The 101,582-nt window shown below is 68.6% G+C and carries 106 protein-coding genes, 2 tRNA genes and 1 other RNA gene (1 of these 109 running past the window's edge); 44 read left to right on the forward strand and 65 right to left on the reverse strand.

What is annotated here, in order from left to right:
• Both DV707_RS14120 and DV707_RS14125 read right to left on the reverse strand, forming a co-directional pair.
• On the reverse strand, window positions 1-528 hold the 5' end (the start) of the coding sequence (locus DV707_RS14120) for a nickel pincer cofactor-dependent isomerase, group 22 (RefSeq protein ID WP_103993132.1). Its footprint begins 819 nt before the window's first position; the window shows 528 of its 1,347 coding nt (coding positions 1-528); it begins with the start codon at window positions 526-528; its stop codon lies off the left edge, out of view.
• A gap of 294 nt (window positions 529-822) precedes the next feature.
• On the reverse strand, window positions 823-1,344 hold the full coding sequence (locus DV707_RS14125; RefSeq protein ID WP_103993131.1) for an archaemetzincin family Zn-dependent metalloprotease: 522 nt from the start codon (window positions 1,342-1,344) through the stop codon (window positions 823-825).
• Between the two features lie 96 nt (window positions 1,345-1,440).
• Here DV707_RS14125 and DV707_RS14130 point away from each other — a divergent pair, with 96 nt between their 5' ends.
• The gene (locus DV707_RS14130; protein WP_275046273.1) at window positions 1,441-1,806 is read left to right on the forward strand and encodes a UPF0146 family protein; all 366 of its coding nucleotides are present in this window, start codon (window positions 1,441-1,443) and stop codon (window positions 1,804-1,806) included.
• A gap of 27 nt (window positions 1,807-1,833) precedes the next feature.
• On the opposite strand, the gene DV707_RS14135 is transcribed toward DV707_RS14130, so the two are convergent.
• From DV707_RS14135 to DV707_RS14165, 7 genes are all read right to left on the reverse strand, one after another.
• Window positions 1,834-2,043: a hypothetical protein gene (locus tag DV707_RS14135; RefSeq protein ID WP_103993129.1), complete on the reverse strand. Its 210-nt coding sequence runs from the start codon at window positions 2,041-2,043 to the stop codon at window positions 1,834-1,836.
• A gap of 66 nt (window positions 2,044-2,109) precedes the next feature.
• Window positions 2,110-2,553, reverse strand: coding sequence for an Hsp20/alpha crystallin family protein (locus DV707_RS14140; RefSeq protein ID WP_103993128.1), 444 nt, complete (start codon window positions 2,551-2,553; stop codon window positions 2,110-2,112).
• A gap of 105 nt (window positions 2,554-2,658) precedes the next feature.
• Window positions 2,659-3,465, reverse strand: coding sequence for a prephenate dehydratase (gene pheA, locus DV707_RS14145; RefSeq protein ID WP_103993127.1), 807 nt, complete (start codon window positions 3,463-3,465; stop codon window positions 2,659-2,661).
• Window positions 3,466-3,553: 88 nt separating this feature from the next.
• A complete protein-coding gene (gene hisH / locus DV707_RS14150; RefSeq protein WP_103993126.1) occupies window positions 3,554-4,216 on the reverse strand; it encodes an imidazole glycerol phosphate synthase subunit HisH in 663 nt (220 codons plus the stop codon).
• 90 nt (window positions 4,217-4,306) lie between these two features.
• Window positions 4,307-4,948: a uracil-DNA glycosylase gene (locus DV707_RS14155; RefSeq protein ID WP_200820972.1), complete on the reverse strand. Its 642-nt coding sequence runs from the start codon at window positions 4,946-4,948 to the stop codon at window positions 4,307-4,309.
• Window positions 4,949-4,972: 24 nt separating this feature from the next.
• Window positions 4,973-5,614, reverse strand: coding sequence for an endonuclease dU (locus DV707_RS14160; RefSeq protein WP_103993125.1), 642 nt, complete (start codon window positions 5,612-5,614; stop codon window positions 4,973-4,975).
• Between the two features lie 39 nt (window positions 5,615-5,653).
• Entirely contained in the window at window positions 5,654-5,836 is a 183-nt protein-coding gene (locus DV707_RS14165) for a DUF5786 family protein (protein WP_103993124.1), read from the reverse strand.
• A 372-nt stretch (window positions 5,837-6,208) separates the two neighbouring features.
• On the opposite strand from DV707_RS14165, the gene DV707_RS14170 reads away from it, so the two are divergent.
• Complete coding sequence (locus DV707_RS14170; RefSeq protein WP_103993123.1) at window positions 6,209-6,841, forward strand: MBL fold metallo-hydrolase; 633 nt, start codon at window positions 6,209-6,211, stop codon at window positions 6,839-6,841.
• A gap of 5 nt (window positions 6,842-6,846) precedes the next feature.
• Here the strand turns inward: DV707_RS14170 and DV707_RS14175 are convergent, their stop codons facing one another.
• Together DV707_RS14175 and trxA are read right to left on the reverse strand one after the other, a co-directional pair.
• Window positions 6,847-6,996 carry a 50S ribosomal protein L40e gene (locus DV707_RS14175; RefSeq protein ID WP_103993122.1) on the reverse strand — a complete coding sequence of 50 codons (150 nt, stop codon included), beginning with the start codon at window positions 6,994-6,996 and terminating at the stop codon, window positions 6,847-6,849.
• A gap of 103 nt (window positions 6,997-7,099) precedes the next feature.
• On the reverse strand, window positions 7,100-7,378 hold the full coding sequence (gene trxA / locus DV707_RS14180) for a thioredoxin (RefSeq protein WP_103993121.1): 279 nt from the start codon (window positions 7,376-7,378) through the stop codon (window positions 7,100-7,102).
• 197 nt (window positions 7,379-7,575) lie between these two features.
• Between trxA and DV707_RS14185 the strand changes: the two genes are divergently transcribed.
• The 4 genes from DV707_RS14185 to DV707_RS14200 all read left to right on the forward strand — a co-directional run bounded on the left by DV707_RS14185 (window position 7,576) and on the right by DV707_RS14200 (window position 10,754).
• Window positions 7,576-7,740 carry a preprotein translocase subunit Sec61beta gene (locus DV707_RS14185; RefSeq protein ID WP_049985347.1) on the forward strand — a complete coding sequence of 55 codons (165 nt, stop codon included), beginning with the start codon at window positions 7,576-7,578 and terminating at the stop codon, window positions 7,738-7,740.
• Between the two features lie 103 nt (window positions 7,741-7,843).
• Window positions 7,844-8,440: a pyridoxal 5'-phosphate synthase glutaminase subunit PdxT gene (gene pdxT / locus DV707_RS14190; protein WP_103993120.1), complete on the forward strand. Its 597-nt coding sequence runs from the start codon at window positions 7,844-7,846 to the stop codon at window positions 8,438-8,440.
• Window positions 8,441-8,606: 166 nt separating this feature from the next.
• The gene (locus tag DV707_RS14195; protein ID WP_200820971.1) at window positions 8,607-9,785 is read left to right on the forward strand and encodes a M20 family metallopeptidase; all 1,179 of its coding nucleotides are present in this window, start codon (window positions 8,607-8,609) and stop codon (window positions 9,783-9,785) included.
• 183 nt (window positions 9,786-9,968) lie between these two features.
• A complete protein-coding gene (locus tag DV707_RS14200; RefSeq protein WP_103993119.1) occupies window positions 9,969-10,754 on the forward strand; it encodes a hypothetical protein in 786 nt (261 codons plus the stop codon).
• Between the two features lie 11 nt (window positions 10,755-10,765).
• Here the strand turns inward: DV707_RS14200 and DV707_RS14205 are convergent, their stop codons facing one another.
• A complete protein-coding gene (locus DV707_RS14205) occupies window positions 10,766-11,569 on the reverse strand; it encodes an SAM-dependent methyltransferase (RefSeq protein ID WP_103993118.1) in 804 nt (267 codons plus the stop codon).
• Between the two features lie 102 nt (window positions 11,570-11,671).
• On the reverse strand, window positions 11,672-11,851 hold the full coding sequence (locus DV707_RS14210) for a hypothetical protein (protein ID WP_103993117.1): 180 nt from the start codon (window positions 11,849-11,851) through the stop codon (window positions 11,672-11,674).
• A 107-nt stretch (window positions 11,852-11,958) separates the two neighbouring features.
• Here DV707_RS14210 and DV707_RS14215 point away from each other — a divergent pair, with 107 nt between their 5' ends.
• From DV707_RS14215 to DV707_RS14225, 3 genes are all read left to right on the forward strand, one after another.
• On the forward strand, window positions 11,959-12,141 hold the full coding sequence (locus DV707_RS14215) for an HVO_0416 family zinc finger protein (protein WP_103993116.1): 183 nt from the start codon (window positions 11,959-11,961) through the stop codon (window positions 12,139-12,141).
• 68 nt (window positions 12,142-12,209) lie between these two features.
• Window positions 12,210-14,066, forward strand: a complete 1,857-nt coding sequence (locus DV707_RS14220; RefSeq protein ID WP_103993115.1) for a UvrD-helicase domain-containing protein — start codon at window positions 12,210-12,212, stop codon at window positions 14,064-14,066.
• 6 nt (window positions 14,067-14,072) lie between these two features.
• A complete protein-coding gene (locus DV707_RS14225; RefSeq protein ID WP_103993114.1) occupies window positions 14,073-15,314 on the forward strand; it encodes a M24 family metallopeptidase in 1,242 nt (413 codons plus the stop codon).
• 125 nt (window positions 15,315-15,439) lie between these two features.
• Here the strand turns inward: DV707_RS14225 and DV707_RS14230 are convergent, their stop codons facing one another.
• Window positions 15,440-15,688, reverse strand: a complete 249-nt coding sequence (locus tag DV707_RS14230; protein WP_103993176.1) for a DUF7533 family protein — start codon at window positions 15,686-15,688, stop codon at window positions 15,440-15,442.
• Between the two features lie 119 nt (window positions 15,689-15,807).
• On the reverse strand, window positions 15,808-16,641 hold the full coding sequence (locus DV707_RS14235) for an NAD+ synthase (protein WP_103993113.1): 834 nt from the start codon (window positions 16,639-16,641) through the stop codon (window positions 15,808-15,810).
• 189 nt (window positions 16,642-16,830) lie between these two features.
• Here DV707_RS14235 and DV707_RS14240 point away from each other — a divergent pair, with 189 nt between their 5' ends.
• The 4 genes from DV707_RS14240 to DV707_RS14255 all read left to right on the forward strand — a co-directional run bounded on the left by DV707_RS14240 (window position 16,831) and on the right by DV707_RS14255 (window position 19,540).
• Window positions 16,831-17,760: a ketopantoate reductase family protein gene (locus DV707_RS14240; protein WP_103993175.1), complete on the forward strand. Its 930-nt coding sequence runs from the start codon at window positions 16,831-16,833 to the stop codon at window positions 17,758-17,760.
• 85 nt (window positions 17,761-17,845) lie between these two features.
• A complete protein-coding gene (gene panB, locus DV707_RS14245) occupies window positions 17,846-18,643 on the forward strand; it encodes a 3-methyl-2-oxobutanoate hydroxymethyltransferase (protein WP_103993112.1) in 798 nt (265 codons plus the stop codon).
• A gap of 115 nt (window positions 18,644-18,758) precedes the next feature.
• Window positions 18,759-18,829, forward strand: a tRNA-Gly gene (locus DV707_RS14250).
• A gap of 504 nt (window positions 18,830-19,333) precedes the next feature.
• Complete coding sequence (locus tag DV707_RS14255) at window positions 19,334-19,540, forward strand: hypothetical protein (RefSeq protein WP_103993111.1); 207 nt, start codon at window positions 19,334-19,336, stop codon at window positions 19,538-19,540.
• A gap of 11 nt (window positions 19,541-19,551) precedes the next feature.
• Here DV707_RS14255 and DV707_RS14260 read toward each other — a convergent pair whose 3' ends face one another.
• From DV707_RS14260 to DV707_RS14305, 10 genes are all read right to left on the reverse strand, one after another.
• Window positions 19,552-19,929: a Rieske (2Fe-2S) protein gene (locus DV707_RS14260; RefSeq protein ID WP_103993110.1), complete on the reverse strand. Its 378-nt coding sequence runs from the start codon at window positions 19,927-19,929 to the stop codon at window positions 19,552-19,554.
• Window positions 19,926-21,014 carry an amidohydrolase family protein gene (locus DV707_RS14265; RefSeq protein ID WP_103993109.1) on the reverse strand — a complete coding sequence of 363 codons (1,089 nt, stop codon included), beginning with the start codon at window positions 21,012-21,014 and terminating at the stop codon, window positions 19,926-19,928. Before DV707_RS14265 ends, DV707_RS14260 begins: the two co-directional genes overlap by 4 nt.
• Complete coding sequence (locus DV707_RS14270; RefSeq protein WP_103993108.1) at window positions 21,004-21,945, reverse strand: MBL fold metallo-hydrolase; 942 nt, start codon at window positions 21,943-21,945, stop codon at window positions 21,004-21,006. Before DV707_RS14270 ends, DV707_RS14265 begins: the two co-directional genes overlap by 11 nt.
• A gap of 1 nt (window position 21,946) precedes the next feature.
• Window positions 21,947-22,702, reverse strand: coding sequence for an ABC transporter ATP-binding protein (locus DV707_RS14275; RefSeq protein ID WP_103993107.1), 756 nt, complete (start codon window positions 22,700-22,702; stop codon window positions 21,947-21,949).
• Window positions 22,699-23,535 (reverse strand): ABC transporter permease, encoded by an 837-nt coding sequence (locus DV707_RS14280; protein ID WP_103993106.1) that lies wholly within the window; start codon window positions 23,533-23,535, stop codon window positions 22,699-22,701. The genes DV707_RS14275 and DV707_RS14280 overlap by 4 nt, the downstream gene beginning before the upstream one ends.
• Before the next feature lies 1 nt (window position 23,536).
• Window positions 23,537-24,637, reverse strand: coding sequence for an ABC transporter substrate-binding protein (locus DV707_RS14285; protein ID WP_103993105.1), 1,101 nt, complete (start codon window positions 24,635-24,637; stop codon window positions 23,537-23,539).
• 410 nt (window positions 24,638-25,047) lie between these two features.
• The gene (locus DV707_RS14290) at window positions 25,048-25,845 is read right to left on the reverse strand and encodes an IclR family transcriptional regulator (RefSeq protein WP_103993104.1); all 798 of its coding nucleotides are present in this window, start codon (window positions 25,843-25,845) and stop codon (window positions 25,048-25,050) included.
• Between the two features lie 111 nt (window positions 25,846-25,956).
• Complete coding sequence (locus tag DV707_RS14295; protein ID WP_103993103.1) at window positions 25,957-26,859, reverse strand: acyltransferase; 903 nt, start codon at window positions 26,857-26,859, stop codon at window positions 25,957-25,959.
• 106 nt (window positions 26,860-26,965) lie between these two features.
• Window positions 26,966-29,773: a heavy metal translocating P-type ATPase gene (locus DV707_RS14300; protein ID WP_103993102.1), complete on the reverse strand. Its 2,808-nt coding sequence runs from the start codon at window positions 29,771-29,773 to the stop codon at window positions 26,966-26,968.
• 107 nt (window positions 29,774-29,880) lie between these two features.
• Window positions 29,881-30,474: an AsnC family transcriptional regulator gene (locus DV707_RS14305; protein WP_103993101.1), complete on the reverse strand. Its 594-nt coding sequence runs from the start codon at window positions 30,472-30,474 to the stop codon at window positions 29,881-29,883.
• A 424-nt stretch (window positions 30,475-30,898) separates the two neighbouring features.
• On the opposite strand from DV707_RS14305, the gene DV707_RS14310 reads away from it, so the two are divergent.
• Window positions 30,899-32,818, forward strand: coding sequence for an SLC13 family permease (locus DV707_RS14310; RefSeq protein WP_103993100.1), 1,920 nt, complete (start codon window positions 30,899-30,901; stop codon window positions 32,816-32,818).
• 94 nt (window positions 32,819-32,912) lie between these two features.
• Here DV707_RS14310 and DV707_RS14315 read toward each other — a convergent pair whose 3' ends face one another.
• The 3 genes from DV707_RS14315 to DV707_RS14325 form a co-directional block, all read right to left on the reverse strand.
• Window positions 32,913-33,212 (reverse strand): DUF6360 family protein, encoded by a 300-nt coding sequence (locus tag DV707_RS14315; RefSeq protein ID WP_103993099.1) that lies wholly within the window; start codon window positions 33,210-33,212, stop codon window positions 32,913-32,915.
• A 66-nt stretch (window positions 33,213-33,278) separates the two neighbouring features.
• Complete coding sequence (locus DV707_RS14320) at window positions 33,279-35,027, reverse strand: nitrite/sulfite reductase (protein ID WP_103993098.1); 1,749 nt, start codon at window positions 35,025-35,027, stop codon at window positions 33,279-33,281.
• A 68-nt stretch (window positions 35,028-35,095) separates the two neighbouring features.
• Window positions 35,096-35,428: a hypothetical protein gene (locus DV707_RS14325; RefSeq protein ID WP_103993097.1), complete on the reverse strand. Its 333-nt coding sequence runs from the start codon at window positions 35,426-35,428 to the stop codon at window positions 35,096-35,098.
• 218 nt (window positions 35,429-35,646) lie between these two features.
• On the opposite strand from DV707_RS14325, the gene DV707_RS18485 reads away from it, so the two are divergent.
• The 3 genes from DV707_RS18485 (at window position 35,647) to DV707_RS14330 (ending at window position 36,732) form a co-directional block, all read left to right on the forward strand.
• Window positions 35,647-35,817: a hypothetical protein gene (locus DV707_RS18485; RefSeq protein ID WP_160113977.1), complete on the forward strand. Its 171-nt coding sequence runs from the start codon at window positions 35,647-35,649 to the stop codon at window positions 35,815-35,817.
• Window positions 35,814-35,963: a hypothetical protein gene (locus tag DV707_RS18650; protein WP_170216797.1), complete on the forward strand. Its 150-nt coding sequence runs from the start codon at window positions 35,814-35,816 to the stop codon at window positions 35,961-35,963. The genes DV707_RS18485 and DV707_RS18650 overlap by 4 nt, the downstream gene beginning before the upstream one ends.
• A gap of 73 nt (window positions 35,964-36,036) precedes the next feature.
• Entirely contained in the window at window positions 36,037-36,732 is a 696-nt protein-coding gene (locus tag DV707_RS14330) for a DUF7119 family protein (protein ID WP_103993174.1), read from the forward strand.
• On the opposite strand, the gene DV707_RS14335 is transcribed toward DV707_RS14330, so the two are convergent.
• Window positions 36,719-38,980, reverse strand: a complete 2,262-nt coding sequence (locus DV707_RS14335) for a sensor histidine kinase (RefSeq protein WP_103993096.1) — start codon at window positions 38,978-38,980, stop codon at window positions 36,719-36,721. The two genes, DV707_RS14330 and DV707_RS14335, sit on opposite strands and share 14 nt — an antisense overlap.
• A gap of 195 nt (window positions 38,981-39,175) precedes the next feature.
• On the opposite strand from DV707_RS14335, the gene DV707_RS14340 reads away from it, so the two are divergent.
• Window positions 39,176-39,249 (forward strand) — tRNA-Lys (locus DV707_RS14340).
• 214 nt (window positions 39,250-39,463) lie between these two features.
• Here DV707_RS14340 and DV707_RS14345 read toward each other — a convergent pair.
• Both DV707_RS14345 and DV707_RS14350 read right to left on the reverse strand, forming a co-directional pair.
• Complete coding sequence (locus DV707_RS14345; RefSeq protein WP_103993095.1) at window positions 39,464-40,318, reverse strand: NAD+ synthase; 855 nt, start codon at window positions 40,316-40,318, stop codon at window positions 39,464-39,466.
• Between the two features lie 145 nt (window positions 40,319-40,463).
• Window positions 40,464-41,894, reverse strand: coding sequence for an FAD-dependent oxidoreductase (locus tag DV707_RS14350; RefSeq protein WP_103993094.1), 1,431 nt, complete (start codon window positions 41,892-41,894; stop codon window positions 40,464-40,466).
• A gap of 244 nt (window positions 41,895-42,138) precedes the next feature.
• On the opposite strand from DV707_RS14350, the gene glpK reads away from it, so the two are divergent.
• Both glpK and DV707_RS14360 read left to right on the forward strand, forming a co-directional pair.
• Entirely contained in the window at window positions 42,139-43,674 is a 1,536-nt protein-coding gene (glpK, locus tag DV707_RS14355; protein WP_103993093.1) for a glycerol kinase GlpK, read from the forward strand.
• Window positions 43,675-43,679: 5 nt separating this feature from the next.
• Window positions 43,680-44,468: a carbon-nitrogen family hydrolase gene (locus DV707_RS14360; protein WP_103993092.1), complete on the forward strand. Its 789-nt coding sequence runs from the start codon at window positions 43,680-43,682 to the stop codon at window positions 44,466-44,468.
• Window positions 44,469-44,705: 237 nt separating this feature from the next.
• Here the strand turns inward: DV707_RS14360 and DV707_RS14365 are convergent, their stop codons facing one another.
• Window positions 44,706-46,001: a dihydroorotase gene (locus tag DV707_RS14365; RefSeq protein WP_103993091.1), complete on the reverse strand. Its 1,296-nt coding sequence runs from the start codon at window positions 45,999-46,001 to the stop codon at window positions 44,706-44,708.
• 67 nt (window positions 46,002-46,068) lie between these two features.
• Window positions 46,069-46,719 carry a lipoate--protein ligase family protein gene (locus DV707_RS14370; protein WP_136361892.1) on the reverse strand — a complete coding sequence of 217 codons (651 nt, stop codon included), beginning with the start codon at window positions 46,717-46,719 and terminating at the stop codon, window positions 46,069-46,071.
• A 164-nt stretch (window positions 46,720-46,883) separates the two neighbouring features.
• Between DV707_RS14370 and DV707_RS14375 the strand changes: the two genes are divergently transcribed.
• Window positions 46,884-47,861 (forward strand): phosphatidylserine decarboxylase, encoded by a 978-nt coding sequence (locus DV707_RS14375; RefSeq protein ID WP_103993090.1) that lies wholly within the window; start codon window positions 46,884-46,886, stop codon window positions 47,859-47,861.
• Window positions 47,862-47,906: 45 nt separating this feature from the next.
• On the opposite strand, the gene DV707_RS14380 is transcribed toward DV707_RS14375, so the two are convergent.
• Window positions 47,907-48,488, reverse strand: coding sequence for a cysteine hydrolase family protein (locus DV707_RS14380; RefSeq protein WP_103993089.1), 582 nt, complete (start codon window positions 48,486-48,488; stop codon window positions 47,907-47,909).
• A 132-nt stretch (window positions 48,489-48,620) separates the two neighbouring features.
• On the opposite strand from DV707_RS14380, the gene DV707_RS14385 reads away from it, so the two are divergent.
• Window positions 48,621-50,081 carry an Hvo_1808 family surface protein gene (locus tag DV707_RS14385; protein WP_103993088.1) on the forward strand — a complete coding sequence of 487 codons (1,461 nt, stop codon included), beginning with the start codon at window positions 48,621-48,623 and terminating at the stop codon, window positions 50,079-50,081.
• A gap of 148 nt (window positions 50,082-50,229) precedes the next feature.
• On the forward strand, window positions 50,230-51,396 hold the full coding sequence (locus tag DV707_RS14390) for a nicotinate phosphoribosyltransferase (RefSeq protein ID WP_103993087.1): 1,167 nt from the start codon (window positions 50,230-50,232) through the stop codon (window positions 51,394-51,396).
• Window positions 51,397-51,437: 41 nt separating this feature from the next.
• On the opposite strand, the gene DV707_RS14395 is transcribed toward DV707_RS14390, so the two are convergent.
• Window positions 51,438-52,040, reverse strand: a complete 603-nt coding sequence (locus DV707_RS14395) for a TIGR00296 family protein (protein ID WP_103993086.1) — start codon at window positions 52,038-52,040, stop codon at window positions 51,438-51,440.
• 212 nt (window positions 52,041-52,252) lie between these two features.
• Between DV707_RS14395 and rnpB the strand changes: the two genes are divergently transcribed.
• From rnpB to DV707_RS14410, 3 genes are all read left to right on the forward strand, one after another.
• An RNA gene (rnpB, locus tag DV707_RS14400) (RNase P RNA component) lies at window positions 52,253-52,774 on the forward strand.
• A gap of 138 nt (window positions 52,775-52,912) precedes the next feature.
• Window positions 52,913-54,055 (forward strand): matrixin family metalloprotease, encoded by a 1,143-nt coding sequence (locus tag DV707_RS14405; protein ID WP_103993085.1) that lies wholly within the window; start codon window positions 52,913-52,915, stop codon window positions 54,053-54,055.
• 154 nt (window positions 54,056-54,209) lie between these two features.
• Window positions 54,210-54,542 carry a hypothetical protein gene (locus DV707_RS14410; protein WP_235010861.1) on the forward strand — a complete coding sequence of 111 codons (333 nt, stop codon included), beginning with the start codon at window positions 54,210-54,212 and terminating at the stop codon, window positions 54,540-54,542.
• A gap of 28 nt (window positions 54,543-54,570) precedes the next feature.
• Here DV707_RS14410 and DV707_RS14415 read toward each other — a convergent pair whose 3' ends face one another.
• A complete protein-coding gene (locus DV707_RS14415; RefSeq protein WP_103993084.1) occupies window positions 54,571-55,878 on the reverse strand; it encodes an MBL fold metallo-hydrolase in 1,308 nt (435 codons plus the stop codon).
• Between the two features lie 127 nt (window positions 55,879-56,005).
• Between DV707_RS14415 and DV707_RS14420 the strand changes: the two genes are divergently transcribed.
• Window positions 56,006-57,310 carry an acetamidase/formamidase family protein gene (locus DV707_RS14420; protein WP_103993083.1) on the forward strand — a complete coding sequence of 435 codons (1,305 nt, stop codon included), beginning with the start codon at window positions 56,006-56,008 and terminating at the stop codon, window positions 57,308-57,310.
• A gap of 82 nt (window positions 57,311-57,392) precedes the next feature.
• Here DV707_RS14420 and DV707_RS18820 read toward each other — a convergent pair whose 3' ends face one another.
• Window positions 57,393-58,070, reverse strand: coding sequence for a MoaD/ThiS family protein (locus DV707_RS18820; protein ID WP_205742817.1), 678 nt, complete (start codon window positions 58,068-58,070; stop codon window positions 57,393-57,395).
• An 88-nt stretch (window positions 58,071-58,158) separates the two neighbouring features.
• Window positions 58,159-59,001 carry a DUF5806 family protein gene (locus DV707_RS14435; protein WP_235010860.1) on the reverse strand — a complete coding sequence of 281 codons (843 nt, stop codon included), beginning with the start codon at window positions 58,999-59,001 and terminating at the stop codon, window positions 58,159-58,161.
• Window positions 59,002-59,167: 166 nt separating this feature from the next.
• Between DV707_RS14435 and DV707_RS14440 the strand changes: the two genes are divergently transcribed.
• Window positions 59,168-59,536, forward strand: coding sequence for a universal stress protein (locus tag DV707_RS14440; RefSeq protein ID WP_103993079.1), 369 nt, complete (start codon window positions 59,168-59,170; stop codon window positions 59,534-59,536).
• Window positions 59,533-60,087 carry a GNAT family N-acetyltransferase gene (locus tag DV707_RS14445; protein WP_103993078.1) on the forward strand — a complete coding sequence of 185 codons (555 nt, stop codon included), beginning with the start codon at window positions 59,533-59,535 and terminating at the stop codon, window positions 60,085-60,087. The genes DV707_RS14440 and DV707_RS14445 overlap by 4 nt, the downstream gene beginning before the upstream one ends.
• Window positions 60,088-60,126: 39 nt before the next feature.
• Here the strand turns inward: DV707_RS14445 and DV707_RS14450 are convergent, their stop codons facing one another.
• A complete protein-coding gene (locus DV707_RS14450) occupies window positions 60,127-60,585 on the reverse strand; it encodes a universal stress protein (protein WP_103993077.1) in 459 nt (152 codons plus the stop codon).
• 387 nt (window positions 60,586-60,972) lie between these two features.
• On the opposite strand from DV707_RS14450, the gene DV707_RS14455 reads away from it, so the two are divergent.
• Complete coding sequence (locus DV707_RS14455; RefSeq protein ID WP_103993076.1) at window positions 60,973-62,343, forward strand: hypothetical protein; 1,371 nt, start codon at window positions 60,973-60,975, stop codon at window positions 62,341-62,343.
• Between the two features lie 116 nt (window positions 62,344-62,459).
• Here DV707_RS14455 and DV707_RS14460 read toward each other — a convergent pair whose 3' ends face one another.
• The gene (locus DV707_RS14460) at window positions 62,460-64,160 is read right to left on the reverse strand and encodes a hypothetical protein (protein WP_235010859.1); all 1,701 of its coding nucleotides are present in this window, start codon (window positions 64,158-64,160) and stop codon (window positions 62,460-62,462) included.
• Window positions 64,157-65,545 carry an arylsulfotransferase family protein gene (locus tag DV707_RS14465; RefSeq protein WP_103993075.1) on the reverse strand — a complete coding sequence of 463 codons (1,389 nt, stop codon included), beginning with the start codon at window positions 65,543-65,545 and terminating at the stop codon, window positions 64,157-64,159. Before DV707_RS14465 ends, DV707_RS14460 begins: the two co-directional genes overlap by 4 nt.
• Before the next feature lie 141 nt (window positions 65,546-65,686).
• Here DV707_RS14465 and DV707_RS14470 point away from each other — a divergent pair, with 141 nt between their 5' ends.
• From DV707_RS14470 to DV707_RS14485, 4 genes are all read left to right on the forward strand, one after another.
• Window positions 65,687-67,516: an ABC transporter substrate-binding protein gene (locus DV707_RS14470; RefSeq protein ID WP_170216852.1), complete on the forward strand. Its 1,830-nt coding sequence runs from the start codon at window positions 65,687-65,689 to the stop codon at window positions 67,514-67,516.
• Entirely contained in the window at window positions 67,516-68,379 is an 864-nt protein-coding gene (locus DV707_RS14475; protein WP_103993074.1) for a phosphatase PAP2 family protein, read from the forward strand. The genes DV707_RS14470 and DV707_RS14475 overlap by 1 nt, the downstream gene beginning before the upstream one ends.
• Before the next feature lie 207 nt (window positions 68,380-68,586).
• A complete protein-coding gene (locus DV707_RS14480) occupies window positions 68,587-69,054 on the forward strand; it encodes a universal stress protein (protein WP_103993073.1) in 468 nt (155 codons plus the stop codon).
• Between the two features lie 125 nt (window positions 69,055-69,179).
• Window positions 69,180-70,430 carry a DHH family phosphoesterase gene (locus DV707_RS14485; RefSeq protein ID WP_103993072.1) on the forward strand — a complete coding sequence of 417 codons (1,251 nt, stop codon included), beginning with the start codon at window positions 69,180-69,182 and terminating at the stop codon, window positions 70,428-70,430.
• 201 nt (window positions 70,431-70,631) lie between these two features.
• Here the strand turns inward: DV707_RS14485 and DV707_RS14490 are convergent, their stop codons facing one another.
• From DV707_RS14490 to DV707_RS14535, 11 genes are all read right to left on the reverse strand, one after another.
• Window positions 70,632-71,162 carry a DUF5807 family protein gene (locus tag DV707_RS14490; RefSeq protein ID WP_103993071.1) on the reverse strand — a complete coding sequence of 177 codons (531 nt, stop codon included), beginning with the start codon at window positions 71,160-71,162 and terminating at the stop codon, window positions 70,632-70,634.
• A 69-nt stretch (window positions 71,163-71,231) separates the two neighbouring features.
• Window positions 71,232-71,387, reverse strand: a complete 156-nt coding sequence (locus DV707_RS18655) for a DUF7563 family protein (protein ID WP_170216854.1) — start codon at window positions 71,385-71,387, stop codon at window positions 71,232-71,234.
• A gap of 259 nt (window positions 71,388-71,646) precedes the next feature.
• Window positions 71,647-71,910, reverse strand: a complete 264-nt coding sequence (locus DV707_RS14495) for a hypothetical protein (protein WP_136361888.1) — start codon at window positions 71,908-71,910, stop codon at window positions 71,647-71,649.
• Between the two features lie 59 nt (window positions 71,911-71,969).
• Window positions 71,970-72,779, reverse strand: a complete 810-nt coding sequence (truA, locus tag DV707_RS14500) for a tRNA pseudouridine(38-40) synthase TruA (protein WP_103993169.1) — start codon at window positions 72,777-72,779, stop codon at window positions 71,970-71,972.
• 73 nt (window positions 72,780-72,852) lie between these two features.
• Window positions 72,853-73,332 (reverse strand): universal stress protein, encoded by a 480-nt coding sequence (locus tag DV707_RS14505; protein ID WP_103993069.1) that lies wholly within the window; start codon window positions 73,330-73,332, stop codon window positions 72,853-72,855.
• Window positions 73,333-73,408: 76 nt separating this feature from the next.
• A complete protein-coding gene (gene hisS / locus DV707_RS14510) occupies window positions 73,409-74,704 on the reverse strand; it encodes a histidine--tRNA ligase (RefSeq protein WP_103993068.1) in 1,296 nt (431 codons plus the stop codon).
• 74 nt (window positions 74,705-74,778) lie between these two features.
• Window positions 74,779-75,660, reverse strand: a complete 882-nt coding sequence (locus DV707_RS14515) for a DMT family transporter (protein ID WP_103993067.1) — start codon at window positions 75,658-75,660, stop codon at window positions 74,779-74,781.
• A gap of 106 nt (window positions 75,661-75,766) precedes the next feature.
• The gene (locus DV707_RS14520) at window positions 75,767-76,366 is read right to left on the reverse strand and encodes a DUF7411 family protein (protein WP_103993066.1); all 600 of its coding nucleotides are present in this window, start codon (window positions 76,364-76,366) and stop codon (window positions 75,767-75,769) included.
• Between the two features lie 7 nt (window positions 76,367-76,373).
• The gene (locus DV707_RS14525) at window positions 76,374-76,736 is read right to left on the reverse strand and encodes a DNA-binding protein (RefSeq protein WP_103993065.1); all 363 of its coding nucleotides are present in this window, start codon (window positions 76,734-76,736) and stop codon (window positions 76,374-76,376) included.
• 92 nt (window positions 76,737-76,828) lie between these two features.
• On the reverse strand, window positions 76,829-77,284 hold the full coding sequence (locus DV707_RS14530; RefSeq protein ID WP_103993064.1) for a 30S ribosomal protein S19e: 456 nt from the start codon (window positions 77,282-77,284) through the stop codon (window positions 76,829-76,831).
• Window positions 77,285-77,394: 110 nt separating this feature from the next.
• Entirely contained in the window at window positions 77,395-78,444 is a 1,050-nt protein-coding gene (locus tag DV707_RS14535; protein WP_103993063.1) for a lysylphosphatidylglycerol synthase transmembrane domain-containing protein, read from the reverse strand.
• A 146-nt stretch (window positions 78,445-78,590) separates the two neighbouring features.
• Between DV707_RS14535 and thiL the strand changes: the two genes are divergently transcribed.
• Both thiL and DV707_RS18825 read left to right on the forward strand, forming a co-directional pair.
• Window positions 78,591-79,463, forward strand: coding sequence for a thiamine-phosphate kinase (gene thiL / locus DV707_RS14540; protein WP_103993062.1), 873 nt, complete (start codon window positions 78,591-78,593; stop codon window positions 79,461-79,463).
• 54 nt (window positions 79,464-79,517) lie between these two features.
• Window positions 79,518-79,916: a hypothetical protein gene (locus DV707_RS18825; protein ID WP_200820970.1), complete on the forward strand. Its 399-nt coding sequence runs from the start codon at window positions 79,518-79,520 to the stop codon at window positions 79,914-79,916.
• On the opposite strand, the gene DV707_RS14550 is transcribed toward DV707_RS18825, so the two are convergent.
• The 3 genes from DV707_RS14550 to DV707_RS14560 all read right to left on the reverse strand — a co-directional run bounded on the left by DV707_RS14550 (window position 79,818) and on the right by DV707_RS14560 (window position 82,518).
• Window positions 79,818-80,957, reverse strand: a complete 1,140-nt coding sequence (locus tag DV707_RS14550; RefSeq protein WP_103993061.1) for a site-2 protease family protein — start codon at window positions 80,955-80,957, stop codon at window positions 79,818-79,820. The genes DV707_RS18825 and DV707_RS14550 overlap by 99 nt on opposite strands.
• 189 nt (window positions 80,958-81,146) lie before the next feature.
• Window positions 81,147-81,416 (reverse strand): DUF7123 family protein, encoded by a 270-nt coding sequence (locus tag DV707_RS14555; RefSeq protein ID WP_103993060.1) that lies wholly within the window; start codon window positions 81,414-81,416, stop codon window positions 81,147-81,149.
• Window positions 81,417-81,705: 289 nt separating this feature from the next.
• Window positions 81,706-82,518, reverse strand: a complete 813-nt coding sequence (locus tag DV707_RS14560; protein WP_103993059.1) for a molybdopterin synthase — start codon at window positions 82,516-82,518, stop codon at window positions 81,706-81,708.
• Window positions 82,519-82,667: 149 nt separating this feature from the next.
• Between DV707_RS14560 and pyrH the strand changes: the two genes are divergently transcribed.
• The 3 genes from pyrH (at window position 82,668) to DV707_RS14575 (ending at window position 85,491) form a co-directional block, all read left to right on the forward strand.
• Window positions 82,668-83,387: a UMP kinase gene (gene pyrH, locus DV707_RS14565; RefSeq protein WP_103993058.1), complete on the forward strand. Its 720-nt coding sequence runs from the start codon at window positions 82,668-82,670 to the stop codon at window positions 83,385-83,387.
• A 3-nt stretch (window positions 83,388-83,390) separates the two neighbouring features.
• A complete protein-coding gene (gene lysS / locus DV707_RS14570) occupies window positions 83,391-85,097 on the forward strand; it encodes a lysine--tRNA ligase (RefSeq protein WP_103993057.1) in 1,707 nt (568 codons plus the stop codon).
• Between the two features lie 157 nt (window positions 85,098-85,254).
• On the forward strand, window positions 85,255-85,491 hold the full coding sequence (locus DV707_RS14575; RefSeq protein ID WP_200820969.1) for a hypothetical protein: 237 nt from the start codon (window positions 85,255-85,257) through the stop codon (window positions 85,489-85,491).
• A gap of 204 nt (window positions 85,492-85,695) precedes the next feature.
• On the opposite strand, the gene DV707_RS14580 is transcribed toward DV707_RS14575, so the two are convergent.
• Window positions 85,696-86,787 carry a radical SAM/SPASM domain-containing protein gene (locus DV707_RS14580; RefSeq protein WP_103993056.1) on the reverse strand — a complete coding sequence of 364 codons (1,092 nt, stop codon included), beginning with the start codon at window positions 86,785-86,787 and terminating at the stop codon, window positions 85,696-85,698.
• An 18-nt stretch (window positions 86,788-86,805) separates the two neighbouring features.
• The gene (locus DV707_RS14585) at window positions 86,806-87,240 is read right to left on the reverse strand and encodes a hypothetical protein (protein ID WP_103993055.1); all 435 of its coding nucleotides are present in this window, start codon (window positions 87,238-87,240) and stop codon (window positions 86,806-86,808) included.
• Window positions 87,241-87,727: 487 nt separating this feature from the next.
• Between DV707_RS14585 and DV707_RS14590 the strand changes: the two genes are divergently transcribed.
• From DV707_RS14590 to DV707_RS14600, 3 genes are all read left to right on the forward strand, one after another.
• Window positions 87,728-89,542: a PDZ domain-containing protein gene (locus tag DV707_RS14590; protein WP_103993054.1), complete on the forward strand. Its 1,815-nt coding sequence runs from the start codon at window positions 87,728-87,730 to the stop codon at window positions 89,540-89,542.
• Between the two features lie 119 nt (window positions 89,543-89,661).
• Complete coding sequence (locus DV707_RS14595; protein WP_103993053.1) at window positions 89,662-89,898, forward strand: hypothetical protein; 237 nt, start codon at window positions 89,662-89,664, stop codon at window positions 89,896-89,898.
• Window positions 89,899-90,017: 119 nt separating this feature from the next.
• Window positions 90,018-91,586, forward strand: a complete 1,569-nt coding sequence (locus DV707_RS14600; RefSeq protein WP_103993052.1) for a heme-binding protein — start codon at window positions 90,018-90,020, stop codon at window positions 91,584-91,586.
• 65 nt (window positions 91,587-91,651) lie between these two features.
• On the opposite strand, the gene DV707_RS14605 is transcribed toward DV707_RS14600, so the two are convergent.
• The 8 genes from DV707_RS14605 to DV707_RS14640 all read right to left on the reverse strand — a co-directional run bounded on the left by DV707_RS14605 (window position 91,652) and on the right by DV707_RS14640 (window position 99,335).
• The gene (locus tag DV707_RS14605) at window positions 91,652-92,197 is read right to left on the reverse strand and encodes an SHOCT domain-containing protein (RefSeq protein WP_235010857.1); all 546 of its coding nucleotides are present in this window, start codon (window positions 92,195-92,197) and stop codon (window positions 91,652-91,654) included.
• A 39-nt stretch (window positions 92,198-92,236) separates the two neighbouring features.
• Window positions 92,237-92,428 (reverse strand): hypothetical protein, encoded by a 192-nt coding sequence (locus DV707_RS14610; RefSeq protein WP_103993051.1) that lies wholly within the window; start codon window positions 92,426-92,428, stop codon window positions 92,237-92,239.
• A 1-nt stretch (window position 92,429) separates the two neighbouring features.
• On the reverse strand, window positions 92,430-93,512 hold the full coding sequence (locus tag DV707_RS14615; protein ID WP_103993050.1) for an aldo/keto reductase: 1,083 nt from the start codon (window positions 93,510-93,512) through the stop codon (window positions 92,430-92,432).
• A 124-nt stretch (window positions 93,513-93,636) separates the two neighbouring features.
• On the reverse strand, window positions 93,637-95,028 hold the full coding sequence (locus tag DV707_RS14620; RefSeq protein ID WP_103993049.1) for an FAD-binding oxidoreductase: 1,392 nt from the start codon (window positions 95,026-95,028) through the stop codon (window positions 93,637-93,639).
• Window positions 95,029-95,347: 319 nt separating this feature from the next.
• Entirely contained in the window at window positions 95,348-97,147 is a 1,800-nt protein-coding gene (pepF, locus tag DV707_RS14625) for an oligoendopeptidase F (protein ID WP_103993047.1), read from the reverse strand.
• A gap of 88 nt (window positions 97,148-97,235) precedes the next feature.
• Window positions 97,236-97,664, reverse strand: coding sequence for a DUF7112 family protein (locus tag DV707_RS14630; protein ID WP_103993046.1), 429 nt, complete (start codon window positions 97,662-97,664; stop codon window positions 97,236-97,238).
• Between the two features lie 6 nt (window positions 97,665-97,670).
• On the reverse strand, window positions 97,671-98,111 hold the full coding sequence (locus tag DV707_RS14635) for a 30S ribosomal protein S6e (protein ID WP_103993045.1): 441 nt from the start codon (window positions 98,109-98,111) through the stop codon (window positions 97,671-97,673).
• A 120-nt stretch (window positions 98,112-98,231) separates the two neighbouring features.
• Window positions 98,232-99,335, reverse strand: a complete 1,104-nt coding sequence (locus DV707_RS14640; RefSeq protein WP_103993044.1) for an aminopeptidase — start codon at window positions 99,333-99,335, stop codon at window positions 98,232-98,234.
• A 60-nt stretch (window positions 99,336-99,395) separates the two neighbouring features.
• On the opposite strand from DV707_RS14640, the gene DV707_RS14645 reads away from it, so the two are divergent.
• Together DV707_RS14645 and gnd are read left to right on the forward strand one after the other, a co-directional pair.
• Window positions 99,396-100,292 carry an ATP-grasp domain-containing protein gene (locus tag DV707_RS14645; RefSeq protein WP_103993043.1) on the forward strand — a complete coding sequence of 299 codons (897 nt, stop codon included), beginning with the start codon at window positions 99,396-99,398 and terminating at the stop codon, window positions 100,290-100,292.
• 81 nt (window positions 100,293-100,373) lie between these two features.
• Window positions 100,374-101,276 carry a phosphogluconate dehydrogenase (NAD(+)-dependent, decarboxylating) gene (gene gnd / locus DV707_RS14650; RefSeq protein WP_103993042.1) on the forward strand — a complete coding sequence of 301 codons (903 nt, stop codon included), beginning with the start codon at window positions 100,374-100,376 and terminating at the stop codon, window positions 101,274-101,276.
• Window positions 101,277-101,582: the final 306 nt, after the last annotated feature.

Raw genomic sequence — 101,582 nt, forward strand, 5'->3', positions numbered from 1 at the left:
GAAGTCCGTGTGGGGCTTGACGCGGTTGATCGGGACGATCCCGTCGGCCGCGGCCGCGTTGGCGTCGGCGACGACCGGGACGTCGCGCTCGGGCGTCCGGCCGACCTCGACGACCTCCATACTCGATCGGATCTCACAGCCGATCGCCTCCTCGGTCACGCCGAGCTCGTTGAGCATCTCCCGCTGTCCGTCCCCGGTCGCGCCGCCGTGGCTCCCCATCGCGGGGAAGACGAAGGGTGTGTAACCCGCCCCCGAGAGCGCGTCGCCGACGCCGGCGACGATCTCCGAGAGGTTCGCGATGCCCCGACTCCCGACCCCGAGGGCGATCTCGCCGCCCTCGGGGACCGACTCCAGGGGGAGCGTCTCTGCGGCCGCCGCGGCTCGCTCGCGCACCTCGTCGTCCGGAATCGGATCGGTGTCCCAGACCTGTTCGATCACGCCCATCTCGGGGAGCGGCGGATCGCCGCACGCCTCCAGGATCGTCTCCTCGGGTACCGAGAGCGCCTCCACGGCGTCGTTTCCTTCCATATCCGCACGTCTCGTCGTTCGATATTAAACGTGGCTCACCGGATCCCTCCGTGCGTCTGGCAGAAATAACAGCCTAAAAGTAATTGATATACTGTATAAATATAAATTTGATATTAGAATAGATTTATTCGTCTATTTTGCACTCTTAGAGTATGAGTTTGGAATTATAATCAAGTGATATTCTCGATACTAGCCTGTTATATACATTTTTCTGTCAGTCAGAATAGAGCGGTACCGCTCCTGCCGGTCTCGAATCCGGGTTCGCGTCCCCCACCGGGAAGCGCTCGAACGGGGTCAGTACAGGAGTTGACTGCAGGTCCCACAGAGGTTCTCCTCTTTGACGTCGACCTCGCGGACCGTCGGGGAGAAAGACATCACGCACTTGCTGTTGTCGCAGTGTTCGAGTCCGAGCGTGTGGCCGATCTCGTGGACGACCTCCTTGCGGACGCGGTCGGCGAACACCTCCGACTGGGGTTTCGTGGTGATGCCGCCGTCGGAGGAGGTCTGGAGTCGGTGCGTCGAGATCACGGAGCCGTTGCCGTTCAGGTACGCCAGCCCGAACACGTAGTTTCGCCGCCGGTAGTAGAGGTCCTGGGAGGTGATGCCGATGTTCTTCTCGCCGGTGCCGACGCGACTCGCCAGTTCGATGAACTGCTCGGCGCGGTACTGGTTCCGGCTGCGGTCGAACGCGCCGTCGGGGATCGACTGTTCCTCCTGGACCGTGACGTCGCAGTCGTAGACCCCTCTGAGCGCGGCCGACGCCTCGCGCTTCACCTGCGCGGAGAGGTCCCCGATCGGCACGATGTCGACGAGCATAGAAGGCCTTAAGCGGGGTGGATTGATAAATATCCCGCCGTGGAAACGCGCCGTAATACCGCTCTCGTCGCCCGTTTTTCGGCGTACGAGACCGCGGTGGAGATCGGAGTCGGTCGCCGTCCGGAAGTCGCGGTCGGCCTCGCCGACGCCGGCGTCTCAGTCACCGCCACGGACGTCGCCGACGCCGACGACGTCGACGTCCCCGCGTCCGTCCCGTTCGTCCGCGACGACGTCGTCGCGGCCAGCGAACGCGACGATCCCGGCGAAGCCTACCACGTCGGTCTCGTCTACGGTCTGAACCTCCCGCCGGAGCTCCACCGACCGGCGCTGGAGGTGGCCGAGGCCGTCGACGCCGACTTCCTCTTCACGACCCTCGGGTACGACTCGCCGGCGGTCTCGACCACGACGGAATCGCTTCCCGGCGGCGAGACGCTGTACGTCGCTCGCGGGGGCGAGCGGTAGCGGGATAAAACGTCGGTGTCGGCACGTTCAGAGGGCCGAGAGACCCCATAACCCCTGGAATATCGTCAGCACGCCGATCCCGGACCACCACAGTTCGTCGAAGAGCCCGAACAGCGGGTCGCCGAACAGCCCCGCGTAGATCATATAAAACCCGGTCACGAACGCCATCAGCACGCCGAGGGCCGACAGGAGATCGAACAAACTCCCCAGGGTCTGACGGAGGAGCGAATCGCTCATCGGTCGGTGTGGCCGGCCGAAATCCGAAAAATCCTTCGCTGTTTCGACACCGAAAGCGAGGCGACGCTACTCCACGTCGATGTGGTGGGCGTCCTCGTCGTCGTCGACGACCAGTTTGGGCAGCGTCACGGAGAGGACGCCGTTGTTGTACGTCGCCGAGGCGTCGTCGGCGTGGACCGCCGCGGGAAGACGGATCGAGCGCCGCGCGCCCTCGGAGCGTCGCTCGCGGTGGACGTAGTGGTCCTCGTCGGTCTCGGCGGACTCGGTCCGGGAGGCCTCGACAGTCAGGACGTTCTCGGTGACGGCGAGGTCGATGTCCTCCTTCTCGAAGCCCGGGAGGTCGATCACCGCGACGAAGGCGTCGTCCTCCTCGCGGAGATCGACGGCCATATCGCGGCCGAACGAACGGGTGCTGTCGAACTGTCGGCTCATCTCCTCGAACTGCCGGGACATCCGGCCGAAGAGGTCGTCGAACTCGATGTCGTCGAAACTGGGGGAGCGTCTCATCATAGTAATTTCACCAATCTCACAGACGCGCCGCGAGATAATAAACTCGACAGGACGCGTGATCGCAAATCGCACGCTGTGGCGTCCAGAAGCGACGCCTATACCGATTCAGTAGAGGACGTGTCGCTTGTCGTACGATCCGAGTCGCTTGACCCATCCGTTCTCTGCGATCTCCTCGACGTCTTCGAGCGCCTCCTGGGCGCGGTCCTCGTAGAAGCCCGCGTCGAAGTCGATGTGGAAGAGGTAATCGCCGAGGCGGTTGCCGCTCGGGCGCGATTCGATCCGCGAGAGGTTGATGTCGCGCTCGGCGAACGCCTCCAGGAGTTCGAGCAGGAGTCCGGGGTAGTTCGCGTTCGGGTAGACGACGATGGTCGACTTCCCGCCGCCGTCGGCGCGCTCTTCGGCCGGCGCGATGACGAGGAACCGGGTCGCGTTCGAGGAGCGGTCCTGGATGTCCTCGGCGATAACCTCAAGGTCGTCGCCGGCGTTGTCCGGGTGACCGATTCCGGCGACCGTGGCGTCCTCGCGAGCGTACTCGACGCCGCGGGCGGTGCTGGTGACCGGTTCCAGTTCGGCGTCGGGGTACTCGCGTTCGAGGTAGGAGCGACACTGCGCCAGCGCCTGCGAGTGGGAGGCGACCGTGTCGAAGTTCGGCGACTGCGCGAGGAGGGCGTGGCGGATCGGCGTGACGATCTCCTGGATGACGGCGATGTCCGCGTTCGCGATGGCGTCGAGCGTCTCGGTGACGCTCCCCTCGATGCTGTTCTCGATGGGGACGACGCCGCGGTCGTACTCGCCGCTGTCGACCGCGTCGACGATGCCCGAGACGGACTCGCGGAACACGACGTCCTCGTCGACGGCGCGGGCGGCGCGGTGGGAGTACGTTCCTTCGGGGCCCAACGTGACTACCTGCATAGCGCGGTCTACTCCACGGGATCCTAAAAGCCCGTCGGGGAGAACGCGCTCGGTCCCGCACGTCCGGGCCGACCGCTCTGCTGTCGCCCTACCTATCGGCGCAGTAGTCGACGAAGTTCCGGAGGATCCGCAGGCCGGTCTCGCCGGACTTCTCGGGGTGGAACTGGGTCCCGAAGACGTTGCCCGCCTCGTTGGCGATGACCGCCGGGAACGACACCCCGTAGTCGGTCGTCGCGACCACGGCGTCGGGGTCGTCGGGTTCGGCGTAGTACGAGTGGACGAAGTAGGCGTACTCGCCGTCGACGCCCTCGACGATCGGGTGATCCCGCTGGACGTCGAGTTCGTTCCAGCCCATGTGCGGCACTTTCAGCTCCTGTCCGAACCGCACGTTGGTTCCGGGTACGAAGTCGAGACCCTCGACCTGCCCCTGTCCCGCGTGGTCGGCCTCCTCGCTGGTGGTGAGAAGCATCTGCATCCCGAGGCAGATCCCGAAGATCGGCTGGCCGCGGTCGGCGGCCGCCGCGAGCGGGTCGCGGAACGGCCCGGCGTTCTCCATCCCCTCGCTGAACGCCCCCACGCCGGGGAGAACGATCCCGTCTGCGGCCGCGAAGTCGTCCGGGTCGTCGGTGATCGAGACCGACGCGCCGGCGCGTTCGAGCCCCCGCTGGGCGCTGCGGAGGTTGCCGAGGCCGTAGTCGACGAGGACGATCTCGGCTAGCGCCTCGTCGGTCTCTCTCGTCGTCGTGCTCATACACCGAATCGAGCGGGCGGGGCAAAGTCACTTTCTGTCGGTGCGAATCGCTCCGCCCGGCCTCCGCGCGTCCGATACCGAGGGGGTGGATCAGAAGTCGTCGAGGCCCGCCTGACCGCCGTCGTCGCCGCCGACGCCGGCGATGTCGGCGGCGCGGGCGATCGTCTCGAAGAACGTCTCCCGCTGGCTGCCGTCGTACAGGGTCGCCGCCGGGTGGACCGAGACGACGACGCGGTAGGAGCGCTCGCCGAGTCGGACGTCGACGACGTCGCCGGCCTCCTTCGTGACGGCGACCGATCGGTCCAGCAGGTGCTCGGAGGGCACCTTCCCGAGCGTGACGACGAGTGCGGGATCGACGAGACCGAGTTCGCGTTCGAGGTAGCCGCGGCAGTTCGCGAGTTCTTCACTCGTGGGGTCTCGGTTCTCCGGCGGCCGACACCGCACGCAGTTCGTGATCCGGACGTCGACGCGGGCGAGTCCGGCGTCGCGAAGCGCGTCGTCGAGGATGCTTCCCGAGCGCCCGACGAACGGTTCCCCCTCCTCGTCTTCGTTCGCGCCGGGCGCCTCGCCGAGAAAGAGGAGGTCGGCGTCCGCGGGGCCGACGCCGTCGACGATCTGCGATCTCGATTCGACGAGTTCGGGACAGCGCTCACAGGCGCGGACGGCGAGCCCCTCCATCGAATCGGCAGCGGCGGCGTCGCCCGTGGCCGTGTCGGTCTCCTCGCCGGTCATACCGGAGAGGCGGCCGGCGACGACTTACCCGTGACGGTCCGAGTCGACGGGCGCCCGCTCGGGCCACTGTCGGGCTGCGCGGGCGGCGAGACGAGCGACCCGAACCGGCTCCGGTCGGCCGCCGGTCGGCGTGTACGCGCGGACGATCCGAGCGGCCTCGTCGTCGAGATCGTCGAGATCGTCGCCGGCACCGTCGGTGGAACGTCCGGAGTCGCCGTCTCCGAGGCCGACGCTCCGCACGAACAGCGTCTCGCCGTTGACGCGGAGGCGTCGGCGGGGTGGCAGCCGCTCGTAGACGGCGAGCCGGGAGTCGAGCGCCTCGCCGTCGAACTGCTCGCGGAGGGCGGGTTCCAGCCCCGGGCTCGCCTCGTAGGACACGGAGAGCACCGGTCGCTCGGCGACCTCGGCGATCCGATCGAGATCGAGGACGTTGAACCAGGCGGGCGCGACGCCCGAGACCAGCAGGTACTGGACGTCCTCGCGATCCGCTCGATCGACGAGCGCGCAGACGGCGTCGGTGGCGTCCAGCCCGCCGACGGTCGCCGTCGCGTACGCGAAGCCGTCGACGACGCGGTCGGCGCGGACGACGGCTCCACAGAGGACGGCGCGGCCGCTGTCTTCGTCCGTCGACTCCGCGACGCCGAGCGCCCGCGTGCCTGGCTTCACCGGCGGCTCACCCCTCTGTGAGCCGCAGCCGCGTTGACGCTACTCCCCCTCGTCTTTGATGTCTTTGAGCCGATCCAGAAGTTCGTCGTTCGACGCGCCGATCTCGAACTCGACGTCTCCCCCGTGCTCGGCCTGGGAGGTCGCGACCCCGTCGCCGTCGTCGAGATCGGTGTCGAAGTCCTGATTCTCTTGTTCGGACTCGTCGTAGCTCCCAAATCCCATACAGGGAGACATAGGAGGCAGACCGACAAAAAACACACGCAGGATCCGACGGGGGCGAGCGGACGTCGGCGTCGGCCGGAGCACCGCTCTCGGCGGGGTGACACCGCCCCGAGAGACAGGCGGACGCCCTCGGCGCTGCGTATTGGCGAACAGTCGGCACACCGCCCGCGACGACGGCCTCACCTCCGTCGTCGCGATCAACTCCCGCGTCGAGGCGCCGAACGACCGCAGAGCGACGCGGGACGAGGCTCAAGTCACGGGGACACTGGCCGCCCGTTCGTACATAAACCCTCGTCGAGTCGGGCGATCGCCGATGGAGCGACCGTCGCCGCCCGGCCGAGGCTTTTTCGTCGGCGAACGGGAACGGAGCGTATGGAGATCCACACGGTCACCGAGGGCGCGACCGAGTTCACCTGCAACGCCTACCTGCTCGACGGCGAGGACCCCGTCCTCGTCGACGCCGGAACGATGCCGGGCGTCGAGGACGTCGTGGCCTCTCACGTCGACGACCTGGAGGCGGTGTATCTCACCCACCAGCACCGGGACCACGTCGGCGAACTCGACGCCGTACTCGACCGCTTCGACGCCGACCTGTACGCCTACGGCGAACACCCGCGGCGGACGGGGGGGTTAGAAGACGGCGAGACGGTCGAACTGTGCGGGGAGTCCTACGAGGTGGTGTACACGCCCGGCCACGCCGACGATCACGTCTCGCTCGTCGGGGAGGAGCGGGTGTTCAGCGGCGACGTCGTCGTCTACAACGACGGCGCGTTCGACGACGGGAGTTTCGGCCGGACGGATATGCCGGGACAGTCCCGCGAGGAACTCATCGACAGCCTCGAACGGCTGCTCGATCGGCTGCCGGAGACGGTGTCGGCGCTGTACGCCGGTCACGGCGACGTCTATCGCGCGGACCCCGACGGCGAGGACGACTCCGTCCGCGAGGTGATCGCGCGGGCGCTCGAACGGGCCGAGCGCAGAGAGCCGAAGTATCCCGAGGAGTAGCGGACTTACGCGGCGCGGCGTTCCTTCGACTTGGGTCGAAGGTTCTTGTAGCCGCACTTGCGGCACGCGTCGGCGCGCTGGGGGTTGCGGGCGTTACAGCGCATACAGATCTGCTTCTCCAGCATCCGTTTCACCGCAGCTTCGTTCTTGGCCATACACGCGGGTTCCGGACGCGGAAGTATAACGCTTGCGAGACGGGAGACTCCGAACGAACCCCGGGAGAAACAGCGAGACGGCGTCCGCGCGGTGCGAGGCGAATTAGGCCCCGGCCGGCTGGACGGCGCCTTTCAGCGCGGCCTCGATGTCCTCGCGCTGGGTGAAGCCGACGAAGCGGTCGACGATCTCGCCCTCCCGTTCGATCACGATCGTTGGGAGCGAGCGGACCTGATACTGGTTCGCCACGTCCTGTTCCTCGTCGACGTCGATCTTCTGGAACTCCACGTCGCCGTAGTCGGCTTCGAGCTCTTCGAGGATCGGATCCTGCTTCTTGCACGGGCCGCACCAGTCGGCGTAGAAATCGAGTACTCGGACGGTCATCGTGTGCGTAGCGACGTTGCACGGGGCGTCGCATAAGCGTTTCCACCGCTGTATCCCCCGGATCGGCGCCGATCGGGCGCCGGGAGACGGCGACTTCCGTACCGGGGGACGACGACTTCGATGCTGGGGTTCACACGGCTGGCGGCGACCGCTGAGCGATCCGAAACGTTTAGGCGAGTCAGCACCGACGAGAGAGTATGAGCAGTGGTCAGAACAGCGGCGGCCTGATGTCGAGCGCGGGGCTCGTCCGCTACTTCGACGCCGAGGACCGAAACGCCATCCGCATCGATCCGAAGACCGTCTTCGCCTTCGGCCTCCTCTTCGGCGTCGGCGTCCTGGTGCTGAACGCCGTCGCGATCTGAACGGTCGATCGGGACCCCACCCGACGGCTGCGCGCCAGCCGCACCCGTCGAGCCCGGCCGGGACAACGGACGCTTTTTATCGATTCGACTCCGAGCGACGCGTATGGTACGAGCGGGCGTCGTCGCCGTCCAGGGCGACGTCACAGAGCACGCCGCAGCGATCCGTCGAGCCGGCGAAGCCCACGGCGAGGACGTCGAAGTGATCGAGATCAGACAGTCGGGGCGCGTGCCCGACTGCGACGTCCTCCTGCTCCCGGGCGGGGAGTCGACCGCCATCTCCCGACTCCTGGCACGGGAGGGAATCGACGCGGAGATCAGAGAACACGTCGCGGCCGGGAAGCCGGTGTTGGCGACGTGTGCGGGACTCATCGTCGCCGCCCGGGACGCCAACGACGAGCGGGTCGACACGCTCGACCTCCTCGACGTGACCGTCGACCGCAACGCGTTCGGCCGGCAGGTCGACAGCTTCGAGGCCCCGCTGGACGTGACGGGCTTCGACGAGCCGTTCCCGGCGGTGTTCATCCGCGCGCCCGTCATCGACGAGGTCGGCGAGGGCGTGGAGGTCCTCGCGGAGTGGGACGGTCGACCGGTCGCCGTCCGCGACGGCCCGGTCGTCGGCACCGCGTTCCACCCGGAGCTGACAGACGACAGCCGGATCCACGACCTCGCGTTCTTCGAGGACCTGGCCGTCGAAGCGTAGCCGGCCACGGCGTCGACGCGGCGGCTGCGGTGTTTTGATCGCGTCGCCGGCGGCAACGTCGACGGCGCTTTGACCGCCTCGCCGGCCGGGACGCGTCGCGGTCGGCGCGGGCAGCCACGCCGTCGGTTCCCCGAGGCTTTTCTACGACAGCGACGCACGTTCGAGCGTGAGCGCGAACCGGACCGAAGTGAGAGAACTGACGCGCCGGCTCGTCTCGATCCCGAGCCACGAGGACGAGACGGCCGCCGGTGACGCGATCGAGTCGTGGCTGCGCGCGGAGACCGACGCCGACGTGACGCGCGACCGACACGGCAACGTCGTCGCACGCCGCGGCGAGGGGGCGTCGCTGGCGCTCGTCGGCCACCACGACGTCGTCGAACCCGACGGCTCCCAGGTCGTCGGGCCCGCCGGAGACGGCCCCGCAGCCGACGACGGCGTCGGGGACGATATCGCCGACGGAAACGAGGCCAACGAGGGCGAGACCTCCACGAACGACGTCGAGTACGTCGTCGAGGAACGCGACGGGCGGCTGTACGGCCGCGGCACGGCCGACATGAAGGGGTCGCTGGCGGCCGCGATGCTCGCCTTCCGCGACGCCGACCCCGCGGGCGAACTCGTCTTCGCGTCGTTCGTCGGTGAGGAGCAGGGCGGCGTGGGCGCCCGCGCCGCCATCGACGACGGCTTCGCGCCGGAGTACGCCGTCGTCGGCGAGGGGTCGACGAACTACGCGGGCGACGACCAGACGGACGTCGTCGTCGCCCACCGCGGGCGGCGGGGATCCACGCTCACGGCGCGCGGGACCGCGGCGCACGCGAGCGAACCCGAAGCGGGCGAGAACGCGGTGTACCGCGCCTGCGACGCGGTCGACGTCGTGCGCGGTCTCGACGCCCCCGACGCGACGGTGCTCGGCGAGCGGGTGGCGGGGAGCCTCGTCGTCACCGAGATCGACGGCGGATCGGCGTGGAACGTCGTCCCCGAGCGCTGTACCGTGACGGTCGACGAGCGCACTGTGCCCGGCGAGCGCGTGCGCCTCGATGCGGTCGAATCGATCGACGGCGTCGAGTGGACGGTCGACCAGGACCTCCCGCCGATGGCCTGCGACGACGGGCGGTTCGCCGACGCCGCGCTCGCCGCGGCGGACGAGGCGCAGTCGGCGACGCCCGAGCGGGTGACGAAACCCCACGCGACCGACGCCGGGTGGCTCGCGCAGGCCGGCACGACGTGTGTCGTCTGCGGCGCAGCGGAACCCGGGGAGGCCCACACGGCGGGCGAGTCCGTGAGCGTCGACGTGCTGGCGCGGTGCTACCGGATCTACCGGGAGGTCGCGACGACGTTTCAGCCGTGATGGGTCCGGGGATGCGTTTTTTACGACGTGCGAACGAGGTACCCCAACGAGTGAATCGACGAGCGCGGAGGGACGGACCGTGAGGGCGACGCCCGTTGGGGTCGGAGTCGGCGTCACCGACGTAGCCCCGGCTACGGCCGAGGGCGGACGAGCGGTTCCGGTCGTGGTCGGGAGGAGGCGAACGTGAGCGACGGTGAGATCTCGAAGGCCGTCGACGAACTCGTCTCCGAGAGCCGCCGGGTGTTCAGTTACCAGCAGGACGCCCTCGAGGAGACGCGGACGGTCATCGACCACCAGATCGACATCGCGGAGGACGCCGACAACGAGTCGCTCCGCATCATGCGACTCAACTTCGTCGTCATCGGCGCGTTCGTTCCGATCTTCGTCTCGACGCCGGAGTTGCTGGCGCCGGCGCTGCCGTGGGCCGTCGTCGCCCTGCTGTTCTCGACGATGTCCGTGTTCGCCTCCGCGTACATCTACCGCGGGCTGACGCTGTACGGCGGCTTCGGGGACTCGCCCGATCTGACGTTCGACTCGCTGGTCGAGGAGTACGGGACCGCCGAAGACGGCGGCCCGGACATCTCACAGGCGGAGTTCCAGAGTCGGTTGCTCGAGGACCACCAGGCCGGGATCCTCCACAACAACGTCGAGATCAAACACCGAAGCGAGATCCACCAGCAGACGACGCTGCTCCTGTTGTTCGCCATCGTGCTGCTGGTTCTCGGCATCCTCCAGAGCATCACGAGCGTCCCGACGGTCTACCGGTACCTCATCTACCTCGGCTCCGTCCCGCCGATCGTCTTCGGGTTACACCGCTCCGTTCGGGCGGCCAGTTTCATCTGCCGGCTCGAACGGCGCGGTGAGGACGAGGAGCGCCTCGACTTCGACTACTCGTTCGCACGCGAGTACCCGTACATCTCGATGATGTGTTCGTGTCTGCTGTGCGTGTACGATCCGATGGACGACTGATACCGATCGACTCACTCGTCGGAGTCGGCCGGGAACTCGTCGTCGGCCGTGATCTCGTCGAGATGCGCCCGTGAATAGAGGTCGTCGCGGTACTCCTCGTTCGGCGCCGCTTCCGAGCGGACGGGCGGGACGTAGAGCGTGTGGCTGGGGTGGACCTCCGCGGCCATCGATTCGAACGCCGACAGCTCGAACGTCTGGACGTCTCCCGACTCGAAGGGAAGCGTCGCGGCCCGGACCAGCGACACCTCGTGTGTCGGCGGGTAAAACCGCTCCAGGTAGCGTCGGAGTCGCGTGAACCGCTCGGGGGCGTTCGGCCTCGCGGTGTAGAGTCGGGACCCGACCGTTCCGACCTGGAAGAGAAACGCCGGAACCGACGGGGTCAGCGGCAGTTCCCGGAGCAGCAGGTCGTTCACCTCGAACATCTGCAGACCGGTCTCGAAGGGGTTCAGACCCAAGTCGACGTACATCGCGTCGAGCGACGAGATCCCCGGGCGGACGTCGACGTCGACCCCGGCCGCCTCCCCGCGGCGGACGATGTCGTCCGTCGGCGTGACGCCCACGGTCGGATGCCCGTAGGTGGCGAGCGCCACCGGTGAATCGGCGTCCGCAGCGGCGGAGACCACCCGGTCGACGATGCTGTCGTACGTCTCCGCCCGCGGTCGGCCCTCCTCGTACTCCGACCCGAGGCGTACGACGGCCCCGAAGCGGTCGGAGAGGGCCTCGGCCACGATGTCGTGGGGATGCAAGAGGAAGATCCGGTCCGAGCGATCGAGCGCGACGTCGACCTCGTCGGTCAGCTGGTTGCAGCCGACCATACCGAGTCCGACGACGTAGAGGCGAGTGGTGATAGTGTTCCTCCGGGAGCGAGAAAAATCGCGGGTCGTGAAAAACGCCGGCGATCGAATTCCCGATCGCGGTCAGTTGTTAATGAGCCACGATCGCGGGTCGAAGTCGCCGTCCGGTTCCCCCGGAAGGCCGTCGACGTCGGAGAGTCCGTACTCCCGAAGGACGGCGTCGGGGTCGGCCTGGAACCGTTCACGCACTTCCGCGTCGGAAACGAGCGCTTTCTTGAGCGCGTGGATGTCGTCGCCTGTCATACACGGTAGACGTTACTAGTCACCGACAAAAGTGTTTGGTCCCTGATTATGCGAGGGAAATCGGTCGGCAATAGGACTAAATAGTGGTACGCCATACCATAGCGTGTATGGCCTCAGCACCGAGCTCCGACGATGCGCTGTTCGACCAGTTCCTCGACGACCGCGGTCACGACATCGAGACAGTGGACTGGGAGACCTCGTATAACAAGAAGCAGTGTCCGGAGTGTGGTGCACTCCACGACGACTCGGCGTCCGTCTGCGGGGTCTGCGGGTGGGACCCCCGGACCTGATCGGCGGCGAGCGGCCCGGTTCCTTCGAAACACGTCTTTTATCAGGTACAAGCCCGTGAACGTGTCTAATGAGCGACTCGGACGCGGAAGTCACCCGATTGTTCGGTGGCCCCGGGAGCGGGAAGACGACGGCACTACTCGATCGGGTCGACGAACTGCTGGAGCGCGAGGACGTCTCGATCCGCGACATCCTCGTCGTCTCCTACACGCGGGCGGCCGCCGCCGAGGTCCGCGAGCGCCTCGCTGAGCGACGCGACGTCTCGCCGCGCGCCCTGAAGGGCAACGTCGCGACGATGCACGCGAAGGCGTACGAACTGCTGGACCTGTCGCGGAACGACGTCGTCGGCGAGAGCGACAAGAAGGAGTTCTGCGAGGAGTACGGCGTCGAGTTCGAAGACGAGTACGGCGGCGCCGGCCGCCGGACCGCGCGGTCGACGACCATCGGGAACAAGATCATCGCGACGAGTCAGTGGCTCCAGCGCACCCGACGGGACGTCTCGGAGTGGTACGACGTCCCCTTCCAGTGGAACGTCGAGGAGGTCCGACTCCCGCCCGAGGTCGATCCGAACGCCCAGGAAGGGAACAAGTACACGCCGACGTGGCCCTCCGACGACGACCGGATCGACGTCCCCGAGGTCATCCGGGCGTGGCGCGGCTACAAGGGCGAACACGGCCTCGTCGGCTTCGCGGATATGCTCGAACGGGTGAAGGAGCGCTCGCTCGTCCCCCACGTCGACTACCTCGTCATCGACGAGTTCCAGGACATCACGACCCTCCAGTACGACGTCTACGAGGAGTGGAAGCCGCACATGGAACGCGTCCTCATCGCCGGCGACGACGACCAGGTCGTCTACGCGTGGCAGGGCGCAGACCCCAATCTGCTCCTCGACGCCGACCGCGACGAGGACGTCGTCCTCCCGAACTCCTATCGGCTCCCCTCGAACGTCCTCAACGTCGTCAACCAGGAGATCCGCCACATCGAGAAGCGCCAGGAGAAGGACCTCCACCCGCGGAAGGAGGGCGGCGTCGTCGAGGGCATCGAGTCGCCGTCGATGCTGGATCTCGCGCGCAACGTCCGCTACACGATCGAACAGGGCGACGACGACGAGACGATTATGATCCTGTTCCGCGCGCGGTATCAGCTCTTCCAGTTCATCGACGAGTTCCTCCCGCTCGGGATGCCCTTCTCGGCGCTCACCGACCAGCGGATGTGGACCGACCGGCTGACGCAGTACGTCCGCGCCGTCGAGGCGCTCGAAGACGACGAACCCGTCGACGGCCTCCAGGCACGACGGCTCGCGGACATGCTGCAGGACTCGGCGTTCGGCGCGAACGACCGCGACGAACTGTTCGACCGCATCGACGAACTCCAGGAGGCGGCGGGCGTCGACGACCTGACCGACCTCAGCGTCGATCCCGACGTGATCTCGGAGTTCGCTCCGTTCGCGCCCGGGACCAAGGACGCGGGCGACATGCTCCGGAAGGTGACGTCGTTCCAGCGGAAGTCGGTTGAGGCGTACTTCACCGGCGAGTACCAGGGAATGGACCCCAGTCGCGTCCGGATCGGCACGATCCACTCCGCGAAGGGCCGCGAGGCCGATCACGTCTTCGTCGCCACCGACCTGACCGAGAAGGTCGTCGAGCAGATGGCCGCCTCCGTCGAGGACGAGGAGGTCGAGGGCGTCGAGGAGTTCACCTCGACGACCGATCCGGTGCCGATCCTCACCGACAACGAGCGCCGGGTGTTCTACGTCGGGATGTCCCGTGCCCGCGAGCGACTCGTCCTCCTCGAGAACCTCGTCAGCGGCGCGCCGACGCTCCCCGTGAGCGTCCTGCTGCACAACGAGATCCGCGACGAGCCCGTCGAGTCGCTCCTGGCGGACGCCCAGGAGGGCGAGGTTCCGGCGCCCGAACCGGACGCCTGAGCGCGCGTGACCGACGACCGCGATCCGTCGGGAGCGACCGCCGGGCCGTCCGCTGCCCCACCCGCACGCGACCCCCCACCGTCTCCCGCTCCACCCACGACCGACCGCTCGTTTCTCGACGCCGCCCTCGACGAGCGAGACGCGGTCGGCTTCGTCGCCGTCGGCGACCGACGCGACGCCGACCTCCGGTTTCTGACGCGCTTCGAGGGCTCCGAAGACGACTGCGCGTACGTCCGGACGCTCGACGCGGACGTGCTGTGCGCACCCCGGGGACACGTCGCGCGGGCGGCCCGACGGTTCGACGGCCGCGTCTCGAGCGACCGCCCCGGCGACCACCCCGGCGAACGGGCCGCGGCCGTGCTCGACGGGGTCGTCGACGCCGAGCAGGCGGCCCCCCGGACCGTTCTGGTACCGTCGTCGATCCCCCACGACGCCGCCGTCTACCTGGAGCGCGCCGGGTACGAGTTGCGATCGACGACCGCCGTCGCGGACGCGCGGGCGACGAAGACCGACGGGGAACTCGACGCGGTCCGCGCCGTCCAGCGAGCGGCCGTCCGCGCCACCGACCGGGGCGAGCGCGTGCTCGCGGCGGCCGAAACGGACGACGGCGACGAACTCCGGTGGGGGGACGCGCCGCTGACGGCCGAGCGTCTCCGGCGGGTCGTGAACGCCGAACTCGCACGCCGCGGCGTCGACTCGGCGGGGAATACGGTCGTCGCGGCGGGGGCGACGGGGAGTGAGAGCGCCGACGAGCCGATCGCCACCGACGAGCCGGTCCGGATCGACGTCGCGCCCCGGGAGCCACACGGCTACCACGGCTTCCGCTCGCGGACGGTCGCCGTCGACAGCGACGGCGGGTGGGAGCGCCGCGCCTACGTCGCCGTCGAGGCGGCGCTGGAGGCCGCCCTCGACGAGGTCGAACCGGGCGCCGACGCCGCCGACGTCCGGAGGGAAGCGGAGGCGGAACTGACCGCGTTCGGGTTCGATCCGACCGGCGGATCCGGCGAGGGTGACCCGGGCGGTGACCCGATCGAAACCGGCCACGGGGTCGGCCTCTCGCGTCGCGAGCGGCCGTTCCTCCGGGCGGGCGAGACGCTCGACGTCGGGTGCGTTCTCGCGGTCGCTCCGGGCCTGACCGACCCCGAGCACGGCTCCGTCCGTCTGGGCGACCTCGTCGTCGTGACCGAGGCGGGATACGAACTGGTCGGAGACGGAACGCGGTCGTTCGCGCCGCAGGGTCGATACTGATTACTCTCGTCTCGTACCGCCGGGCGCAACCCCCGTTGCCGGCGCCCGGTGGTAAAAAGTGAGAGTGATCAGTATGAGGGCGTCGACGGGGGAGAGGGTGGTCCGCGGACTTCCGAACACGTCGTCTACGCGTCGTCGTCGTCCTCGGGCGTCTTCACGACCAGCCCCACCGCGCGCTCGCCGAGCTGCATCGGGATGTCCGTGGGCGTCGTGAGGTAGTGGGGCAGCGCGACCATCCCGACCGCGATGGCGACCGCGCCGCCGCCGATGACCGTGTCGCCTTCGAGGAGTCGGGTGAGGCCGAAGATTCCCACCGGGGCGGCGAAGACGAGCGTCGCCGCCAGTTGGATCGTCCCGAGGATACCGAGTCGCATCGTGCCGTAGATGGCCGCCTCCGAACAAAAGGGTCGCGGTCGGTAGAGGCGAGGCGCTGCGGAGCGTACGACGACGCGGGCTGCAGCGACGTCGAGGCAGCGGTACAGCGGCAGCGACACTACCGGTGCAGCGGTTCCGGGGCCGGGGGCATCGCCCGCTTGTGCGCGCTCTTCTCGTAGAGTTCGACGACGCGTTCGACCTGCGCTTCGGTGACGTCGAGGTGCCGGACGGTCGCGGCCGTCGAGAGCGGACCGTCGACGTGGAGCGCGAGCACGGCGTCGAGGGTGTCGTAGTCCAGACCCATCTCCTCCTCGTCGGTCTGGCCGGCCCACATCTCGGCGGAGGGCGTCTTCGTCACGAGGGCGTCCGGAACGCCGAGCGCGCTCGCGAGCTGTCGGACTTGCTGTTTGTAGAGGTTACCGATCGGGTTGCAGTCGACGGCCTGATCGCCGTACTTCGTGAAGTAACCCGTCAGCGCCTCCGAGCGGTTGCCGGTGCCGAGGACAACCTTGTTCTCGTGGTTGGCGACGAAGTAGTTCAGCACCGCGCGGATGCGGACGTAGACGTTCCCCGCGGCCGTCCGGTCGTCGGCGGCCTCCGGGAACGTGTCGAAGAACGTCTCCGCGATGGGCTGGATCTCGACGACGTCGTACTCGATCTCGAGTTCCTGGGCGACCCACTCGGCGTCGCTCATGTTGTCCTCCGTGTTCGCGACGCTCGGCATCACGAGCCCGTGGACGTTCTCCGCGCCCAGCGCCTCAACGGCGAGGTACGCCACGGTCGTGCTGTCGATACCGCCGGAGAGGCCGAGGACCGCCCCCTCGGCGCCCGCGTCGTCGACGACGTCGCGGAGAAACGAGGTGAGGTGCTCGGTCGTCGCGTCGAGTTCGGCCTCCGAGAGTCGGAGGTCGAGCGGTGCGTCCGCTTCGAGGACCGTCCCGTCCGTAGTCATCGGATAGAGATACCGGCTCGGAGCACTAATACTCACCCGTCTCCCCCGATCGGTGGACGACTGTTCAGTTCTCTCGCCGGATTGGTCGCGGCAGCCGCTGCCGCGATCGACGAACGGCCCCGAAACTGAATGGTCTCGACCGCCGACCCCCAGCACAACCACTTTCTCCGTCGCCGTCGTGGCTCCGGTATGGACATCGTCGTCTTCGGCGCGGGCAGCATCGGGAGCCTGTTCGGCGCGCTGCTCGCGCGGGTTCCCGAACACAGCGTGACGCTCGTGGGGCGGGACCCGCACGTGTCCGCCGTCCGCGACTCGGGGCTCCGCGTCACCGGCGTCGACGAGTTCGTCGTCCGACCGGCGGTGACGACCGACGGGACCCGCCTCTCGGCTGACCTCGCGCTCGTCACCGTGAAGGCGTTCGACACCGAGACGGCCGCCGAGGAACTCGCGACCGGAGCGTTCCGGGCGGTCTGTTCGCTCCAGAACGGGATGGGAAACGAGGAGACGCTCGCCCGTCACCTCGACTGCCCGGTACTGGCGGGGACGACCAGTTACGGGGCGGTCCGAGAAGGGCCCGGAGAAGTCGCCTGGAACGGGAGCGGCGACGTCGTCGTCGGTCCCTGGGATCCGAGAGACGCCGACGGAGTAGCCGAGGAGGTCGGAGAGGCGTTCGCGGCGGCGGACCTCTCGGTCGCGGTCGAGGACGCCGACGGGATCCGCCGTCGGCTCTGGCGCAAACTCGCGGCGAACGCGGCGGTCAACCCGACGACCGCGCTCGCCCGCGTGGAGAACGGCGCACTCGGAGAACCACCCGGATCGGACCTCGTTGAGCCGATCGCTCGCGAGGTCGCTGCGACGGCCCGGGCGAGCGGCGTCGATATCGACGACGAGGAGACCGCAGCGGCGGTCGAGGAGGTCGTCGCCGCGACCGCGGCGAACGAGTCGTCGATGTACCGCGATATCGAGCGCGGACGGCGCACCGAGGTCGACGTCATCAACGGCTACGTCGTCGAACGGGCGCGCGAGCACGGCGTCGACGTGCCGGTGAACAGGACCCTGCGGACGCTGATCGGCACCTGGGAGGCGGCGCGGGGGCTCCGGGAGCCGGACTCGTCGTGATCGGGGCACCCCGAGCGCCGGACTCGCCGTGGTCGGGACGTCCGGACGGATCATTTGAAGGCCCCGCGCGGACGAGTGGGAAACGATGACGACCGTTGCGAGCATACAGGAGCAGGAGACGCCGGTGACGATGCTCACGGCCTACGACGCCCCGACGGCCGCGCTGGCCGACGAGGCGGGAATCGACGTCGTGCTCGTCGGCGACAGCATCGGGAACGCCGTCTTCGGCTACGAGTCGACGCTGCCGGTGACGATGGACGATATGACGCGGGCGACGACCTCGGTCGTGAACGCCGTCGACGACGCGCTCGTCGTCACCGACCTCCCGTTTCTCAGTTACGGCGTCGACCGGGCGCAGAGCCTCGAAAACGCCGGTCGACTGCTGAAAGAGGCCGGCGCGCACGCGGTCAAGATCGAGTCCGGGCCGCACACGGTGGAGCTGACCGAGGCGATGACGCGTCTCGGCATCCCGGTGATGGCGCACGTCGGCCTCACGCCGCAGCACGTCAACAGCGTCGGCGGCTACACCCGACAGGGAACGACGGCGGAGCAGGCGGCGGCGATGCTCGATCTCGCGAAATCCCACGAGGAGGCCGGCGCGTTCTCGCTGGTGATCGAACACGTGCCGCGGGAGGTCGGCGCGGCCGCGAGCGAGGAACTCGACATCCCGGTCGTCGGCATCGGCGCGGGGCCGGAGACGGACGGGCAGGTGCTCGTCGTCGACGACGCGGTCGGGCTCTCCGAGCGGGTGCCGCCGTTCGCGGAGGCGTTCGGCGACGTCCGCGGCGAGATGCGCCAGGCCATCGAGCGATACCGCGACGCGGTCGAATCCCGTGACTTCCCGGCAGACGAGCACAGCCACAGCGAAGGGCTCGATCTGTGATCGCAGGTCGATCCGGCCGGCGTCGACGCCGTCGGCGGATCGACCGCCCGCACCCGCCGTTCCGTCATCCTTAAGTCCGGCGTGTGGCTCTGTTTCGAGTGCAGGACGGCACGGCGCGCCGGTGGTCCAGTGGTAGGACAGTGGCTTCCCAAGCCACTAGCCCGGGTTCAATTCCCGGCCGGCGCACTTCTTCTGCGAACGAAGTGAGCGGAGAAATCGCAACGACGGGAATTGAACCCTATCAGTCGCGCGCAGCGAACGGAGTGAGCGAGCACGTCTGATTCCGGTTCAATTCCCGGCCGGCGCACTCCGTTCAGTCGTCCGCCGCCCGACGTCCCGCTCGTCCGACTCGCGGGACTCCCGGCCGGCGCACTTCTTCTGCGAACGAAGTGAGCAGAGAAATCGCAACAGTGAGACCCAAATCCGAAAGCGACTGCGACGAGGGTTTATATACGAAGGAGCGGCCAGAGAGCGCGTGATCTGACGGATACCCCGCGTCGGGTCGCGGTTGCTCGGCACGTCGACGCGGGGACGACGGCGACGGCGTTGCGGGCGGCGTCGTCGCGGCGGGTGCCGACTATTCGCTACGAATTCCCGCGGTCACGCGTCACGCCGTCGAAGCGGTCTCCGGGCCGGCTATCGAGGGACAACAGCTTTGTCGGCGACGGAGAAATCCGAAGGCGTCCTCCGATGTTCCCCGGTCTCTCCCGCTGGTTCGACGCGCAGCCCTTCCAACGACAGATCGTCGTCCTCGCCGTGGTTCTCGACCCGATCGGCTTCCTCGCCGGCTACCTGCTCGGCCCGTCCGTCGGCGTCGATCCCCTCCTCGGCGGCGTCTACGGCCTCGTCGCGGCCAGCCTTCCGATGTCGCTGTTCGTGATGCGCAGCGCGCAGTGACGACGCCGCGCTCAATCCGAGGCGTCGCCGTCCGTGACGTACAGGTCGCCGTCGGCCTCGACGACGTCGAACGTCGGGAGCTGGATCCCCCCGTCACCGACGTGAACGCCGGTTTCGAGGTCGTACTCCCAGCCGTGTAGCGGGCAGGTGATCGAGGGGTCCTCACAGAACCGTTCGACGTCGCGCTCGCCCGGTTCCGTGACGTCGGCGACGAGTCGCCCGTGGACCTTGCCCTCGTCGAGCGACCCGCCGTCGTGAGCGCAGCGGTTCAAGATCGCGTAGCACTCGCCGTCGTGGTTGACGACGGCGATCTCGTGGCCGTTCAGCGTCACGACGGCGCGAGAGCCGTCGTCGAAGGCGTCGGCGTCGGCGACCCGGACGCGGGTCATATGCCGAACACCTCCTCGGCGTTCGTCCCCAGGATCTGCGCCTTCTCCGAGTCGGAGAGGAACGACTGGTCGGTGATGCGCGTCGGGCGATCGAAGTCCCAGTGCGGGTAGTCCGAGGCGTACATCAACCGACCGGCACCGCCGATCATATCGATCACCGTCTCCAGGTACTTCGGGTCGACCTCGGTCTCCAGCGGCTGCGTCCCGAAGTAGAAGGACTCCTTGATGTACTCGCTGGGGCGCTGTTCCAGCACCGGCGCCTCCGACGGCCGCTTGAGGTACTCGCAGTCCAGCCGACTCATAAGCAGCGAGACGTAGAAGATCCCCGCCTCCAGGAAGACGAAATCCAGATCGGGGAACTTCTCGGGGATGCCCTGGACGAGCACGCTCACCGCCTGCGCGAAGTTGTTCTCGACGAAGCCCAGCGTGTGGGTCTCGATGAGCTTCTCGTAGCCTTTGGTGTGATAGTTGTCGATCCCCGCGCCGCTGGTGTGATAACAGACCGTCAGGTCCTTTTCGGAGGCCGCCTGGTAGACCGGCTCGTACTGGCGGTTCCCGAGCGGCGGCTCCGCGCCGCCTGTGATCATGTAGACGCCGGTGATCCCCTCCTCGTCGCCGACGCGGTCGATCAGGTCGACGGCGTCGTCCGGGTCGTCGAGCGGGATCGGAATCGCCGTGTAGATGCCCTCGCTGGGGTCGACGACCTGGTCGAGCAGGTAGTCGGTCGCGCCGCTCGCGAACGTCGTCATCCGCGTGTCGTCACCGCCGAGCGCCGGCGCGGCGGCGAGGATGAGATGCGAGAGGACGAGGCACTTGTCGACGCCGAGGTAGTCCATCGCCTCCGGGATCTCCTCGGGACGCATCTCGCCCGGATACGACGAGTCCATCCCGGCGACGTTGCGGTCCAGTCGCCCGCCGACGAAGCGGTCGCCAGTGGACTTCGGGAAGAACGCCCGGCGGGCGAAGTCCTCCCAGCCGCGTTCGAGCCGCGTCTTCCAGGGGTCCTCGAAGTACTCTACCAGGTCTTCCATCGGTTCCCAGATGTGGACGTCGGTGTCGACGACAGTGTGTCCGTCAGTGCTCATAGTATCGATCTCGGGAGGCTCCCACGCGCGGCGATTCCGCGGGGAGCGATTCGCGTTGGTCGTCGGTCGGTACCGCGTTCGCGACGTCGATTTCGAGCCCGTCGTGGCCGACGAGAATCCGCCCGTCGAAGGCGTCGGCGGCGCCCCGCCAGATCGCGTCGGTGTCTCGGTACGGCGGGAAGTGCGTCAGGACGAGGGTCTCGACGCCCGCCGCGGCGGCGATCTCGCCGGCCTGTTCGGGCGTGCAGTGTGTCTGCGCCAACTGCTCGGACATCTCGTCCGGGTACGGCGACTGGTACCGCTCGTAGACGAACTCCTCCCCCGAGTCGCGGGGCGGGTCGCCGACGGGCGACATATGGGCGTCGTGGACGAGCACGTCGGCGTCCGCGGCGAAGTCGGCGAGGGCATCGAGCTTTCGGGTGTCGCCCGAGAAGACGAAGCGCTCGCCGTTCGGCCCCTCGAATCGGTACGCGTACGTCTCGATCGAGTGCTCGACGGCGAGCGCGTCGATCGTAGTCCCGCTCCGCTCGAACCGGGAGCCGTCCTCGACGGGAATCCACTCGATGTCCTCGATCCCACTCGCGTCGTATCCCACCTCCGCGCGGTAGGCGAGGTCCTCGTCGTAGACGGTGTAGAGCGCGTCGATCAGGTCGTCGGTGCCGTCCGGCCCGTACACCCGAAGCGACTCCCGACCCGCGGTCCACGAGGAGATCGCGAAGTGCGGGAACGCCGCGTTGTGGTCGACGTGGTGGTGCGTGAACAGCAGCTCCGAGATCGATCCCGGATCGATGCCGTTCCGGAGCAGTTCGTAGACGGTTCGCGGACCGCAGTCGACGAGGAACGTCTCGCCGTCGACGCTGACGGTCAGCGCGGTGCCGGCGCGGTCGAGGTTCGGGGCCGGACAGCCCGTTCCGAGGAGCGTCACCTCCATATTAGCTCGTCGCCCCCGCCCTGGTTTCGAGCTGCCCGACGAACTCCTCGGCGAGTTCGACGAGTTCGGGGTCGTCGATGCTTCGCGGCCGATCGATGTCGATCTTCTCGTGGACGAGCACGTTCGAGGGACGGTGCGACATCACGAGGACGCGGTTCGCGAGGAACGTCGCCTCGATGGCGTCGTGCGTCACGAAGACGATGGTCCGCTTCTGCTCCTTCCAGATGTCGACGAGGTCGCTCCGGAGGTTCCGCGCCGTGATCTCGTCGACGCTGGAGAAGGGCTCGTCCATCAGGATCACGTCGGGTTCGACCGCCATCGCGCGGGCGATAGAGACGCGCTGCTGCATCCCGCCGGAGAGCGAACGGGGGTACTCGTCGGCGAAGTCGCCGAGTCCGACGAGTTCGAGGTAGGTCTCGATCCGCTCGTCCCACTCGTCTTTCGGGACGTCCTTGCCGTCGAGTGCGAACTCGATGTTCTCTCTGACCGTGCGCCAGTCCAGGAGGCGAGGCTCCTGGAAAACGAAGCAGACGTCGGTCGACTCGCCCTCGGAACCGATCTGGACCGATCCCGAGGAGGGCTCTTCGAGCTGGGCGATGATGTTGAGGAGCGTCGACTTCCCACAGCCCGAGGGGCCGAGGATGCAGAGGAAGTCGTTCTCTCCGGTCTCGAAGTCGACATCGTCGAGCACTCGGAGGTTCGTGCCGTTCATCTGTCGGTACGCCTTGTCGACGCCGTCGATCCTGATTCGCGTCATGCGGCTCTCGCACCTCCGTCGTGGCCGTCACCGCGCCAGGCGGTCACGCGCTTTTCCACCCGCTTGATGATCCCGAACTCGATCGCCATCATCACGAACGTGAACTCCAGCGTCCAGGCGAAGACGCCGACGACGGAGTACAGCTGAAACTGCCGGTTGATCATGAATCCGATACCGCTGGTGAGCCCGAGCAGTTCGACGATGACGATGATCTTCCAGCTCATCGCGAGGCCGAACCGAGCCGCCGCGAGGAGGTGGGGAAGCAGCGACGGCAGGACGACGTTGCGGATGAGACTGATCCGGGAGACCTCGAAGGAACGGCCCATCCGGATGAGGTCTTCGTCGATCGATTTCGTGCCCTGCCAGAAGTTGAAGACGATCATCGGCGTCGCCAGGAAGAACACCGAGAAGTACGCCGCGAGATCGGAGAGTCCGAACCAGATGATCGCGACGATGGCGACCGCCAGCCCGGGCACGGAGATGCCGATGAGGATCGGGAGGTCGAACAGGTACTCCGCGCGGTGATCCCGCCCCATCGCGATGCCGAGCGGGATGCTCGTCCCGATCGCGAGGGAGAACCCGACTGCGACGCGGGAAAGGGTATCCAGGAGGTGGGTGAAGAACGCGCCGCTGACGGCGATGGCGATCATCTCGTTGGCGACCGGGACGATGCCGGGAAGCAGGTTCGCGGCGACGGAGCGTGCGACTACCTCCCAGGCGACGAGAAAGCCCACGATCGAGATGGCGTAGTAGACGTACCGCTGGTACCGGTGAAAGAGCCGTCCGAGCGGCGTCCCCCGACCGAGAACCGAGTCGGCGACTCCGAGCGACACGTCACAGCACCTCGTTGAAGATGTCGTCGGTCGGTTCGGCCTCGATCAAGCCGAGGTCGCGGGCCTTCTGGACCATCAGCCGCTCGGACTCCTGGAACGCCTCGATGTCCCACTCGCTGGGGTAGATGTCGACGAGTCGTTCCTTCGCGAGGTCGATCTGTTCCTGGCTCTCGAGACCGATCGAATCGCTGTACTCCTCGACGACGGTGTCCACGTTCTCGTTCAGGTACTGCTGGGTGTCGATGAACGCCTCGGCCAGGCTGACGCCGGCGTCGGGGTTGGCGTCGTACCACTCTTTCGTCCACGCCAGGTCGACCGTCGTCAGCGGGAGGTCCTCGGCCTCGCGCCAGGCCTCCCGCGGCGAGAAGACCGTCTCGAAGTCGTACTGCAGCAGCGCCTTGGTCATCAGCGGCTCGTACGTGAGGATCGCGTCGAGTTCACCTTTGTCGAGGAGCGACAGCGCCGCGGGCGGGGCCGCCTGCACGAACTCGTACTGGTCGCGGGAGACCCCGTGGGCCTCGTCGAGCATCACGACGAACTTCAACCAGGCGTCGGCCGCCTCGCTGGCGAAACTGATCTGTTTGCCGGCGAGATCGGTCGGCCCTTCGATGTCGGTATCCGAACGCGTCACGATGTACGCGTGATACAGCATGTACGGCCCGATGAGCTGCGGGTTCTCACCCTTGGAGTGCATCCGGGTCGCGACGATCGAACCCATGTATCCCGTCGGGATGTCCTCGTTGAAAACGAGTTGCTGCTGGACCTTCGGCGGGCTCGCGAAGCCTTCGGCCTGCAGCGTGAACCCGTGGTCCTCGTCGAATCCCTGGTCAGTCATCACCGACGTGAGGATTCCCGTCGTTCCGCCGTTCGTCGCGCCGTGGACGATCGACGTCAACTCTTCGGAGCCGCCCGAGTCGGTCGCCGTGTCTCCGGATCCTTCCGAGTCGTCCGTCCCGCCCGATCCGTCCGTGGAGCCGTCGGAATCGCCCGAACCGCCCGTGCCGCCGGCGCAGCCGGCGAGCCCGGCGAGCCCCGACGTCGCGACGCCCCCGGTCAGTTTCAGCGCCGTCCGCCTGTCGATTGTCGTGCTATCGCGTGTCATCCTCGGAGTATAGAATACAATGATGTACAATAAAACTATTTATTTACTGATATTCGAGAGGATAGAACGCAATACAGCGAGTGATATTAGAACATAATAAAGTTGTTATATTTGGATTCGAAGGGAATTACGCAGCGGATATCTCGGGGGAGGAGCGCCCAGCCCCACTCGTGGCGCGAGAGACGGAACCGGGAAGTTCGAATAAGATTTATTATATAATCGTCGATTCAACGGACGAGGTTGTGTTCGGACAGGCGGAACAGACGGGGTGCAGAAACGCCGAAGTCCCCCGGGTCGTGGCGTTCGTTGCTGAGCGTTCGAACGGCGTCGTAATGGGTACTCCCGTCTCTTCCCGCCGAGCGCCGTCGACGGGGGTGGCACTCGGCGGTAGCGAGTGAGAGCGATCAGTATCAGTCGTAAGTGAGGTTGACTTCGATCTCGTTGGCCACGCCGAGCAGCATCTCGGGGAGTTCGTGTTCCAGGTACGTCCCCTTGAGCCGGTTCGCCGGACCGGCGACCGTGAGCGAGCCGATCGGTTCGTCTCTCGAATCTATGATGGGCGCGGCGACGGCGTTGACCCCGCGAACGGACTCCTGGCGGTTGAACGCGACGCCCCGTTCGCGGATCGATTCGATCTCGTCGTACAGCGCCTCGCGGTCGGTGATCGTGTCCGGCGTCTCGGCCGGCAGCCCGCGCCGGTCGAGAATGCGGTCGATCGACGCGTCATCCATGAACGCCAGGACGGCCTTCCCGGCGGCGAAGGCGTGGAGGTGCGCCCGATACCCGTCCCGAGTGTACGTCTCGACGGTTTCCTTGCCGGCGTTGTGATAGAGGAATATCCCGTAGCCGTTCTCCTCGGCCATAATCCACACTTTCTCGTCGAGTTCGTCGGCGAGGTCGTCGACCTTCGGCTTCGCGATCCGGTAGAGTCTGTGTTCGTTCTGGGCGTGGACGCCGTAGTCCAGAAAGAGGAGTCCGACCCGGTAACCGTCGTCGCCCTCGGCGACGTAGCCCGCCTCCGCCAGCGTCGAGAGGTGCCGGTGGACCGTGCTCTTCGAGTACCCGAGACGGTCGGCTATCTCCGTCAGGTTCGCCGGCCCGTCCTCCTTGAGGCTCCGGAGTATCCTGATCGAGCGCTGCGTGGCCTCGACCCCGTTCGGCTCCTCGTCGGTGGACTCCCTCGCCCGGCCCTCCTCGCCGAATACCATCGCTCTAGTGATCGCGGTCGGGGTACAAAAGTTCCGCCCTCGCGAACACGGGAGCGGGCGCGTTGGAACGGCGTCGAAGACCGCACCGGGTCCGCAGCGGGACTCGCCCGATCACTCGGCCGGCGGCGTTCGGTCCCGTCCGAACTCGTCGAAGGTCTCGAGGTCCTCGGGCAGTTCGTAGTCGATCCGCCGCTCGGACTGGCGGTTTTCGAGCCGGTCCTCGATAGGGTCGGCGACGGACTCCCAGCCGGGTTTGATCTTCAGGCTCTTCGCGGGGATGCCGGCAGCGACGTGGTGGTCCGGAACGTCACCCTGCACGACGGAGCGCGCGCCGACGACGGCGTTCTCGCCGATCCGACAGCCCGCGCGGACCATCGCGTCGTAGGTCACCCGGGCGTCGTCGCCGACGATGGTGTGGTAGTTCTCCACCGCGGTCTGGTCGACGACGTCGTGGTCGTGACTGTAGAGGTGGGCGTTGTCCGAGATCGACGCGCGGTCGCCGATCGTGAGTCTCCCCCGGTCGTCGAGGTGGACGTCGTCGTGGATCACGACGTTGTCGCCGACGGAGATGTTGTGGCCGTAGGTGAACGTGATCCCCTTGAAGAACCGGCAGTCGTCGCCGCACTCCTCGAAGAGGTGGTTCGCGAGCATCCCCCGGAACCGGAGCGCGAACGCGACGTTGTCGGCCATCGGCGTCGCGTCGAACTGCCGCCAGAGCCACTGGAGGTACTTCGACTCGGGGAATCGCTCCTCGTCCTTCTCGGCGTAGTACTCCGATTCGAGGGTCGCGTTGCAGGGGTCATAGCCTTGCAGTCGAACGCGCTCGGCCGGTGAGACCTCCTCGCCGGCCTGCCAGCGGTCGTACGCCTCGCGGTCCCCGTGGAGGTCGACGAGCGTCTCCGTGACGACGCGACAGGTGTCCTCCGAGGAGGAGAGCCGCTCGTCTACCTCGTCGATGAACGCCTGGACGTTCGCTTCCGCCTCCGCGGGGAGGGAGACGTTGACTTTTGTCATCGCAGTCGGGTTCGGACTCCGGCGGCAAATCCGTTCGGTTGTGCGAGAATATCGACCGACCGCCTCGAAGTCGCCGAATCGAGAGCGCGTCGCCGGCCGGGGCGGTTCAGCGTCCGCCGCGGAGGAACCCCAGGACGCGGTAGTCGTGATCGGGCGTGTACCGCCGGAACAGCAGGCTGTTCGTCAGCACTGACACCGACGACAGCGCCATCGCGCCCGCCGCGAGGATCGGCTGAAGCAGGCCGAGCGACGCCAGCGGAATCATCGCGGTGTTGTACCCGAGCGCCCAGAAGAGGTTCTGCTTGATCTTCGCGAGCGTCCCCGCGGAGACGCGGATCGCCTTCACGACGTCCGTCGGGTCGTCCCGCATCAGCGTCACGTCGGCGGCCTCGATGGCGACGTCGGTGCCGGAGCCGATCGCCGTGCCGACGAACGCCGCCGCCAGCGCCGGCGCGTCGTTGACGCCGTCGCCGACCATCATCGCTTTCCTCCCCTCGTCCTGGATCGCCTCGACCGCGTCGGCCTTGCCGTCCGGCAGCACCTCCGCGCGGACGTTGTCGGGATCGATACCGACCTGTTCGGCGACCGCGCGGGCGGTCCGCTCGTTGTCGCCGGTGATCATGTGGACGTCGACGCCGCGCTCGCGGAGCGCGCTGACCGCCGCCGCCGACGTCTCCTTGATGGTGTCGGCGTCGGCGACGACGCCGAGGACCTCGCCGGCGGCAGACGTCTCGTCGGTCGCATCGCCTGCCTCGCCGGCGGCGTCGCTCGGGTCGGTCTCGGAGCCCCGTTCGGAGAGACGACCGACGAGCATCGCCGTCTTACCCTCTTCTTCTAACCGATGCATCGCCTCCTCCGCGGGCGAGGGGTCGATGCCGGCGTCTTCGAGGAGCCGACGGTTCCCCACGAGGATCGTGTCCCCGTCGACGGTCGCGCGGACGCCGCGCCCGGGCACGTTCTCGAAGTCCGCGGCGTCGGGGACGTCGATGCCGCGCTCGTCGGCGCCCTCGACGATGGCCCGTGCGAGCGGGTGCTCGCTGTTCTGCTCGACGGCGGCCGCGAGGCGGAGGACCGTCGTCTCGGCGTCCTCGCCGCCGGCCGCGTCACCGGGCGTCTCTTCGCCCTCTTCGACTTCCCGGAGCGCGCCGCCGTCGGGCGCGGGGTCGGGCGTGTCGCCGTCCGTCGAAGGATCGAGCGATCCGCCGTCCGTCGTCGGTTCGAGCGCGACGACGTCCGTCAGCGACATCTCGCCCTTCGTCAGCGTGCCGGTCTTGTCGAAGACGACGGTGTCGACGTCGCGGACGCGTTCGAGGACGTCGCCGCCCTTGAACAGCACGCCGTTCTGCGCGCCGATCGACGTGCCGACCATCGTCGCCGCCGGCGTCGCCAGTCCGAGCGCGCACGGACAGGCGATCAGGACGGCGGAGGCGAACACGAGCACGGCGAACTCCAGCGTCGAGACGGCCCCGCCGGCCGCCGCGGGGCCGCCGACCACGACGCCCCACAGCGGGAGCGCCTCGACGAACCCGGCCAGCTGCGCCGGGAAGAGCCCCCACAGAACCGCCCAGACGAGCGCGTTGACGATCACGGCGGGGACGAAGTACGCCGAGATCCGGTCGGCGACGTTCTGGATCTCGGGCTGACGGGACTGCGCTTCCTTGACGGTCTGGACGATCTGCTGGATCGCGGTGTCGGCGCCGACCTTCGTCGCCTCGACGATCAGCACGCCGTTCTGGTTCACCGTCGAGCCGACGACCTCGTCGCCCTCCTCCTTCGAGACGGGCACGGACTCGCCGGTCACCATCGACTCGTCGACCGCCGACTCGCCGTCGACGACGACGCCGTCGGTCGGGATCTTCTCGCCGGGACGGACCTTCATCAGGTCGCCCACTTCGACCTCGTCGAGAGGGACCTCACGCTCCTCGCCGTCCGCACGCGGCGTCTCCGACCCGGCTCTGTCGACGAGCGTGGCCGTGTCGGCCTCCATCTCCAGGAGCGACCGGAGGGCGTCGGAGGCCTGCCCCTTCGAGCGCGCTTCGAGGTAGTTGCCGAGCGTGATGAACACCAGGATGAGCGCGGCGGTGTCGAAGTACAGCCCCGCGTTCGGCAGGATCCCCACGAGCGCGATCACCGAGTACAGGTACGCCGTGGTGGAACCGAGCGCGATCAGCACGTCCATGTTGGCCGTCCGGTTCCGCACCAGCGCCGTGTAGCTGTTCTCGTAGAACTCCCGGCCGAGGACGACCTGGACGGGCGTCGCGAGCGCGAACGCGACCCACCCGAACGGCACGCCGGTCCCGGGGATCGTCTCGGGAACCGTCCCGGGCGCGAACAGGTGGAGCGCGAGCATCGCCAGGAGCGGCGTCGAGAGCGCGGCCCCGAAGAGCGTCAGGCGCTTCTGTCTCGTGATCTCGGCCTTTCGAGCGACGTCGCGGGCGTCTTCACCGCCGCCTCCCTGGCCGGCCGCACCGCCGTCCGCGTCGTCGCCACCGGTCTCTCGGACCGGCGTGTACCCCGCGGACTCGACCGCGTCGTACAGTTCCTCGATCGATACCTCGCCCGGAACGTACTCGACCTGCGCCTCGTCGGTCGCGAAGTTCACGTCCGCGCGGATCACCCCCGGGGTCGACTCCAGCGACTCCCGGTTCGCCTCCGCGCAGTTCGCACAGGACATGTCGGTGATCGCGATCGAGACCGTCTCCGAGACGGGGTCGTAGCCGGACCGCTCGATCGCGTCGTAGATCTCCGCGAGCGACACCCGGTCGGGATCGTAGCTCACGCTCGCTTCGTCGGTCGCGAAGTTGACCGACGCCGATTCGACTCCGTCGAGAGAGTCGAGGGCGTCCTGCACCGTCCCCGAGCAGTTGGCACAGGACATCCCCCTGACGTCGAGGTGGAGGGTTCGCGTACTCATACGTGTCTACTAGTACGGGTTCCCCTCTTACCCCGATTGTCCCTTTTGAATCCGCATTCGATCGGGGTCCAAAATTTCGAATCCAAAGTCACCGTCGTCGCGTCCGATCAGGTCGCGTCGGCCTCGAACTGCTCGTAGCGCTCGCGGAACTGCGCGAGACACGACGGACAGCAGAAGTGGTAGCGCTCGCCGCCGATGCGCTCGCTGCGGCCCTCGCTGGTGACGGTGTTGCCGCACTCCGCACACGACAGCGCGAACTCCGCGCCGCCGAGGGCCGGCGACCACTCGACGTCGCCGACGACGGCCACCTCGTAGTCGTCGACCCGGGAGAGGTCGACCAGCTGGTCGAGCTGCTCGCGGACGGCGTCGGCGCGGACCCGCGCGTGGAAGACAACGTCGCCCTCGGCCGTGACGAAGACGTGCTCGACGGGGTCCGCGGCGACGACGTCGTCGCGAACCTCGTCGACGGCGTCGGCGGGAAGTTCGAGCGTCACGAGGACCGGGACGCCCGCCCGGAGCTGCGAGCGGTCGACGTCGACGGTGAACCGGCGGATGACGCCGGACTCCCGCAGTCTCTCGATCCGATCGGAGACCGCCGGCGGCGAGAGGTCGACCACCTCGGCGATGTCGCTGTAGGAGCGCCGGCCGTTCTCGACCAGGAGTTCGAGGATCCGGACGTCGGTCTCGTCAAGCGTCGACATACGTCCCCTTGACGGCGGAAGGATAAGTAGGTTGCCCGCGTGGCTTTCGTTTCGAAAGTTTTCGGGATATATTTCGATGAATTAGAAATCGGAGTGGGTGACGGACTCGCACCGACGACGACCCGATGGCTCCGACACGCCCGATCACGGTGGCCGGGACCGGCTGTTCGCACTGCGAAGAGACCGTCGAGGGAGACGCCGAGGTCACAGCCCCCGTCGCCGCCGTGGGTTTATATACCAACGGGCGGCCAGTCGCGGTGTGATCTGACGGTCGCCCCCCGCCGGGCCGCGGTTGTCCAGCACGCCGGCGCGGGGAATCGACGGTGACGAGGACGGTCCGCCGTCGTCGCGTGCTGGCTGTTCGCACGAATCCGATTCGGACCCTCGAAACGTATATCGGGGCGCCGACCGACTTCCCTCGGGTATGCCGCTCTTCGAGGTCTCCGGCGTGGTGGTCGTCTTCGCGCTGGTCGGCCTCGCGCTCGTCGCCTTCGTCACCGAGGTCGTCCCGAACGACGTCACCGCGATCGCGATCATCGCCGCGCTCGTCGTCTTAGAGCCCTGGACCGGGGTCGGCCCTCGGGCCGCCATCTCCGGGTTCGCCAACCCCGCGACCGTCACGATCATCGCGATGTACATGCTGAGCGCCGGGATCCAGGAAACGGGGATCATCCGCCGGTTGGGCGTGTTGCTCGCCGAGTTCACCGACGGCGACGAGTTCCGAGCGCTGCTGGCGACGGTCGGCACCACGGGGCCGATCGCCGGCGTGATCAACAACACCCCCGTCGTCGCGGTGTTCATCCCGATGATCACGGACCTGGCCGAGCGCACGAACACCAGTCCCTCGAAGCTCCTGCTGCCGCTCTCGTACGCGGCGATTCTCGGGGGGACGCTCACGCTCGTCGGGACGTCGACGAACATCCTCGCCAGCGACTTCGCCCGCCTGCTCATCGACGGCCGCGACGGGATCGGGATGTTCGAGTTCACCGGTCTCGGGGTCGTGCTGCTCCTCGTCGGGAGCGCGTACCTCCTGACGGTCGGCCGGTGGCTCACCCCCGCGCGGATCCCCGTCGACGGCGACCGGGTCTCGGAGTTCGACCTCTCGGACCACCTCGCGTTCGTCCGCGTGCGGTCGGAGTCGCCCGCCGTCGGAGAAACCCTCGACGCCTTCGACGCCGAGCACGACGAGATCCGGATCCTCCAGTTGCGGCGCGACGGCGAGGGGATCGCCGGCCCGCACGCGGACGTCCCGATCGAGTCGGGGGACGTTCTCGTCGTCCACGGCTCGCTGCAGGCCGTCAACCGGTTCCGCGAGGCCGCCGACGTGAGCCACCTCGTCCGGGAACCGGTCACCGCCGACACCTTCGAGACGGCCGCAACGGGCGGGACGCTGGCGCGAGCGGTCGTCCCGGAACGCTCCCGGTACGTGGGCGAGACCGTCGCCGAGACCGGGATGGACGAGTACCACCGGACGACCGTCCTGGCGATCCGGCGGGGCGGCGATCTGCTCCGGACGGACCTCCGAGAGCGGACGCTCCAGCCCGGCGACCTGCTCCTCGTCCGGACGACTCCGGCGTCGGCGCGCTACTTCCGCGACAGCGGCGAGCTCGTCGTCGCCGACGAACGTGCCTTCGAGGATCGGGTCGCCGAGGACGCGTCGACGACGGGCGACAGCAGTCCGACCGTCGCGGGCGGGGTGGCGACCGGCGGCGTCGAAGCCGGCGACGACGCCGGGACGGGGCTGCCGCCGATCTCGCCGAAGACGCCGCTGGCGATCGGGATCCTCCTCGCCGTCGTCGCCGTCGCGGCGCTGGATCTGCTCCCCATCGTGATCGCCGCGCTCGCCGGCGTCGTCGCGATGGTCGTGACGGGCTGTCTCACCACCGCCGACGCCTACGACGCCGTCTCCTGGAACGTCGTCTTCCTGCTCGCCGGCGTCATCCCGCTCGGCCTCGCGCTGAACGCGACCGGCGGCGCGGCGCTCCTGGCCGACCTGCTGGTCGCCCTCGGGGGAGTCCTGCCGATCGTTGGCGTCCTGTTCGTCCTCTACGTCGCCGTCGGGGCGCTGGCGAGCGTCATCACGCCGGTCGCGACGATCGTCCTCGCGATCCCGGTCGCCGTCGACGGGGCCGCCCGCCTCGGCGCGAACGAGTTCGCGTTCCTCCTGGCGGCGATGTTCGCCTCCGCGACGTCGTTCGCGACGCCGATCGGCTACCAGACGAACCTGATGGTGTACGGCCCGGGCGGCTACGAGTTCGCCGACTTCCTCCGGGTCGGCGGGCCGCTGCAGTTGCTCTTGGCCGTCGTCGCGACCGTCGGGATCACCGCGATCTGGGGGCTTTGAGCCGCGAGAGTCGAATCCGGTGGTCGGTCGGAGCCGCAGTCGGTGGTCGGCCGGAGCCAGAAACCGATGCGCCGGCCGCGGTCCGGAACTCGGCTCACTCGGCGTCGTCGCCGTCGGCCTCGGCCGCCTCGACCTTGGCGGCGTGGGAGTTCAGCGCGTCCGCGACGGTCCGGGCCTCCTCGGCCGAGAGCGTCACCTCGTCGGCGTGAGGCGGCACCGACTCCAGATGACTGTTGTCGAGTTCGAGCTGGAACTTCACGTGGTCGGGGTTCTCGCGGGGCGACGTGACGTTCAGGACGGCGACCGCCTCGTCCTCGAAGTCGTGGCCGCGCGCGGCGGCGTCGACGAGGTCGAGCGTGGTGTAGGCGTTGACCTTGAGCAGTCGGTTGGGCATAGATGAGATCAGGAGAGCGAGCGGGAAGTCTGTACCGCCGCGAGCGTCGGCGAGCGTCGGCGACGCTCAGTCGTCCGCGGGGGCCGGCGGCTTCGCGTCCATCGAGTCGTCCTCGGCGTAGGGGTACCACGTCATCTTCGTGTTGTGCATCATCGGATCCTCGTAGCTCGTCTCCTCGGGCTCGACGAGCTCGTCGAGCTCGTCGTCGTCGTGGCGGTCGACGAACGCGCGGAAGGACTCGCCCTCCTCGCGCTCGTCGGCGAACGAGTCGATGAGGTTCGCGAGCGCGCCGGGCACCTCGTCGACGGGGACGCGCTGGGTGACCCAGCGGGCGAACTGCGGCTCGTCGCCGAGCCCGCCGCCGAGACCGACGTCGAGCGCCTCGACCGCCTCGCCGTCCTTCCGCGTCTTCATCCCGCGGAGGCTCACGTCGGCGATCTGCGGCTGGGCACAGGAGGCGGTACAGCCCGAGAGGTGGATGTGGAACTCCTCGACGTCTTCGGGGAGGTCGACGTTCTCCTTCAACCAGCGCGCGAAGCGCACTTGTCGATTCTTGGTCTCGACGATCGAGAGCGAACAGAACTCCGTGCCCGTACAGGCGATCGAGCCGCGCATGAACGGCGACGGCTCGGGCGAGTAGTGTTCGAGGAGGTCCTCGGCGAGGAAGTCGTCGAGTTCCGAGTCGGGCACGTCGGTGACGATGACGTTCTGTCGCTGGGAGAGTCGGACCTCGCCGGAGCCGTACTCCTCGGCGAGGTCGGCGAGTTCGAGGACGTCCTCGGCGCCCATCCGACCGACGAGGACGTTCAGGCCGACGAAGTTCTTTCCGTCCTTCTGTTCGTGGACGCCGACGAGGTCGTTGCGCTCGCCCTCGCCGGTGTTGTAGGTGTACTCCTCGCGGACGTCGCGGCCGGCGGTATGTAACTCGAAGTCGACGTACTCCTCCTGGAGCGTCTCGCGGACCTCCTCGGCGCCCCACTCGTCGACGAGGAACTTGATCCGGGCGTTGTAGCGGTCCTCGCGGTCGCCGTTGTCGCGGAAGAGCGCCGAGAGGCCGCCGGCGACGTCCGAGACGCGCTCCGGCGAGACCCAGACGTCGATGTCGCGGGCGAACCGCGGCTCGTTGCGGGCGAGGCCGCCGCCGACGCGGACGTTGAAGCCGACGACGTCCTCGCCGTCGATCTCCTTGTACGCCGGCTCGAAGGCGAGGTCGTTGATGTCGCCCTGGCCGGATCCGTCGGCCGAGCCGGTGACGGAGACCTTCCACTTCCGCGGGAGGTTCGAGTGGTCCTCGTCGCCCTTGAACGTCTCGTTGAGGTCGCGGATGACCGGCCAGGCGTCGATGACCTCCTGTCCGTCCTTGCCGGCGACGGGGTTGCCGACGATGTTCCGCCAGGAGTCGCCACACGCCTGCTGGGTCGACAGCCCGTTCGACTCGAGCTTCTCGAAGACGTCCGGCACGTCAGAGAGTTCGATCCAGTGCAGTTGGATCGCCTGCCGGGTGGTGTAGTCGGCGTAGGCGTCGCCGAAGATCGGGTTCGTTCCCGGGCCGCGCGCGTACTCGTCGGCGATCTCGCCGACGACGCGCAGTTGGCCGGGTTCGAGCACGCCGTTCGGCGTCCCGATCCGCATCATGAAGTAGCCCTCCTGCCCGTTCCGCTGGTGGTACAGCCCCCACCACTTGAAGCGCTCGAACCACGCGTCCCGCTCGTCGTCCGGGATGGTGTCGAAGCCCTCCTCGGCGAACCTGAAGAGGTGTTCGCGTATCTCGTTCCCGTAGACCTCCGACTTCCAGTTTTCGACGTCCGATGGCATCGTTGTAGGGTACAATACCCCCACCTTCAAAGAGGAACGCGTGCCGTCAACCCTTCCCGCTGCTCCCGCTAACCGGAACTTGTTGCCTGTTCTTCGTCGTCGGTCACGCGGAGGACGCCCTCGCGGTCGAGATCGACGAATTCTCCGTCGACGACCCGGCCCACGGGAATCCAGCCAGTGGTCGATTTCGTGCCGCAGACGATGCACTGCCCGTAGACGCGGACCTCGACGGTGCGCCCGTCGACGCCGGTCTCCAGGAAGTTCTCGACGACCATATCCGCGAGGTCGCACTCGCAGAATCCCGGCGCGTCGAGCCGCCAGAGTTCGCTCACGCTCACCCGCCGTGTATCGTCGACAGAGAGCCACGCGCCGTCGTCGAGGATCCGAAGTCGGGTCGTCATACGCCCACCTACGCGCCCGAGGACCCCGTCTCTGACGGCGGTCACAAACGGCGACGCTGTCGCCGACGGGACCGAGCGAGTGAAACTCGACGCAGTGCGTCGGTTTATGCCGCTCAGAGGCGTCATAGAATCCGGAACGGACTTCCGCTATCCGGGAGTAGTGGTCCGATTTACTCCGTAAGGCGCCCTTATGCGGGGAGGATTCCTAGGGGAGTTCGATGACCGATTCCGTTCGGACGTGCGACATCGACTCGATCGCCGACGACGGGGACGAGCGGCGGCAACACGCCTCCGCCGACGTCGCCCCGGAACTGTACGGCGCACTGGGACGCGACAGAACCGACGAGACGACGCCGGCGGGCGAACACGCGGCCACGGAGGGACGATGACGCTGACGATGGACCGCGAGACCGACGACGAGGCCGAACCGACCGACGATCCCGAAGCCGAGGAGTACGGCCACCTCGACGACCTGGCGGACGGGGCCGGCTGCACGGAGATCTGGGAGCACCTCTCGGACAGCCGCGAGGAGTGACACCGAGAGCAGCAGCTACCGGCGTTCGCGGGGGAGAGGCTTTTAATCGCGCCCTCGTTAGGTGGACTCGAAGATGACCGACGACCCCGGCGACCGGGCGGGGCGGCTCCCCGCAGACCGCGAAGAGCCCGTCGGTGAGCCCGTCGTCCGCGCCGACCCCGCCGTCACGGGCGAGCGGGCCAAGGAGGCCGTCGGGTTCGACCCCGACGACCCCGAGAGCGTCGCCGAGGCCGCCGAGACGGTCCGCGCCTTCTCGGAGAACACCGTCGGCGCCGCGGACAACGTGTACATGCTCCGCGGTGCGGCCGCCTGCGCGGCGCTCGTCAGGGGCGTCGGCTCCTACAAGGAGGCGGTCGAACGCGCCGGCGGCGACGTCTCCGTCTCGTTCGTCCGCAAGTGGGCCCGCGTCCACGACCTCCCGCAGGCGATCCGGCGGCACGTCGCCCGCGGCGACATCGCCCCCACGGCCGCGAAGCACATCGCCCGCGTCTCCGGCGTCGACCGCTTCGACCTCGCGTGGGCGGTCGTCGACGCCGACCTTACGGTCCGGCAGGTTCGTCGGATCGCGAGCGAGGTCGACGGGCAGACGAGCACCGCCGAGGCGCTCAGGGCGCGCGGGATCGAACTCGGGCGGATCGAGCTGTCGCTCCCCCTCGACGTCTACCGGGAACTCCGCCGGCGCGCCTCGATCGAGAACCGAGACCCCGGCGAACTGGTCGCCGAAGCGCTCGATTCGTACTTCGCCGAGGAGTCTGTCACTCCGGAGTAGCGGCGTCCGCGGCGGGGAGGTCCAAAACGACGACCGAGCCGCCGTCGCCGGACGCGCTTTCGGAAGACTCGAAACGCAGCGACCCGCCCGAGCGCCGCGCCACGTGGCTGACGAACTGCAGACCGAGCCCCGACCCGTGGAACAGCGGCGTGATGTCCGTCGCGCTGCCGGCGGCCTCCCGCTCCATCTCGGGGATCCCGGGACCGTCGTCGGCGACGGTGACGGCGACGGTGTCGTCCGTTCGCGCGACTGTCACGGAGACCGTGGGCCGGTCCCCGGCGTGAACGACGGCGTTGCGCAGGAGTTCGGCGAGCGCCTCTCGAACCTCCGGGATCGCGCTGACCGCGACCGACTTCGGAGAGTCCACGGTGATCGAGGCCTCGGGGTGTGACGCACGGATCTCGGCGACGGCGTCGTCGAGGAGTTCTCGGACGTCGGTCCGACGCGGGGCGGATTCGTCGGTGAGCAGATCGACGATCCGGCGCTCCTTGTCGGCGAGTTCGACGAGCTCGTTCCCGGTCTCTCTGATCTGCCGGACCGAGCGTTTCTCGTCGCCGGTCGTCCGGGTTTCGAGGAGTTCGGCGTGCCCGAGGATCAGGTTCATCTTGTTGTAGAGGTTGTGCCGCAGGATCCGATCGAGGACGCGGAGTTGGTGTTCGCGCTCGGCCTGCTCTGTGACGTCCCGGCAGATCGCGACCGTCCCGTCGACGTCGCCGTCCTCGTCGTAGTGCGGGTAGCGGGTCGTGACGAACGAGCGCTCTCCCTTCGTCGGGAACGTCGGGGTGAGTTCGTAGGTGACCGACCGCTCCGCTTCGAGGACGCGCGCTTTCTTCTCCTGGATCGTCCGCGCCGCGGAGTCGTCCATGAAGTCGAACTCGTCGCCGCCGATCAGTTCGGACTTGGACAGGCCGGCGTACTCGGCGACGGCGTCGTTGACGACCTCGAAGCGGCCGTCGCGGTCCTGCAACATGATCGGGTCTTCGAGGCGGTTGACGATCTCCCGGAACGTTTCGAGCCGCTCGCGGGCGTGGACCTGCTCGGTGATGTCGGTCTGGATCGCGACGAAGCCCCGGACCGTGCCGTCGTCGGCCGTGATCGGTGCGATGGTCTCGGAGGCGTGGTAGTGTTCGCCCGATTTCCGCTGGTTGACGATCGGTTCGGACCACACCTTGCCCGAGAGGATCGTGCTCCAGAGGTTCCGGTAGTACTCCTGGCCCATCTTCCCGGACTTCAGGATCGACGGGTCGCGGCCGATGGCCTCCTCGGCGTCGTAGCCGGTGATCGTCTCGAACGCCGGGTTGACGAACTCGATCGTCCCGTTCCGCTCGGTGATGAAGATCGCGTGACCGGCGGCCTCGACGGCCCGTTTGAACCGACGGATGTCGTCCTCGCGTCGCTTCGCCTCGGTGACGTCCTGAAACGAGCCGCGGACGCCGACGATCGATCCGTCCTCGACGATCGGGACGCCCTTCGAGCGGACCCAGCGAACGTCGCCGTCGGCCCGGAACAGCCGGTACGTCGAGTCGAACGACTCCCCCCGCAGGGCGGACTCGACGTCCTCGCGAACCGCGTCTCTGTCGTCGGGGTGGTAGAACCCGATCGCGTTCTCGACCGTCGGCTCGAAGGACTCCGAGACCCCGTGGAGGCGACGCGTCTCCGCGGTCCAGACGAGCGACTCGGTGTCGGCGTCGAGTTCCCACCCGCCGACGTTCGCGAGTGAGGACATCTGAACGAGGAGGTCGCGCTCGGCCGCGTGGGCTCTGAGCTCCCGTTCTCGCGCACGGTGTCCGATGGCCTCCCGGACGGCGTCGACGAGCAGGGTTCGCTCCCCGGTGTCGATCGACTCCGGGACGTATCTGATCGCCTCCGAGTCGGTCGACCGACGCGCCAGTTCGTCCGTCGGGGTCGCCGGGTACAGCACCAGCGGCACGGTCAGGCCGCCCGGCTCCCCGGCGGCGACGGTCTGTGACCCCTCCGGGTCGTCGTCGGTTCTCGGGGTCGATTCCGGGTCGAAGGCGACCGCTCCGTCGGCCGAGTCGGGGGCCGTACTACCATCGAGCGGTGGCAGCCGCCGGGCGACGACGCAGTCGATCGGACGGCGTTTCACCGCCCGTTCGTACTCGTCGGCCGTCGCCGCGGTGGCGACCTGGACCGTCGTCGGTTCGTCGGCGAAGAACTCCCGGAGCGACGACGCGAGCGGTTCGTCGTCGAAGACGAGGACGGCCGGAGGATCCGCGCGGTCACTCATCGCTCGGAGCGCTCCCGTGGCTGGCCGTCACCTTGGCAGGCGCTCCTGTCTGAACCGTCGCCCGTCTCCGTTGGATCCCCCGACACGCGAATACGTTCGGGCAGTGGTGCGCGGCGGATATATCTTCTTCTCCGCCGCTGTCGTCGGACGCCGAGAGTAAACGCTTATCACGGCCGACCAGTTACGCCACAGTGCGGGCCGGTAGCTCAGTTCGGCAGAGCGTCTGGCTTTTAACCAGACGGTCGGGGGTTCAAGTCCCTCCCGGCCCGTGAGCCGTCTCTGAACGAAGTGAAGAGCGGCGCTGGTACCCGGGAGACTTGAACCAGGGAGCGGCGCGAGTGGAACGAGGAGAGCGACCGTGGTTCAAGTCCCTCCCCGCCCGTGAGAATCCACGAGCGGTGCGAGATGCGAACGACGTGAACGGCTCGACTGGCGAGCGGCGGAGCCGCGGGCCAGCGAGCCGTGGACCGCGTCCGCCGCCGACTACTGAAGCGGCTCGGGACTTCCCGGCGGCGTTCGCTTGTGCTCGCTCTCCTCGTGCATCTCCACGACGTGCTCGACGTCCTCGATCGAGGCGTCGGCCAGGCGGGCCGTCGTCGACGCGGGGACGCCGCCGTCGACGTGGAGCGCGAGAATCGCATCGAGCGTATCGTAGTCGACGCCGAACTCCTCCTCGTCGGTGTCGTAGTCGACCATTCCGCCGGTCGGCGTCTTCTGGACGAGTTCCTCGTCGACGCCCAGGTGAGCGGCGACCTGGCGCACCTGCTGCTTGTAGAGGTTCCCGAGGGGGTTACAGTCGACACCGCCGTCGCCGTACTTGGTCACGTACCCCGTGGCGAGTTCAGAGCGGTTGCCGGTCCCGAGGACGAGCTCGTTCTCGTAGTTGGCGACGAGGTAGTTGAGGGTCATCCGGACGCGGGCGCTGGTGTTGCCCACGTAGCGATCCTCCCAGCGACCCTCGGACTCGTCGTCGACCCCCGCGGTGTAGGCCTCGAGGATCTCGTCGACGATACCATCGATGTGGATCACGTCGTACGTGATTCCGAGTTCCCGGGCGACGCGCTCGGCGTCGCTCACGTTCTCCTCTTGGTTGACCTGCTTCGGAAGGAGAACGCCGTGGACCGAGTCGGCCCCGAGCGCCTCGACGGCGAGATGCGCGGTTGCCGTGCTGTCGATCCCACCGGAGAGCGCGACGAGTGCGCCGTCGGCGTCGGCCGCGTCGACCCGCTCTCCGATGAACGCCGTGAGGCGGTCGATCCGCGCTTCGAGTTCCTCCCGGGAGAACCGGAGGTCGAGCGGTGCGATCTCGGACTTCGTCTGCCTGTAGAGGCTCGGCATACCGTGCGACTCCCCATCTCGACACTGAAAAGCGAAACGAACGGTATCGAAAACGGGCGCTGTATATCATACGGACTGCGTACCTGGTTGCCGACGATCACAGACCCGCAGGGCGATCATCGAGAAGAAACGATAAGAGTCCGTGTCACTCCAGCGACCCGTTCAGCACCTTCGCGGCGACGAGGACGGGATCCCAGACGGGGCTGAACGGCGGCGCGTAGCCCAGGTCCTGGCGTTCGAGTTCGGCGACGGTCATCTCGCCGCCGAGCGCCGTCGCGAGCGTGTCGATGCGGATCGCGGCGCGGTCGGCGCCGACGATACTCCCGCCGAGGAGTCGGCCGGTGTCGCGGTCGGCGGTGAGCGTGACGGTCGTCTCGGCCGCGCCGGGGTAGTAGCCCGACCGCGAGCCGGCCGTGATCGTCTCGGAGACGGGGTCGAACCCGGCCTCGCGGGCGCGGTCGTGGTCCAGAAGTCCCGTCCGACCGCACTCGAGGTCGAACGCCTTCACCATCGCCGTGCCCGCGACGCTGCCGACCGGCGTGGGGTCGCCGCCGACCGTCGCGCCGATGGCCCGGCCGGCGCGGTTCGCGGGGAGGCCGAGCGGGTCCCACGTCGCCGTGCCGGTGACCGTATGCGGCATCTCCGCGACGTCGCCCGCGGCGTAGACGCCGTCGACGGAGGTCCGACCGTGAGCGTCGGTGGCGACCGCTCCCGACGCGCCGAGTTCGACCGGCGTGTCGTCGAGGAGTTCCGTGTTCGGCCGGATGCCGATCCCGACGAGCGCGGCGTCGACCGCGAGTTCGGAGCCACTCTCGCAGACGACGCGGTCGACGTGCCCCGCCTCGCCGTCGAGTCGGACGACCTCCTCGCCGAGGTGGAGCGTGACGCCCGACTCGCGGAGGTGTTCAGTGACCGCGTCGCCGACGGCCTCGCCGAACCCCGGAACCGGGCGTTCGGAGCGCTGGAACAGGTGGACGTCGAGGTCCCAGGCGTCGAACGCCTCGGCCATCTCGACGCCGACGTAGCCCGCGCCGACGACCGCGACCGTTTCCGGCGACGTCATCCCGCCGTACCGTTCCACCTCGGGTTCGTTCAGGGCGTCGCCTCCGCCGAGAGCGGCCACGTCGAACTCGTCGGGCGGCGTCAGGTACGCCCGGATCGCCGCCGCGTGATCGAGCCCGTGGAGGGTGAAGACGCCGTCGAGCGTCGCGCCCTCGATCGGATCGGAGACGGCGCGTGCCCCCGTCGCGACCAGCAGGTCGCCGTAGGGCTGCTCGAACGTCGTTCCGCCGGCGTCGACGGTGACCGTCTCCGCGTCGGTGTCGACCGCGACGACCTCGTGGCCGCGCCGGAGGTCGATGCCGCGCTCTTCGGCCGCCTCCGGCGAGAGCGAGAGGAGGTCTTCGAGCCGGTCGACCTCGCCTTTCACGAAGTACGGCGTCCCGCAGTGGGCGTAGGAGATCCACTCGCCCTTCTCGAAGACGACGACGTCGCGCTCGGGGTCGGTGCGTCGGCACTTGCTCGCCGCGGAGAGTCCGGCGGCGTCACCGCCGACGACGACAAACGGGTCGGACATACACCCACCTGCAGTCGCCGGAGGTAGATAGCTTTCGCCGGACAGCACAGGTGACGCACGAGCGGACCGAGCGATCGGCCGGACGTCGGGATCCGACCGACAACGTTGGGTTTTAGCACCCCACGCGTCCGAACTGTACCGACAACTCGCAGTCCGGCCGTCGAGTCGACACCGCTGCTCGACGAACGCCGGCGGCATCGGCAGCGAACCGAGCGGACGTCCGAACAAACGGAGACACACGAGAATGAAAGAACGCACCTACGTCGGCGCGATCGACCAGGGAACGACCGGAACGCGGTTCATCGTCTTCGATCACGGCGGCCAGCCCGTCGCGAACGCCTACGAGACGCACGAGCAGATCTACCCCGAGCCCGGGTGGGTCGAACACGACCCCGAGGAGATCTGGGACAACACCACGGCCGTCATCCGACGCGCGCTCGACGACGCCGGCATCGACGCGTCGCAGCTGGCGGCGATCGGCATCACGAACCAGCGCGAGACGACGGTCGTCTGGGACCGGGAGTCGGGGACGCCGGTGTACAACGCCATCGTCTGGCAGGACCGGCGGACGACCGACCGAATCGAGGCGCTCGAACGGGAGGGGAAAGACGCGTGGATCAGGGAGACGACCGGCCTGGAACCGGACGCGTACTTCGCCGCGACGAAGGCCGAGTGGCTCCTGGAGAACGCGGACCCGATCAAGCTCCAGCGGATGCGTCCCGAGGACGTCCGGGACCGCGCCGAAGAGGGCGAGCTCTGCTTCGGGACGGTCGACTCCTGGCTGATCTACAAGCTGACCGGCGAGCACGTCACCGACGTCACCAACGCCTCGCGGACGATGCTGTTCGACATCCACGAGCTGGCATGGGACGACGACCTGCTCGCGGAGTTCGACGTGCCGCGGGCGATGCTGCCCGAGGTTCGTCCCTCCTCGGACGACGAGCGCTACGGAACGACCGATCCCGATGGGTTCCTCGGGGCCGAAGTCCCCGTGGCGGGCGCGCTCGGCGACCAGCAGGCGGCGCTGTTCGGCCAGACCTGCTTCGACGCCGGCGACGCGAAGAACACCTACGGGACGGGGTCGTTTATGCTGATGAACACGGGCGAGGAGGCCGTCACCTCCGAGAACGGCCTGCTCACGACCGTCGGGTTCCAGCGCTCGGGCGAGCCGGCGCAGTACGCCCTGGAGGGGTCGATCTTCATCACCGGCGCGGCGATCGAGTGGCTGGAGGACCTGACGCTCATCGACGACCCCGCCGAGAGCGAGGCGCTCGCGCGATCGGTCGACTCCACGGACGGCGTCTACGTCGTGCCCGCGTTCACCGGGCTCGGCGCGCCGCACTGGGACCAGCGCGCCCGGGGGACGATCGTCGGGATGACCCGCGGGACGCGGCGCGAACACGTCGTCCGGGCGACGCTGGAGTCGATCGCCTACCAGACGCGGGACGTCGCCGAGGCCATGACCGAGGACAGCGGGATCGAACTCACGGACCTGCGCGTCGACGGCGGCGCGGTGAAGAACAACTTCCTCTGTCAGCTGCAGGCGGACGTCGTCGGCACGGAGATCGTCCGACCGGAGGTCGACGAGACGACCGCCCTCGGCGCGGCCTACGCGGCCGGTCTCGCGGTCGACTACTGGGAGTCGCTGGAGGGACTCCGCGAGAACTGGCACGTCGACCGCGAGTTCGAGCCGGATCGCGCCGACGACGTCGAGGAGCGGTACGGCCGCTGGCAGGAGGCCGTCGAGCGCTCGCTCGACTGGGCCAGAGACGAGGAGTGAGGGCGATGAACGTCGCTGTCGTCCAACTCCCGGCGGGTGCCGATCCAGAAGCCAACGGCGAACGGGCGGAGTCGCGGATCCGCGCGGCCGCCGCCGACGGTGCCGACCTGGTCGTCCTCCCGGAGATGTGGCCGGTCGGCTACTTCGCATTCGACGCCTACCGCGAGGCCGCGGAGTCCGTTCCGGGGCCGACAACCGACCGCCTCGCCGCGCTCGCGGACGAACTGTCCGTTCACCTCCACGGCGGCAGTCTCGTCGAGCGCGACGAGGACGGCGGGGGGAACGAAGGTGACCTCTACAACACCTCCGTCCTGTTCGGTCCCGACGGGACGCTCCTGGACACCTACCGGAAGATCCACCTGTTCGGCTACGACTCCGAGGAGTCTGACCTGCTCACGCCCGGGGAACGCCCCTGCGCCGTCGAGACCGAACTCGGAACGATCGGGCTGACGACCTGCTACGACCTCCGGTTCCCGGAACTCTACCGCTCGCTCGTCGATAGCGGCGTCGAGATGCTGCTCGTCACCTCCGCGTGGCCCCGCGAGCGAATCGATCACTGGCATCTGTTCGCCCGAACGCGGGCCGTCGAGAACCAGGCGTTCCTACTCGCCGCCAACCTCACCGGATCGATCCGCGGGGTCGAACTCGGCGGCGAGAGCGTCGTCGTCGATCCGTGGGGAATCGAGCGGGCGAACGCCGGAACCGAGGCGGGAAGCGCACACGCGAACGTCGGTCTCGACGAGGTCCGCGAGACGCGCGAGTCGTTTCCCGCGCTTGCGGACCGGCGGCTCTGACCGGGTTCGTGGCTTCCTGATCTCCCGCGGGGGACCGCGACGGGGACGAGCGTTTATATCCGATGACGGGACCACGGTCATCGTGACGTAACGCTCACCCCGCGCCGGGCAGCGGTTGTCCGGCACGTCGGCGCGGGAGCCGAGGGCGACGGGCGGTCGATACCGACCCGCCGCCACCGCAGGTGCCGGCTGTTCGCAAGCGGCCTCAGACGAGAGAGCCGCCGCTCTCGACGGCGCCTACCGACGAACGTTCGCTCCGCTCGGCTCGCCCACGATCTCCTCGCCGTCGTAGACGACTTCACCGCCGACCAGCGTCAGCGACGGGAAGACGCCGGTCATCCCCTCGAACGGCGTCCACCCGCACTTCGAGTGGAGGTCGTCGCCGCGGATTTCCCGTTCGTCTTCGGGATCGACGAGCACCAGGTCCGCGTCGTAGCCCTCGGCGATGCGACCCTTCTCGGGGAGGTCGAACAGCTCCGCGACGTTCGTCGCCGTGACGTCGCGGACGCGTTCGTACGCGATATCACCTCGGCGCGCTCGCTCTAAGAGCAGCGGCAGCATCGTCTCGACGCCGGGAACGCCGCTCGGGGCGTCCCACAGCCCGTTCTCCTTCTCTTCGACGGTGTGCGGGGCGTGATCCGTCGCGACGATGTCGACGTCGCCGTCGACGAGCCGCTGCCACAGCGCCGCGCGGCGCTCCTCGCTCCGGAGCGGGGGGTTCATCCGCCCGTACGTGCCGAGTTCGGTCGCGTCCTCGCGGGAGAGAAACAGGTGGTGCGGCGTCACCTCGCAGGTCGCCCCGCCGGCGACGGCGGCGTCGACGCCCTCGGGCGTGCTCGTGTGCGCGATGTGGATCGAGGCGTCGGTCGCGGCGCCGACCTCGACGGCGCGTTCGACGGCCGCCGCCTCCGCTTCCGCGCTCCGGTACTGGCTCCAGACGTCGGCGTCGGCGTCGCGGCCGACCCCGCCGGCGTCGCGCTCGCGTGCGGTCTCGTCGAACAGGTCGGCGTCCTCGGCGTGGACGGTGACGACGACGTCCGCCTCGGCCGCGCGCTCGACGGCCTCGGCGAAGAGGTCGGCGTCGATCCCCATATCGCCCGTCGAGTCGGCGAGGAACACCTCGCCGAGGGCGAACAGCGGCCGGTCGAACAGCGAGTCGGGGTCCCAGTCGGGCGTGACGCCGCCGTTGACGCCGTAGTCGACGTGCGAGTCGGCGGCGAGCGATAGCTTCTCGTCGAACGCGTCGCCGGTGACCGTCGGCGGCGTCGTGTTCGGCTGGTCGACGACCGTCGTCACGCCGCCGGCCGCCGCGCTCCGTGAACCGGTGCGCCACGTTTCCTTCTGGGAGTGTCCCGGCTCGCGAAAGTGGACGTGCGCGTCGATCGCACCGGGAAGGAGCAGCCGTTCGTCGGCGTCGACGACGCGGTCGGCGTCGTCGTTCGCGTCGCCGACGTCGGTGATGGTTCCGGCCTCGACCCGGACGTCGCAGGTTCGGCCGTCGGCGAGCCGCGCGTCGCGAAAGAGCGTCGACATACTCCGGCCTCTCGCGCGGTCGACCTAAGCGCGACGGTTCGGGGGCGACGGTACCGTGCGATCGGCCTCACCCGGGTGCGCCGCCGTACTCGTCGAGCACCGAGGAGAGAGAGACCGACCGACGGCTGCGGTCGCCGCAGAAGGAGTCACAGAGCGCGTCGACCGCGACGTCGGGGTCCGATCGACCGCCGCTCCGGGCGACGCTGCCGACCGAATCGGGGTCGAACGGCACGTCGAGCGCCTCGTAGACGGGATCGAGGACCGACGCGAGTTCGTCGTGGGCGTCGACCACGACGACGCCCGCGACGAGCGCCGTCTCGCGGCGGATCCGCTGGGCGATGCCCGAGATCTTCCCGCGGGCCTGCACGGAGTGATCGCCCGGACAGAACGACGCCTCCGGTTCGCCGCGACGCGCGGGGACGCCGAGCGACCGCAGCGCTCGCACGACGGCCGTCGTCGCGGCGTCGTACCGGGATTCGAGCCCGCGCCGGTCGTCTTCGATCGGGACCGCGACGGCGAACGCGACCGTCGTGCCCGCGTATGCGACGGCACGTCCGCCGACGCTCCGTTCGACGGCCGGGTAGCCGCGGGACTCGGCCGCCGCTCTCGCTCGCTCGTATCCGGCGGTCCGCGCGTCGCGGCGTCCGAAGGCCACGTGGCGGTGCGGGGTCCACACGCGGACCGCCGGAACGCCGGTGTCGGCCGTCGAAGCGAGCATCGCGTCGGTTCCGGTCCGGTCGACGTCGAGCGTGGGTGCCCGGCCGCGAACGACTCGGACGTCGGCCGCGTCAGGTGTGATCTCTTCGAGCACGTCGCCAGAAGATTGGGCCGACGAACCTAAGCGCTCTCGGTCCTCCGAGGGGGTATGAAGAGTGGTCGTGAGTGACAGCCGACGCCGCCGTCCACGTACCGGCGTCGACGCTCCGAGCGTACGGTCGCTTCTCGCTGTATAACTCGCCGTACCCCGCGCACGACGCCGGGTCCGCTATCGACCTGTATCCTCAGGACGACGTCGGACGCTCGCCGGTCGCCGGCGTCGTGCGGGAGACCCGCACCGTGCGTGCGCCGGGGAAGCCGTACGCGGCCGACGAGGAGTATCTCGTCCTCGTCGACGTCGACTGCGAGCGGAGCGGAATCAGCGTCGAGGAGACCGACGCGGAGGGGCTCGTGGCGCGGGTCCTCCACGTCCGACCGGAGGTCGAACCGGGCGATGAGGTCGCCGTCGGCGACCCGCTCGGTCCGATGATCCGTTCGGGGTTCTTCGCGCCCTGGGTCGCGAACCACGTCCACGTGGGGTTCCGGCGGGCCGAGCAGAACCTCCACCGCGCGGGCGGGTCGCTGCCGGTCGCTGCCGACGTCGACGTCGGACCCGTGTCGTGGGACGGAACCGGAACCGTCGTCGAGGTCGGAGACACCTACGCGCTCCTCGACAGTCCGACGCATCCGGATCCGGGCGAGCGGTTCGCCGGCATCGCCGGGACCGTTTCCCGGGCGGCGGACGCGACGACGGGAGATCCGTCTCCGGCGAACGACGACGCCGCAACGCGGGTCGTCCTCGACGGCGGACTGGCCCACTACGCGGCCGGAGGGGCGTTGGGCGGCGATCCGAGCGCCGCCGTGGCCGATCGCGGTCCGGTCTCGTTCCTCGGTCGGCACGTCGGCGACGCCGACGGACGAGACGTCGCCTGGCGCGACATCGACGTCGTCGCGAACGGCGACCGAATCACCGGGCTCTCCCTCTTCGTCGGCCTCGGTCCGACCATCGGCGCGAAGCTCGTCTGTCCGGACCGGGCGTTCGAGGTCGGCGAGCGAGTCGAGGTGTCCATCCGCGAGAGCGACGACCCGATCCGTCTGGGCTGAGGGCGACGACCGGGTCGAAGACTGCCGAGTGTCTGCGCCGGGGGCCTACTCGAACACGACCTCCGCGCGCGTCGTCACCTCGCCGAAGAGCCAGTCGGCGTGTTCGAGGGCGTACTCCTTGTGCTCGTCCTCTATCGCGCCGATGGCGTCCTCGACGAGCACCGGCCGGTAGTCCCGCAGTCCGGCGCTCCCCGCGGTGTGGAGGACGCAGACGTTCGCGAGCGTCCCGCAGACGAGGAGGTCGTCGACGCCGCGGGCAGACAGCCAGCCGTCGAGTTCGGTCTCGTAGAAGGCGTCGTAGGTGTGTTTCTCGACGACGTGGTCGGACTCGCGGACGTCGAGTTCGCCGACGAGTTCCGCCTCCCAACTCCCCTCGACGACGTGTTCGCCCCAGCGGTCGAACTCGTCGTAGTAGTGCGCGCCCTCGAACTGTTCGGGCGGGTGCACGTCGCGGGTGTAGACGACCCGCGCGCCGGCGTCGCGGGCCTCCTGGACCAGGTCGGTCACGTCGTCGATCACGGCCTCGCTGGCCGGCGCGTGGAGGCTCCCGTCGGGGTGGCAGAAGCCGTTCTGCATATCGACGACGACGACGGCGGTCCGCTCGGGATCGAACGCATCGGTGGGCATACCGAACGTAGTTCCGCGGGCGACAAAGGCGTTCTCCCGGCGTGTCGAGGAGTCCTGCGGGGGCAGCGACGGAGCGGTAGCGGAGCGTGCGACGCGGAAAGGTACTTCCCCGCGTGGTCCCTCCTCCCGGCAATGACGCGGAAACGCGGCCTGACCGTCCCGGCGGTCGCCCTGTTGCTCGTCCTGGCCGGGTGTAGCGCACCGGTGCTCGACTCCGGTTCCTCGGTCCCGCCCGCGGCGGGCGGCGACGCCGTCGCGACGCCGAACGCCGACTTCGACGACCCCGAGCGCGACGTCCTCGGGTGGGAGGGCGGCTACTGGTACAACGAATCGATCGACGTCGACCAGTCCGACGGCCTCTCCGAGAAGGAGTTAGACGCCTACGTCGGGCGGGCGATGGCCAGGGTCGAGTACGTCCGCGGCGAGGAGTTCGACTCGCGCGTGCCGGTGAACGTGATCTCCCGCGAGGAGTACCGGAACCGGTCGTCCGGCGGGTCGGGGTCGGGCGACGGCGAACCGAGCGAGTACGAGCGCTGGAACGACCAGGTGTGGGAGGCGCTGTTCGTGACCGGCGAGAGCGAGAGCAGCGGCGAGGCCATCGGCGAGACCAGAAGCTCCGCCGTCGCCGGCTTTTACTCCCCCTCCGACGACGAGATCAAGATCATCACCGACACGCCCGAGTCGCCGACGATCAACAACGCGACCCTCGTCCACGAACTCGTCCACGCCCTCCAGGACCAGCGCTACGATCTGACGAAGCCGAAGTACGGCGGCGACACCCAGGACGAACAGCTCGCGACGGACGGCCTCGTCGAGGGCGACGCGAAGTACGTCGAACAGCGGTACGCCGACCGCTGCGGTGAGTCCTGGGAGTGCGTCGCCACGCCGTCGAGCGGCGGCGGAGGCGGCGGAGGCGGCGGCACGCCGAACCTTGGAATCTTCCTGACGATCTTCCAGCCCTACTCCGACGGGCCGGTCTACGTCCACGACCTCGTCAGCGACGAGGGGTGGGACGGCGTCGACGAGCGGTTCGAGAACCCGCCGACGTCGTCGGAACAGATCATCCACCGGACCGACGAGGAACCGGTTCCCATCGACTACCGCGACCGGGCGCGAAACGGCTGGGAGACGTTCCCCGAACAGGGGGAGGACGGTTCCGACACCGTCGGCGAGGCGTCGATGTACGTGATGTTCTGGTATCAGGCCCGGAACGCCGGTGCCGACACGGTCGACCCGCGGGAGATCGGAGACGTCCAAAGTCGGTACGACACGTACAACTACGAGTCCGAGCCCTCCGCGGGATGGGGCAACGACCGACTCTATCCCCACCAGAAGCAGACGGCGGACGGGACCGAGTACGGGTACGTCTGGGTGACCGAGTGGGACACCGAGGAAGACGCCAGGGAGTTCCAGCGGGCCTACCGGGCGATTCTCGACGCGCACGAGGCGGAACCGCGCGCCGAAAACACCTACGTGGTTCCCGACGGCCAGTTCGAAGACGCGTTCCGCGTCACCCGTTCGGGAACGCGGGTGACGATCGTGAACGGGCCGACCGTCGACGACCTCGGCGACATCCGGCCGCGGCGGTCCTGAGACGGGCAGCGGCCAGAGGCGATCGGACGTTCCGAGTCGGTCGGGAGCGTCCCGTGTCCGCGCACCGGCGCCGAGATTGAAGAGGAATCCCCTTCGGAGCGCCGCGGCGAACGAGTGAATTTTTCAGCGCGCGCCGCGAACGCCGCGTATGGAGTTCGACATCGTCGGTCCCGACGCCATCGCCGAGGGGTCGGCGACCGACGCGTACTTCGATCGGACGGAGACGACGCTCCGCCACGCGGGCCGGAACCCCCGCGTCGTCGCCGAGGTGACCGCCGATCAGTTCCCCGACGGCGACTACGAACTGCTGGCCGGCGTGAAGGACGCCGCGGCGCTCCTGGAGGGCCGTGACGTCGACGTCGACGCGATCCCGCCGGGACGGTTGTTCGACGGCGGCCCCGTGATGCGGATCGAGGGCGACTACCTGTCGTTCGCCCGGTTGGAAACGTCGCTTCTGGGCTTTCTCTCGCACGCCTCGGGCGTCGCGACCGCCGCCCTCGACGTGCGGCGAGCGGCGCCCGAATCGACGGTGCTCTCCTTCGGGGCGCGGCACGTCCACCCGTCGATCGCGGCGATGGTCGAGCGGAGCGCGCTCGTCGCCGGGCTCGACGGTTTCTCGCACGTCGCCGCCGGCGAGGTCATCGGCCGGGAGGCGGGCGGGACGATGCCGCACGCCCTCCTGATCTGTTTCGGCCGCGGGAACCAGGAGCAGGCCTGGCAGGCCTTCGACGAGGCGGTCGACGAGGACGTTCCCCGGGTGGCGCTGTGTGACACCTACTCCGACGAGACCGACGAGGCCCTCCGCGCCGCGGAGGCGCTCGGCGACCGACTCGACAGCGTCAGACTCGACACGACCGGCTCCCGCCGGGGGGACTTCCGACACATACTCAGAGAGGTCCGATGGACCCTCGACGCGCACGGACACGAGGGCGTCGGCGTCTTCGCCTCCGGCGGACTCGGTCCCGCGGAGCTACGCGAACTCCGGGACGTCGCCGACGGATTCGGCGTCGGAGGCTACGTCTCCAACGCCGACCCCGTCGACTTCGCGCTCGACATCGTGGAGGTCGGCGGCGAACCGGCGGCCAAGCGCGGCAAGCTCACCGGCGCGAAGTCCGTCTACCGGACGCCCGACGGCGGCCACCACGTCGGGCTGCGGGACCGCGCGGGGCCGGAGGACAGTGAGGCCCTGATGCGACCGCTCGTCCGCGGCGGAAAGATCGTCGACGACGTCGATCTCGGGATCGACGCGGCCGCCGAGCGGGCCGCTCGGGACGCAGAGCTGTGTGAGTACGGCGTCGGCGAGACCAGCGGGTAACGAGTCGGTGCGAACGCGGATCGGATCGATCGGGCCGGTGGCTACAGTTCTTCGACGCTACCGCCGTCGGCGCGCTCGCGGAACACCTGACCGTCGAACAGCGTGACGGTCGTGTCGTCGTCCTGCCACGCGAGCGGGGAGAGCCCGGCCTTCCGGCAGGCGTGTGTGAGAAACTGCTGTTCGTTCCAGCCGTTCTCGACCGGGATGGTCGGATAGAGCCAGCCGTGGTCGTCGCCGTTGTCGATCACGACGCCGTGTGTGCCCAGTTCGAGGTCGTCGAGCGGGCTGTCGGTCTGTACGTAGTCGCAGACGACGCAGACCGAGATGGTGAGATTCGAGAGTTCGGGCTGTTCGATCTCCGAGCCACAGGAGTTCTCCGAGGCCGCCTGGATCGCCGCGTCGACGATGGCGTGTCCCAGTTGGTCGCTGCCGCGGTAGGCGCCCGCACAGCCGCGGAGGCGCCCGCGTCCGCGCGTCGATCGGATCCGGACGAACGCGCCGGTTCGCGCGTAGAAGGCATCGCGCATACTTCCCGGCTGTTCGCGTTGACCGTGCAAAACGTACGATTCGACCGACTCACGCGCTAACTCGACCGCCCTCGCCCCATCATCGTAGGTGAGACGAACGGTCTGCGCCTCGGACATATGTCCGTACAGGCGCTCACCCGACTTGAACGCTTCCCTTCTATCTGCGCCGTATACGGCCGCAGCAGTGCGTTCGTGCGGTCCGGTACGGTTTATAATGATACTGTGCGGCCGGTTCGCCGACGCGCACGTCGGCGGGCGCGTCGGTCCGTGCTCCGCCGGTGAACCGAACGACCGAACGCCTTATTGGACTCTACCGCTTCGGATCGAACGGCAGAGAGAGCTCGGCTCCCGTCGGTCCGCTCCGGACTGACGAGGAAAGTCCCCCCACCGTCCGGACGGGTGACCGGGCGCAAGCCCGGAGTCGGAGACGGCTGGCTCTGGAACAGAGACGAGACCCCTCGACCCGACCGATGAGACGCGAGCGGCGGACTCCCCGCCGCCGGCGCTCGCGGGGCGACCCGCGGGCGCGCGAACCGACCCGTAAGGGGAGGGAGTTAACCCGTCGAGGGTAGCGCGGTCGCTTCGTGATCGCGAAAAGTGAGCGGCATCAGCCGTGAACGGCGCAGTCACGTCGCGACCGCGGAGCGCGAGCGGCGTCAGCCGCGAGCCGCGGGGTGGCGGCAGCCATCCCGACGCGGACGGACGCACCGCGTCCGTGCGCCGACGGTCGAGAACGGGTGGAACGGCGAATCCTCACCGGTGCAAGTCCGCGCCGCCAAGGTAGTCCGGACAGGGCGCGGCCGCTCAGCCGAATGCCGAGACGAACAGAAGGGGGCTTACTCCTCTCAGCCGCTTTCGACTCCCGAGCGGCGGCTTCGGCTATAGCTTCGTCTTCGGCCGTAGCTGCGGCCGAGATCAAATGACAGCGGAGAGATGAGTCTCCGCCGATTTGCCGAACCTTCTTGTCCGTCAGCGTCCTTCGGGCGGCTATGTCGAGCCGGTCGCGTCGACTCGCCGTCGCCTCGCTGGCGCTGCTGCTCGCGCTCTCGGGCTGTGTGGGGCCGGTGATCGACTACCCGCCGACGACGCCGGAAGACGGGCGAGAGGCGACAGCCGCGGGGGGCGGATCGCCGACGGCGGTCGCGGAAGGGTCGCAGACGACGCGAGCCCACGTCACGGAGACGCGCACCCCGACCGAGTCGGGGACGCCCGACCGGCAGACGCCGACGCCCACGGCCGTTCCCGACGCGACGAACCCCTGGGGGACCGAACCGATCGTCGTCGCCGTCAGCGACGCCGCGAACACGGGACGGGAGTGGACGCCACTCGTCGAGGAAGCGGCGGCGTACTGGGAGCGCCGCGCCGAGCACTACGCGGGCTTCCCCGTCGACTACGAGGTCCGACCGGACGCGACGGACCCGGACCTGATCGTCGAGTTCGTCGACGAGGTCCCCGAGTGTGACGGCTCGTCCGACGCCGCGGGCTGTGCCCCCCTGATCGAGGACCGTCGGCAGATCGACCGCCCGGAGACGGTGTCCGTCAAGACTGGCTTCTCCGACGAGTCGACCGTCCTGGTGACCGAACACGAACTCGGGCACACGCTGGGGCTCACCCACGAGGACGCGCCGGCGGACGTGATGGCGAGTCGCTCGGTGCTGTACAGCGAGCCGCAGCCGAACGCGACCGAGCGGGCGTTCCCCTGGGAGGATGCGAACTTCAGCGTCTACGTCGACGTCGCGAACGCGTCGGATCCCGAGGGGGCACGCCAGCAGGTCGAGCACGCGCTGGCGTACTACGAGGACGGCCCCGAGGGAATGCCGACGAACCTCTCGTTCACGCGCGTCGACGATCCCGAGGAGGCCGACGTCGTCGTTCGCTCGGTCGAGACGTCACCGTGCGGTGAGGGCGCCGCCTCCTGCGGGGCGACCGCCGGACCGGACCCCGACGGCGACGGGGAGATCGAGACGTACTCGCGACTCGAAATCTCGCTCGTCGGCCTCGACACCGACGCGGTCGCGTGGCACGTCGGCTACTGGCTGGCGCACGGCTTCGGCGCCGAGGACGACGCCGAGAAGCCCTCGCCGTTCCGCGACGCCTCCTACGAGGAGCGACGCAGCGAGTGGTGGGAGTGAGCCAGCAAGCGGTGGGAGTGAACCTAGCAAGCGATGGGAGAGAGCCCAGCAAGCGATGGGAGCGCGCCGCGGTGCGGAGAATACACCGACGGGTCGGGCGAGACGGACGGACAGCACCGGCGGATTCTTTTCTCTCGGGAACGAACCCACGGGTATGACGGGGAACAGCAACGCCGGCGGCGACGTCTCCCTGGAGACGGCGGGTTTCACCGCCGACGAACTGGCCGAAGCGCTCGAAGCGGCGTTCGAGGGCGACCCCGCGGAGTACCGCGTCGTCGCTCGGCAGGCCCGCGACCTCGCCGACGCCGGCATCGTCGCGGACGACCGAGGCGAGCCTCTCACGGTCGAGGAAGTCGTCCGCAACCTGCGGGACGCCCCCGAGGAGTCGAGCGTGGCCGACCGCTGGAACTGGTGGCTGGGCGCGCTGGAGACGGCCTACGGCGGGTACCGCGAGTTCGAGGTGCGGGCGGTCCCGACCGAGGAATAGCGACCGAGCGCGGGGAGACGGCCAGACGTCACACCACGACGGTCTCGCCGACCGCCGGCGCCCTCGCGGTGAACCCGTCGGCCGCGAGTTCCTCGGCGAACGACGCACAGCGGTCGCCGTGGTTCACCAGCACCGTGGCGTCGTCGTAGTCGGCGAGGAACTCCCGGAGGCCCGACCGATCCGCGTGCGCGGAGAAATCGTACTGCTCGACTCGAGCACTGATGGGCATCACCCGACCGTCGATCTCGGCGCTCCCCGTCTCGAGGAGGTCTCTCCCGGGAGTCCCCTCGACCTGATAGCCGGTCATCGTGATCTTGTTCACCGGGTTCGATCGGATCTCGGGGACGTAGGTCATCGCCGGACCGCCCGAGAGCATCCCGCTCGTCGTGACGATCGCGGCGTTCTGATCGGCGATGCGCTTGCGTTGCCCGTCGCGGCCGGTGACGAACCGCGCGTGCGACTTCGCCCGTCGAAGCGCGGCGGCGTCGCGGACGAACTCGGGGTGTCGCCGCAGCATCTCCGTCACCCCCTTGCCCATCCCGTCGACGTAACACGGGATGTCGTACTCCTCGCAGACGAGCAGCAGCTCCTGGGTGCGCCCGATGGCGAAGGCGGGGACGACGACCGTCCCGCCCTCCCAGAGCGTCGTCTCGACGCTCTCGACGAACCGCCGTTCGACCGCCGCTCGGGGGTCGTGTTCGACGTCGGAGTAGGTGCTCTCGCAGACGACGACGTCGGCGTCGGGGCGGGCGGTCGTCCCCGCGACGAGCCGCTGATCGTCGGTGTGGAAGTCGCCCGTGTAGAGCAAGCGTGTACCACCGTCGTCGCCGGATTCCCGCCGAGTGCCGCCGCCGTCGTCGCCGGGCCGCGTCCGATCTCCCGAGGGACTTCCTCCCTCGCTGACGAGCACGTGCGCGCTCCCGGGGATGTGGCCGGCGTTGTAAAGAGTCACTTCGTGGCCTGCCGCCTCGAACGTCTCCCCGTAACCGTGCGTCTGCGACACCTCGGTGACGCGCTTCACGTCGTTCTCGGTGAAGGGACAGTTGTACGATCCCCCGTGGAGTTTCAGCGTGTCGCGGGCGAGCGTGAGCGCGAGTTCCCGCGTCGGCGGCGTCCAGTGGATCGGCGGCCGGTCGGAACCGGAGAGCAGCGCGGGCACCGCCCCGGCGTGATCGAGGTGGCCGTGGCTCACCACGACCGCGTCCGGGTCCGGCGTGTCGACGGGGAACTGCGGCGGCGTGCCAGCGAGCATCCCGAAGTCGAGGAGCAGCGAGTCGTTGACGAGGACCGCGCTGCGTCCGACCTCGCGAGCGCCGCCCAGAAACCGGATGTCCATCGACGGAGGGTAGCGGAGCCGGCGGTTTGACGCCGTCGATCGGGGCGCTCGATCCAGCGGAGATTCGGAGCCGGCCGCGCGGACGCACGCTAACGCTTAACCAATCCCGAACGAAAGATAATACACAATGTCACAGCAAGTCGTCTCCGAACTCCACGTCGACGAGTACACGCTCGGGCTGGTCGGTCCGGACCAGGAGTGGGCCGGCACCGTCGCCGACGGCGGCACCGTCCGCACCCACACCCCGCCCGCGTGCTGGGGACCGATGATCACGCCGAAGTTCCGCGGCGGCCACGAGGTAACGAAGCCGATCGCCGTCGAGGGCGCGGAGGTCGGCGACGCCATCGCGATCAAGATCCGCGACGTCGAGGTGACGAGCGTCGCGACGAGCACCGGATCGATGGACGAACGCGAGGGGGCCTTCGGCGACGACCCCTTCGTCGATCACAAGTGCCCCGAGTGCGGTGCCGAGTGGCCCGAGAGCGTCGTCGAGGGCACCGGCGAGGAGTCGATCCGGTGTGCGGAGTGCGGCGCGAACGCCTCGTCGTTCGCCTTCGAGTACGGCATCACGACCGTGTTCGACGACGACTACGAGGTCGGGATCACGGTCGACGAGGAGGCGGCTCACGACCTCGCCGAGCGCGCTGAGGAGGCGAGCGCGCTCCCGGAGAACTCGCGGCAGCACCCGATTCTCCTGTACGAACCCTCGGAGATGCCCGGGACGCTCGGGCACCTCCGGCCGTTCGTCGGGAACATCGGGACGACGCCGCCGATCGAACTCCCGGACTCGCACAACGCCGGCGACTTCGGGCAGTTCCTCATCGGCGCCGAGCACGACTGGGGACTCGACAGCGAGGACGAACTCGACGCCCGCACCGACGGCCACATAGACATCAACGCGGTCCGGGAGGGTGCGATCCTGATCTGTCCGGTGAAGGTCGACGGCGGCGGCGTCTACGTCGGCGATATGCACGCCAACCAGGGCGACGGCGAACTCGCACTGCACACGACGGACGTCAGCGGCCACACCGAGTTCGAGGTCGAGGTCATCAAAGGCCTCGACATCGGAGGCCCGCTCCTCCTTCCCAACGAGGAGGACCTCTCACACATCAGCAAGCCGTACACGGAGGAAGACAAGGCGCGCGGCCGCGAACTCGGCGCGGAGTACGGCGTCGACGTCGAGACGGATATGGGACCGATCCAGGTGATCGGGTCGGGCGCGACCGTCAACGACGCCACCGACAACGCCTTCGACCGCGCCGGCGACCTCCTCGGGATGAGCGAGGGCGAGGTCCGCACCCGGTGTACGTTCACCGGCGGCGTCGAGATCGGTCGGCTCCCCGGCGTCGTTCAGCTCACGATGCTCGCGCCGATGGACGTCCTCGACGACCGCGGGCTGGCGCACCTGGTGCGCGAACAGTACGGACTCTGAGAAGACAGTACGGACTCTGAGAGGGCCAGAACTGGCTCTGAGAAGGCAGCGCGGCCGAGGTCCAGTCGGCGACGGCCGGGGATCAGCCGCCTCGCATCGCGGGGTGGATACTGAGCGACGCGTCGGCCGGACACGGATCGTCGGGCTCGGCGGCGGTTCCGTCGACCGCGAGGCGGACGCTGGAGGCGAGCCGCCCGTCGTCGCCGAACAGGTGTCCCTCGGCGCGCGGGTACGCGGCGACGACCGCGTCGACGGCGTCTCGAACGGTCCCGCCCTCGAAGTCGACGCTGACGCGTTTGCCGCCGGTCGCGCTCCTGAGCGGCCCGTACACGGTGACGTCCATAGCTAGTCCGTCGCGTTCGAGACAGTTGGGTGCTTCCACGTCGCCACCGCTCGGATGGCCTGCCGAATCCGGTCGATCGAGGAGAGCGACTCGGCGACGAGCACGGGAGGCATCAAAAGGAGACGTTGGCGTCGTCCGTGGGGCCCGACTCGCCCTCGGCGGGATTGCTCCCCTGTCGTCGTAGAACTTGCGACCGATGTACTCGTCGCTCACGTTGCCGATGATGGTCTTGTACAACTCGTCGGCCGAGCCGTACGTCTCTTGACCGACGGCGCTGACGATCGTCGAAACCGTGTTGCTCTTTTGATCAGCGGGCGTCCCGACTTCGACCTCTCCGATTCGTTCGACCATCTCGTCGTGGTCGATCGGATACTCGAGTTCGTCGTCGAGAAAGTCGAACAGTTCGTTAATCTTCATAATTAATAGTTTATCTATGCGGGAATAACCCTTGTGGTGTCGGGACCCGACCGGATCTCGGCGGAGAGAGCAGCCGGTCTGACAGTTCTTATCGATCGTCGTCGGGATCGGCGTCCGGACCGATCCCGTCCTCGTCGGCCAGTTCCTCCGCGCGGAGGTCCGCGCTCGCCTCTCGGACCTCCCGCATCACGCTGGAGATCCGCTCTTCGGCCTCCATCTCCTCCTCGACGGAGAGGTCGACGCCCTCGACCTCCAGGAGGAACTTCGCGATCTCTGTCACCTCGTACATCAGTTCGTCGAGTTCCTCGGCGGTGAAGAAGCCCGACATCGCGCCGTAGAGGAACGTCGCGCCGGACTTCCGGATCTTGTCCTCGAACGACGAGCGCGCCTGGTTGACGGCCTGCGGCGTGTACGTGTCGGTCATGAACGGCACGAGTTCGGGGAGGTTCTCGCCGATCTTGGTCATCTCGACGCCCGTCTCCGTCCGGAAGTCCGCACACAGTCGGGCGATGGCCCACTCGCGCGCGGTGATGTACGTCCGGTCCCGGAGGAAGTCGTTGACGCGGTCGTACTGCGCGCCGTCGACCTTCTTGAACCGGGCGTACTTCCGGACGTCTTCCGGCGTTTCGGCTCCGCCGTCGTCGGATTCGGACGGCGTCCCGGAGCCGGCGGTGCTCGACGGGTCTCCCGCACTCGACGTGCCGTCGCTCCCGGTCGGCGCGTCGCCGCCGGACGCCGGCTCCGATTCGGCACTCGACGCCGCACCGTTCGCCCCGTCCGCCCGTGGGTCGTCCCTCTCCACACCGGATCCGTCGTCTCTGTCCGACTTCTCGTCTCCGTCCAACGTCTCGTCGCCTTCCGGTGCCGGTCCCGACGCGTCGACGTCACTCCGTGACGCGTCGGGCGTCGACGCCGAAGCGTCGTCGTCCATACTGCCGGGTGTCGCGCCGACGGCAAAAAGCGTTCTGTCGGGGGTCGTCGGTGGGTCCGCGTCGGACCGGCGGCGATCCCGCGTCCGCCGGTCGGTCCGCGAAGCCGGACCCGCCGCACACACCCCACCCGACGATTTTTCTACTCCGGCGATGACATCGTGGCATATGAGAATCCTCTTTGGCGTCGGCGGCTCTGACGACTCCCTCCGAGCGCTGGAACGGACGATCGAACGGGCGAGCGAGGCGGGCGACGACCTGACGGTCGCGATCCTCGAAGAGGGCGGCACCGACCGTACTGTCGACGACGTCGAAGCCGACGTCAGAGACGCGCTCGACGCCGGCGGTGTCGAGGCCGATATCCGGTTCGTCGAGGGCGATCCGGGAAGCAAACTCGTCGACGTCGCCGAGTCGGAGGGCTTCGACCGGATCGCACTCAGCGGCGGGACGACCAGCCCGATGGGGAAGATCCAACTCGGCAGCACCGCGGAGTTCGTCCTGCTGAACTCACACGTCAGCGTCTCACTCATCCGATGAGCCGAGATCGACGGTTCCCCGACGAGGTCGCCGGGCCGTTCGAGGGCCCGCCGCGGCGGTTCGAGGACCGAGAGGGGCGCGAGATCGAGATCCGGGCACACGACGGCAGTGAGCGGGAGTACGAGGCGCTCGCGGCGATGTACGACGAGTTCGACCCGGCCGACCGCGCGCAGGGGATCCCCCCGAGCGACGAGCGCCGCATCCGAGAGTGGCTCGACAACGTCTTTTGTGACGCCTGTCTGAACGTCGTCGCGTGGGACGGCGACACCGCCGCGGGACACGCCACGCTCGTCCCCGACGACGACGCCCACGAACTGGCGATCTTCGTGCTGCAGGAGTATCAGGAGGCCGGGATCGGAACGCATCTGATGGAGGCGCTGCTCGGCCACGGGGTCGAGTCGGGCGTCGAGAAGGTGTGGCTCACGGTCGAGCGGTGGAACCAGCCGGCCGTGGGGCTCTACAAGAAGATCGGCTTCGAGATCTGCGACTCCGAGAGCTTCGAGATGGAGATGGCGATCCGCCTGACGGACGGCAGCGACGAGGGCGGATAGGCGGTCGGGGGCGAGACGCCCCGCAACCGCGAAGTGACCTCAAACGGACAGCACCGGCTGGCTCGCGTACAGCAGCACGTACTCTGCGGCCTTCGCGAGCACCTCGCCGGGGTCGCCCGAGACCGGCTCGCGGGGGACGACGAGGAAGTCGGCGTCGAGTTCCTCGGCGGTGTCGAGGACGACGCTCCCGGGGTGTCTGAGCTTCATCTTCGTCGAGAACCCGTACGCGACGGACGTCGACAGCGGGACCTCGTGTTCCGCGGCGATCCGCTCGGCCGCCTCCATGATCGCTTCGCCGTCCGCGGCGACCTGCGCGTCGTCGACGACCCCCTCCTCGATCTCGCGGACGACCTCCTCGCCCAGGACGTGGACGACGTGGACCCTCGCGTCGTACTTGGAAGCGATCGCGGCGGCGTACGCTACCGCGTCGGTCGACTCGTCGCTCGCGTCGACCGGGGCGAGCACGAGGTCGACGGACAGCGGTCGGCGGTCGGTCATACCCGCACCTGCGACGCCCGACGGCAAAAATCCTCACTTCCGAGACGGCCGGTTCACCCCGCGCGGGCCGAGCGGCCCGAGGAGGGCCGCGGAGCGCTCAAAAAAGCCGCGGACCACGACCGGCGAGCGTTTATGTACGATCGGGCGGCCAGCGTCCCCGTGACGTGAGATTCGCCCCCGGGTCGGACGCGGTCGTTCGGCACGGCGATCCGGGGAGTGGGCGACCGGCAGCGAATCGAGGGGCTGATCGGTCGTCCGACGGCGTGCCGACTGTTCGCCAGTTCGACGGTGTGTCGGTCGTTGACCGGCTCTGCGTCCGCGATACCGGGGACGCTGCACCACCCGGGAGAGCGACACGCTAATTACTCTCACGGGCGATGAGAGACCGTGCGGTATCGCTGGGCACTCGCACTCGTCGTGCTCGTCGTCGCCGGTGCGCTGGGCAGCGCGTTCGTCGACCCCGGCGGTGGGGCGGACGGGGAGGCACCTCCGGCGGAGCAGTTGCTCCGTCCGTCGGAGGCCGAGAGTTACGTCTGGCCGTACACGAGTCGAAGTCGCTCGGTCGAGGGCCGCACCCTCGCGCTGAACGTCGTGATCATCGGCACGCCCGAGGACGTCCGCACCATCCTGACGGACCGTTCGGAACTGGAGTGGACGGAGGCCGACGAGGACCACGAGGCCAACGGTTCGGTGGCGATCGAGGCCCTCAACCAGTCCGCGTCCCTCGGAGGATCAAACGAGCCCGAGACCACCGGACCCGACACCGCCGACCCGACCACCGAACCTGACACTCCCGACCCGACCACCGAACCGGTCACCGAGTCGGACTCGCTCGCCCGGCTCAACGAGTCGATCGACCTCTCGCCGTGGCGGTCCGCGCGCGGGTCGTCGCGCTACACCTACGTGGCCGAGAACCTCAGCTCCGGGCGGTGGGTCGAGTCCGAGTACCAGCTCGCGACCGGGACGTATCTCGGCAGCCGAACGCACATCCGGGCGTATCCCGGCCCGTCCGACGACTGGACCGCACTGCAGGCGCACACCGAGTACTGGGACTGGTTCCGGCTTCGCCACACCGTCACGGGCATCAAGAGGGGCGGGCGGACCGTCGAGCGCGACCTCCGCGACGAGCCCTTCGTCACGGACGTCAATCGCGTATACCACGGCCACAGCGGCGGCGGCAGCGACGGCTGGATGTCGGTGATACGGATCACGTCGGCGAACTGGACGCTGGTGCCGTCCTCTACGACCGACGCGTCCGCGAGAGCCACGGCGCTGGGAGCCGTCGGCCTCCTCCCCACCGCGGCCGCGTTCGCCGTCGCCGCGGCACCACTGCGCCGGCGTGACCTCCGGGACCTCGCCCTCCCGATCGCGGTCGTCGGGCTCGTCCTCGGCGTCCGTTCGGTCGGCATCGCCGCCGAGGGGCTGTTCCCGGCGACGAACCCGAAGGTATTCGCCGCCGTGCTCTACCCGACACTGATCGCCGGGCCGTTCGTCGCCAGCGCGCTGCTGGCCCGCAACAGACCGGGGACGCGGATGGCGCTCCTCGCGGCCGCCGGGCTCGGGGCCGCCTTTGTCCTCGATTGGGGCAGCGTGGGCGTGCGAGTCGTCTCGATCCGGCTCGTGTTGCACCGGTTCGCGCTCGTCGGGGTCTTCGGACTGTTCACGCTCGGCGTCGCCGAGGGTGATCGCACGCTCGCCGGTTCTGGGGTGGCCCTGTGGCTGGTGGTCCTCGCGGCGACGCTCTTCGGACTCGTCTGATACTGTCGGGCGAAACTCCGTGACGCGTTTCGGCGCCCCGGGATGCCAAGAGTGCTCCCGTAGTTGTCCGACAGTACGAGAACCGTCGAGAACGGGGTGCGGAAGTCGCGAGCGGCTCAGCCCGTCCCGACGTCGGTCGCGCGGTAGATCACGACGCCGTCGTTCTCGTAGGCGCGCTCCCAGCGCTCGGACCGCTCGAAGGACCGCTCGATCGTCCCGAACTGCGCGGCGTTCTCCCCGCGGATCGTGTACTGCCCCTTCGGCACGAAGACGTGCGTCGGCCGGTCGTCGCCGACGCCGGTCGCGACGCCCTCGACGCACGCGACGCTCTGACACCTCGAAACGGACTCGTACGCCGCGTCCTGGCGATCGAACGCCGCTGAACCCTCCCACTCGACCCCCCAGTAGCCGACGAGCAGCGTTCGGTCCGTCAGCGCCGGGAGCCACTCGGCGGCGTCGCCGAGGACGACGAACCGGGCGTCGGGATCGGTCTCGGTCGCGATCCACGCCATCGCCTCAACGTCGTCGCCGTCCAGGAACTCCGGCGTCGACGGGTCGGTCACGAGCGTCGTCTCGTAGGCGAAGTACGCGCCGCCGACGAGCGTCCCGAGGAGGATCACGGCCGCGGCCGCCGCGGCACGGCGATCCACACCGACGCCGGTCGCGTCGGCATCGCCGTCGTCGTTTATGTCGGAGAAGCCCAAGTTCCGGCGATGGAGTGAGTCGGAATCGGCGTCCCGGGCGCGCAGGAGCGTCACGGCGACCGCGGGGACGAGCACGGCGGCCACCGTGTAGGCGAACCGGGGCTGTTTGAACACCAGTTCCGCGACGACGAGCCAGACCGGGAGGAGGTACTCGCGGCGGATCGCCAGATAGACCGCGGGCACGAGCGCGACGGCGATTCCCGGGGAGATCGCCCCCGCGAGCGCATCGGCTCCCCCGCCGACCCCACCGTGGGTCCCCGACGCCGCGGTGAAGACGCCGACCCCGTGGGTCGTGAGCACCCACGCTAACCACGGCGATGCGAGCAGCGCCCCGCCGAGTCCGACCGCCAGCCCCGCGGCGAATCCTGGCAGCGACCGGTCACAGAGGAGCCAGAAGAGGACGTAGCTCACGACGACGAACAGCGAGTACACCGGGTGCGTGAGCACCGTCAGGCCGAACGCGAACGCGCCGACTCCGATCGCACCGCGTCGGGGTCGCAGCGACGCGGCGCGGGTCGCCTCGTCCCGCGCGAACGTCCGGTACCCGGCGTAGACCGCGACCGTCGCGTAGCAGAACGCGAACGCGCGGACGACGCCGCCCGCGGAGAGGTGCCACTCCAGTATCTGCGGGTTCAGCGCCACCAGCCCGACCGCCGCGGCCCCCGCCGGTCGGGAGCCCGCGACGTCGCGTCCGAGCAGGTAGATCGGCACTAGCGCGGCGAGGAACCCGACGCTGGGCAGGAACCGGGAGATGGCGACCGGGTCTCCGCCGAGGTCGACGAGCGCGGCGTAGAGGTAGAACTGCAGCGGCGGGTAGGCGAACGGGACCCCGTCGGCGGTGTACCCCGGGATTCGGGCGGGGAGCGAGTACCCGTGGGCGACGATCTCGGCCGATATCTTCGCGTACAACCCCGCGCCGTAGGCGGGATAGGCGTTCGTCGCCAGGTAGACCGCGACGGCGACGACGCCGGGCAGCAACGCGAGGCCGAGCCAGGGACCGTCCCGAGCGTCGAACGGAACGGTCGCTCCCGCGTTCTCGACGGCGGCCCGAAATCGTTCGAACAGGGAACGGAGCCGTCGAACCGACCGCGACGTGGTCGTCCCGCGGGTCATTTTCGTCCGAAGCGAATCGGCGATCCGAGTTCGATCGTGCGGGCGGAGCGACGGTACTCGACGAGCCCCCACGACGGGAGCGAGAGGAGCAGCACGAGCGCCGCCAGTCCTTCGAGCGCGCCGACCCACCGCGGCAACAGATACGAGATCCCGTTGACGACCTTCGGGGGGAGCGCCGCGACGAGCCGATCCGACACGGAAGCGTCATCGAGGTCCGGCGACCGCGACGACAGACCGAGCGGCGCGGCGCTCTCGCCGCCCGCGCTCTCGTCGCCCGTCCCGAGCCGTTCGGACTCGTAGGGGAAGCCGACCGTCGCAGACCAGACGATCTCACCGTCGGTGTCGATCTCGAAGACGCGGTCGCCGTTGGAGTCGGTCACGAGCGTGTGCCCGTTCGGCAGTCGGTCGGCGTCGCGGGCCCACTGCATCCGGCGATCGCTCCAGGTCCAAGAGCGCTCCCACGACCCGTTCGCGCGCTGGTACTCGACGATCCGGCTGTTCTCCGAGTCGGCGACGAGCACCGCGGGGCCGCCGTGCTCGGGCGGGATGTAGTCCGGGTTGTGCTGTTCGTACAGCGTGTCGTGGTCGCCGTCGGATCCGAGGGTCCAGTTCTCCAGCAGTCCGCGCTCGAAGTCGACGAACGCGACCTGATCGTGGTTGCGGAGACTCACCATCACCGCGTCCCGACCGTCGATCTCGACGTGCTCGACGTCGTTGAGATGCGTCCAGTCGTCGGGGAACGGACCGCCGCTCGCGACGTCGAAGTCCGACTGGGCGTCCCACTCCCACTCGGTGAGTCCGGTCGTCGTGTTCGCGACGAAGACGCGGTCGCGGGCGATGTCGGCCACGAGCAGGCGCTCGTCGTCGACGCGGTCGACGTCGTGCCACCGCGTGGAGTGCTTGCCGGGCGTGATCCGGCTGAAGACGTCCGTCCGCTCGCCGGTCGTGAGGTTGACCCGCTCGACGCCGTTTCGCGTGCAGACGGAGTCGCCGCCGCACTCGGAGGCGTCGAGGTGGTCGGCGTAGACGAACTCGACGGTGGCGTCGGTCCCGGAGATGGGATCGACGTCCCAGTAGCGCGTGTGTCGGTTCTCGTAGTAGTGTATCGATCCGTCGGGAGCGAAGGCGACGAGTTCGGCCTGCGCGCGAGGGGCGTCGTTCTCGTCGGTCACGAACGCGTTCGAGTCGGTCGCGACGACCGTGACGTTCGATCTGGGCGCGACGACGGGCGACCGATCCCCCGATCGGAACGCCTGTTCGACGCCCGGATCGCCGGTCACCTGGTCGTTCGTCCGTTCGGCCTGGACGTATCCGCCGACGAGCGTAGCGGCCGAGAGGAGAACGAGTGCGGCGAAGAGTCCACGGACCGTCCGGCGGGAGGGCATTACAGGCGACAGACACTCGACGGTAATATACTGCCCGTTCGCCCGCCGTTCTCGCCGTTCCCGCCGTTCGGCCAGAGCCTTCAGTCCGAGTCCTCTGCGGAGACCCAAGCGCTATTAGCGTCGTCCGGCTATGGACAGGATATGTCGCAGTCGTCGAGCGGGTACGGCGTCCGCCGTCGGGCGGTCATCGGAACCCTCGGTGCGGGAGCCTCCGCCGGCCTCGGGGGCTGTCTGCGCCGGGCCCGTTCGATCGCGGGCTGGGATTCGATGGACCCCGTGTCCCTCCGAATCAAGACGCTCCCCGCGGATTCGGACCCCTACGCACTCCACGCGGCGCGGACGATCACGTCGTGGTACCGGGCGGCCGGGATCGACGCGCAGGTCGTTCCGGTGTCCGAGGAGGAACTCCTCCGGCAGGTGCTTTTGAACAAGAACTTCGACGTGTTTCTCGTCCGGATGGCGGCGCGCCAGCGGGATCCGGACGCCCTGTACGGCCTGCTACACTCGCAGTTCGCCGACGCGCGGGGGTGGCAGAACCCCTTCGGGTACGCCGATCTCGACGTCGACGAGTGGCTGGAGACCCAACGTCGCTCGACCGGCGACCGGAGACGGGAGGCGGTCGCCGAGCTACAGCGATCGATCGCCCGCTCCCAACCGTTCACCGTCGTCGGGTTCCCCGACGAGATCCGGGCCGCGCGAAGAGGGAACTACACGAACTGGCAGAGCGCGAACTTCCGGTCACCACAGGGGTATCTAACGCTGGGACGAATCGTCGAAGGAACCGCTGAAGGGGGCGACGACGCGGATTCGGTGCTCCGTGTCGTGGGGACCGATCGCCGGGCGACGGAGAACCTGAATCCCCTCTCCGTGGAGTACCGGCGCTCCGGCGTGTTGACCGGGTTGTTGTACGACGCTATCGGACAGCCCACTCCCGAAGGGACGACCCCGTGGCTCGCGGAGTCCTGGGCGTTCGCCGAGAGCGACGATGGACCCCGGGCGACGGTCCGGTTGCGCTCGGATCAAACGTGGCACGACGGAGAGCCCGTGACCGCCGAGGACGTCGCCTTCACGTACGCGCTCTTGGCGGACACGTCGCTCGGTTCGTCGGAGGGGCAGGACGGCGAGACGGCGGCAGAAACACGCGTTCCAGCACCGCGGTTTCAGGGACGGATCGGACTCGTCGACGACGTCCGGACGCCCGCCGCCGACAGGGTCGTCTTCCAGTTCGGCGACTGCTCCCCGCGGGTAGCGACACGTGCGTTCACCGTGCCGGTCCTGCCGAAGCACGTCTGGCAGGATCGGACGGATGCCGTCTCGATCAGCGGCATCGAGGTCGGGAGCGCGACGGAGGCGCTCGTGACGAACAACATCCCACCGGTCGGAAGCGGCCCGCTCCGATTCGTGCAGAACACGCCACGAGAGTCACTGCACTTGGAGGCGAACGAGAGCCACTTCCTCTTCGACGACGAGGGCACGGGCGCGCGGCCGGGCGTCGGCCCGCCGGCGTTCGATCGCCTGGTGCTTCAGGTGGTCGGCTCCGACGACGCCGCCGTCGGGGTCGTCGCCGACGGCGGTGCCGACGTGACGGGGACACCGGTCGGTGCGGACACGGTCCCGCGGATCGGTCGGACCGCGGACCTCGGGCTTCTCGTCCAGCGGTCGACGTCGCCGTACGTCGTCGGGTACAACACGCAGACGCCACCGCTCACGAATCCCCGGTTCAGGCACGCCCTCGCGCGCCTGATCGACCGGTCGCACCTGGCTGCGGAGGTGTTCGACGGCTACGTACGGCCCGCGGTGAGGCTCCTCGAGGGGACCGAGTGGGTACCGGAGGAACTCCGGTGGGACGGGGCCGACCCGGTGACGCCGTTCCTCGGTACGGAGGGTGAAGTAGACGCCGCACGAGCGAGAACGGAGTTCCGAGACGCCGGATTCCAGTACGAGGACGGACGACTCGTGAGGGGGCAGTAATGGCGCTCGTAGACGTGCTGCTGCAGGTCGGCGTCGTGGTGGCAGTCGGTCACCTACTCGCGATGCTGCTCGTCGTAGAGCGGAACCAGCAGCGACGCGGCCGCCGAATCGGCTCGGCGGTCGCCCGGGTTCGATCGAACCTGACGTCTGTCGCACCCACGCTCGGCGTCCTCGCCGCCGTCCTCGCCGTCAACAAGGTCGTTCGCGACGTCGGCGTCGAGCTGTCGTGGCTCATCGGAATCAACCTGACGGGGTACATCTACCTGCTCGAATCGCAGTTCGTCGCGGCAGTGCAGAGTTTCGCGCACCCGGTCTTGACGACGTACTTCGGGTTCGTCTACGTCTTCGGGTACACGTTCCTCCTGACGTTCCCGGTGCTCGCGTACGCGGTCTGTGAGCGGTCGCGGCCGCTGCGTGTGCTGTTTCTCACGTACATTCTGAACTACGCGTTCGGGCTCTGCTGTTACGTCCTGTTCGTCGCCTACGGCCCGCGGAACTTCATGCCGGAGCTGGTCGACCCGCTGTTGTACACGAGCTGGCCGCAGTCGCAGTTGCTCGTCCAGCAGGTCAACGTGAACACGAACGTGTTCCCGTCGCTGCACACGTCGCTGTCGGCGACGGTCGCGCTCTTGGCCTACCGGTTCCGAGCGGTGTACCCCCGTTGGCTGCCGGTCGCGACCGTGCTGGCCGTCTCGATCACCGTGTCGACGATGTACCTGGGCATCCACTGGGCGACCGACGTCGTCGCCGGAATCGCCGTCGCCTGGGCGAGCGTCGAACTCGCGACGCGGATCGACGACGGGGCGCTCTCGGGATGGCTGCGTCGCCTGCAGGGACGCGAGAGCGAGGCGGTTCGGCGGTGAGGCGTCGGGGCGGAAGCGGAGCGAACAGACCGGAGAAGGGTTCGGTACGAAGCGGGACGAAAACGCGTTCACACGTGAACTCCGCAAAACGGACCCGACGGGACTCCCACGAGCGGTAGCGAGTGGGAGGTCGTCGGGGGAGTGAAAACGAGCGAAGCGAACGGACCCGACGGGATTTATGCCGAACCGAGGCGAACGGAGGCGTATATGTTCGAGACGATCGTCATCGCGACGGACGGCTCCGAGAGCGTCAGGCGGGCCGTCGACGTGGCGCTCGACCTCGCCGATCGGTTCGACGCCGAGGTGCACTGCCTGTACGTGGTCGACGAGGGCGACGTGGCGTCCTCGCCGGAGCGCCTCCGCGACGAGATGGAAGACGCGCTGGTCGAACGGGGGGAAGAGGCGATCGACGAAGTCCGCGATTCGACCGAGCGCGCGGTCGTCGCCGCCGTCGAGGAGGGCCGTCCGGCGTCCGAGATCGACGAGTACGCCCGCGACGTCGACGCCGACGTCGTCGTGATGGGGACGCGCGGAAGACACGGGGAAAACCGCTTTCTCATCGGCTCGGTCGCCGAGCGCGTGGTCCGGACCTGTCCGATTCCGGTGCTGACCGTCCGGCAACTCGCCGACGACGAGGGCGAGGCGGAGTTGACGGGCACGCCAGAGACGGTCTGACCGGTCCGATCGTGGGCCCTGACCCGACCGTGCCCTGATCGCCCCGAATCGAGTCGAGAGCGACGGCGACCGTCTGCGGACGCGGAACCACGGCGGTTTTTACGCGTGCTCCCGTCGGTGGGGCTATGGAAGACGAACTCATCGACAGCGCGAGTCTCTCGCTGTCCCGGAAGTCCCAGCTCCCCGGGACGGGCTTCTTCTATCCCGACTCCCTCGACGAGGACCGGGCGGAAGAACGGGTCGCAGAAGCCGTCGACGGCGCGGAAGCGGTCGTCGTCGCCGACACCGACGCCGACGGACTCGGATGCGTCGCGCTGATCCGCGAGGTGTACGACGCGACGCTCGAATGGGCGACGTTCGAGGACGACCTCTCCGAACGCGTCGGTCGCTGGGAAACCGACGGAGCGGACGAGGACACGGGTTCCGAGGACGACGCCGACGTGACCGACGACGAGGCCGACGAGGGCCCCCGGTCGACCGTCGCCCTCGTCGGGGCCGGCCCGTACTCGCTGGACGAGGCGCTCGAAAACGTCGCCGAGCACGCTCCCGAGGGGATCGATCTCTACGTCTGCGACCTCTGTCCCGACGAGTACGAGTGGATCGCAGCGGAACTCGACGCCGCCGCCTCGGTCGCGTCGTCGGTGGCGTGGTACGACCACCACCAGTGGAGCGACGAGACCGTCGCGGCGGTCCGCGAGTCGGGCGTCGACCTCGTCGTCGGCGAGTCCGACGAGGAGTGCACGGTCGACGTGGCGCTGCGGTCGCTCGATCACGACTTCGACGAGCGGTGGGCCGAACTCGCGGCGGTCACGCGGGATCACGACCTCTGGCTGAAGGAAGACGGCAGGAGCGACGACCTCGCGGACTACGCCTACTGGACGGACCCCGAGGAGTACGTCACGGTCGTCGGGCGGTTCGGCGTCGATCTCCCGGAGGTCGTTCGAGAGTACATCGAACTCCGGCGCGTCGAGAAGGAGGAACTGATCGAGGCGGCCGTCTCCCGCGCGGAGATGAAGTCCGTCGGCCCGTGGACGGTCGGCGTCACCTACGGTCGGTGCTCCCAGAACGAGGTCGCCGAGTCGCTTCGGGAGCAGGGAGCCGACGCCGCGGTCGTCGTCAAGCCCGCCGGCAGCGCGAGCATCCGCGGCTCGGAGGGGTTCGAACGGGCCCACGAGGTCGCCGGACACGTCAACGGCGGCGGCCACCCGAAAGCCGCGGGGTGCAAGCCGGACATCTACGACGACATGCTGGATTACGCCCACCACTGGACGACACAGGGCGCGACGGCCAAACGCGTCATCCTCCGCGCGTTCGAGCGAGTCGCCGCCGAAGTCGAAGCGGAGGCGGACGAGAAGACGGGGGACGGAGACGAGTAGGCGGAGAGAACAGACAGCGCAGAACAGACGCGGCCGCGACCGACGACAGCGAGTGAGGGATCACCGGGCGGACGCTTATATACGATCGCGGGGCCAGAGCCCGCGTGACGTAGCATCCGGCCCGCGTCGGTCAGCGGTTGTCCGACACGCCCGTCGTGGGTCTCGCGTCGGTAGCGACCGCCTCCGTGTCGGCTGTTCGCCCTATTCGGCTCCCTCGGCCGGCTCCGACTCGCCGGGCTGGACGCCCGTCTCGTCCTCGGCGCCGACGACCCACTTGTCCGAGTAGCTCGCACCGCAGGCGCAGTGGGCGTAGGCGTGAACGACCGCACCGCGGGCGTAGAGCCCGCCGACCTCCTCGTTTTGTGCCTCCGAGAACGCGAAGATGAACTCGACGTCGTGGTCGCCGTCGGCGACGTCGTCCTCGGAATCGGCGTCAGTAGCGTCGTCCCCGGAGCCGGCGGTCTCCGCCTCGGGGCACTCCCCGCCGTCGAGGCTCCGGGAGATGTGTCCCCGCGACTCCATCGCTCCGCGGGCGAACTCCATCGCGTCCATCCCGGTGCCGGCGGCGAACGCGCGTCGACCGTCGTCGCCGGGGACGACGAGTACGTAGCCCGAGTCGACGGTCTCGCCCATCTTCGGGAGTTTGCCCTGGCTGTCGAGGTACTCCTCGGTCAGAAACAGCGCGACGTCGTCGTGGCGCTCCCCGGCGAGGAACGCGTCGAGTTGGCTCATAGCGTCGTAACGTCGCGGAACGGTAAAAGCCGCGTGAAATCCGGTCCCGTCGTCGATCCGGAGACGGGGTCAGTGTCTCGTCGCGCGCGCCTCGCGGACGTCGGCCCCGTCGCGAACCTTGTCCTCACAGTTCGGACAGACCCGGGGATGGTCCATCCCGTTCGGTGCGAACACCCGGACGTACTCCGCAGTGACGAACGACCCGCAGTTCTCGCATCTCGGCATCGATCGGAGATTTGTATTGAATCAAAATAATATTTCGGGGGAAATATCACAACTGATCACACGGACGGGGAGACCGCCGCTCGCCGCGGGTCGGAACGGTCGCAGGAGCGATCACAACGTCCGGGTTGGCGTGGTCACGACCACGCGCGGTCAACGAGAGGTGGCGACGCGGTCGTTTCACAGTGGCTACTCCCGTCTCGTACCGCCGAGCGCTATCCCCAGCGACGGCGCTCGGCGATAAAAACCGAGAGTGATCAGATCAGGTCTCGGTCGGCGGTTCGGTCGTCTCGCTGAGCGCGTGGCGAACGACGAGGTCGATACCGCGGGCGACTTCGATGCCGCCGTAGTAGACGCCGATCAGGGAGACGAGGATACTCACGACGATGCCGTAGGGGCCGAAGAGCAGCGCGACGAGCGACCCGAGCCCGGAGACGACGGCGAAATAAAGCGCGCCGACGGCGAAGCGGTAGGCCGCGTCTCGGTGCGCCTGCGCGGTCGAGGGGAGCGGGGTGGCAGAGGGCATACCTTCGAGGTCGCCCACGACGAGCATAAGCTTTCACCGCTGGATGCCCCCGAGGGGCGTCACCTCACGACGCCGTCGACGATCCGATCTGCGACGCGGGCACGAACGTGCGCGTCGCGCCGCCGAGCGGCGAACACGTCGGCGGCGCTCTCGACGCCGCGCTCGTCGCGTTCGAAATCGAGCCGAGGGTAGACGACGTCCGCCAGCAGCAGCGGTTCCGGTGGGGCCGAGGGGACGCCCTCGGGGCCGTCGAGCGGTTCCGAGCCGAGGAGTCGGTGCACGCTCTCGACGGTCCGATCGCCGGCGGCGACGCCCCGGATCACCGACGCGAGCCGGCGGACGAGCGCTCGCGGGAAGCCGCCGGCGGCGACGCGCAGCGACAGGAAGTCGCCGTCGCGGCCGGTCTCGATCGACACGTCGCGGACCGTTCCTCGCGTGTCCGGCGTGAGGTTGTGGAAGTCGTGTTCGCCGCTGAGCGCCGCGGCGGCAGCGGCGGCGCGCTCGTCGTCGAGCCCCGGCCCGTAGAGGTCGTAGACGTACTCGCGACGGGCCGCGTCGTGCGTGGCGTGAAAGCCGTCGGGCGCCTCCGCGGCGGCCCACGCCCGAACGTCCGCGGGCAGTTCGCCGTTCAGCGCTCGCGGCGTGCACCACTCGGGACACTCGAACGCGACCGTCTGTGCGAGCGCGGAGACGCCCGCGTCGGTCCGACCGGCGGCGGCGTACCCCGGCGGTCGGCCCCGTGACCCCCGGTCGAACACGCCGAGGGAATCGAGCGCGTCGAATATCGCGTCCTCGACGGTCGGGACCGACGGCTGGCGCTGGAAGCCGTGGAACGGCCGCCCGTCGTAGGCGATCCGGAACGCTCGCAACCGATCGGTAGCGGACCGTTCTACCGCCTCGAAGAGCCGTTCCGAACCGTCGCCACGCTCGGGTTCGTCCCGGCTACTCATCGGCCGGTTCGACTCGCCCGTCCGCGTCGGGGTCCCGATAGTCACGCTCCTCACCGCGGAGGACGAGCACCGGGACCGGAGAGAGCCTGAGAACGCGTTCGGTCGTGCTCCCGAGGAGGTAGCGCTCGAGGCCGCGCCGACCGTGACTGCCCATCACGACGAGGTCGGCGCCGACGGCGTCGACGCGGTCCAGAATGGACTGATACGGCGCGCCGCGAACCACGGCGGTTTCGACGTCGACGCCCGACTCGCGGGCGCGTTCGGCGACCGCCGCGACGTGGCGTTCGGCCTCGGCCTCGTAGCCGTCGAGCAGCGCCTCCGTGTCGAGTTTGGCCGCCGAGAGCGCTGCGACGTCGACGACCGAGACGACGGCGAGCGTCGCGTCGGCGTCCCGCGCGAGTTCGATCGCGTGGTCGGCGGCCGCCTCGCTCGGCGCGCTCCCGTCGACGGGGGTGAGAATCGTCTCGTACATAGTCGTAGATTCGCGAGCAGCCGTAAAACACCACCGCGCGCCGCACACCGGCGCTGTCCGTCCGGAGGCGTCGCGTTCAGTCGAGGTCCTCGAGCGTCGGCGACGCGCGCTCGCCGGGGAACTCCTCGACGGGAACGGTCGTCTGCTCGCCGGAGCCCATGTCCTTCACGGTCACCTCGCCGTTCGCGAGGTCCTGCTCGCCGACGATGACGACCGTCTCCGCGTTGACGCTGTCGGCGTAGCCCATCTGCGCGCCGAAGCTCCGGTCGGAGACGTCGGCCTCGACGACGTTCCCCGCGGCGCGGAGGTCGCGGGCGATCCGGGCGGCGACGTCGCGAGTGTCGCCGACGGTCAGGACGTAGTAGTCGGTCGTGAGCGCCTCCTCGGCCCAGACGCCGGCGCGCTGACAGAGCAGCGAGAGCGGCGCGAGGCCGGGCGCGACGCCGACCGCGGGGGTGGGCTGCCCGCCGAAGCTCTCGATGAGGTCGTCGTAGCGGCCGCCGCCGAACACCGAGCGGGAGATCTCGCCAGTCGAATCGAAGCACTCGAAGACGACTCCCGTATAGTAGTCCAGCCCCCGGGCGGTCGTCAGCGACACCTCGCAGAACTCCCGCGCGCCGAAGTCCTCGGCGGCCGCGAGCACCTCGCGGAGGTTCTCGACCGCGCTCGCGACGTCGTCGCCGCCGAACTCGGCGATCTCGTCGAGGTCGCCCGCCGTCACGAGGTCGTCGAACGCCTCGGCCTGCTCGTAGGAGAGGCCGGCGTCGGAGAGCAGTCCGAGGTACTCCGTCTTTTCCACCTTCGCGCGTTTGTCCACCGCGCGGATCGCCTCGCGGGCGTCGACGTCGGCGTCGAACGCGCGGAGCAGGCCGCCGAGGATGTCGCGGTGGGAGACGCGGAACTCGAAGTCCTCGCCCGTGAGCCCCAGACCGGTGAGCGCGTCGGCCGCGAACGCGAGGATCTCCGCGTCGGCCTCGGGTTCCGAGGAGCCGAAGATGTCGACGTTCGTCTGGTAGAACTCCCTGAATCGCCCCTGCTGGACCTGTTCGAAGCGCCAGAACGGCCGCGTCGAGTACCACTTGATCGGCTTCGACAGCTCCTGCTGTTTGGCGACGACCATCCGCGCGACCGTCGGCGTCAGTTCGGGCGTCAGCGACACCTCGCGGCCGCCCCTGTCCTCGAAGGCGTACAGTTCCTCGACTATCTCCTCGCCGCTCTTGTCGACGTACATCTCCGTCCGTTCGAGCGCGGGCGTGGATATCTCGCGGAAGCCGTAGCGCGCGGCGGCGTCCTCCAGCGTGTCGATGACCTCCCGCCGGGGGGCCATCTCCTCGGGGTAGAAGTCCCGAAAGCCCTTGAGTCGGTCGTACATACCGACGGATTCGGCGGTGCCGCGCTTGAAACTGTTGAAGCGATTGCGAGTGCGTCGCCGCCGACGGCGACGGACTACGCCGCGATCAGTCCCACGCCGATCACGGCGAGCGCGGCGGCGACGAGGCGGATGCCGAAGGAGTCCTCGCGCAGCAAGATCCCGCCGAGGAGGACCGCGACGACCGCCTGGGTGTTGATGATCGGCGACGCGATCGACGCCGGGACGGTCGAGAACGCCAGCGACGTGACGTGCTCGCCGACCGCGACGCCGCCGCCCGCGAGGACGAACTTCGGCAGGGCGTCGCGGATCGGTACCCACTCGCGGGCCGCGAGCGGGAGGACGACCACGAGCACGCCGCCGAGCACCGTCGGGACCCACAGTTCCAGGGGGATCGCGAGCTCCTGTAACGCGACGCGTTTGCCCACGTCGCTGACGGCGAAGAGCGCCGCGCTCAACAGGCCGAACTGCGCCGCGCGCGACGACGCCGCCTTCCGGATCGGATCCAGGAGCGACCCCGTCCGGTAGTTCGCGACGTAGACGGCGAGCGTGGCGACGACGACTCCCGTGATCTGGAGCGGGGTGAGCCGCTCGTGGAGGAAGACCACCTCGATCGGGAGGACGAACACGGGGACGATCTTGCTGATCGGCGCGACGTAGGAGACGTCGCCGAGGCCGAGCGCCCCTAGGAACACGAGAAACGCGGCCGCGGTGGCGACGATCGTCCCGACGAGGAGCAGCCCCTCGAGGGGGCCGAACCCCGAGAGCGAGGGGACGTCCGCCGGGTCGGTCCGCGAGAGCGTCAGCGGCAGGTACCACGCCACGGCCGCGGCGTTGACGCCGACGGTCAGGACCGTCGCGGGGTACTCCTCGAAGTACTGCTTGAGGACGAAGATGTACGTCCCCCAGACGAGCGCCGCCGCGAGGGAGTAGCCGATACCGGGAGAGAGCGAGAACACGTTCGGAGGTGACCGTCACCGGGAGAAATGTGTTCGGATTCGATCGTGTTCGGAGTCGGTTTTCGTGGCGGCGCTCCGCGCCGGAACGCGGCGTCGGTCCGGAGTGTCAACCGTCGCTTCGGAGCCCGCGGACGTAGGACTGCTCGTGCGCCGGGAACACCGATTCGACCGCGTCCTCGCCGGCGCGCTCGGCGATCAGCGACCGGAGTTCGGCCTCGTAGTCGCCCTTCGGGATCGTCTCGGAGGGCCCGGTCTCGACGGTCAGCGTCTCCTCGACGAGCCGATCGACCGCGTTCCGTCCCAGTCCGGCGAGCGGCGAGAGGTAGTCGACGCCGTGTCGGTCTTCGAGGCTCTGCGCCTGCGCCCGCGAAACCGTCGGGACTCTGTCGTCGCGTCGGCTCCCGTCGGCGACGGCGTCGACGTCGAGTTCGGCCACGGTTTCGAGCGCGTGTTCGTGGACGCGCTGGATGCCGTGTCGGGGATAGCCGTCGTCGAGCATCTCGTCGACGGCCGCCTCGGCGACCGATCGATCGAGGTCGACGGCCTCGAAGGGATAGCCGAGTCGGTCGGCCGCGGCCTCGGCGTGTTCCCAGTCGCCGGTGATCCCGAACCGGCCGGTCACGAGCGTCACGTCGTAGAAGGAGTCGAGAAACAGCGCGGCGAGCGTCGAGTCCTTCCCGCCGCTGTAGAGGAGCGCGAGATCCACGAGTGCGCTACCGTCGACGGATGTCGAAGCTCTTCGAGTCCGGCTGCAGTTCGCGGAGCAGGTCCTTCATCTGCTCTTCGTCGATCCGATCCTGGATCCGGCCGCTCTGCGCCAAGGCGACGATCTGTTTCTTCACCGACTCCGCGAAGTCGGGCTTCGACATCTCGACGGCGTTGAGCCGCTGGCGCGCGCCGTCGGTCAGGTACTGCTTCAGCATCGCCTCCTGTTTGGCCTCCGCCTGTTCGCGAGCGGCCTCCTGTGCGGCCTCGCGGTCCTGCCCGCCCTGCTGCCCCTCGGCCTGGTCGCGGAGCTCCTGCATCTTCTGTTCGCGCAGTTCCTCCAGTCGGTCGTCGTCGGGGGTTCCACTCATCGTCGTAGGATTCTGTCGCGGCGCTAAAAACGGTTACGTCGTTCTCCCTCGGCGTGTGATCTCGCGTCGACCGTCGCGGGCGGGTCCGCGTTCTAGGCGTAGCGTTCGAGTTCCGGGCGGTCGAGATCCGCGAGGACGTCGTCTGCGGCGTTGTCGAGGAAGCTCTGTCCCTCGCTGGTGATGCGGCGACCCTGGCCCTTCGCCGTCTCGACGAGGCCCTCCTCTTCGAGCTGCTGGAGCGCCCGGCGGATGATCTTCTTGCTGCCGGGGGCGGAGCTGTTTCCGGAGACGCGGTAGCGGGTGGAGCCGCGCTTTCGGCCGCCGTACTCCGTCGAGAGCCGGTCGACGCCGATCGGGCCTTCCTTCGCGACCTTGCGGAGCAGCGACGCCGCGCGGACGTACCAGAAGTCGTCCTGTTCGGGCGGGAGTTCGCGGGTCTGTCCCGTCTTGGCGAACTCGATCCACTCGGGCTCCTCGATTCGATCCGCGAGGCGGTCGGCGACGTCCTCGATGAGGGCGTCGGCCGGAACGTCGTAGACACTTACCATATCCACCGATTCCCGTTCGCGTCGTTTAAAGCCATCGTATCGGGCTTACGACGCGTGAGACGCTTCCTCAGTCGTTCCGGGCGGCGGCCGAACCGCGGCGGTAAGTGGGCTCACCCCTCGCCCGCGCCGATCCCGAGGCCGGTTCCGAGCCAGGCGACGACGACGCCGCCGAGCACCGTCGGGATCCAGTAGACCGCCCCCCGGAAGATGACCACGGCGGCGACCGCGACCGGCTCTGTCACCTGCGAGAGCGGCGCGGCGAGGAGCAACAGCACCAGCACCGTCTCGATGCCGCCGGCACCGCCCGGGAGGGGCGTCACGCCGGCGATGGCGGCGATGGGGACGACGACCAGCGCGACGGAGAGGCGTACGTCGACGCCGATGGCCGCGAACGACAGCCAGAGCGCGATCATCTGACAGAGCCACCCGAGACTGGACGCGCCGAGCGCGAGCGCCAGCCCCCGCGGGTTCGACGCGACCCGTTCGATCGCCCGGAAGAAGCCGTCGATGCGCTCTTCGATCCCTTCGGGCGTCGGCACGGGGATCCGGGGGATCCAGTCGGCGATCGACCTGATGACCGGCGTCAGCGCGTCGACGACGCGGGCCTCGAGCCGGTAGCGTCGCGTCCAGCCGAGGTAGACGAGCGTCGGGACGACCACCGCGAGCGCGACGACCGCGGCGATCGCCGCGAGGAGGTTGTCGTTGGCCCCGAGGGCGACCTCCGAGGCGAAGTACCCTGCCCCGGCGAGCGCGAGCGTGATCGACGGCACGAAGTTCAGCGTGTCGACGCTGGCGATGGCCGCGAGGCTCCGCTCGTACTCGGCGTCGGCCGCCCGGGAGATCAGATACGCCGTCACCGGCTCGCCGCCGGCCTGCCCGAACGGCGTGATGTTGTTCGAGAACGTCGCGCCCGCGAAGACGAGAAACGACGTCCCGTAGGACAGTTCGACGCCGAGAACGTCCAGCACGGTGTTCAGAGAGACGCTCCACGCCGCGAGCCACGCCAGCGTCGCGAGGACGACGAGCGCGACGGACCCGGGATCGGCGCTTCCGAGCGTCGCGAGGAGCTCGTCGACGCCCGCGAAGTAGAACAGGAGCGCGAAGACGCCGACGGTCGCGAGAAACCCGAGGACGGTGGCGCGAAGGTTCTCGCGGGCCATACCACGGGGTGGGTTCGTCCGGGCATCAAGCCATCGAAACCGACCGAAGGCGGGGACCGCCGTCGTCGCCAGCCTGCGGGACCCGCGGGAGCGCTCGCTCCCAGACGCGACGCCGACTTTTTGCCCGCCCGGGTCGCAGGAGCGCTATGGACGAACGATCGGCGCTCCGACGGCTCGCGGCCGCGCTCCCGGCGGCGGGCGACGACGCGGCCGTCGTCGACGGCCTCGTCGTGACGACGGACATGCTCCACGAGTCGACGGACTTCCCGTCGGGGACGACCCGGTACACGGCCGGCTGGCGCGCCGTCGGGGCGTCGCTCTCGGACGTCGCCGCGATGGGAGCCGACGCGACCGCCGCGGTCGCCGCGTACGCCGCGCCGACGCTGGACGAATCCGAACTCGACGCCTTTCTCGACGGCGCGATCGACGTCTGCGAGGCGGTCGACGCCCGGTACGTCGGCGGCGATCTCGACACCACGGGCGAGTTCACGGTCGCGACGACCGCGCTTGGAGAGACCGACGCGCCGGTGCTTCGCTCGGGCGCGAACGTCGGCGACGTCGTCTGCGTGACCGGCGCGCTCGGTCGGACCGCCGCGGCGCTCCGGGCGTTCGACGCCGGCGAGAGCGGGCGGGGGAACGACCTGTTCCGGTTCGCCCCGCGCGTCGCCTCCGGCGTCGCCCTCGCCCCGCACGCGACCGCGATGATGGACTCCTCGGACGGACTCGCGCGGTCCCTCCACCAGCTCGCGGAGGCCTCGGACGTCGGCTTCGAGGTCTCCTGGGACGCGGTCCCGGTACACGACGCCGTCGACGACTACGCCGGAGACGACGCCGACCGTCGGGCGATGGCGACCACCGTCGGCGAGGACTTCGAGCTGGTCTGTACGCTGCCGGCGGACGCCGTCGACGGCGCCCGAGACGCGCTCTCGGTGCCACTGACGGTGATCGGCGACGTCGTCGACGGGGGCGTCCGGATGGACGGTGAGTTGCTGGCCGACGAGGGGTATACCCACGAGTGAGATTCGACCGGGAGGGGCCGGGGATTCTTGTTCCAGCCGGCCGAGAGGCGACGTATGCCCTCCAGGCACCCGTTCGTCGACGCCGAGACCGGAACGCTCGATAGAGACCAGATTCTCGCAGAGGCGGTCCCGCTCGCCAGGCTCCTGCTGTACGTCGGTCTGATCGCGCTCGTGCCCTTCGCGCTTGCGTACTTTTTCGGCGGATCGATCGTCGGGGCGCTTCTCGCCGCCGCCGGTCAGTTCGTGCTCGCGGTCGGTGCCGGCGTCGTCCTCATCTACGTCGTCGTCCGCGCCATCGACATCGCCGGCGTTCCGCGAGGCGACGGCGACGGACGCGGGGCGGCGGCCGAGGTTTCAGACCGACATAATTTCGACGGGGACGAGGAGGAAACAGAGCGCGCCGAGCGCGAACGTCGCGACCCCGACAGCGATCCGGACGGGTCCGAGCGGTGAGTCGTCGACGGGGTTCGCCGGCCCCTTGAACGCGACCACCGCCGAGAGCAGCCCCCAGAAGCCCCACAGGCCGACCGATTCGTCCAGCCCGTAACCGAGGCCGTAGTGGAGGTAGGCTGCGAGGCCGAACAGCGCGGCGGGGACGACCGCCGCGACGCGTTCCTGGGACTCCCCGACCATCGCCCGGAGGATGTGCCCGCCGTCGAGCTGGCCGACCGGGAGGAGATTTAAGACGGTGAAGAACATCCCGACCCAGCCGCCGATGATGACCGGGTTGACCGCGACGGAGGGATCGGAGTACTCGGTCGGCTGTCCCAGGACGCCCGCGATGAGGTCGAGAAGCGGCGGGTTGTTGAAGACGATGACCTGTCCGGTGCCCCGAATCGCCCACTCCGGAACCGCGATCGGCGGGAGCGACAGTCCGACGGCGGTGACGACGACCGTCGCTGCCAGCCCCGCGAGCGGCCCCGCGACGCCGATGTCGAACAGCGCCTCTCGGTCGGGCATCTGTCCGCGCATCCGGATGACCGCGCCGAGCGTCCCGAACGGGAAGATGAACGGGAGGACGTACGGCAGCGACACGTCGACGCCGTGGTATCGGCCCATCACGTAGTGGCCGAGTTCGTGCGTCGCGAGCACGCCGAGGACGGCCGCGGTGAAGGGCCAGGCCCGCAGCACGACCAGCGGGTTCGCGAGCAGTTCCGAGAGCGGCGTGTAGTACCAGGTCAGCGACCCGACGAGGAGCGTCGAGACGACGGTCGCGAGGAACAGCCCCAGGTTCTTCCAGGGGATTCCGTCGATGCCCTGGCTGACCGGGCGGGCGATCACGACGTCTTCGTGTCCCCCACGCGTGCTCGCGACCTGTATCTCGTAGCCCGCCTCGCGGAACGCTCCCCACACCTCCCGCACCAACATCCGCTCGGGCACCAGCGACTCGCCGTAAAAGAGCAACCGGTCGTCGTCGCGGCGGGTCTCGCGGAGGTGAAAGACCGACCGCAGGGCCTCGATCGGCGGTTCGGCCGCCGAGTCCGGGGAATCCATCGGACTGCCGTAGGAGATGCGATCGGATAAACGCCACGACGGGGACGGATCGGACGTCGCAGCCGCCACTCCCGGGTCGAAACGGGTCGACTGACTACTCGGCCGATCTCCGGCAGAAGGGGAGTCTCAGGGCGGTGTGAAGACGGCACACCGCGTGGGGGTCGTTCGGGCGGCGATCAGAGACGGGGGTCAGGCCGTGTCCTGTGCGGGTTCGATCCGCCAGGTGGTCGCGCTCGTGTACGACCACTTCTCGACGGTCAGTTCCGAGGCGGAGTCGCTGAGTTTCACCATCAGCGCGCCGATCTCCTTCGGGGAGAGGCCGACCTCGTCGGCGATGAACTTCGATTTGAAGTACATCTCGCCGTCCTGCGCCTTCGTGAGCAGGTAGGACTTCAGCCGCTCCTCTTTGGACATCTCGTCGCTGGCGGGCTCGGTGGAGGGTGTCGCGGTTGCGCTCATCTATGTCACCTCGCTCTCGCCTTGTCGTCGGGGGAGTATATAAAGGGAGGAACGTTAGGAGGAATTCGACTCTATTCACTCGTTATCGACGATTTATGCGATGGTTCAGCGACACTCGAAATTCTTTTAGAAATTTTATGCCTCTCTCTGAGTATTTATTTCTGCAGTTTGTCTTTGAATATAAGTCCTCGAGATCGGCCGGTATCCCGGGCGTTTCGCACCCTATTTGCAGCAACAATGACCGAGAAATCGACGGCACGCGGCTCGTTCGTCCGCCCGGGAGGGGCGGTCACTGCTTGTCGTGAACCCAGAAGTCCTCCTCGACCGTCGTCTCGCGCTTGAAGATCGGGACCTCGTCCTTCAGGCGATCGATCCCGTCGGAGACCGTCTCGAAGGCCTCGTCGCGGTGGCCGGCGAGGACGACGACGAAGACGATGTCCTCGCCGGCTTCGAGCGTGCCGGTCCGGTGGAAGAGCGCGACCTCCTGGACGCCCTCGCGCTCCATCAGTTCCGACTCGATGGTCCGCAGCCGCTCGTCGGCGACGCCCTCGTACTTCTCGAAGGTGAGTTCGAGCGTCCGCGGGTCGTCGGGGTCGTCTCTCGCCCGTACGCGACCCGTGAACGTCGCGATCGCCCCCGCACGTTCGGCGCGGGGCGACTCCTTGACGCGTTCGACGAGCGTTTCGAGCGTCACGTGGGGAGTCGCATCCGCGAGCGCTCCAAGGGCGTCGTCGACGTCGACGGCGTCGGCCGAGTCGGCCTCGATGACGACGTTCTCCGCCTCGGCGTCACCCAGCGTGACCGTCGGGACGTCCGCCTCGGGGTAGCCGACGAGCAGCGCGTGGTCGTACGTCGCCGCGAGGTCGTCGAGCACGTCGTCGAGGTCTCGACCCCCGCCGGTGGCGGCCCACGCGCCGTCGTCGCCGAGTTCGTACGCGGCGTCGACGCCCTCGACTCGCTCCGACCCGCTCGGCAGCGTGCCGTCCGCCGAGCGGTTCTCCGCGGGGCGCCGTTCGACCACGGCGACCGTCCCGTCCAGATGCGGACTCATTCGCTCACAGAGCGTTCGCGCGTCCGGACCGACGACTCCGAGCAGTTGCATACCCGAAATCGGGGCGCCTATCGGCTTGATACTTACTGTCGACGTAGCCGTCGGGCGGGACGGGCCGGCCCCATCGGCTGCGGTTCGCGCGTGTCGCGGGCGTACGCGGTTGACAACTCTTAAGCCCGGTTCGCGGCAACGACGGAGCAATGAGAGTCGTCGTTTCTATCGGCGGGAGCGTGCTCGCTCCCGACCTCGACGCCGGACGCGTCGAGGGCCACGCAGCGGTCGTCGAGACGCTCGCCGACGAGGGATGCGAGATCGGGGCGGTCGTCGGCGGCGGGGGCGTCGCCCGCGACTACATCGAGACCGCACGCGACCTGGGCGCGAACGAGGTCCAGCTGGACCAGATCGGGATCGACGTGACCCGCATCAACGCCCGCCTGCTCATCGCCGCGCTGGGCCCGCGAGTCGACCCGAAAGTCGCCCACGACTACGAGGACGCCGGCGACGCGATCCGACGCGGCGACGTCTCGGTGATGGGCGGCGTGATGCCCGGGCAGACGACCGACGCGGTCGCCGCGGCGCTCGCGGAGTACGTCGGCGCCGACCTGCTCGTCTACGCGACGAGCGTCGACGGCGTCTACAGCGCCGATCCGAGCGCCGACGACGGCGCCGAGAAGTACGACCGCCTGACCGGCGGCGAACTCGTCGACGTGATCGCGCCGATGAGCCGCGACGCGGGCGCGTCCGCGCCGGTCGACCTCCTCGCGGCGAAGCTGATCGAGCGCGCGGGGATGCGGACGATCGTTCTCGACGGCACCGATCCCCGTCGGATCGAGGACGCGGTCCTTCGCGGCGAGCACGACGGCACCGACGTGGTCCCCACCGCCGCCGAGGGCGAACCGACCTACTGGGTTCAGGGATAAGCCATGAGCGAGGAGTCCGATTCCGACGACGGAGCGAACGCCGAGGCTGTGGACGTCGAAGCGAACGCCGGGGACGTCGATACCGACGTCGAGGACGACGGCACCGACGGACCGCGCCGCGCGTTCTGGGCCGACGAGGTCGCAGACGAGATCGAGGCGCGCGGGCCCGAGGAACCGATCGTGATCAAAGGCGGCGTCTCCCCCTCCGGCGTCGCCCACCTCGGTAACTTCAACGAGATTATGCGCGGGTACTTCGTCGCCGAGGTCCTGCGCGAGCGCGGCCACGAGGTCCGGCAGGTCTTCACGAGCGACGACCGGGACCCGCTCCGAAAGCTCCCCCGAAAGCTCGCGGACGTCGACGGCAACATCGTCGGACTGGGCGACGTCGACGCCGGCGCGCTCGGTCGGAACCTGGGGAAACCCTACACCGACATCCCGGACCCGTTCGGCGAATCGGAGTCGTACGCGGCGCACTTCGCGGCGCTGCTGAAGGCCGACGCCGACCGCCTCGGAATCGAGGTCGAGATGCTCTCGAACACCGAGATGTACGAGGGGGGCGAGTTCGACGAAGTCGTCGCGCACGTCCTCGAAGACCTCGACGTCGCTCGGGAGGTCCTCTCGGAATACCAATCGAAGATCGACGACGACTACGTTCCGTTCAACCCGATCTGTGAGAACTGCGGGAAGATCACCGAGGCGGTCACGTCGGTCGACGTCGACGCGGGAACCGTCGAGTACGTCTGCACGGACATGACCGTCGGCGACGAGACGATCGAGGGCTGCGGCCACGAGGGGACGGCGACCTTCCGCGAGGGGAAACTCCCCTGGCGCTTCGAGTGGCCGGCCCAGTGGCAGATCCTCGGCGTCGACTTCGAGCCGTTCGGGAAGGACCACGCGGAAGGGTCGTGGCCCTCCGGCGAGGACATCGCCCGGAACGTCCTCGGCGTCGAACCGCCCGTCCCGATGGTGTACGAGTGGTTCACGCTCAACGGCGAGGCGCTCTCCTCGTCGGCGGGCAACGTCGTCACCGTCGCGGAGATGCTGGAACTGCTGGAACCGGAGGTCCTCCGGTACTTCTTCGCGCTCAACCCCCGGAAGGCCCGCGACTTCGACGTCTCGCGGCTCGATCAGTTCGTCGACGACTTCGACCGCTTCGAGCGGGCGTACTTCGGCGACGTCGACGACGAGTCGCTCTCGGCGTTCGCCGAGCGGGCGTACCCGTTCGTCGTCGACGACGTGCGCGAGGAGCGCGTCCGCCTGCCGTACACGTTCGCGGCCGTCCTCGGGATGACCGACGACCGCGACCTCCGGATCGAGATGGCGCGAAACGAGGGCTACTTCGACGACGACACCCCCGAGTGGGCCATCGAGGAGGCGCTCGAACGGGTCGACCGGGCGCGCGCCTGGGCGGAGCGCGAGGACAACGAGTACAACTACCGCATCCAGGAGGACCTCCCCGACGCGGACTTCGACGCCGACGTCGCGGCCGCGCTGGACGAACTCGCGGACTTCGTCGAGGCGGGTCACGACGGCGAGGCGATCCAGGGTGAGATGTACGAGACGGCGCGTCGCCACGACGTCGAAGTCGGCGACTTCTTCGAGGCGGGCTACCTGCTCTTCTTCGATCAGCCGCAGGGGCCCAGGCTGGGAGAGTTCCTCGGCGAACTCGACACGGAGTTCGTGGTCGCGCGGCTTCGGCGCGAGTCGTAGCGTCGCGGGGGCGGAAGCGTGCCATAGAGCGACGGCGGGCGCTGTGGTCACAGGGGGATTCGGAGGTCGCCGGCGGGCAAACTGCGGCGCGGCCCCGCCGTCAAATAAACCGGTGATCGGGGCTTTGTCCGGGTTTCTAAGTGTTTCCAGCCGAGAAATGAGCGGCACGATGGACGAAGTGCTCGAAGTCGTCGACGTCGTCGCCGACTCGGGACTCGAAGGCGTCGTGACCTGGCTTCTGCGCCTGCTCGGGCTCGTCGCCCTAGTCGCGGGCGTCGGGCTCTGGCTCCTCACCGAGGCGGGGCTGCTCTGGCTCCCGGCGATCCTGATCCTCGTCGGACTCGTCCTGATCGCCGCGCCCAGCGTGCTCCTAGTGCTGGCTGAATTCGCCTGAACGCGCCTTCGGACGCTCGACAGAGCAACGCAGCATCGAACGCTGTCGGGGTATTCCCCCAGAGATTCACCGCGAACGAGGTTGAAGACCGAGCGAGCGGCTGTTCTGGTTTTTCGAGCAGTTTCGACTGCGCTCCGCGCGGTCTCGAACCCTCGAAAAATTACGCTGATTCTCCTCGGTCATAGTGACGAGTTCGGTTCCGGTTCACTCAGGCAGGGCCTGCTCGACTTTTTCGTCCATCCGAGTGAGCAGCGTACTCATCCCACAGCAGGAGTCGCGGGACTCCCACCCGAGGGGGTTGGTGTTCCGGTCGTGGGGACATCCACCGTGACAGACGTTGTACCACTCACACGATTCCTCTGCTGCGGCCTCCTTCTCGGCTTCACGCTGCTGAATCTCCAGGATGTGGTCCGGTAAGAAGGTGAAATCCTCATCGCCGATGTTTCCGACCTTGTACTCGGGGTCCGGGATGTACCGGTCACAGTGATACACGTCGCCGTTGGGGTTCACACCGAAGTATTTGCCGACGCAAGATCCCTCATAGATACAGAGACCGGGGCTGGAATCGACCAGTCCCTTAAGCAACGCGGAGAGTTCGCGGACTTCCGGTCCCGCTCCGTCGTCGGCCCACCACTCTTCGAATATGCCGCACATAAACTCCGAGTACCGCTCTTTGGCCAGGAAGGCAGACATTTCAGACGGCTCTCGAACCTCCTCCAGCCCCTCGGTATCCGGACGCTGTGAGAGGAATCCGACTGACGGGGCGTCGATCGATTTGAACCACTCGTAGATCGCTACCGGGTCTCGCTGCAGGACGTCTTCGGTGACTACCATCAGGAGACCGAACGGCACCTCGGAGTCTTTGAGTAGTTCGATCCCTTCGCGGACCCGATCGGACGTGCCGCGCCCCTGAACGTCGACGCGAGTCTCATCGTGCATCTCGGGCGGCCCGTCGACGCTCACTCCGAGTTGGAAGTTGTGCTCCTCGAAGAAGTCGACCCATTCCTCGTCCAGCAGGGTGGCGTTCGTCTGGAGTTGGTTCACGGCCGCTTGATCCTGTTCCATCACGAGGTCCTGAACGAACAGCGCCTTCTCGAACCACTCCTTTCCGAGCAGCAGCGGTTCTCCGCCGTGCCAGATGAACTGGACCCGATCGGCCTGATCAAACGCCTCCTCGGTGAGCGTTACCAGGTGCTCGAAACTGAGCGAGCTGACGCCGCGGTCGCGCCAGTCGTGACAGTAGCTACACCGCAGATTACACCTCCGGGTACATTTGACGATGAGTGATAGGCTCATAGCCGTCGGGAAGTTCGATCAGAGGTCCTCCAGGAGGTCTTGGTCCTTCAGAATCTCTATTTCGTCCTCCGAGAGCTTACTTCTGAGTTGAAAGCGACGGAGTGGTGTGAGACCCGTGACACTCATCCTGTCGCCCCCCAAGGCCGGCGTCGTCATCATTTCGGTGCTACTTTGCGCCCAGTCCTTCTGCCAGACGCCGAGATCCGTCCAGTTGTCGCTCCAGCTGTCCGCCGCACGCCCTTCGTCGGTCAGGTCGACCTTGTTCCGCAGGTCCACGGGCACGCGATCGCCGATCTCCACCGTCCGCTGCACGGATGGGTTATCGGTTGGAACGCCGAGTCTCTCCGCAGCCGCCGCTTGAATCGCCTGTTTAAGGAGGTTTGATCCGATTTCTTGTACCTGGTCATCGTCTTCCATCATCCCGCTCAAGTTCGTTATCTCGTGGCTTGTCATACCAAGCTGTAATCTCAGCCGATTGAACATAATTATTTTTCATCATAAATTATACAACCGGGCAACAATTATTAAATTCGCATATGTATCCGTCGTAACAATCGACGCCCGGCGATGGAGAGGCGGCTCTTTCGACTGTTTGGCGCCCACTACTCTCTCCGCAAAGGCAGTCGAGAGGAGACCGAAACGGGGCCGGAGCGTGACGTCGCGTCGACCGACGGTTCACACCGCGTTCCTCGCGGCCTTTCTTCGCCCTGGGAGCGTCGTGTCTCACGGGCCTCGCGTCGTACACCCGGCGAGACAGGTCTGTGCGAGAACGGAACGGCTGTGTCGGTCGCCAGCGCTCGAACCGCGAGCGAGGCCGGTGGCCGAGCGAGCGGCTCCTTTTTGGTCCAGCTTTTTGCGAGGAGGGTGCGCTTCGCGCACCCGACGAAGTAAAAAGGTGGATGAGGAACACCTTTTGGCGCCCGTCTCTTTTCCTCCCACGATGAACACGCTTCTGTGGGTGCTCGTCGGCCTCGCCGCGTACTCGGCGGCCGCGCTGTTCCTCTCTCAGCGCGGGCTGTTGCCCTCCTCGGTTCGCGTCCAGGGACCGTTCACGACCGTGCACACGAAACGGGGGCGGGACCTCATCGACTGGATCGCGACGCCGAAGCGCTTCTGGCGCGCGTGGACCAACCTCGGCGTCGGCGCGACGCTCGTGATTATGGCGGGGATGTTCCTCTTTCTCCTGGTGCAGGGCATAGCCATCGCCAGGAACCCGCCCGCGCCCTCCTCGGTGAACCAGCCGCAGAACTTCCTCGTCATCCCCGGCGTCAACGACTTCCTGCCGCTTTCTGTCGCCCCGGAGATCGTCTTCGGTCTCCTCGTCGGCCTCGTCGTCCACGAGGGCGGCCACGGGATCCTCTGTCGCGTCGAGGGGATCGACATCGACTCGATGGGGGTCTTCCTCTTCACGATCATCCCGCTCGGCGCCTTCGTCCAGCCGGACGAGGAGAGCCAGCGGGAGGCGAGCCGCGGCGGGCGCACACGGATGTTCGCCGCCGGCGTGACGAACAACTTCTTCGTGACGTTCCTCGCCTTCCTGCTCCTGTTCGGTCCGGTGATCGGCAGCGTCGGCGTCGCCTCCGGGATGGCCGTGCAGGGGGCCTACGACGGCTCGCCCGCGGCCGCCGCGGGGATCGAGCAGGGCGACCGGATCACCGCCGTCGGCGGCGTGCCGGTGGGCAACGAGAGCTCCCTCGACTCGGCGCTGCTCGGCACCGACGAGCGGACCGTCGCCGTCGAACTCGACGGCGGCGAGAGCGCCGCGGACAGAGAAGCCAGAACCGTCGACGTCGAGCGCTCGCTGGTCGTCACCGGTTCCGTCGCCGGCAACCCCGCGAACATCAGCGTCGGCGACGAACCGATCGCGGTCACTGCCGTGAACGGGACGGCGGTCCACACGCGGGCCGGGTTCGCCGAGGTCGTCGGCGAGAGCCGCTACGCCGAACTCGAAACCGAGCGCGGGACGGTCACGGTCCCCGTCGGCGCGTACCTCACGCGGGTCGCGGCGGACGGGCCGCTGGCGCAGTCGGGCGCGCCGACCGACCCGGGCGTGATCGTCACCGCCATCGACGGCCAGCGGGTCGTCTCCTCGACCGAACTCACCCGCGTCCTCGATTCGACCGAACCCGGCGAGACGGTGGCGGTCGAACTCTACCACGACGGGGAGATCGAGACGTGGGAGGTGACGCTCGGCGAGAACCCCCAGGACGGCAGCGGCTTCCTCGGCGTCAACATCTTCCCGGGGACGAGCGGCCTCCTGCTCACCGACTTCGGCACGCAGTCGTACCCCGCCGGGACGTACCTCGAACTGCTCGGCGGCGACGGCGGCCCCGACGCGTCCGGCCTCTCCGGAGCGATCGGCGACTCGCCGCTCGCGACCGTCTACGTGTCGCTCGTGCTCCCGCTCGCGTCGCTGGTGCTCGGCATCCCGAACTTCCCGGGCTTCACCGCGAACGTGTTCAACTTCTACAGCGTCGGCGGCCCGCTCGGCTTCCTCGGGACGGGCGTGTTCCTCCTCGCGAACGTCTCCTTCTGGACGGCGTGGATCAACCTCCAGTTGGGGCTGTTCAACTGCATCCCCGGCTACCCGCTCGACGGCGGCCGGATCCTCCGGACGAGCGTCGAGGCGGTCGTCTCGCGACTCCCCATCGACGATCGGAACCGGGTCGTCAGCACCATCACGACCGGCGTCGGGGTGACGATGCTGCTGTCGCTGCTGCTCCTCGTGTTCGGCCCGACGCTCCTCGGCGGGTGATCGGCCCGACGCGCCTCGGCGGGCGATCGGGGCGATCCCACCGCGGATGAGGCGGCGACGGCGGTCCCGGACGGACTGTCCCACAGATACTTGACGTCGCGGCCACGATTTGGGTGGCGATGTCCGAATCCGCGTTGCAGCGATCGATCCGCCGGGGAACCGCCGTCCTGCTGGTCCCGCTCTCCCTGCTTCTCATCCAGGTCGAGGTCGTCACGAGGAACCTGTCTGGCGTCGTCGAGTCGTCGCTGCCCGGGCTCTCCCGGGGCGTCGGCGTCGCGCTGCTGGTCGCGGCCCTCCTGTACCTCCTCGCGAGCGGGGCGAGACAGCTCTATCTGGCCGCAGATACGCCCTTTTGATTCGCCCGTGGTCGTCGCCGTCGAGTGTCAGACCGCTTTCGGCGTCCGGACCGACGGACGCTCCCGGAATCTGGGAACGACTCGCAACGTCCATACGGGTGGCGTCCCAACCCGAACCTATGCCAGAGGCCCCACCAACCGACGAGGGCTGGTTCGTGCTGCACGACTTCCGCACCGTCGACTGGGACGCGTGGCGGGACGCGCCCGAACGCGAGCGCGAGCGCGCGATCGCCGAGGGGACCGAGTACCTCCGCCGTCACGGGGAGGTCACAGACTCCGACGAGGGCGACTCGGCGGTCTTCTCGGTGCTCGGCCACAAGGCCGACCTGCTCGTCGTCCACTTCCGACCGACGCTCGACGACCTCTCGCGCGCCGAGCGGCGCTTCGAGCAGACCGCGCTCGCGGGCTTCACCGAACAGCCGACCTCGTACGTCTCCGTGACTGAGATCTCGGGCTACACCAGCCCCGATTACTTCGAGGACCCCGAATCGGCCGACGAGGGCCTGCGACGCTACATGGAGGGCAAGAAGAAACCGGAGATCCCCGAGGACGAGTACGTCTCCTTCTACCCGATGTCGAAGCGCCGCGGCGAGGAGCACAACTGGTACGACCTCTCCTTCGAGGAGCGCGCCGACATGATGGCGACGCACGCCGAGACGGGCAAGGAGTACGCCGGGAAGATCAAGCAGATCATCGCCTCCTCGGTCGGCTTCGACGACTACGAGTGGGGCGTGACGCTGTTCTCCGAGGACCCGACCCACATCAAGGACATCGTCTACGACATGCGGTTCGACGAGGTCTCCTCGAAGTACGGCGAGTTCGGCCAGTTCTACGTGGGTCGTCGCTTCCCGCCGAACGACCTCGGCGCGTACCTCGACGGCGCGGCCGTGCCGACGAGCGAACACGACGAAGCGGGACAATCGGGCGGCGGTCACCCGCACGCTGACGCCGACGCCCACGGCGAAGCGCACGGGCACGCGCACGGCGACGGCGAGGCCCACGGCGGCCCGGGCGGCCACGGCGGCGCACACGCCGGCAGCAGCGCTCACGGCGACTCCCCGCACGGCGAAGAGGCGACGGACGGAACCGACGACGCCGAGGACGACGGTAGCATCCGCGAGGAACTGGCGGATCTGAACATCTACGCCGGCCAGCCGCACGGCGAGGACGTCTACGCGACGGTCCTGTACTCGGAGGCCGACACCGACGAACTGTTCGAGGAGGTACAGGGGCTTCGCGCGAACTTCGACCACTACGACACGCACGTGAAGACCGCGGTCTACGAGGCCGGAGAGCGCGACCGCAGCGCCGTCGTGAGCATCTGGGACACCCAGTCGGCGGCGGAGACGGCCGCGGGCTTCCTCTCGGAACTGCCGGAGATCGTCTCTCGGGCCGGCGAGGAGTCCGGCTTCGGGACGATGGGGATGTTCTACACCGTCAAGCCCGAGCACCACGACGACTTCGTCGAGACGTTCGGGACCGTCGGCGAACTCCTCGAGGAGATGGACGGCCACCAGGAGACGGACCTGATGGCGAACGTCGAAGACGAGAACGACATGTTCATCGCCAGCCAGTGGGACGCCCGCGAGGACGCGATGGAGTTCTTCCGGTCGGAGGAGTTCGGAGAGACGGTCGAGTGGGGCCGCGACGTGCTCGCCGACCGACCGCGACACGTCTTCTTAGCGTAGCGCGATACGCCGTCCTGGCGTCCTCCGCGTCGTTCCCGTCGTCTGACGCGCTTGCGACTGCGGCGTCAGACGCCACTCGGTCGGTCGGTTTCGAATCGAAACGGAGGGGTCGCTACCGCTCGCGCTCGACGGAGCCGGTCTCGACGCGCGCCGAACTCCGAGTCGGACCCCTCATCGGAGAGGCGCTCCGTCTCGACGAGCGCCTCCAGGCGCCGCTCGAACTCCGCGTGGTCGATTTCGCCCGCGGCGTACCGGCTCCGGAGTCGTCGGATCGGGCGTTCGTCCGGAGCGTCGTCGTTCCCGCCTCCGAAGAACTCGATCGAGCCGGTTTCGGTCGTCTTCGCCGCGTCGACCCCTTCGCTGTCGGTCGCGCCGAACCCGACCGATTCGTCCGACGTGCCGCGGAGGCGTCCGGCGGCGTACAGCACGCCGTACCAGAGGAGCATCGTCGCCGGCGCGACGACCAGAAACGCCGTGACCGGGTTGGCGGCGGTGAACATCGACAGCGCGGCGATCCACGCGCCGACGACGAGGCCGAGCAGGGGAGGGCTTCGTGCGACGGCGGAAACGTACTCGGAGAGCCGCGTTCCGAGCCGGTTGAGGACCGTCATACGCGTGGAATCTGTCGGCCGAGAGAAAAATCGTTTCGGTCAATCCGGTCGACAGCGGCGGTACGCGACGAATCCGACGACGCCGGTCAGGAGCGTCAGGACGTCCCACGGCGAGGGATCGACGTCGCGAGCGTCGGCGTCGCGACGGACCCACGCGGTCAACGCGACGTGGGCGACCGCGGTGAGTGCGACGAACGCCGTCGTGCGCGAGATCGGTGCCTCTGCGGCCACGTCAGTCCGAGGACGCGGAGTTCCGCGGCCCCGCCGTCGCCCGCTTGTCGATCCCTGCGGCGCGGATGTCCTCGCCGCCGACGGAGGAGCGGAGCTCGTCCATCCCGTCGTCGCGGTCGATGCCGAAGTTGTCCTCGTAGAGGTCGGCGACGCGCGCCATCTCCTCCTCGGAGAGCTTCGGGACCTCGGAGGCCGCGGCCCACTCGGTGATGTCCTCTTTCGTGTGGAACGTCGGCGTCACGGTCGCGACCGCGTCGTGGCTGAGGAGGTACGCGATGGCGGCCTGCCCCATCGTGCGCTCGCCGTCCCGTTCGAGGAAGCGCAGCGCCTCGAGCTTCTCCCAGCCCGTCTCGTACCACGCGTCGGGGCGGAAGCCGCGGTGGTCGTCGAGGTCGTGGCCCGTCTCGGGCGTCACCTGCTCGTTCAGCAGGCCCGAGGAGTGCGGGACGCGCGGGATCAGGCTGGTCGAAGAGCCCGTCCGCTCGATGGTGTCGAGGAAGTGGTTGCCCACCTCCTGCTCGAAGAGGTTCCAGACGAGCTGGACGGAGTCGAACTCCTCTTCGATGGCCATATCGCCCTCGGCGAGCCACCCGATCGAGGGGCCGAGCGCCCAGCCGATCGACCCGACGAGCCCCTCCTCTTTGAGTTCGTCGAGCGCTTCCAACACGTCCTCGTCGACCTCCTCGACGTTCGCGTTGTGGAGCTGGAGGACGTCGACGTACTCCATATCGAGCCGATCGAGGCTCTTCTCGGTGGCCGAGCGGACCCACTCGCCCGTGATCTCCTTGGGGAGTTCGCCGTGACCCGCCTGGGGGTTGTTGTAGAAGTCGTAGCCGACCTTGGTGGCGACGGTGACGTCGTCTCTGTACCCTTCGAGCGCCTCGCCGAGCAGTTCCTCGCTGTCGCCGTGGCCGTAGACGTCGCCGGTGTCGAAGTAGGTGATCCCCTCGTCGATCGCGTGGCGGATCAGTTCGACCGAGTCCTCGCGCGTCCGGTCGCCCCACCAGTCGGTGCCGACGACCCACGCGCCGAAGCCGACCTCGCTCACTTCGACGTCGGAGTCGCCCAGCGTCTGGAAGTTCATACTCGAATCTTGGGCGGCGATTTATTTAGCCTGTCGGCTGGTCCCGCGGGTCGGGAAGGCGACGAGGGGCGGGGCCGAGGGCAGTCGGACTCGTGAACGACGGGCAGTCGGGCCGACCCCCCGGTCACACGCGCTCGTACGCGAACAGCCCGTCGGGGTCGTGCTCCTCGCGAACCGCCCGCAGTCGCTCGGCGTTCGCCGCGTACACGTCGTCGGCGTCGGACTCGCTGCCGCCGGCGAAGTTCGGCAGCGTCCCGGGGACGGACGGTCCGTCGCGGAACCGACGGCAGGTGTCGCGCACCCACTCGACGTTCTCCGTCGTCGCCGTCGGATCGTCCCAGGCGGCCTCGACGTTCACGACGACGTCTGCGTCGCGGCCGACGAGCGGCGTCGTCGATTCGTCCATCCGCCCGACGGCGCCGTGCATCGGCCAGACGACGATAGTCGATAGGTCCGAGGGGGCGGCGCTCGCAGCCCGCCGGAGGTCGCCGATCGCGTCGTCGTCGAATCGCGAGAGCGGCACGGACTTCCAGTAGTACCGTCGACCGGCCGGGAAGTCCCCGTCCATCATCGACTGCAGGTCGGTGTAGGCCATCGCCTCGAACGACTCGGCGAACGCATCCGGGCGGTCGCGGAACGTCTCGAACTCCCGCCGTCCGACGTCCGGATCGCCCGCGTAGACGCCGGCGACGCAGAGCGCGAGGTCGCCGTGGCGGTCCGACGGGAACTCGGGGCTCGCCGGAACGGTCGCGAAGTACGGGAACACGCAGGACTCGTCGGGTGCGTCCCGCTGGTAGCGGCGGTATTCGCGGAGGGCGCCGTCGGCGACCGTCACGGGGAGCCACGACTCGAAGTAGGGGACGTCGTGATCGAGCGGGTGGAGGTCGAACTCGAAGGCGGTGACGACGCCGGGCGTCCCGCCGCCGCGGGCCGCACAGAACAGGTCGGCGTTGCGCTCGGCGTTCGCGGTCGCGCGCTCGCCGCGCCCGGTGACGACGTCGATCTCGCGGAGGTTGTCCGCGGTGAACCCGTGTTTCGGCGAGAGGTAGCCCGTCCCGCCGCCGAGCGTGAGGCCCGCGACGCCGGTGTCGGCGTAGACGCCGCCGGGCGTCGCGAGCCCGAACGACTGCGCGGCGCTGTCGAGGGTTCTCCAGGTCGCCCCCGGCCCGACGCGCGCGATACGCTCCTCGGGATCGACCCGCACCCACTCCATCCGCGAGCAGTCGACGACGAGGCCGCCCGAGACGACCGACGCGCCGGAGACGCCGTGCCCGCCGCTCCGGACCGTGGTTTCGAGGCCGTGCTCGCGGGCGAAACCGACCGCGGCGCGCACGTCGTCGGCGGACTCGCAGTACGCGAGCGCCGCCGGGTACTCGTTTATCATCCCGTTCCAGACCCGCCGCGCCTCGTCGTAGGCGTCGTCCGACGGGGCCACGACCTCACCGCCGAGTCGCTCCGAGAGGACTCCGAGCGGGAGGGCCTCTTCGAGACGCCGCGCGTCCCGGTTCGCGTCCATACGGCTACGAGGCGGCGACGTCGCTTACCGATTGGGGTCCCGCTCGCGCGGAGGTTTATATACGAACGCGTGACCAGAGCCCCCGTGACGTAGGAGCAGTTCCGCGTCGGGCAGCGGGTGTTCGGCACGTCGGCGCGGGAACCGAATGCGACGACGCGGGCGCCATCGTGAGAATCGAATGCGACGACGCGGGCGCCGTCGCAGGAACCGAGGGCGCCGGTGAGGGCGTCGTCGTGGGAGTCGACGGCGACGCTTCGCCGCCGTCGTCGCGAGCGGGTGCCGACTGTTCGCCAATCCGTCGGACGGCCGAGGGGAGCGCCTACTCCGCCGACAGCAACGCCGCCATCCGGTCGAGGTACTCGTCGTAGACCGAGACGGCGGACTCGATCGGCTCCGAGGACGTCATATCGACGCCGGCGGCGTCGAGGACGTCGATCGGGTACTCCGAGCCGCCGAGCGCCAGCGCCTCCCGGTAGGCCGTCGCCGCGTCCTCGCCCTCCGCTAAGATCCGCTCGACGATCGCGACGGCGGCGGAGATGCCCGTCGCGTACTGGTAGACGTAGTAGTTGTAGTAGAAGTGGGGGATCCGCATCCACTCGCGGGGGATCCGGTCGTCGAGTTCGGCCGGCGCGTAGAACTCCGACTTCAGGTCGCGGTACTCCTCGTCGAACCGATCGGGCGTGAGCGCGCCGTCGGCCTCCGCGATCTCGTGGATCCGGAGCTCGAAGTCGGCGAACATCGCCTGTCGGAACAGCGTCTGCCGGAAGCGTTCGAGGTACTCGTCGAGCACGTGCATCCGCAGTTCGTCGTCCTCGACGGTCTCGAGGAGGTGGTGCGTCAGGAGCGTCTCGTTGACCGTCGAGGCCACCTCCGCGACGAAGATGGTGTAGTCCGCGTACTGCCAGGGCTGGGCGTCCTTCGCGAGTTCGGAGTGCAGCGAGTGCCCGAGTTCGTGCGCCAGGGTGAACATCGAGGTGATGTCGTCCTGGTAGTTCATCAGGATGAACGGCTGGGTGTCGTAGGTGCCCGCGGAGAACGCCCCCGAGCGCTTGCCGCGGTTCTCGTAGACGTCGACCCAGCGCGACTCCAGCCCCTCGGCGACGCGCTCCTGGTAGGCCTCGCCGAGCGGTGCGACCGAGTCGACGATGTACTCCGTCGCTTCTTCGTAACTGATGTCGGGGCCCTCGTCGCCCGTCAGCGACATATACAGGTCCCACATTCTGAGGTCGTCGACGCCGAGGGCCTCCCGCTTCAACTCGGCGTGTCGGTGAAGGCTGTCGAGGTTGTCGTGGACCGTCTCGATCAGCGTGTCGTACACCTCGACCGGGACGTTCGGGCCGTCGAGCGCCGCCTCCCGGGCGGTCTCGTAGTGTCGCGCGCGGGCGTACTTGACGTCCTTGCGAACGCTGTTCTTCAGCGACGTCCCGACGGTGTTCCGCACCTCGCCCCACTCGTCGTAGAATCCCTCGTAGACCTCCCGCCGGAACGCGCGGTCGGGGTGCTTCTGGAGTTTCGTGAAGTTCCCCTGCGTGATCTCGACGGACTCGCCGTCGGGGCGCTCGACCGTCGGGAACGTCATATCGGCGTTCGAGAGCATCCCGAAGATGTCCGAGGACGCGCCAGCGACCTCGCCCAATTCGGCCAGTAGCTCCTCGATCTCCGCCGATCGAGTGTGCGGTTTCGTCCGCAGGACGTCGTCGAAGTAGTGTTCGTACTCGGCGAGTTCGGGCTCGCGGTCGACGAACGACTCGACGTCCGATTCCTCGAGTTGCTGTAGTTCGGGTTCGAGGAAGCTCACCGCCGACTGCGTCGACGAGGAGAGCGACTCGGCCTTCGCGCTCATCGCCTGGTACTCCTGGTTCCGGGTGTCCTCGGCGCTCCGGAGGTTGGCGTAACTGACGACCTTCGAGACCTCGCGGAGGAGTTCCTCTCGGAGTTCGAGCAGTTCCAGAAGCGTCTCGGGGCTCTCGGTCGCCCGTCCCTCGTAGGCCCGCAGGTCGTCGACGCGGTCTGTGACCGATTCGTACGCCGCCTCCCAGGCGTCGTCGTCCGGGTAGATGCTCGTGAGGTCCCACTTGTCCTCGGTGTCGATCTCCGCCCGCTCGGGAACCTGACTCATACCGGGAAGAGCGGTGGCGTCGTGGTAAGACTTACTTACCCGGCCGAATCCGCAGGGACGGTCCGCGTCGCGGCCGGAGAACGGACCGCTACTCCCGAAACGAGGAGGCGATGTCGCGGAGCGACTGGTCCGGACGCCCGGGGACGTCGTAGACGACTCGATCGCCGGGCTCGCGGAGGCCGTAACAGAACCCCGAGTCCAGTTCGTCGAGTTCGACCGCGTCGTCCGGACCGCGGTCGTGGTCCGCGCACCACTCGACGAGCCGGTTCTCGCCCTCCCCCGGTTCGCGCGTCAGCCGCTCGTTGTCGTACGCGCCGCGGACGAGCAGCCCCGAGGAGTCGGCGGCGACTCGCGCGTGGGTCGTCGCACCGTCGAGCAGCAGTCTGACGACGTCGCCCTCCTCGACGGCGACGTCGTCGGGGAGACGGAGACAGGGTCGCCTGGTGCCGCCGCTGCGGGCGATGGTGGCCCGCAGGCTCGTCACCGAGGCGTGGTCGCTCGGGATCCGTTCGGACACGAGTGGTTACTCTTCGGTGTCCTCGGCCTCGTCGTCAGCGTCGTCCGCTTCGGCGTCTGCTTCTTCGGCTTCCTCGTCGGCCTCGTCCTCGTCGTCGCCGAGCGTCCCGTCGACGACCGCGGCGTTCACCTGCGCGGTCTCGTCGGAGACCTGCCGGCCGCGCACGGTGACTCGCTTTCGCTCGCCATCGCGGGACGGCTTGTACCCCACGCCGCCTTCGAGGAGAAGTTCCTTCAGGTCCGAGCCGGCGACGTCTTTGCGCATCGGTCGGCCCGCCTCGTCGGAGCCGCCGGTGAGTTCCAGCGTCTGTCCGTCGAGACCGACGGCACCGCCGTCGACCTCGTCGCCGAGTTCGCGACCGAGGAACCGGTTTGCGTCCTGTCCGTCGACCTCGAACTGCTCTGTGTGTCCGGTCTCGTCGGAGACGACGACCTTGAATTCAGCCATAGACGGGAGGAGACGGCCGCCGATAAAAAGTACGTCGAAAGCGACTCCCGGTCGAACGCCGTCGCAGGCGGACGAGGAGCCCGATTCGGAACGGGCGAAACCGCCGCGGTCGGCGTCCGGTCAGGTTCCGGACTCGAACCCCTCTTCCCAGCGGAACCGACCGTTGCGCTGGACGACCTCGCCGTCGACTTCGAGGCGCGAGTCCTCGCTCACGTCGGTGATGAGGTCGACGTGGACGGCCGAGTCGTTGCCCGACTGTCCGTCGGGCAGACACGCGTCGTAGGCCCGTCCGAGCGCGAGGTGGACCGTGTCGCCCATCTTCTCGTCGAAGAGGATGTTGTCGGTGATCCGGTCGATACCGCGGTTCATCCCGATTCCGAGTTCGCCGAGCCGACGCGCGCCCTCGTCGGTGTCGAGCAGGTCTGCGAGGGTCTCCTCGCCGGCCGCAGCGCTGAAATCGACGACGCGGCCGTCTTCGAACCGGAGCCACACGTCGCGGACGCGCGCCCCCGAGATGGTCATCGGGACGTCGAAGACGACCTCCCCCTCGGTGTCGTACGGCGCGGTGAACACCTCACCCGACGGGAGGTTGTGCGAGTCGTAGGCGACGGAGGCGGCGGAGTTGACCGCGATTCGGCCCTCGATCGACATCCGGAGGTCGGTGTCGGCGGTCACCAGCCGGACTTCGCTCCCGTCGTCGAGGACCGACTTCAACTCCGCCATCTCCTCGGCCAGAGACTCCCAGTCGCGGAGGACCGCGCCGTAGACGAACTCCCGATACGCCTCGTAGGACATCCCGGCCTGCTGGGCGAGCGATCTCGTGGGGTGGACCGTCGACACCCAGTCGGTGTCCATCCGCGCCTCCTTGATCGGCTGGCGCGCCCGAGCGGCGGCCTGGCGCGTCTCGCCGTCGACGTCCGCGGTCGCGAACGTGTTGCGGCCGCCGCCGAGGAAGAGGACGGAATCGGCGTTCTCGTACAGCGCGAGTTCGTGCGCCGGTGCCTCGTCGAAGTTGTCCGCGTGCGCGCGGAGGTACGCGCGAGAGACCTCGTCGGAGGCGTAGGTGGTGACGACGTTCGCCCCGCGTTCGCCGAGCGCCTCGGCGACGGCGACGGCGAGGTCGTGTGCACCCTCCGCGACGCTGACAACGACGTCGTCGCCCGATTCGATGCGCGCGCTCCAGTCGACCAGCGTCTCGGCGTGCTCGCGGATGCGTCGGTCCATACCTCCCCTCCGTCGGCGCGGTCAAAAACGCTTATCGCCCGACGCGGCCGAGCGCCGAGCGTGACATCTATCGCGCTGGCGACCGCCGCCGACCTGCCCGACCTCGTCGACGACGACGCGTCGTTTCTGACCGCCCTCCGGGACCGAGGCGTGACCGCGACGCCGGTCGTCTGGTCCGACGAGTCGGTCGCGTGGGGCGACTTCGACGCCGTCGTCGTCAGGTCGGTGTGGGACTACTACCGCCGGCCCGAGGAGTTCGCGGCGTGGATCGACCGCGTCGACGACGCGTCCCCGACCGTGTTGAACGCGCCCGGAACGCTGCGGTGGAACCGCCACAAGTTCTACCTGCGGGATCTGGCGGACCGCGGCGTCGACACCCTCCCGACGGAGTACGTCGAACGGGGGACCGAGGCGACGCTCTCTGACATTCTCGACCGCCGGGGATGGGACGAAGTCGTCGTCAAGCCCGCCGTGAGCGCGGGGGCGTTCGAGACGAAGCGAATCGCCCGTGAGAGCGTCGCGGCCGAACAGCCGTGGTTCGACGATCTGGTCGCCGACCGCGACGTCCTCGTCCAGGCGTTCGCAGAGGACATCACGGCGGGGGAGTGGTCGCTCGTGTTCTTCGACGGCGACTACAGCCACTCGGTGGTCAAACGCCCCGAAGCGGGCGACTTCCGCGTCCAGGAGGACCACGGGGGCAGCGTCGCGGCCGAGACGCCAAGCGAGCCGCTTCGGGATCGGGCACGCGAGGTCGTCGAGGCCGTCGGGGGCGAACGCGGCGGCGACGCGCCGCTGTACGCCCGCGTCGACGGGATCGAACGCGGCCGCGGTGAATGTGAGACCGACGACGTCGACTTCCGACTGCTCGAAGTCGAACTCATCGAGCCGGAGCTGTTCTTCCGGGTCGACGCCGACGCCGGCGGACGGTTGGCCGAGGCCCTCCTCGACCGCCTGTAGCCGTCGAGGTTCCACCGAGAACGGCCCGATCGATCCCGCGAAACCGCAACCACTACGACCTCCGGCCGAGCAGCCTCGGACATGCAACTGGGCGTCATCGGCCTCGGCCGGATGGGACAGATCGTCGTCGACCGCGTGCTCGACGCCGGACACGACGTCGTAGCGTTCGACCTCGACGCGGAGGCGGTCGCGACCGCGGCCGACGCGGGGGCGACGCCAGCGGAGGACCTCGGCGACCTCGCAGAGCGCCTCGGCGAGGAGAAGCGGATCTGGCTCATGGTCCCCGCCGGCGAGGCCGTCGACGCGACGCTCGAAGAGCTCGAACCGCATCTCACCGCCGACGACGTCGTCGTCGACGGCGGCAACTCCCACTTCGAGGCGTCCGTCAGGCGAGCGGAGTCGATCGACGCCGCGTACCTCGACTGCGGCACCTCCGGCGGCCCCGCCGGCGCGGAGCTCGGCTTCTCGCTGATGATCGGCGGTCCCGAGTGGGCCTACGAGTCGATGACGCCCGTCTTCGACGCCGTCGCCACCGGCCCGGCGGGCCACGATCGGATGGGGCCGAGCGGGTCGGGCCACTACGTGAAGATGGTCCACAACGGCGTCGAGTACGCGCTGATGCAGGCCTACGGCGAGGGCTTCGAGTTGCTCGCGAACGGCCGCTACGACCTCGACCTCGAATCGGTCGCCCGCACGTGGAACAACGGCGCGGTCATCCGCTCGTGGCTGCTCGAACTCTGCGAGGAGGCGTTCCGCGAGGAGGGAAACGACCTCGGCGACGTCGCCGACCACGTCGCCGGCGGATCGACCGGCACCTGGACCGTCCAGGAAGCGCTCGAACAGGAGGTGCCGGTGCCGCTCATCTACCAGGCGCTCGCGGAGCGCTTCGGAAGCCGGGCCGACGACGGCCGCTTCGGTCGCCGGCTGGCGAACCGCCTGCGCTACGGGTTCGGCCGGCACGAGGTCCAGCGGCGCGAGGAATAGCGAACGGCACCATCGACGACACTGTCTGAGGTACCGCTTCGGCGACGACAGCTACACTATTGCACCCGCGATGACCACCGCGACCACAACGGGTGGGAATGGAAGGGGCCGCGCTCCCGACGAAGGCGGGCGAAGTAAGGACCGGAACGAACGGAGTGAGTGAGGACCGCAGCGAGCCCCCCGAGTCGGGAGCGCGGGGGCTTCCGAAGTCGTCTCCACAGTAGTGCGGTCGCTATCCACCGCGTGACCATCGTACGGCCGCGGCAATCACAATTTCCTTAACCCCCGACTTCCGTAGCCGCCGAT

Source organism: Halobellus limi (genome assembly GCF_004799685.1).
Lineage (GTDB): Archaea > Halobacteriota > Halobacteria > Halobacteriales > Haloferacaceae > Haloquadratum > Haloquadratum limi.

Coding starts and splice junctions, on each gene's coding strand:
- DV707_RS14125 (WP_103993131.1), bottom strand. CDS start 1,344: ATGCTCGTCGACATCGTGCCGATCGGGGACCTCTCCGCGCAGGTGAAG.
- DV707_RS14135 (WP_103993129.1), bottom strand. CDS start 2,043: ATGAGCGATTCGCTCCTCCGTCAGACCCTGGGGAGTTTGTTCGATCTC.
- DV707_RS14140 (WP_103993128.1), bottom strand. CDS start 2,553: ATGATGAGACGCTCCCCCAGTTTCGACGACATCGAGTTCGACGACCTC.
- pheA (WP_103993127.1), bottom strand. CDS start 3,465: ATGCAGGTAGTCACGTTGGGCCCCGAAGGAACGTACTCCCACCGCGCC.
- hisH (WP_103993126.1), bottom strand. CDS start 4,216: ATGAGCACGACGACGAGAGAGACCGACGAGGCGCTAGCCGAGATCGTC.
- DV707_RS14155 (WP_200820972.1), bottom strand. CDS start 4,948: ATGACCGGCGAGGAGACCGACACGGCCACGGGCGACGCCGCCGCTGCC.
- DV707_RS14165 (WP_103993124.1), bottom strand. CDS start 5,836: ATGGGATTTGGGAGCTACGACGAGTCCGAACAAGAGAATCAGGACTTC.
- DV707_RS14170 (WP_103993123.1), top strand. CDS start 6,209: ATGGAGATCCACACGGTCACCGAGGGCGCGACCGAGTTCACCTGCAAC.
- DV707_RS14175 (WP_103993122.1), bottom strand. CDS start 6,996: ATGGCCAAGAACGAAGCTGCGGTGAAACGGATGCTGGAGAAGCAGATC.
- trxA (WP_103993121.1), bottom strand. CDS start 7,378: ATGACCGTCCGAGTACTCGATTTCTACGCCGACTGGTGCGGCCCGTGC.
- DV707_RS14185 (WP_049985347.1), top strand. CDS start 7,576: ATGAGCAGTGGTCAGAACAGCGGCGGCCTGATGTCGAGCGCGGGGCTC.
- pdxT (WP_103993120.1), top strand. CDS start 7,844: ATGGTACGAGCGGGCGTCGTCGCCGTCCAGGGCGACGTCACAGAGCAC.
- DV707_RS14205 (WP_103993118.1), bottom strand. CDS start 11,569: ATGGTCGGCTGCAACCAGCTGACCGACGAGGTCGACGTCGCGCTCGAT.
- DV707_RS14210 (WP_103993117.1), bottom strand. CDS start 11,851: ATGACAGGCGACGACATCCACGCGCTCAAGAAAGCGCTCGTTTCCGAC.
- DV707_RS14215 (WP_103993116.1), top strand. CDS start 11,959: ATGGCCTCAGCACCGAGCTCCGACGATGCGCTGTTCGACCAGTTCCTC.
- DV707_RS14220 (WP_103993115.1), top strand. CDS start 12,210: ATGAGCGACTCGGACGCGGAAGTCACCCGATTGTTCGGTGGCCCCGGG.
- DV707_RS14230 (WP_103993176.1), bottom strand. CDS start 15,688: ATGCGACTCGGTATCCTCGGGACGATCCAACTGGCGGCGACGCTCGTC.
- DV707_RS14235 (WP_103993113.1), bottom strand. CDS start 16,641: ATGACTACGGACGGGACGGTCCTCGAAGCGGACGCACCGCTCGACCTC.
- DV707_RS14240 (WP_103993175.1), top strand. CDS start 16,831: ATGGACATCGTCGTCTTCGGCGCGGGCAGCATCGGGAGCCTGTTCGGC.
- panB (WP_103993112.1), top strand. CDS start 17,846: ATGACGACCGTTGCGAGCATACAGGAGCAGGAGACGCCGGTGACGATG.
- DV707_RS14255 (WP_103993111.1), top strand. CDS start 19,334: ATGTTCCCCGGTCTCTCCCGCTGGTTCGACGCGCAGCCCTTCCAACGA.
- DV707_RS14260 (WP_103993110.1), bottom strand. CDS start 19,929: ATGACCCGCGTCCGGGTCGCCGACGCCGACGCCTTCGACGACGGCTCT.
- DV707_RS14265 (WP_103993109.1), bottom strand. CDS start 21,014: ATGAGCACTGACGGACACACTGTCGTCGACACCGACGTCCACATCTGG.
- DV707_RS14270 (WP_103993108.1), bottom strand. CDS start 21,945: ATGGAGGTGACGCTCCTCGGAACGGGCTGTCCGGCCCCGAACCTCGAC.
- DV707_RS14275 (WP_103993107.1), bottom strand. CDS start 22,702: ATGACGCGAATCAGGATCGACGGCGTCGACAAGGCGTACCGACAGATG.
- DV707_RS14285 (WP_103993105.1), bottom strand. CDS start 24,637: ATGACACGCGATAGCACGACAATCGACAGGCGGACGGCGCTGAAACTG.
- DV707_RS14290 (WP_103993104.1), bottom strand. CDS start 25,845: ATGGTATTCGGCGAGGAGGGCCGGGCGAGGGAGTCCACCGACGAGGAG.
- DV707_RS14295 (WP_103993103.1), bottom strand. CDS start 26,859: ATGACAAAAGTCAACGTCTCCCTCCCCGCGGAGGCGGAAGCGAACGTC.
- DV707_RS14300 (WP_103993102.1), bottom strand. CDS start 29,773: ATGAGTACGCGAACCCTCCACCTCGACGTCAGGGGGATGTCCTGTGCC.
- DV707_RS14305 (WP_103993101.1), bottom strand. CDS start 30,474: ATGTCGACGCTTGACGAGACCGACGTCCGGATCCTCGAACTCCTGGTC.
- DV707_RS14310 (WP_103993100.1), top strand. CDS start 30,899: ATGCCGCTCTTCGAGGTCTCCGGCGTGGTGGTCGTCTTCGCGCTGGTC.
- DV707_RS14315 (WP_103993099.1), bottom strand. CDS start 33,212: ATGCCCAACCGACTGCTCAAGGTCAACGCCTACACCACGCTCGACCTC.
- DV707_RS14320 (WP_103993098.1), bottom strand. CDS start 35,027: ATGCCATCGGACGTCGAAAACTGGAAGTCGGAGGTCTACGGGAACGAG.
- DV707_RS14325 (WP_103993097.1), bottom strand. CDS start 35,428: ATGACGACCCGACTTCGGATCCTCGACGACGGCGCGTGGCTCTCTGTC.
- DV707_RS18485 (WP_160113977.1), top strand. CDS start 35,647: ATGACCGATTCCGTTCGGACGTGCGACATCGACTCGATCGCCGACGAC.
- DV707_RS18650 (WP_170216797.1), top strand. CDS start 35,814: ATGACGCTGACGATGGACCGCGAGACCGACGACGAGGCCGAACCGACC.
- DV707_RS14330 (WP_103993174.1), top strand. CDS start 36,037: ATGACCGACGACCCCGGCGACCGGGCGGGGCGGCTCCCCGCAGACCGC.
- DV707_RS14335 (WP_103993096.1), bottom strand. CDS start 38,980: ATGAGTGACCGCGCGGATCCTCCGGCCGTCCTCGTCTTCGACGACGAA.
- DV707_RS14345 (WP_103993095.1), bottom strand. CDS start 40,318: ATGCCGAGCCTCTACAGGCAGACGAAGTCCGAGATCGCACCGCTCGAC.
- DV707_RS14350 (WP_103993094.1), bottom strand. CDS start 41,894: ATGTCCGACCCGTTTGTCGTCGTCGGCGGTGACGCCGCCGGACTCTCC.
- glpK (WP_103993093.1), top strand. CDS start 42,139: ATGAAAGAACGCACCTACGTCGGCGCGATCGACCAGGGAACGACCGGA.
- DV707_RS14360 (WP_103993092.1), top strand. CDS start 43,680: ATGAACGTCGCTGTCGTCCAACTCCCGGCGGGTGCCGATCCAGAAGCC.
- DV707_RS14365 (WP_103993091.1), bottom strand. CDS start 46,001: ATGTCGACGCTCTTTCGCGACGCGCGGCTCGCCGACGGCCGAACCTGC.
- DV707_RS14370 (WP_136361892.1), bottom strand. CDS start 46,719: ATGCTCGCTTCGACGGCCGACACCGGCGTTCCGGCGGTCCGCGTGTGG.
- DV707_RS14380 (WP_103993089.1), bottom strand. CDS start 48,488: ATGCCCACCGATGCGTTCGATCCCGAGCGGACCGCCGTCGTCGTCGTC.
- DV707_RS14385 (WP_103993088.1), top strand. CDS start 48,621: ATGACGCGGAAACGCGGCCTGACCGTCCCGGCGGTCGCCCTGTTGCTC.
- DV707_RS14390 (WP_103993087.1), top strand. CDS start 50,230: ATGGAGTTCGACATCGTCGGTCCCGACGCCATCGCCGAGGGGTCGGCG.
- DV707_RS14395 (WP_103993086.1), bottom strand. CDS start 52,040: ATGTCCGAGGCGCAGACCGTTCGTCTCACCTACGATGATGGGGCGAGG.
- DV707_RS14405 (WP_103993085.1), top strand. CDS start 52,913: ATGTCGAGCCGGTCGCGTCGACTCGCCGTCGCCTCGCTGGCGCTGCTG.
- DV707_RS14410 (WP_235010861.1), top strand. CDS start 54,210: ATGACGGGGAACAGCAACGCCGGCGGCGACGTCTCCCTGGAGACGGCG.
- DV707_RS14415 (WP_103993084.1), bottom strand. CDS start 55,878: ATGGACATCCGGTTTCTGGGCGGCGCTCGCGAGGTCGGACGCAGCGCG.
- DV707_RS14420 (WP_103993083.1), top strand. CDS start 56,006: ATGTCACAGCAAGTCGTCTCCGAACTCCACGTCGACGAGTACACGCTC.
- DV707_RS18820 (WP_205742817.1), bottom strand. CDS start 58,070: ATGAAGATTAACGAACTGTTCGACTTTCTCGACGACGAACTCGAGTAT.
- DV707_RS14435 (WP_235010860.1), bottom strand. CDS start 59,001: ATGGACGACGACGCTTCGGCGTCGACGCCCGACGCGTCACGGAGTGAC.
- DV707_RS14440 (WP_103993079.1), top strand. CDS start 59,168: ATGAGAATCCTCTTTGGCGTCGGCGGCTCTGACGACTCCCTCCGAGCG.
- DV707_RS14445 (WP_103993078.1), top strand. CDS start 59,533: ATGAGCCGAGATCGACGGTTCCCCGACGAGGTCGCCGGGCCGTTCGAG.
- DV707_RS14450 (WP_103993077.1), bottom strand. CDS start 60,585: ATGACCGACCGCCGACCGCTGTCCGTCGACCTCGTGCTCGCCCCGGTC.
- DV707_RS14460 (WP_235010859.1), bottom strand. CDS start 64,160: ATGACCCGCGGGACGACCACGTCGCGGTCGGTTCGACGGCTCCGTTCC.
- DV707_RS14465 (WP_103993075.1), bottom strand. CDS start 65,545: ATGCCCTCCCGCCGGACGGTCCGTGGACTCTTCGCCGCACTCGTTCTC.
- DV707_RS14470 (WP_170216852.1), top strand. CDS start 65,687: ATGTCGCAGTCGTCGAGCGGGTACGGCGTCCGCCGTCGGGCGGTCATC.
- DV707_RS14475 (WP_103993074.1), top strand. CDS start 67,516: ATGGCGCTCGTAGACGTGCTGCTGCAGGTCGGCGTCGTGGTGGCAGTC.
- DV707_RS14480 (WP_103993073.1), top strand. CDS start 68,587: ATGTTCGAGACGATCGTCATCGCGACGGACGGCTCCGAGAGCGTCAGG.
- DV707_RS14485 (WP_103993072.1), top strand. CDS start 69,180: ATGGAAGACGAACTCATCGACAGCGCGAGTCTCTCGCTGTCCCGGAAG.
- DV707_RS14490 (WP_103993071.1), bottom strand. CDS start 71,162: ATGAGCCAACTCGACGCGTTCCTCGCCGGGGAGCGCCACGACGACGTC.
- DV707_RS18655 (WP_170216854.1), bottom strand. CDS start 71,387: ATGCCGAGATGCGAGAACTGCGGGTCGTTCGTCACTGCGGAGTACGTC.
- DV707_RS14495 (WP_136361888.1), bottom strand. CDS start 71,910: ATGCCCTCTGCCACCCCGCTCCCCTCGACCGCGCAGGCGCACCGAGAC.
- DV707_RS14505 (WP_103993069.1), bottom strand. CDS start 73,332: ATGTACGAGACGATTCTCACCCCCGTCGACGGGAGCGCGCCGAGCGAG.
- hisS (WP_103993068.1), bottom strand. CDS start 74,704: ATGTACGACCGACTCAAGGGCTTTCGGGACTTCTACCCCGAGGAGATG.
- DV707_RS14525 (WP_103993065.1), bottom strand. CDS start 76,736: ATGAGTGGAACCCCCGACGACGACCGACTGGAGGAACTGCGCGAACAG.
- DV707_RS14530 (WP_103993064.1), bottom strand. CDS start 77,284: ATGGTAAGTGTCTACGACGTTCCGGCCGACGCCCTCATCGAGGACGTC.
- DV707_RS14535 (WP_103993063.1), bottom strand. CDS start 78,444: ATGGCCCGCGAGAACCTTCGCGCCACCGTCCTCGGGTTTCTCGCGACC.
- thiL (WP_103993062.1), top strand. CDS start 78,591: ATGGACGAACGATCGGCGCTCCGACGGCTCGCGGCCGCGCTCCCGGCG.
- DV707_RS18825 (WP_200820970.1), top strand. CDS start 79,518: ATGCCCTCCAGGCACCCGTTCGTCGACGCCGAGACCGGAACGCTCGAT.
- DV707_RS14550 (WP_103993061.1), bottom strand. CDS start 80,957: ATGGATTCCCCGGACTCGGCGGCCGAACCGCCGATCGAGGCCCTGCGG.
- DV707_RS14555 (WP_103993060.1), bottom strand. CDS start 81,416: ATGAGCGCAACCGCGACACCCTCCACCGAGCCCGCCAGCGACGAGATG.
- DV707_RS14560 (WP_103993059.1), bottom strand. CDS start 82,518: ATGCAACTGCTCGGAGTCGTCGGTCCGGACGCGCGAACGCTCTGTGAG.
- pyrH (WP_103993058.1), top strand. CDS start 82,668: ATGAGAGTCGTCGTTTCTATCGGCGGGAGCGTGCTCGCTCCCGACCTC.
- lysS (WP_103993057.1), top strand. CDS start 83,391: ATGAGCGAGGAGTCCGATTCCGACGACGGAGCGAACGCCGAGGCTGTG.
- DV707_RS14575 (WP_200820969.1), top strand. CDS start 85,255: ATGAGCGGCACGATGGACGAAGTGCTCGAAGTCGTCGACGTCGTCGCC.
- DV707_RS14580 (WP_103993056.1), bottom strand. CDS start 86,787: ATGAGCCTATCACTCATCGTCAAATGTACCCGGAGGTGTAATCTGCGG.
- DV707_RS14585 (WP_103993055.1), bottom strand. CDS start 87,240: ATGACAAGCCACGAGATAACGAACTTGAGCGGGATGATGGAAGACGAT.
- DV707_RS14590 (WP_103993054.1), top strand. CDS start 87,728: ATGAACACGCTTCTGTGGGTGCTCGTCGGCCTCGCCGCGTACTCGGCG.
- DV707_RS14595 (WP_103993053.1), top strand. CDS start 89,662: ATGTCCGAATCCGCGTTGCAGCGATCGATCCGCCGGGGAACCGCCGTC.
- DV707_RS14600 (WP_103993052.1), top strand. CDS start 90,018: ATGCCAGAGGCCCCACCAACCGACGAGGGCTGGTTCGTGCTGCACGAC.
- DV707_RS14605 (WP_235010857.1), bottom strand. CDS start 92,197: ATGACGGTCCTCAACCGGCTCGGAACGCGGCTCTCCGAGTACGTTTCC.
- DV707_RS14615 (WP_103993050.1), bottom strand. CDS start 93,512: ATGAACTTCCAGACGCTGGGCGACTCCGACGTCGAAGTGAGCGAGGTC.
- DV707_RS14620 (WP_103993049.1), bottom strand. CDS start 95,028: ATGGACGCGAACCGGGACGCGCGGCGTCTCGAAGAGGCCCTCCCGCTC.
- pepF (WP_103993047.1), bottom strand. CDS start 97,147: ATGAGTCAGGTTCCCGAGCGGGCGGAGATCGACACCGAGGACAAGTGG.
- DV707_RS14635 (WP_103993045.1), bottom strand. CDS start 98,111: ATGGCTGAATTCAAGGTCGTCGTCTCCGACGAGACCGGACACACAGAG.
- DV707_RS14640 (WP_103993044.1), bottom strand. CDS start 99,335: ATGGACCGACGCATCCGCGAGCACGCCGAGACGCTGGTCGACTGGAGC.
- gnd (WP_103993042.1), top strand. CDS start 100,374: ATGCAACTGGGCGTCATCGGCCTCGGCCGGATGGGACAGATCGTCGTC.